We start from the raw sequence: 114,695 nt of genomic DNA, 5'->3' as shown, positions 1-114,695 counted from the left end.
ACGACGACCACGTCGCCGAGTGGACAGCCGAGGTGCTGGGTCACCTTGGCGACCAGCGGAGAGGTGGCGTTGGCCTCGCCGATCCGCTCGGCCACCACGGTGTAGACCTGCCGCAGGCTCTCGGCGAGCGCTCGAGCGTCGGTGAGTTCGATGTCGGTCACACCGTCCATCATCGCGACCAAGGCGGACGAATGCGCCCGAATAAATCGCCGGGACCGGCGGATGGCCAGGGGGTTCGGCGGCGGCCGTCGGCGAGGGTCTCGCCGCCGCGGGCTGAACGCGACCGCCCTGAGCCAGGTCGGCAGAGGTTCCGGCGGCGATCAGGCCTGCTGAGGGGTCGTGTCAGCGGCCGTGTCAGCACGACGACGGCCTGATATCAGGGCGGTCGGCGATCGTGGACACCATGAACGGCTCAGCCATGGCGGCCTCGGGGCTGCGCGAGGCACCCGAAGCCAAGACCGTGCTCAAGGGCTGACGAGAGGAATGACCATGGAACACACCATCACCGCGATGCCGACCGCGCGTCAGGCCGGCTGTCCCTTTGACCCGCCCAAGGAGCTGATCCAGGCCCGCGAGAGCAGCCCGATCAGCCGCTTGCCCTTCCCCGACGGGCACCAGGGCTGGCTGGTCACCGGCTACGACCTGACCCGGGCGGTCCTGGCCGACCGCCGGTTCAGCTCACGCAAAGAGCTCATGCGCCACCACCCGCTGATCGACTACAGCGAATACGGCGACATCGAGCTCCCTCCGGCCCCGCCCGGCGAGTTCCTCCTCATGGACGAGCCGCGGCACAGCCGCTATCGCAAACCGCTGGTGGGCAAGTTCACCGTCCGGCGGATGCGGCTGCTCACCGAGCGCGTCGAGCAGGTCACCGCCGAGCACCTGGACGCCATGGAGAAGGCCGGACCGTCGGCGGACCTGGTGACCGCGTTCGCCAAGCCCATCCCCGCCGTCATCATCTGTGAGCTGCTGGGCGTGCCCTACGAGGACCGGAACTCCTTCCAGGACAACATCGACAAGTTCCTCGGCGGAGAGGTCAGTGACGAGGAGCTGATCGCCGCCTACACCGCCACCCAGACCTACCTCGCGCAGCTGGTGGCCGCCAAGCGCGCCAACCCCACCGACGACGTGCTCAGCGACCTCATGGACAGCGATCTGACCGACGAGGAGCTGCAGGGGATGGCCCTGATCCTGCTGTCGGCCGGGTTCGACACCACCGCGAACATGCTGGCGCTGGGCACCTTCGCGCTGCTGCAGAACCCGGAGCAGCCGGCCGCGCTGCGCGCCGATCCCGCGCTCGCCGAACCGGCCGTGGAGGAGCTGCTGCGGTATCTGAGCGTCGCCAAGCAGTTCGCGAGGGTCGCGCTGGAGGACGTCGAGCTGGGCGGCCAGACCATCGAGGCCGGCTCGACGCTCATCCTCTCGCTCGCCACCGCCAACCGCGACCCCGAGCGCTTCCCGGACCCGCACAAGCTCGACGTACGCCGGCAGGACGGCGGCCACCTGGCCTTCAGCCATGGCATCCACCAGTGCCTGGGCCAGCAGCTGGCCCGCGTCGAGCTGCGCGTCGCGCTCCCCGCGCTGCTCAACCGCTTCCCCACGCTGCGCCTGGCCGTACCGGCTGAGGAGGTCAGCCTGCGCCCGGAGACCGCCGACATCTACGGCGTCAAGAGCCTCCCGGTCACCTGGGACGTGTGACCGCCGGCCGGTGACGGAGGAGGGCGCGTACAGGCGCCCCCCGCTCGCCGGCGACACCGTGCCGTACGATCCCGCCCTTCGGCGCCGCTCGGGCCGGCTCTCACGAGCGTCGCCCGGACTCGGTGGCGGCCCAGGTGAAAATGCCCTTCGCCATGAGGGACAGTTCGCCGGCCGCCCTGGCGGAGAAGACCTCCGCGCGTACGCGATGCACCCCCGCGTCCTCCGGAGCCGCAAGGGCGGCCATTTCCGCCAAATGACCGGCCAGTCGCTCGTCGCCTTCGGAAAGGGCCTTGAGGGCCGCGTCCGCGAGGGCCTGCGCCCCGCCCGCCAGCTCCGCGACCGATTTCGCCAGCACCGCCTCGGGAGCGGGCTTCAGGTGGGCCGGGTTGCCGTCGTACCAGCCGCCGTAAAGGCGCCACAGATTGCGTACGACGAATTCCGGCTCGTCGTAGCGCGCCCGCAGATAGGGACGGTCGGCGAGATGCTCCGGCGCCTTCACGGAGTGGACGATCTCGTCGAGCCGGGCGCCCGCGTTGAGCAGTTCCAGGGTCTGCGTGATGAGCGACTCCAGCCATTCGGCCGTCTCCAGCAACGCCTGCCGGATGCGGTCGCGGCCGAAGACGGGGGCGCCGTGGCCGGGGAGCATGATCTCGGCGTCCATGGCGGCCATCCGGCGCAACGCGTGCGCCCATTCGCGGGGATAGCGCTGCGCCTTCTGCGGATTGCCGCAATTGGGGGTCACCCAGATGAACAGGTCGCCGGGCAGCAGCAGTTTGTGCTCGCGCACGTAGCCGATGGTCCCGTCGTCGGTCTCGCCCTTGGCGTGCACGAGGTCGAACGTGAGCCCGCCGCGCCGCACGGTCAGCGCGTCGGCGTAGGTCACGTCCGGATGGCGGTAGCCGGTGGGCCAGCGGAGCCCGGCGGCCTGGAACTGCCGCTGGTTAATCACCGAGTTATAGCCATTTGTCAGCATATATCGGTCGAATCGGTCAACAACTGCTTTGTGGGCATAAATCGTGGCTCGCGGGCCCGATTCCTCGAACGACCCCGTTCCGAAGACGTGGTCGACGTGCCCGTGCGAGTAGAACGCCGTGGTCAGCGGCGCCCGTGTCCAGGCCCGGACGTCCTCGTGTAATTGCGCCGCCGAGAACGTGCTGCCGGTGTCGAACAGCACCAGCTCACCCTCGGTCTCGAACGCGGTCACATTGCCGAATCCCGGCCACCACCCGACACCGTCGGCGATCGGCTGAATGCCCTTGCCCTGCATGCCCGCGTCCACGACGCTGTCGGCCGATTCGCCGCGCCACACGCGCTCGGCGTAGTCGATAATCATGGGCCAACCCTGCTTCTAGAACCTCATTCTAGGCAAGGGTTTCGCGGCAGGATCCCGCCCTTCGACGCGTGCGCGGGCGGGGGTGAAAGGGTGCAGGCGGTCGGCTTTCTTGCAGGCGCAGGTCAGAGATGATGACACGTTGTGGGAGCGCTCCCAGAAATATGACGAAGATGTTTCCGAACTGTCAAGGACCCGAAAGACGGGGTGTCCGGAAAAAGGGGAGTGACGTGCTCACATGGCGAAGGGTTCTTGTTAGACCACGCTGGGCATCCGGAAATGCGGATCTAGCCCTTGACCTCGAAGGAGCCGAAACCTAGCCTCCCTCGTGGGAGCGTTCCCACGGCCTCATCAGGCTTCGCCGTTCCGGCTGCACCACATCCGCGTCATCGCCGCGGACCTCCGTACGTGTACGTGCACAACCGCGTGTTCCGAGGAGAAAGACGCGTGACCAGGAGCTCCCTTACACCTGCCAAGCAGGCCCTGCTGGAGCGTCGCCTGCGGGCGCGCGGCACCAAGGTCAGCGTTCCACGCCGTGACCCAGGCACCGCGCCGCCGCCGTCGGCCATGCAGGAGCGATTGTGGTTCCTCGAGCAGTACGCCCCCGGCACGGCCGCCTACACCGTGCCGTTCGCGGTCCGGCTGACCGGCGAACTCGACGAGAACGCGCTGGCCAGGGCCCTCACAGAGCTCACCAGGAGGCACGAGAGCCTGCGTACTAGCCTGGTCACCACCCCGGACGGCCGCCCGGAGGCGGTGGTCGCCGAGGAGCCGGTCGTGGAGTTCCGCGTGACCGACGACCCGGGCGAGATCGACGGGGAGCTGGCCCGGCCGTTCGACCTGGCCCGCCCGCCGCTGCTGCGCGCCCTGCTGGTGCGCTCGGCCCCCGAGGAAACCACGCGTGAGCACGTGCTGCTGCTCACCATGCACCATGCGATCACCGACGGCTGGTCGTGCGACATCCTGTTCCAGGAGCTGCTGGCGCTGCACGCGGGCCGGGAGCTGGCGCCGGTGCCGCTGCAGTTCGGCGACTACGCGCACTGGCAGCGTGGCCGGACCTTCGACGACGACGTGCGCTACTGGGTGTCCCGGCTGGACGGGGTGCCCGCCCTGGAGCTGCCCACCGACCTGCCGCGGCCCGCCGAGCAGCGCTGGGCCGGCGCCGCCGTGGACGTCGTCGTGGACCCCGCCCTGACCGCGTCGATCGCGGAGCTGGGCAAGGCGCACCGGGCCACCCCGTACATGACGCTGCTCGCCGCCTTCCAGGTGCTGCTCGGCCGGTTCGCCGGCCAGGACGACTTCGCGGTTGGGTCGCCGGTGTCCGGGCGGGAGCTGCCCGAGCTGGAGACGGTCGTCGGGCCGTTCATCAACACCCTGGCCATCCGGGCCGACCTGAGCGGCGACCCGACCTTCGGCGAGCTGCTCGGCCGGGTCCGCGACTCCACCCTGGACGCCTTCGCGCATCAGGCGCTGCCGTTCGACCGGCTCGTCACCGAGCTGGCCGTGGAGCGGGACGTCAGCCGCACGCCGGTCTACCAGACCATGTTCGCGCTGCAGAACTATCGCGGCCGGACCCTGGACACCTCCGGGCTGGGCGCGGAGCCGTACCCGATCCCGACCGTGGCCAGCCGGTTCGACCTGGCGCTCTACCTCTTCGAGGGCGGCGGCGGGCTGCACGGGCAGCTCACGTACAGCACCGCGCTGTTCCGGGAGGACACGGCGCGGCGGCTGGCGGGATGCCTGGAGACGCTCCTGCGGGCGGCGGTCGCCGACCCCGGGCTGCCGATCTCCCGGTTGCCGCTGCTCGGCCCGGACGAGCGGCGTCGCGTGCTGGACCTCGGGATCGCCGAGCCGGCGCCGCCCGCCGGGATCCGGCTGCTGCACGAGGTCGTCGCCGGGCAGGATCCCGGAGCGGTCGCGGTGGTCGCGGGGGACGTCTCGCTGACGTACGGCGAGCTCGGCGCCCGCGCCGACCGGCTGGCCCGGCGGCTGCGGGCCCTAGGCGCCGGGCCGGGGGAACGGGTGGCGCTCTGCCTGGAGCAGTCGGCCGGGCTGGCCGTGGCGGTGCTCGGCGTGCTCAAGGCGGGGGCCGCGTACCTGCCGCTGGACCCGGAGCATCCGCTCGAGCGGCTGGCCTACGTGGTGGAGGACGCCGGGGTACGGATTGCGGTGACCGATCCGTCCTCCAGGGGGCGGTTGCCCGACGGGCTGCTCACGGTCGGCCTCGACGAACCCGACGGTGACGAGGCGCCGGTCCCTGAGGACGTGACCCCCGACGACCTGGCCTATGTCATCTACACCTCCGGCACCACCGGAAGGCCCAAGGGCGTCGCGATCCAGCATCGGCAGGCGCTGGTCTATCTCGCGGGCCTGCGCGAGCGGCTGGGGATCGAACCCGGCGGCTCGTACGGGCTGCTGCAGTCGCTGGCCTTCGACTTCGGGGTGACGGTCTTCTACGCGTGCCTGATGACGGGCGGGACGCTGCACATCATCCCGCCGCGCACGGCGGGGCACGAGCTGGCCGAGTACGTCCGGGACGCGGGCATCGACCATCTCAAGATCACCCCGTCTCACCTGGCCGCGTTGCAGGCCGACGTGCTGCCGCGCAAGCTGCTGATCCTCGGCGGCGAGGCGGCGCCTCGCGACTGGGCGGAGGAGCTGGCCGCGTCCGGGCGCTGCCGGGTCGTCAACCACTACGGCCCGACCGAGGCGACGGTCGGCGTCACCACATATCCGGTCGAGGGCGCCGGAGGCACGACCACCACGCTGCCCATCGGCCGGCCGCTGCCCGGGGCTCGGGCGTACGTGCTGGACGAGCATCTGGAGCCGGTGCCGATCGGCGTGGCCGGGGAGCTGTACCTCGGCGGGGACCGGCTGGCCAGGGGCTATCTCGACCGTCCCGCCCTGACCGCGGAGCGGTTCCTGCCCGACCTGTACGGCCCGCCCGGCGCCCGCATGTACCGCACCGGCGACCTGGCCCGGCACCTTCCCGACGGCAACCTGGAGTTCCTCGGCCGCCGCGACCTGCAGGTCAAGATCCGCGGCTACCGGGTGGAGCTGGCCGAGGTCGAGTCGGTGCTCGGGCGGTATCCCGGCGTGACGTCGGCGATCGCCGACATGCGCGGCGGCCTGCTCGTGGCGTACCTCCTCGGTGAGGAACGGCCGGAGGCCGCCGAGCTGCGCACGTGGCTGGCCGAGCGGCTGCCCGACTACATGATCCCGGCCCGGTACGTGTGGCTGGACGAACCGCCGCCGCTGAAGTCGCACGGCAAGGTGGACCGGGCCGCCCTGCCCGACCCGGCGCCGGAGACGACCGGCCGGTTCGAGCCGCCTCAGACCGCCGCCGAGCAGACGGTCGCCGCCGTGTGGGCCGAACTCCTCGGTGTCACCGAGGTCGGCGCCACGGACGACTTCTTCGAGCTCGGCGGCCACTCCCTGCTGGCCATGCGGGTGGTGGCCCGGCTCAGGCAGGAGGCGCCGGAGCGGACCGTAACCGTGCTCGACCTGTTCAAGCACCGCACCGTACGGGAGCTGGCCGCGCTGCTGGAGTCGGGCGGTGACCGCCCGAGCCACCTGCTGCACCGGCTCACCCCCGCCAGGACGGCCACCTCGACGTTGGTCTGCGCGCCGTACGGGGGCGGCAGCGCCGTCATCTACCAGCCGCTGGCCGACGCGCTGCCGGCCGACTGGGCGCTGTACTCGATCGCCGTGCCCGGGCACGAGCTGGGCGAGGAGGCCCGGCCGCTGGACGAGGTCGCCGACGGATGCGTGCAGGAGATCCTCGACGGCATCGAGGGCCCGGTCACCCTGTACGGCCACTGCGGCCTCGGCGTGATGCTGGCCGCGGAGATCGCCCGCCGGCTGGAGGACGCCGGCCGCGAGGTCGAGGCGGTCTACCTCGGCGGCGTCTTCCCCTTCGCCCGCCCCCGCGGCCGCCTCTCGGGCCTGACCGAGCTCATGGAGCGCATCCGCGGCGACCAGGCCTGGATCAACGACCTGCGCTCCGCCGGCCTGGACGTGGAGGAGGTCGGGCGCGACCAGCTCGACCTCATGGTCCGCAACCGGCGGCGCGGCACCCGGCAGGCGGAGCGGTACTTCACCCGCATGTTCGAGGAGTCCGCGGCCCCGCTGCGGGCGCCGGTGATCGCGCTGGCCGGCGAGCGCGACCCGGCGATGGAGTTCTACCAGGAGCGCTACCGCGAATGGCACGTGCTGTCCGAGCTGACCGCCCTGGTCGTGCTGGACGAGGCTGGGCACTTTTTCCTGAAATATCGGGCGGAGGAGCTGGCGGCCATCGTGACCGGCACGCACCGCGCCATCGCCGATGGCCGGGCCGAGCGGCTGGCACGCACACCGCGATCGACGTGGTGGCTGGAGGGCGTGTCCTCCGGAGACTCCCCGGCCCCGGAAACGGCCCCGGAAACGGCCCCGGAAACAGCCCGGGCGCGCCCCGGCATGGGGCGGTTCGCGCTGGTCGCGGCCGGGCAGCTGGTGTCGATCCTGGGGTCGGCGCTGACCGAGTTCGCCGTGCCGCTGTGGATCTACACGACCACCGGCTCGCTGGTGAACTTCGCGCTGTTCGCGGTGCTCGGGCTGCTGCCCGGCATGCTGGTCGCGCCGCTGGCCGGGGCCATCGTGGACCGGTACGACCGGCGCGCGGTGATGCTCGCCGGCGACGTCACCGCGGGCGGCGTGCAGCTGATCCTCGGGGTGCTGCTGTGGACCGGGAATTTGGAGATCTGGCACGTCTACCCGCTGCTCTCGTTGCTGTCGGTAGCGCTGACCTTCCAGCGGTTCGCGTACGCCTCGGCGATCCCGCAACTGGTCCCCAAGCGCTTCCTGGGCCACGCCAACGGGGTGGTGCAGCTCGTCACCGGCACGGCCCAGGTGGCGGTGCCCCTCGTGGCGGTCGGCCTGATGGCGGTCATCGGGCTGGAGGGGATCCTGGTCATCGACGTGCTGTCGTACGTGTTCGCGGCCGCGGTCGTGCTGGTGGTCCGGTTCCCCCGGAGCATGGCCTGGCGGCGGCGCGAGACGGTCATGGCGGAGATCGCCGGCGGCTGGCGGCTGACCTGGGGCAACCGGGGCTTCCGGGGGATGCTGGTGTTCTTCGCCGTCCTGAACGTGTTCCTGTCGCCGCTGTTCCTGATGATCTCGCCGCTGGTGTTGTCGTTCGCGACGCTGCAGGACGTCGGGCGGGTGTCGCTGGCGGGCGGGATCGGCGTGCTGGCCGGCGGAGTCCTGATGGCCGTGTGGGGCGGGCCGCGCCGGCGGCGGCTGCGCGGGGTGCTGCTGTTCACGCTCGCGCTGGCGGTGTTCTGCGTGATCGTCGGCGTGCGGGCGGATCTGGTGGCGATCGCCGCGGGGGCGTTCGGGATGTCGCTGTGCCTGACGCTGCTCAACGGGGTGTACGCGACGATCATCCAGGTCAAGGTGCCCCAGCGGTTCCACGGGCGGGTCATCGCGCTCAACACGCTCGTCGCCTGGTCCACGCTGCCGATCGGGTTCGGGCTGGTGGCGCCGTACGGGGCGACGGTGCTGGAGCCGCTGATGGCGCCGGACGGGCCGCTGGCCGCGACGGCGGGGGCGCTGCTCGGGACGGGGGAGGGGCGCGGGATCGGGCTGATGTACGTGGCCTTCGGGCTGGCCATCGCGCTGATCGCGGTGTGCGCGATGCGGGTGCGGGTGCTGGCGCGCTTCGACCGCGAGGTGCCCGACGCGCTGCCCGACGATCTCGTCGGCATCGAGGAACTGCGGCGCCGTGCGGGAGGCGAGTCGTGATCGTTCAGGAGTCGCGGCGGCGCCGTGCGGGAGGCGAGTCATGATCGTTCAGGAGTCGCGGCGGCGCGCCGGAGGTGAGTCGTGATCGTTCCGGAGCTGCTCGCCAGGCGGGCCGCGGAGGAGCCCGAGCGGGTCGCGCTGGAGGTCGCCGGGGGTGGCACGCTGACCTTCGCGGAATGGCAGGCCCAGGTGGACTCGCTGGCGCGCGGGCTGGTCCGGCGCGGGGTGCGGCGGGGCGACCGGGTGGGACTGCTGTTCGGGGCCGAGAACTGGACCGACTTCGCCGTGGCCTACTGCGCCGCGCAGCTGGCTGGCGGGGTGGCCGTGCCGATCTCCGACCGGTTCGCGCCGGCCGAGGTGGCGTACATGCTGGAGCACTGCTCGGCGACCGGCGTGCTGCACGCCGGCAAGGGGCCGGGCGCGCCGCCGGACGGCGGGTACTGGAGCGCCGTGCCGGCCGAGCTGGAGCCCGGTTCCCGAGAACCCGAGCCGCCGGGGCCGGGGGATCTGGCGCAGATCCTCTACACCTCCGGCACCACGGGCCGGCCCAAGGCGGTGGCCGCCACCCACGCCAACCTCACCTACGGCAGCGCCACCCGGGCCAATCGCCGCAGGTTCGGGCATTCGCAGCTGCTGCTGCACGCCTTTCCGATCGGCACCAACGCCGGCCAGGCCATGCTGATCAACGCATTGGACGCGCGTCCGGCGGTGCTGACCCTGGCGCGGTTCACCCCGGGCAGGTTCGCCAGGCTGATCGAGTCCCGGCGGGTGGGGACCGTGTTCCTGGTGCCGGCGATGGCCCTTGAGCTGCTCAACGCCGGGCTGCACGAACGGCACGACTTCTCCGGCGTCGTCCTGCTCGGGTCGGCGGCCTCGGCGCTGCCGGCGGCGCTGTGCGCGCGGCTGGCGGCGGCCTTCCCCAAGGCGACCGTGACGAACTACTACACCTCGACCGAGGCGGCGCCCGCCCAGACCGTCATGATCTACGACCGCTCGCGGCCGGCGGCGCTGGGCCGGCCGGCGCTCGGCAGCGGGCTGAGGATCACCGGCCCCGACGGCGAGCCGCTGGCGACCGGGGAGACGGGGGAGATCTGGCTGCGCTCTCCCGCCGCCGCGCGCTCGTACTACCGGGACCGGCAGGCCAGCGCGCACACCTTCCGGGACGGTTGGGTGCGGATGGGCGATCTGGGCTACCGCGACGCGGACGGCTACCTGTATCTCGTCGACCGGGAGAGCGACGTCGTCAAGTCCGGGGCGTTCAAGGTGTCGACCGTGCAGGTGGAGGCGGCGCTGCACGAACATCCGGACGTGGCCGAGGCGGCGGTCACCGGCGTGCCGCACCCCGTGCTGGGCACCGTGCTGGCCGCCGCCGTCGTGCCCCGTTCGCGGGCGCCGCTCGTGACGGAGCTGCGGGCCTTCCTCATGACCCGGTTGGCCGCGCACGAACTGCCGGCACGAGTGATCTTCGTGGACCGCCTGCCCCGGAACCACTCGGGCAAGGTCGTCAAGTCCGGCCTGCGCGATCTGCTGAAGCAGGCGGACTCTGTGATGGAAACAGGCTCTGTGGAGAAAGAAGGCGGGAGATGACCGGATCGTGGCCGGCCTCCCCTGCGCAGCAGGGGATGTGGCTCACCGAGCGGGCCGGGGTCGCCGGGCGGGCCTTTCACATGCCGCTGGCCGTCTGGCTGGACGGGCCGCTCGACGTCGTGGCGCTGGAGGAGGCGTGTGAGGAGGTGGCGCGCCGGCATCCCGTGCTGGGCGGCGTGCTCGCCGAGGACGGTGGTGAGCTGCGGGTGGTCGCCCATGGGGTGCCGCCGATGCGCGAAGGCGGCGACCTTGAGGAGGAGCTGGCCGGGCCGGTCGATCCGGTCGGAGGGCCCGCGGCGCGGTTCACGCTGATCCGGGAGGACACCAAGCGGCATGTGCTGCTGTTCCAGGCCCATCACGCGGTGTTCGACGGGGAGTCCAAGGACATCCTGCTGCGGGACCTGGCCTCCTGGTACGGGGGCGCGGCTCCGGTGCCGCTGGTGCTGACGCACCCGGAGGTCGCCGTCCAGCAGCGGGTCAGGCTCGCGGACGCGCTGCCGGACGCGCGGCGGTACTGGCAGGACCGGTGGCAGGACCAGCGGGAGCTGCACCTGCCCGGCCTGAGCGGCGTGTCCGTGGCCGCGGCGCCCGGCTGCGCCCTCGACTTCGTCGTCGAGGACCTCGGCGGGCTCGCCGAGCGGCTGGAGGTCACCCGTTTCGAGGCGGTGACGGCCGCGTTCGTCGCGCTGCTGCGCGCGTACGGCAACGCGCGGCCCGCGGTCGGCGTGGATCTGTCCACGCGGACCGAGCGGAGCCGGGACCACGTGGGCGCCTTCGTCAACGAATTGCCCGTGATCGGGGCGCCGGAGGCGGGCACGTTCGGCGAGTTCGCCCGGAGCCTGCGGGCCGAGCTGCGGCGGCTGTACCGGCATCGCGAGGTGCCGCTGGCCAGGGCCGTGGACGGGATCGGCCCGCGCGCCGCGCTCACCCCCGTGTCGCTCAGCTACCGCCGGCGGCCGGAGACGAGCCCGCTGTTCCCCGGGCTGGGCGCGTCGGTGGAGTGGATGATGTTCAACGGCTGGGTGCGCAACACGCTCCACCTGCAGATCGTCGATGACCAGGCGGGCACGGCGGCGCGGCTGCAGTACAACCCGGCGCTCCTCGACCCGGCGGGGGCCGAGCGGATCCGGGGGGACCTGGCCGCGCTGCTGGCGGCGGTCGCCGCGGATCCGGAGGCACCGCTGGACCGGCTGCCGCTGCCCGCCGCCGTGCCGGCGGCGTCCGTGATCAGCGCCGGCACGGGAGCGGACGGGCCGGTGCCCGCCGATCTCGTACGGGAGATCCAGGCCATCTTCGCCAAGGAGCTCGAACTGGACGACGTGGAACCCGACGACGACCTGTTCGATCTCGGCGGCCATTCCCTCACGATCACCCAGATCATGGCCAGGGCCCAAGAGAGGTTCGGCGTGGAGCTCTCCTTCGAGCTGTTCATCGACGACGCCACCGCCACGCGCGTCGCGGCGGAGGTCGCCAGGCTGCGGGAGCAGGCATGCTGAGGGAGCGCGTGGCCGCGCTGGTGGCCGAGGCCAGCGACGGCGAGCTCACCACGGCGGAGGTGCTGGCGGCCGACTGCTCGCTGACGGCGCTCGGCCTCACCTCGCTGGGCTACATCCGGCTGATCGACGCGATCGAGGAGGCGTTCGGCCTCGACGTCGAGTTCGACGGCGGCCTCGACACGCTCGACGGGCTGGTCGAGCACCTGTCCCGGTTCGTGGGCCGCCCGGCATGATCGGCCCCGTGACGGTCGAGTTCACCGGCGCCAGGTCGGGCCAGGGGCCGCTCACCTGGGGCCAGCGGGCGATCTGGCGGCTCACCGAGTGGCTGCCCGCCGGCGACCCGTACTTCAACATGCCGTGGGCCCTGCCGGTGCACGGCAAGCCCGGCCTGCCGGCCGTCCTCGCCGCCCTCGCGCGGCTGCTCGAACGGCATGAGAGCCTGCGCACGAACTGGCTCCCCGGCCCCGAGCAGGCCGATATGGTGCAGCGGGTCGCCGGGCGGGGGCGGCTGTCGGTCGAGCTGGTCGACGCCGCCGGCTCCCGGCCCAGGCTGCTGGCCGGGGAGATCGCCGCCGACCTCGCGGCCAAGGGCTTCGACTACGCGGACGAGCTCCCGGTGCGCTGCGCCGTCGTCATGGACGGCGGCAGGCCGCGCGCGGTGGCGTTCGCGTTCACGCACATGGCGGTGGACGGGCGGGCGCTCGACGTCATCGCCGGCGAGTGGCCGCGGCTGCTGTCCGGGGAGCCGCTGCCGCGCGACGTGCCGCAGCCGCTCGACCTGGCCGCCGAGGAACGTTCGCCCGAGGGCGCGGCGCGCGGCGAGCGGGCGCTCAGACACTGGCGGGCGGCGCTGGAACGGATGCCGCGTCCGCTGTTCGCCGCGCCGCCGGGCACGCCCGAGGAGCCCAGGTTCGTCAAGCTCGGCATGGAGTCGGCGGCGCTCGGCGCGGCGGCCACCGGGCTGGCCGCGCGCTGGGGGGTGAGTACCAGCAGCGTGCTGCTCGGTGCGTACGCGACGCTGCTGTCCCGGCTGACCGGCCGCGGCACGGTCGCGCTGCAGCTCATCGTGGGCAACCGGCACGATCCCCGGCTGGCGCCCATGGTGGCCACCCTCGTCCAGGACGGGATCTTCGTCCTGGACGTGGCCCCGGGCGCGCCGCTCGCCGAGGTGGTGCGGGCCGCGCACCGGGGGGTGCTGGCGGCGTACCGGCACGCCCGTTACGACCCGGCCGCCCAGCGGGCGCTGATCGACGAGACCGGGCCGCCGCCCACCGCCTACTTCAACGACGTACGGGTCGCCGCGGGCTGGCCCAACCTGCCGCCGAACCCGCCCGCGACCCCCGGCCGGATCTTCCCGGTGGGGGCCTGGCCGGAGGTGGACGCCGAGGTGTTCTTCACCGCCGGGCCCGCCACCCATACCTGCCGGCTGGACCTGCTCGCCGACACCTCCCTCCTGCCCAGGGAGGCGATCGAGGCGACGCTGCGCGAGATCGAGACGCTACTGGTCAGCGAGGAGAACACATGAGTGCGGAGACGCGGGTGGTCGTCAACCACGAGGAGCAGTACTCCGTCTGGGCCGCCGATCGCGAACTGCCGCCCGGCTGGTCCGACGCGGGGTTCGCGGGCACCCGGGAGGAGTGCCTGGCCCACATCGAGACCGTCTGGACGGACATGCGCCCGCTCAGCCTGCGAAACTGAAAGGCGATATCGACGTTGAGTGACGACACGACGCCGCCCCCGCGCAGTTCTGCGAACGGGGGCGCGGGCACCCTATGGCGGTGGCTGGACAAGGCTCCCGACGCGGTGGCCGTGACCGGCTCCGACGGTCAGGTGACCTACCGGGAGCTGCACCGGCGCGTCGAGGACCTGGCCGCCGTGCTGCGCGGACACGGCGTCGGCCCCGAGGCGCCCGTGGGGCTGTGCATGGAGCGGACCACCGGGATGCTCGTGGCGATGCTCGCCGTGTGGACGGCGGGCGGGGCATACGTGCCGCTGGACCCGGCCTTTCCCGCCGAACGGCTGCGGATGATGCGCCAGGACGCGGGCATCGGCCTGGTGCTGACGCAGGCGGGCGTCGATCCCGCGCTTTTGGACGACGTTCCCATTGTTCTCACGCTCTCGCCCGGGGGCCGGCCGCTGAGCGGCGCTCCCGCCCCGTCCACCGGGGTTCCGGCCGATGGGGGACGGCTGGCGTACCTGATGTTCACCTCGGGGTCCACCGGCCGCCCGAAGGGGGTGGCGGTGCCGCATCGGGCCGTGGCGAACCTGCTGGAGTCGTTCGCCGAACTGCTGCCGATCGGGCCGGAGGACCGGTGGCTGGCCGTCACCACGCTGTCGTTCGACATCTCGGTCCTGGAACTGCTGCTGCCCCTGTACACGGGAGGCCGGGTGGTGATCGCGGCCACCGGCGAGGTCTCCGACGGCTGGGCGCTGCGCGAACGCGCCGTCGCCGAGGGAGTCACGATCATGCAGGCGACGCCGGCGGGCTGGCGGATCCTGCTGGAGTCCGGGGGAGTCCCCGCGACGATCAGGACCCGGTTGTGCGGCGGCGAGGCGCTGCCCCGCGATCTCGCGGACGCGCTGCTGGCCGACGGCGCCGAGCTGTGGAACGTGTACGGCCCCACCGAGACCACCGTGTGGTCCACGGCCGGCCGGGTGCGGCCGGGACCCGAGGCCGTGGACCTCGGCTCACCCATCGGGCGGACCCGGATCCACCTGCTGAACGCGAACGGGACGCCGGTCGCCGACGGGGAGGCCGGCGAGCTGCACATCGGCGGCGCGGGGGTCGCCCGGGGATACCACGGGCTGCCCGGCCAGACGGCCGCGCGTTTCCTGCCCGACCCGTATGCCGGCACCCCCGGCGCCCGCATGTACGCCACGGGTGACCTGGCCAGGATCACGCCCGACGGCCGGCTGGAGTACCTGGGCCGCGCCGACCAGCAGGTCAAGGTCCACGGGTTCCGCATCGAGCTGGGCGAGATCGAGGCCGTCCTGCGAGCGGCCGCCGAGGTCAAGGACGCCGCGGCCGCCGTCCGCGACGGGCGGCTGGTGGCCTACCTGGTCCCGCGGGAGCAGGCCGTGGACTGGGCCGCGCTGCGCGAACGGCTGCGCGCCTCGCTCCCCGACTACATGATCCCGGTCCGGCACACGACCCTGACGTCCCTGCCGCTCACCCCCAACGGCAAGCTCGACCGGGCCGCCCTGCCCACCCCGTCGTGGACGCGCCCCGGCACCGCCGCCTTCCGCGCCCCGGCCGCCGGGGTCGAGTCCGACCTCGCCGAGATCTGGGCGGGGGTGCTCGGCGCCACCGAGCCCATCGGCGCCGACGACGACTTCTTCGAGCTCGGCGGCCACTCCCTGGCCGCCACGCAGCTCATCGCCAGGGTCCAGGCCAGGTACGGCCTGGAGGTGCCGATCGTCGTGCTGTTCGAGCATCCGACGATCGCCGGGTTCGCCGCCCGGCTCGACGACCTGGACGACGCCGAGCTCAGCCTGGCCGACGTCGCCGCGCTGCGCGACCAGCTCGACGGTCTCAGCGCCGAGGAGCTCCAGGGGCTGTTCGACGACCTGGCGGCCGGGTCATGAGGGCGCCGCTGTCGCCCGCGCAGGAGCGGCTCTGGATGCTCCAGCGGCTGGAGCCCGGCGACGCCTCGTACACGATGTACCTGGTGCGGCGCCTGCGCGGCCCGCTCGACCGCGACGCGTTCACCGCTGCCGTCGGGGCGCTCGTGGCCAGGCACGAAAGCCTGCGGACCGCCTTCGCGGAGGAGGACGGCACGCCCTGGGCGGTGGCCGGACCGGTCGGCTGGGCGCCGCCGATCGAGTGGCCGGCGGCGGCCGAGGAGCAGGTGGGCGCGCTGGTCGCCGAGCGCACCAACGCCGCCTTCGACCTGGCCGCGGGCGTCCCGCTGCGGGTCGCCGTCATCGAGATCGCCCCGGACGATCACGTGCTGTGCGTGACGCTGCACCACATCCTGGCCGACGGGCACTCCCTGGAGATCATGCTCGACGACCTGGGCGAGTACTACGCCGCCGCCGTGGAGGGCCGCCCCGCCCGCCTGCCCGACCTGCCCATCCGCTCCAGCGACTACGCCCGCTGGCAGCGGCGCAGGGCGGACAAGGCCATGCCGTACTGGACCGAGGCGCTGGCCGCGCCGCCGGTCACCGAGCTGCCCTTCGCCCGTCCGGGAGCGCGCGCGGCCGTCCGGGAGGGCGGCTATCACTGGGTACGGCTGGGCGCGCGGCACCTCGCCGAGGTGGAGCGGCTGGCCGTGGCCCACCGGGCGACCCCGTTCATGGTGCTCATGGCGGCCTACCAGGCGCTGCTGTTCCGGCACAGCGGGCAGCGGGACATGGTGGTCGGCACCGTGGTCGCCGGACGGGACCGGGTCGAGCTGGAGCGGATGGTCGGCTACCTCACCCAGACTCTGCCGCTGCGCGGCGACCTGGAGGGCGATCCGACGTTCGCCGAGCTGCTTGGGCGCGTCAAAGGCGTGGTGCTCGACGCGATGGGCCGGCCCGCGCCGCTGCTGGAGCGGCTGGCGCGCGGCGTCGAGACGCTGCTGCCGACCGTGTTCATCATGCAGGACTACGCCGCCGGGCAGGACCGGGCGTACGGGGGAGTCCGGGTGTCGGACTTCGAGGGACGCCACGAGCAGATCGTGGTGGATCTGATGGTGGAGGTCTGGCCGGCGGGGGACGAGCTGGCGATCTGCTTCGGCTACGACGGCGCGGTGTTCGAGGCCGAAGAGGTGGCGACGCTCGCCGAGCGCTACCTGACGCTCCTGGCCGGGGCTGTGACCAGGCCGGACACGCCGATCTCGCGGCTTCCCGCGTGGACCGAGCGGGACGAGAAGGCGATGGCGGAGCTGGCCGACGGTCCCGCCGAACCCGTCGCCGACGGGGTGCTGGAACTGGTGGCGGACGTGGTGCGCCGGACACCGGAGGCGGTCGCCGTGCGCTGCGGCGATCAGGTGGTCTCGTACGCGGAGCTGTGGGACCGGGCCGGCGCGCTCGCCGGCGCCCTGCGGGAGAGCGGCGTCCGGGAGGGCGACGTGGTGGCCGTGCGGCTGGCCCCGTCCGCCGAGGTGCCCGCCGAGGTGATCGCCGCGCTGCTGGGCGTGTGGCGGGCGGGCGCCGCCTACCTGCCCCTGGACCCCGCCGACCCGCCCGCCCGGCACGCCGACTCCATGGCCGCCGCGGGCGCCGCCTGGCTGATCGGCGAGGACCGGGTGCGCGCCGTGGCCGAGGGGAGCGCGGCCAAGGGCCCAGTGAAGGGAATCGCCTACGTGATGACCACCTCGGGGTCGGCCGGGCTGCCCAAGGCGGTGCTCGTCGAGCATCGTTCGGTGGCCGCCAGGGTGGGATGGATGCGGCGGGAGTACGGCCTGGGGCCCGGGGACCATGTGGTGCAGTTCGCGTCGCTGAGCTTCGACACCCACGTCGAGGAGATCTTCCCGGCGCTCGCGTCAGGGGCGACGGTGCTGCCGCTGCCCGACGGCCCCGCGAGCCTGCCCGACCTGCTGGCGGGGCCGGACGGGCGCCGGATCACGGTCCTGGATCTGCCGACCGCGTACTGGCACCGGCTCCTCGAGTCGCCCTCGGAGGTGGCCTGGCCGCCCGCGCTGCGGCTGGTGATCCTCGGCGGCTCGCAGGCCGACGGGGCGGCCGTGGCCCGGTGGCAAGCGCTGTGGCATCGCGACGGGCCCGGGGTCCGGCTGGTCAACACCTACGGGCCGACGGAGGCCACGGTCATCGCGACCTGGGCCGAGCTGGACGGGACCGACCCCGGCGGGCGCCCGCCGATCGGCCGGCCGCTGTCCGCCACGTCGGTGCGGGTGCTGGATGCGCGAGGCGAGCCGGTGCCGCCGGGCGCGGCGGGCGAGCTGACGATCGGCGGCGCCGGGGTGGCCCGCGGATATGCCGGGCTGCCCCGCCGTACCGCCGCCGCCTTCGAGCCCGACCCGTACGGCGAGCCCGGCGCCCGGCGCCTGCGCACCGGTGACCGGGCGCGGTGGCGCTCGGACGGGCAGCTGGAGTTCCTGGGCCGCCTGGACGACCAGGTCAAGGTACGCGGCGTGCGCATCGAGCCCGGCGACGTGGAGGCCGCCCTGCGCGAGCACCCCGGCGCCGGGCAGGTGGCCGTGACCGCGCGCGGCGAGGACCTGGTGGCGTACTTCACCGGCCCCGCGGCCCCCGCCGAGCTGCGCGCGCACGCGGCGGGCAGGCTGCCGCGAGGCTTCGTGCCGACCCGGTGGTCACGGCTGGCGGAGCTGCCGCTCACCTCCCGGGGCAAGCTCGACCGGGCCGCGCTGCCCGAGCCTGACCGGGTCACCGGGACGGACTACACGGCGCCGCGCACCGACAGCGAGGCGCTGGTCGCCGAGATCTGGGCCGAGGTGCTCGGCCTCGAACGGGTCGGCGTACTGGACGATCTGCTGGAGCTGGGCGGGCATTCCCTGATGACCACCCGGGTCGCGGCGCGGCTGCGGGCGATGCTGGAGGTGGAGGTGCCGATCCGGGTCGTGTTCGGCTGCGGCACCGTGGCCGACCTCGCCGAGGCCGTCGAGGACCTGCTGATCGAGGAGATCGACGCGATGAGCGAGGAGGAGGCGCGGCGCGCCCTGACCGGGCCGCCCGTGCTCAGGGAGTGATCGTCCTGCGGATGGCGTTCAGGAACATCGCCGCCTCCCGCCCGTTCACGAGGCGGTGATCGAACGCCATCCCCAGGGTGACCGTGGTGCGTTTCACGATATTTCCGGCGGAGTCGAGGGCGAACTCGTGCTGCGGCGCGCACAGCGACAGCGCGCACGTCTGCCCGGGGAACACGATCGGCACGGCGAGGAGCACGGCGGCGTCGGTGTGCAGGGTGACGACGATGTTCCCGCCCGCCAGGTCGTCCTCGCGGAAGGCCGCCTGCGACGCCTTCGTCCGGTACGCCGTGAGCCGCTCCGCGATCTCCTTGAGTGACAGGCGGTCGGCGTCGCGCAGCACCGGGACGTACAGGCCGTGGCCGACGTCCACGGTGACGCCGACGTTGGGGCCCGGTGAGGGGCGCACGGCCGGCTCGCCGCCGGGCCCGTCCGCCTCCACCAGCTCGGCGAAGCACATCGGGAACCGCCCGTGCAGCGACGCGACCGCCGAGACCAGCAACTCGGGCAGCCCGATCAGGGCCCTGGCCTCCTTGCTGAGGGCGCGGGCCCGGGCGATCGCGGGGCCGGCGTCCAGCTTCACGGCGGTGAAGGCGGCCGGGATCGTGTGGTGGGAACGGGTGACCGCGGCGGCCACGGCCCGCTGAACGGCCGGCAGCGGCCGCGTGTCGTCGGTGCCGGTCTCCAGCAGGGCCAGCACGTCGGCGCGCTTGATCACCTTCTTGCCCAGCGCGCGGATCCGCGCCGGGTCCACGCCGTGCTCGTCGATCAGCGCCTGGGCGGGCGCGGTGACGATCGGCCCGAAGCCGTCGCCGGCCGCGCCGGCCGCGCCGGGTGCGCCGGGTGCGCCGGCCGGCGCAGGCGCCGAGCCGGCGGCCGCCTGCGGAGGTGCCGAGCCGGCGGCCGCCGGACCGCTCTCGATGGCCGGCGGCGGGGGCGCCGAGCCGTCGGAGATGTGCGCGATCACGTCCCCGGGCCGGCAGGTCGCGCCGGTCTCCGCCGTCCGCCGCAGCACGCCGTCGGCCTCGGCCATCAGCTCCTCGGCCGCCTTGGAGGTCTCCAGGACCACCACCGGATCGCCCTTCACCACCCCGGCGCCGTCCTCGGCCAGCCACTCGACCAGCAGGTACTCGGTGTCGTTGTTGTTGAGCTTGGGCACGCGCAGCTCGGTCAAGGCAGGAGCTCCTGTACGGCGCGGACGATCGCGGTGTCCTGCACCAGCACGTCACGCTCGAGATGGGCGGCCGCCGGGATCACCCCGGCCGCCGAGTGGACGAGGGACACGGGACGCCGCAGGCGCCCCCAGAGCCGGCCGTGCACCTGGTGCGCCACCTCGGCCCCCCAGGTGCCGCCGGCGGTGCTCTCCTCGGCGACGACCACGGCGCCGGCCCGCTCCAGCAGCGGCGACAGCGGGGTCACGTCGAAGGGGTACAGGCGCCGGGGGACGAGCAGCAGACAGGTGATCTCCCGCTCCAGCAGCAGGGTGCGCATTGCGGCCAGGGCCCGGTGCGCCAGCCCGCCCGGTGCGATGATCACGCAGTCGGCCTGCTCGGGGTCGTCCACGTACACCCTGGTCACCCCGCCGGCCCCGGGCAGCACGTCGTACCGGAACAGGTCGTCGGCGACCCCGCCGCCGAAGAGCTGCCGGGTGTAGAGGATCTTGTCCTCGAACAGCAGGCACGGCTCGCCGAGCGCGAGCATCTCGTCGAACAGCTCACGATGGTCGTCGAAGGGGGACACCTCGTACACCGCGAGACCGGGCACGCCGATGAAGTGCTTCTGCAGGCTCTGGCTGTGCGTGGGGCCGTAGCCGCGACCGCCCCCGGACGGGCAGCGCACGATCAGCGGCAGTCGCAGCGGTCTGCCGTACATGGAGACCGACTTGCCGGCGAAGTTCACGATCTGGTCGAAGGCCAGGGCCACGAAGTCGGAGAACATGATCTCGACGATGGCCTTGCCGCCCGCGAGGGCCAGGCCGCCCGCCACGCCGACGATGCCGTTCTCGCTGATCGGGGTGGCCAGCACCCGGCCGGGGAAACGGGTGGACAGCCCTTTCGTGATCTTGAAGGCTCCGCCGTACGGGTCGAGCACGTCCTCGCCGAGCACCCGCACGGACGGATCGTCGGCGAGCACCTCGTGCAGCGCCCGGTTGAGGCTCTCCGCGACCCGCATCGCCCTCAGCCCTCCCACGCCGACAGCGGCCGCCCGAGCACCTCGCCGGCCACCACCTCGATGAACGCGCGCGCCTCCGCGTCCATGCGGGCGAAGCGCGGGGAGGCGTCCTGGCGCGGGTACCAGTCGTGGTCGCGGGCGCGCCGGATCTCCTCGGCGGAGCGGGTGTCGTCGCCCTTGCTGTGGGGCCCGATCCGGTGCGTGGCGAACTCCACCACCAGCGGCCCCGCGCCCTGTCTGGTCCGCTCGAACAGCGGCCGCAGCGCGTCCCGGATCTCCTGCGGGTGCCGCGAGCCGACGTGCAGGAACCGGCACCCGAACGCCCGCGCCCGATCCTCGATCGTGCCCGCCAGCTGCGCCGACGTCGGCGTGGTCTGCGCGATCCCGTTGTTCTCGGTCACCACGACCAGCGGCAGCCGCCAGAGGGCCGCCATGTTGAGCGCCTCGTACACGGCGCCCTCGCCCCAGGTCCCGTCGCCGATGTAGGCCAGCGCCAGCGCGCCGGGCTCGGCGTCCCGCAGGTGCAGGGCCACGCCAGTGGCGACCGGCAGGCTCTCGCCCTGGATGCCGGTGGACAGGTAGCGGCCGGACAGGATGTGCTGGCTGCCGCCCACGCCCCCGCAGACCGCGCCCTCCCGCCCGGTGATCTCGGCGAGCAGTCCGTACGGATCCCGGAACCGTGCCAGGTAGTGGCCGTGCCCGCGATGGTTGCTGAAGACGTAGTCCTGCTCGCCCAGCAGCGGGGTCACCGCGACCGGCACGTACTCCTGCCCCAGGCAGGTGTGGGTGGTGCCCTGCACGAGCCCCTGGCCGAACAGGTCGAGCAGCTTGCGTTCGAAGTGCCTGATCAGCAGGAGCAGCCCGAGGTCGTCGTCGGACAGGTCCTCCGTGATCTCTTCCAGCAGTCGTTCCGGCACGATCGGCACTCCTTGAGAGGGAAGGGTGATTTGGGAGCGCTCCCATCGATTCTATCGATCACTGTGGGGGGCGGCAACGGTCGGACGGCGAGCTTGCCAGACTGTCAAATGGCGAGAATGAAGGGCCTGTGCCACGTGTACTGATCGCCCACCGTCCGCTTTCGACCACTCAGGGTCGCGGTGAGGGATCTTGACCTGCCTCCGGCGCGAAATCTAGGCTTGGTTGGGAGCGTTCCCAACTTTCGAGGTGACCCCTGCGTGAGCCCCGACCTCGAGCGCGAGAAGCTGCGCCGGCGCCTGGCCGCGCTGCCCCCCGAACGCCGTGCGGCCCTGCGCAGGTCGCTGCTCGGCGGCCGGGAGCAGCGCACCTGGCCGCTGTCGACCGGGCAGGAGCGGCTGTGGTTCCTGCAGCGCTTCGACCCTGACGACTGCGCCTATCACATCACCTGGCCGGTACGGCTGCGCGGCCCCGTCGACGAGACGGCTCTCGCCGCGGCGTTCACCACGATCGCGGCCAGGCACGAGGTGCTGCGCACGCGCTTCGTGCTGGACGGCGACCTGCCGGCGCAGGTCGTGGACGAGCCCGGCGAGGTGCGGCTGGACCGCCTGGACCCCGCCTCCGCCGACATCGGGCGCGCGGTCGCGGGCTATGCCGGGCGGCCGTTCGATCTCACGGCGGCCCCCGCGTGGCGGGTGGGCCTGCTGCGCCTGGCCGCCGACGACGCCGTCCTGTGCATCGTGCTGCACCACATCGTGGTCGACCACTGGTCGCTCGACGTGCTCATGCGCGAGCTCGGCGAGTGCTACCGCGCCCACCGGGAGGGCCGGGCGCCCCTGCTGGACAAGCTGCCCACGCAGTACCGCGACTTCGCCGTGGCCGAGCGGCGGCGGGCCGAGGAGGGCCGGGACCACCTGGACTACTGGACCGAACGGCTCGCCGGGGCGCCGCCGCTCGACCTGCCCCTCGACCACCCCCGCCCCGCCCGCTGGAGCGGCCGCGGCGCGAAGGCCGCCGTGGCCGTGCCGGACGCGGACGTCACCCGCCTGGAGGCCGTCGCGCGCGCTCACCGGGCCACCGCGTTCATGGCCCTGCTCGCCGCGTGGCAGGTCACGCTGGGCACGGCCGCCGGGCAGAACGACTTCTGCGTGGGCGTGCCCGTGGCCGGCCGGGACCGGCCCGAGCTGGCCCCGCTGATCGGCTACTTCTCCACCACGCTCGTCGCGCGGGCCGACCTGTCGGGGGATCCGGCCTTCGGTGAGCTGCTGCGGCGTACCCGGGTCAGCACCATGAAGGCCCTCGCCCACGCCGGAACCTCCCTGGACCGCATCCTCGGCGCGCTGCGGGTGCCCCGCGACCTGAGCCGCCCGCCGCTGTGCCAGGCGATGTTCAACCTCACCCACAATCTGCCCACCGGCGACCTGCTCCGCACCGAGCTCGGGGACCTGGCCGTGGAGGTGTGCCCGCAGCCGGACCTGGGACGGGCCCGGGTGGAGGTGTCCCTCGACCTGTACCGGGGACCGGAGGGGATCGGCGGCTGGCTGGAGTACTCGACCGACCTGTTCGACGCCGCCACCGCGCACCGCCTGGCGGAGGCGTTCGCCCGCGTGGTGAGGCGCGCGGGCGGCGATCCGGGCCTGCGGCTGTCCGAGCTGGGAGCAGCGGTCCCGAACTGAGGAGAGCGCCATGCGGCTTTCGGTGGACTTCGCCTCCGACCGTTCCGGTACGGCGGAGCTGGCGTGGGGACAGCGGGACATCTGGGGGGCCATCAAGAGGGTGGGGCCGGACGCACGCTACTTCAACGTGCCCCGGCTGCTGACCGTCCCGGGCGCGGGCGGTCCGCGCCATCCCGGGGCCGTGGCGGCCGCCGTGGCCGAGGTGGTGGGTCGGCACGACGCCCTGAGGTCCGTGGTACGGCTCGGCGCGACCGGGCCGTACCAGGAAGTGGCGGCGGCCGGGACCCTGGCGATCGAGCTGGTCGAGGCGGCACGCAGCGACGTGGACGATGCCGCGGCCGGACTTGTCGACCGTCTGGCCGGGCGATCCTTCGGCGACGGCGAGCAGCCGCTGCGCGCGGGGATCGTGGTCTGCGACGGCGCCGCCACCCACGTGGCGCTCGTGATGGATCATGTCGTCGCGGACTGGCGCGCGGCCGACGTCGTGGTGCGCGATCTGCGGATGCTGCTGCTCCGCGGAGTGCTCACGCGACCGCCGTCGGCGCAGTTGCTCGACCTGGTACGGGAGGAGGAGGCGGCATCGGCCCGTTCGGACCGGTCGATCGCGCAGTGGGAGGCGCTGCTGCGGACCGTACCGTCCGCCATGTTCCCCACCGTGGTCAGGAGTGGCGCGACGCCGAGGTTCGCGCGGGCCGTGCTGTCGTCGCCCCGGCTCGACCACGCCGCGCAGGTGCTCGCCCGCCGTACCGGCGTCAGCACCGCCACGGTCCTGCTGGTGGCGGTCGCCATGCTGCTGCGCGAGCTGACCGGGCACGAGGTGTGCGCGATCACCCCGATCGTGCACAACCGCTTCGACAGCCGGACCCGGGGCCTGGTCGCCAGCCTGAATCAGCTGGGGTTGTTCACCCTGGGCCCGTGCGGAAGCCTTGCCGAGACTCTCGTGAGCGCGTATCCGGCGGTTCTCGCGTCTTACCGGCGCGCCCGCTTCGACTCACTGGCCCTGCACGCGATGGTCGACCGGATGAGTGCCGACCGGGGCATCCCCATGTTCCCGTTCTGCTGCTTCAACGACCTGCGCCCCGGCGCGGATCCGGGTGGAGCCGACCGCGCGGACGGGGAGTCGGAGCTGGAGTGGCTGCCCGGCATGGACCAGCGCAGCTGCGACTTCTGCGTGGCCCTGATGCGCTGGAAGGGCACGCTCGGCGTGGAACTGAGCGCCGACACAGCCCGCCTGCCCGAGGGCGAGATGGCCGCCCTCCTGCACCGGCTGGAGTCCTTCGTGGTCGGCGCGGCTCACCCCTGACGGGTTGAGTCCCGCCATGGGGCCGCGGCCCGTTCAGCGCTCGGAGGTGGTCTCCCGTACCCAGGGCAGGGCCAGCCGCTCGACGAGGACCAGGACGGAGTAGAGGGCCACGCTCATCGCTCCCAGCAGGACGATCGCCGCCCAGGCGGTGGCGCTGTCGGCGATGCCGCTGTACTGGACGATCTGGTAGCCGAGGCCGCCCTCGCCGGCCTGGAACTCGCCGATGACGGCGCCGATCGCGGCCAGCGGCATGGCGACCTTCAGCCCGACGAAGATGTGCGACAGCGCGGCGGGGAGCCGTACCTTGCGGAAGGTCTGCCAGCGCGAGGCGTCCAGGGACCGGGCCAGTTCGGCGAGGTCGGCGGGCGTCGTGGTGAGGCCGGTCGCGGTGGAGAGCACGATCGGGAAGAAGGAGAGCAGGACGACCATGGTCAGGATCGGCCGCTGCCCCCAGCCGAGCGAGACGACCAGCAGCGGCCCGAGCGCGATCTTCGGCACCGCGTTGATCGCCACCAGCAGGGGTGAGAACATCCGCTCGGCCGCCCGCGAGGCGGCCAGCAGCAGCCCGATCAGCACTCCGGCGGCCACGGAGATCAGGAAGCCGGCCACCGTCTCCAGCGTCGTAGTGGCCAGCCCGCCGAGCAGCTCCGCCGGCTTGGCCCGGAAGGCGGCCAGGACCGCGGCGGGCGGTGGCAGCACCGCCGGATGGACGAGGGGGAACGCCGAGGTGATCATCCACCAGCCGCCGACCGCGACGGCGAGGCCGAGAGCGGGCCACCCCACCGCCGTGACCGCCGCACGCCCGCCGGGAGCCGCGGGTCGCGCGCCGCCTGCCTCGGCCATGTCAGTTGCTCCTCGTGCGGTCAGGGCTTCGGCGTCAGCTCGGCACTGATGAGCTGGTCGGGGGTCAGCCCGGCCGGTATGGCGCCGGCGTCCTGGAGGAGCTCGATGCTGCCGGCGACCCGCTTCGCGTCGATCGTGCCGACCACGTTGCCCGAGCCTTCCGGCCGGACGAAAGCGCTCATCAACGTGCATTCGGCGGCGGCGGGGGCGGCCGCCGATGCCGGGACGTTCTTCTGGAGGATCCGGCCGGCCTCGTCCGGGTTGTCGATGCTGTGGACGAGTCCCTTCATCAGGGCCGCGATGAAACGCCTGGCCAGATCGGGCTGCTCCTGGGCGATCTCGGTCGTGGTGATGAGCACGTTGCCGTAGAGGTCACTCATCACGTCGCTGTAGGGGAGCACGACCGCCTGCTTGCCCTTGGCCACCGACTCCACCGTCGGCTCGCCCACCACGAACTGGCCGATGCCCGCCACGCTGCCGCCGGCCAGCAGGCCGATGAGGTTCGCGGGAGCGCCGTTGACCCAGGTGACCTTGGACGCGTCGACGCCGGCCAGCTTGGCGTAGGTGGGGAAGAGGTTGCGCACCACCGAACCCGGGCTGTCGGCGAGCGTCTTGCCCTCCAGGTCCTTCGGCTTGGTGATGCCGTTGCCCTCGAGGCTGATGAGCGCGGCCATGGTGCGCTGCTGGATCCCGGCCACCACGACGACGCTCTTGGCCCCGCCGTTTCCGCGCGCCAGCATCAGGCCCGTGAGGTCGACCGGCGTGAACATCGCCGCACCGGCCTCGATCTTCGAAATGTTGTCGCCCGTGCCGCCCCCGGGCTTGATGTCCACGTCAAGGCCGGCCTCGCGGAAGAATCCTTTGTCCTTCGCGACCCAGGCGTACGAGTCTCGCCCGAAATTGCCGAACGACGTCAGATAAGTCACCTTTTCTAGTGGCTTATTACTAGAAGTTGATGTCTGTTGTTGATTGTCGGGATTGCTGCAACCAGCGGTGAATGCGCAGGTCAGAGCTAAGGTGGCGACCGTACGGGTGAGCCTGCTCATGCGCGCTTCCTTTCCTCCGGCGCCGATCGGCCCGCGTATCCAAGCCCACCAAGGGTTCCATTTCTTGTCAATCCGTATAGTCTGGTTCGACTGGATTAAAACCGCAGTCAGATGGAGAGCTGCGCGCATGATTCGGCTGGCCGGGGTTTCCCGCAGTTTCAGTGGACGATCCGGGGTCGTGGAGGCGGTGCGCGGCATCGATCTGACCGTGGCCGAGGGTGAGTTCGTCGCTCTGGTCGGCCGATCAGGATGCGGCAAATCCACACTTCTCAGGCTCATCGCCGGGTTGTTGCCGCCGACCGAAGGCGAGATCACGGTCGCCGGCGAACGGGTCACCAAGGCGCGGCGCGACATCGCGATGCTGTTCCAGCGGCCCGCGCTGCTGCCCTGGAGGTCGGTCATCGACAACGTGCTGCTTCCGGTGGAGATCTTCGGCTGGCGCCGGGCGGCCCACCGCGAGCGCGCCGTGCGACTTCTGGAGATGGCCGGGCTGGCCGGCTTCGACAGGCGCCTGCCGCACGAGCTGTCCGGCGGCATGCAGCAGCGGGTCTCCTTGTGCCGGTCGCTGATCGGCAACCCCCGGGTGATGCTGATGGACGAGCCGTTCTCCGCGCTCGACGCGATCACCCGCGAGGAACTGTCGGTGGAGCTGCAGCGCGTGCACATGGAGAACGCGTCGACGATCGTCTTCGTCACCCACTCCATCGACGAGGCGGTGCTCCTGGCCGACCGGGTGGTGGTGCTCACCCCGCGTCCAGGGCGGATCCGCGAGGTGGTCGAGATCCGCATCCCGCGCCCGCGGACCCTGGGCCGCGACGCCCATTTCGAAGAGGTCGCACGGTGCAGCGCCGATCTGCACGAGCTGCTGGTGGGGAGCGGCACGTCGGCGGTGGTCCGGGAGAGGGGGCAGTGAGCATGCGCGTGTGCGTCTTCGCCGAACCGCATCGCGGCGCCACCTACGACGACCAGCTGCGGATGGCGCGGCTGGCCGAGGACGGCGGGTTCGAGGGCTTCCTGCGCGCCGACCACTACCGGTCCATGGAACTCGAGGGCGGCCTGCCCGGCCCCACGGACGCCTGGGTGACCCTGGCCGGTCTGGCCAGGGAGACCTCCCGGATCCGGCTGGGCGCGCTGGTCTCGTCGGCGACCTTCCGGCTGCCCGGGCCGCTCGCGGTGAGCGTCGCGCAGGTGGACCGGATGAGCGGCGGCCGGGTGGAGCTGGGCCTCGGCGCCGGCTGGTACGAGCGCGAGCACACCGCCTACGGCATCCCGTTCCCTTCGCTCGGTGAGCGCTTCGACCGGCTGGAGGAGCAGCTCGCCATCGTCACCGGGCTGTGGGCCACGCCGCCCGGAGACCGGTTCAGCCACCACGGCGAGCATTACCGGCTGGTCGACGCCCCCGCCCTGCCCAGGCCGGCGCAGCGGCCCCGGCCGCCGATCATCGTCGGCGGCCGCGGGCCGAAGCGCACCCCGCGGCTCGCCGCCCGCTACGCGGACGAGTTCAACCTGCCGTTCAGGAACGTATCAGAGACCGCGCAGGCGTTCGAGCGGGCCGTCGAGGCGCAGGAACGGATCGGCCGCCATGCTCCGCTGGTGCTCTCGGCGGGCGTCGTCGTCGCGATCGGCCCGGCTCCGGGCCGCCCCGCTGCACGTGCCGAGCGCGCTGCCCCCGGAGGACCCGGTGATCGGCTCGCCCGCCCAGCTCGTCGACCGGATCGGCGAGTTCGCCGCGATCGGCGCCACCCGGGTGCATCTGCGCCTGATCGACTTCAAGGACCTCGACCACCTGGAGCTGATCGCGGCCGAGGTGTTGCCGCAACTGGGGCCTGCCTGACCAGGCCCTGGTCAGGCACCAGCTCAGGGGATCGCCGGGCGGGTGGCGGGCGGCAGGCCGAGCCGGGCCGTCACCGCCGCCGCCAGCTCGTCCGGCGGCAGCGCCACCTCCAGCACCATCCCGGACTCCTCCGGGCCGAGGTGCTCCAGGGTCGCCCGCTGCGAGTCGAACAGGCCGGGCGACATGTAGTGGCCGGTGCGGCGGGTCAACCGGTCCCGGATCAGCGTCGCGGGCCCGTCCAGGTGGACGAACTCCACCTCCGGCGGGCCCTGCCGCAGCACGTCCCGATAGGAGCGCTTGAGCGCCGAGCAGGCCAGCACCGTGGAGACGCCCTCGGCGTGCCGGGCGGCCATCCAGGCGGCCAGGTCGCGCAGCCACGGCCAGCGGTCCGCGTCGTTCAGCGGGATGCCGGCGCGCATCCGCGCCACGTTCGCCTCCGGGTGGAACTCGTCCGCCTCGGCGAACCGCAGCCCGGTCAGCTCGCTGATCCTGCGGGCCACGGTCGTCTTGCCCGCGCCCGACACGCCCATGACCACGACGTGCCGGGTGCGCCGGTGCTCACCAGTCATGGACGGTGCCGTCCTTGAGCCGGTTGAACGGCAGGTACGCCGGTTGGTACGGGAACCGCGCCGCGGCCTCCTCGTCGAGCTCCACGCCGAGCCCCGGCAGCTCACCGGGATGCAGGTAGCCGTCGGCGAAGCTGAACGACTGCCGGAACACCTCGTTGGTCGCCGCGCCGTGCTGCATGTACTCCTGGATGCCGAAGTTGTGGATCGCCAGGTCCAGGTGCAGGGCTGCGGCCATGCCGACCGGCGAGATGTCGGTCGGGCCGTGGATGCCGGACTTGATCTGATATTGGGCGGCGTAGTCGAGCAGCTTGCGCATGGCCGTGATCCCGCCGGTGTGGGTGACGGCGGAGCGGACGTAGTCGATGAGCTGCTCGCGGATCAGGGTCTGGTAGTCCCACACGGTGTTGAAGACCTCCCCGATGGCCAGCGGGGTGGTCGTGTGCTGACGGACCAGGCGCAGCGCCTCCTGGTTCTCCGCCGGGGTGCAGTCCTCCAGCCAGAACAGGTCGTACGGCTCGAGCGCCTTGCCGAGCCGGGCGGCCTGGATGGGGGTCATCCGGTGGTGCCCGTCGTGCAGCAGCGGCAGCTCGGGGCCGAACTCGCCCCGCACCGCCTCGAAGACGCCGGGCAGGTGGCGCAGGTAGGCGCGGGTGTCCCAGTCCTCTTCCGCGGGTAGCGCGGTGCGCTGGGCCGGCTCGTAGTCGTACCGCTTGCCCTCGACGCTCGGCTGGGCGGCCACGCCGTAGACGGCGTTGATGCCCGGTACGGAGGTCTGCACCCGCAGCGAGCGGTACCCCATCTCCAGGTGCCGGCGGATCGAGTCGAACAGCTCCGGCAGGTCCCGGCCCGAGGCGTGCCCGTACGCCATGATCCCGTTGCGGGAGGCGCCGCCGAGCAGCTGGTAGAGCGGCATCCCGGCGGCCTTGGCCTTGATGTCCCACAGCGCCACGTCCACGGCGGCGATGGCGGCCATGGTGACGGGCCCGCGCCGCCAGTACGCCGAGCGGTAGAGGAACTGCCAGGTGTCCTCGATGCGATGCGGGTCCCGCCCGATCAGCAACGGGACGACGTGGTCGGCCAGGTACGACGCGACCGCCAGCTCGCGCCCGTTGAGAGTGCCGTCGCCCAGCCCGGTGATCCCCTCGTCCGTCGTGATCTTGAGGGTGACGAAGTTGCGGTCGGGGCTGGTGACGATGACGTCCGCTGCGATGATCTTCACGCGCGTACCTTTCTCAGTTCTGGGGTCATGGTCACCATTCCGCGTACGAACCGTCCCGGTGCCGCCAGACGGGGCTGCGCCAGGCGTGTCCCCGTTTGTCGGCCGCGCGGACCGCCTGGTCGTCGACCTCGATACCCAGGCCGGGCGCGGTCAGCCGCTCGACGTGCCCGTCCACGAAGGCCAGCGGGGTCTTGTCGAGGCAGTAGTCGAGCACCTCGGCGCCACGGTTGTAGTGGATGCCGATGCTCTGCTCCTGGATCAGGTAGTTCGGGGTGGCGAAGCCGACCTGCAGGCAGGCCGCCAGGGCGATCGGTCCGAGCGGGCAGTGCGGGGCGAGCTGCACGTCGTACACCTCGGCGAGGGTGGCGATCTTGCGCACCTCGGTGATGCCGCCGGCGTGCGAGAGGTCCGGCTGGGCGACCGCGATGCCGGCCTGGAAGACGGGCAGGAACTCCTGCCGGCTGTAGAGCCGCTCCCCGGTCGAGACCGGGGTGGTCGTCGAGCGGACGAACTCGCCGATGAGATGCGAGTTCTCCGGGACGACCGGCTCCTCCAGGAACAGCGGCCGGTACGGCTCCAGCAGCGGCGCCACCCGGCGGGCGTTGGCCAGGGTGAAGCGCCCGTGGAAGTCGACGGCCACGTCGCGGTGGTCGCCGAGCACCTCGCGGGCGGCGGCCACCCGGGCGACCACGCCGTCCAGCTCGGCGACCGAGGCGACCGGGCTCATCGCGCCGGAGGCGTTCATCTTCACCGCGGTGAGCCCGGCCTCGATCTGGGCGGCGATGTGGTCGCGGACCTCGCTGGGCTCGTCGCCGCCGATCCAGCCGTACACCCGGATCCGGTCCCGGACCGGGCCGCCGAGCAGCTGGTGGACGGGGGCGCCGAAGTGCTTGCCGGCGATGTCCCAGAGGGCCTGGTCGAGGCCCGCCACGGCACTGGCCAGGATCGGGCCGCCCCGGTAGAACGAGCCCTTGGTCAGCACCTGCCAGTGGTCCTCGATGCGCAGCGCGTCCCGGCCGATCAGCAGCTCCGCGAGCTGGTCGACAGCGGTGCGGACGGTCTCGGAGCGCCCTTCGCAGGTGGCCTCGCCCCAGCCGACGATCCCGCAGTCGGTCTCCACCCGGACGAAGAGCCAGCGGGGGGCGACGAGGAAGGTCTCCACGCGCGCGATGGTCGTCATGCCGCTCAGCCCTTCGTCGCGCCGGCGGTGAGGCCGGAGACCACGTACTTCTGCACGAACAGGGCGATCACCATGATGGGCACGGTGACCACGGTGGCCGCGGCCATCAGGCCGCCCCAGTCGATGCTGGCGTAGCCGACGAAGTCGAAGATCGCCACGGGCAGGGTCTTGGTGTCGGCGTCGGAGAGCACGAGCGCGAACATGAAGTTGTTCCAGGAGAAGATGAAGGACAGGATCCCGGCGGTGGCGATGCCCGGCACGGACAGCGGCAGGGTGATGCGGCGGAACGCGCCGACGTGGGTCAGCCCGTCGACCAGCGCCGCCTCCTCCAGCTCCTCGGGCAGGCTGTCGAAGTAGCCCATCATGATGTAGACCACCAGCGGCAGCGAGACGAACATGTGGCTGATGATCAGCACCCCGAAGCCGCCGACCATCTTCAGGTTGGAGAAGACGTAGAACCAGGGCACCAGCAGCGAGACGCCGGGGATGACCCGGGCCATCAGCACCACCAGCGCGGACTTCCTCATGTTGAACCGGCTCATCGAGTACGCGGCCGGCACGCCGAGGATCAGCGACGCCACCGTGGCGGCGAACGCCACCCAGAGGCTGTTGACGATGAACTCGACGTAGTTCGCCTGCTGGAGCACCTTGGCGTAGTTGTCCACGGTGGGCGAGAAGGCCAGGGCCTTGCCCGGGTCGTAGATGTCGACGTTGGTCTTGAACGACGCGGAGATCATCCAGAGCAGCGGCGCGACCAGCGAGAGCACCACGAAGGTGAGCGCCACCACCCGGAACACCTGGTACGCGGGCCGGGGCTTCATCGCTGCGCCTCCTTGCGCCGGGCGGTCAGGGCCCACATGGCCCCGATGATGATCAGGAAGAAGAGGATGAGCACGGTGGAGGAGACGCCGTACTCGTTGTAGTCGAAGCTGAGGCCGTAGGCGTACACGTTCAGCGTCTCGACCTCGTGGAACGAACCGCCGCCGCGGCCCTTCGTGGCGTACAGGATGTCGAAGGTCTTCAGCGCGTCGATGCCGCGCAGCAGGACCGCCACGGTCAGCGTGGGCATCAGCAGCGGCAGGGTGACGTGCCGGAAGCGCTGCCAGGCGCTGGCGCCGTCGATGCGCGCCGCCTCCTGCGGCTCCTCCGACAGCGAGGTGAGCCCGGCCAGCAGGATCAGCACCACCATCGGCGTCCACTGCCACACGTCGATGAAGATCGTGGTGGGCAGGGCCGAGTGCTGGCCGGACAGCCACGGCTGCGGCCCGATGCCGAACCAGCCGAGGAGCTGGTTGGCCAGGCCGATGTTCGGGTCGAAGATGAGCCGCCACATCATGCCGACCGCCACCGGGGTGGCGACGAGCGGCATGAGGATGGCGACCCGGACCCACCGCTGCCCCTTGAACGGCCGCCAGAGCAGCAGCGCGATCGCCATCCCGAGGACCACCTCGAACAGCAGCGCGACGACGGTGAACGTGGCGGTCCGCCCGACCGCGGGCCAGAACCGCTCGGTGTCCGACAGGACGTCGAGGTAGTTCCGCAGGCCCACGAACTCGCTCTCCGCGCGGACGGATCCCTCGGCGTCGGTCAGGCTGAGGTAGCCGGTCCAGGCCAGGGGGAACACCAGCAGCGCGGCGACGAAGGCCATCGCGGGCGCGGCGAAGAGCCATTTGCGGTGCTCGTCGACCCAGCGCAGCCACCCGGGTGTGCCGGGGGCGGCGGGGGCGCCGCGCGGCGCCTTGGTGGTGGGTGTGGTGATCGTTGCCATGGGGGACTCCAGGGGTCTTACTTGGCCTCGTCGTCCAGGAACTTCTGGAACGCGGCGTTGGCCGTGTCGGCGGCCGCCGCGGCGTCCTTGCCGGTGATCGCGTCGACGATCGGCTGGCCCACGATCTCGCGGGACTCGGCGACCTTCACGACCAGCGGCCGGTCATGACCCACCCCGTCCTTGGTGCTGGCCGCGATGGCCTCCACCAGGTCCTTCGGGAAGGTCGAGGTGCCCTCCGGGTTGGACCAGACGGAGCTGCGGGCGCCCGGCACGCCGGACTTCTGCTGGGCGAGCGTCTGCGCCTTGCCGGTGGCCCACTCGATGAACTTCCAGGCGTTGGCCGTGTTCTCCGAGCTGGAGTTGATGCCCAGGGCCCACGACGGGATGTTGTACGGCTTGGAACCGGACGGGCCGGCCGGGAACGGTGCGAAGCCGACGTTGTCCGAGACCTTGGACTTGGCCGGGTCGGTGGCGTTCTTGTAGAGCGAGTTGGCCTCGGTGTAGAAGGCGGCCTTGCCCTGGGTGAAGATGGCCATCGCCTCGGGCCAGCCCATGTCGGTGCTGACGTTCGCCGGGCCGGAGTCCTTGATCAGCCCGCCGTAGTAGGCGTACGCCTGCTTGGCCGCCTCGCTGTTGACGGCGGCCTTGCCGCCGCCGTCGACGAAGTCGCCGCCGAAGCTGTACAGGAAGCTGGAGAACTGGGTGACCGCCGGCGACTTGCCGGTACGGGCGACGAAGCCGGCGATGTCCGGCTCGGCCGCCTTGATCTTGGCGGCGGCGGCCTTGAGCTCGTCGAGGGTCTTCGGCGGGGCGCTCAGGCCGGCCTTGGCGAGCAGGTCCTTGCGGTAGTAGAGGACCTCCTGCTCGGTGATGATCGGGACGCCGACCGGCTTGCCCTCGTACGTGGTGGCCTCCACCGGGCCGGCCTGGAAGTCGCCGAAGTCCCAGTCCTTGTTGGCCTTCACCTGCTCCGACAGGTCGGCCAGGTACTTGTTCTTGGCGAAGAGCCTGCCCTCCTGCAGGGGGCGGTACATCATCACGTCGATGTCGGAGGAGCCGGCGTTCAGCTTGACGTTGTACTGGTCGGAGAGCTGGTCCTCGCCGAGCTGGGTGATCTCGGCCTTGAGCCCGGTCTGCTTCTCGAACTCGGGCAGGGCCTTCTTGATGTTGTCGGTCCACACGTGGTTGGCCAGGGTGATCCGGATTGTCTTGGACCCGCCGCTGTCACCGCCGCCGCCACAGGCGGACAGGGCCATGGCGGCCACCACGGCCAGAGATGTACCGAATATCGCTCGACGTCGCACGTCATCCCGCCTTTCTGTCATGGTCGCCGCCCCCCGGAAGAGCGCCACATGCTCGTAACATCTGCTTAATGCCGGGATGCTAGGCCAAAAAAGCTGACTTATTCAAGAGTCAGCCTCCAACTGATATGTTCTATGCCGTGAATCAGTCCTCCCCGGGGGCCGCCCCCACTCGGCCCGCCACTGCGGAGGCTGGGTTGCACGCACGCGTCCTCGACCACCTCGGCACCGCCATCTGCAGCGGCGAGGTGGCCGCCGGCTCGGTCCTGAGCATCGAAGACCTGGTCGACCGCTACCAGGTCTCCCGCTCGGTGATCCGCGAGGTGCTGCGGGTGCTCGCGTCCATGGGGCTCATCGAGACCCGGCGCCGGGTCGGGATCATGATCCAGCCCCCCGCGGTGTGGAGCGTCTTCGATCCGCAGGTGATCCGCTGGCGGCTCGCCTCGGACGGGCGGATGGCGCAGCTGCGCTCGATCACCGAGCTGCGGACCGCGATCGAGCCGTACGCCGCCTGGCTGGCCGCCGACCGGGTCGACGACGACGAGGCGAGCGAGCTGGTCGGGCTCGCGGCCAAGATGTGGGCCGCCGGGAAGGCCGGCGACGAGGCCCGCTTCCTCGACCTGGACATCGACTTCCACCGGCGGGTGCTGGCCGCTTCCGGCAACGAGATGTTCGCGAAGCTGCAACTGATCGTCGCCGAGGTGCTGGCCGGCCGGCACCACTACCACCTGATGCCGCACTACCCGGACGAGGAGGCGCTGCAGCTGCACAACGACGTGGCCCAGGCGATCCAGCGGCGCGACGGCGAGCGGGCGCGGAAGGCCATGGTGGGGATCATGGAGCAGGGCTTCGCCGAGATGAAGTCGCTGTGGGAGCGGACCGCCGAGCCGGGCGGCGCCTGATCGGCGGCTTTCACGTCAGTGCGGGGGTCTCCGGCGCAGGCCGGGCCTGCCCGCCAGGGTGGCCCGCAGGTGGGGGGCGACGTCGTCCTCGAGCTCGGCCCAGGCGAGGGTGGGGCGGTGGCGGTCGGGGCCGGTGGCGGTGATCACCAGGCGTAGCTGTGCGTTCTTGGCGCCGGGATCGATGCTGGGCCGCCGCTGAGTTGTTGCTTCGGCGCTCGCCGCCGCTGGGCCGTCGCATCCCCGCTGGGTCGCCTCTGGGCTGTCGCTTTTCCGCTCGCCGTCGCTGGGTCGCCGCTTCGGCGCTCGTCACCGCCCTGCTGGTCACGCTCACACCCGCCGTCACGGTCCGCGTCCGCCGTCACAGTCGCGCCGGCCGCCCGCCTCTCCTCCGTCCGGCAGACCGTCGTCGGCGCGGGGCGGGGGAACCGTGTTCCGTCGCGTCTCGTGGATGCCACGAGCAAACCCCAGATCACACCGCTCCTGCGGACCAAGATGGCTCTTCAGGCTCGAATCTGCGGACGGTATCGTGAGGGCTTGTGACGACGTTCCGGATCGGCGAGGCCGCCGTGCTGCCCGGGGTCAGCTCCGACCCGGTCCGCCGCCGCGTGGCCAGGGGTCGGCTGGGAATCGCGCGGGACGAGCACGGTCATCGGCAGGTGAACGGCGCCGACCTGGCCGCTTTCGCTCGTTCGCAGATCGAGGAGAGCGGCGACGGCAGCCGCTCCTCGGCGCGTAACCGGTTTCGCGGCATCGTGACCGAGGCGATCCACGATGCGGTGATGGCGCAGGCGAAGATCGCCGCCGGGCCGCGTACGAGCTGGGTCTGGAGGTGCGGTGGCGGCGGTGGCCGTAATCAAGTCCACCGACGTCGTCGTGGTGATTCCCGGTCACGAGCGCGTGGCCGGCTACTTGTGAGGAGCCCCTGTGGTGTTCAGGCGTCTTTCCCGATGGGCGATCGCCCTGCCCGTCGCATTCGCGCTGGCAGGCCTATCCGGTTGCGGCTCCGGCGAACCGTCCACGACCGCGGCCTCATCGGCTCCGGACGCCGGTGGCGGGGCCAAGGAGGTGACGGTGTTCGCGGCGGCGTCGCTGACCGGGACGTTCACCGAGCTCGGCAAGGCCTTCGAGGCCGCGCATCCGGGTACGACGGTGAAGTTCAACTTCGGCTCCAGCGCGACGCTGGCCCAGCAGATCACCCAAGGGGCTCCGGCGGACGTGTTCGCCGCGGCGAGCCCGGCCACGATGAAGACCGTGACCGACGCGTCGGTGGCGAGTGCGCCGACCACGTTCGTGCGCAACAAGCTGGAGATCGCCGTGCCGAAGGACAATCCGGCCAAGGTGGATGAGCTGAAGGATCTGACCGACAGCAGGGTGAAGGTGGCGTTGTGCGCCGAGCAGGTGCCGTGCGGGGCGGCGGCGATCAAGGCGCTGGACGCGGCCGGGCTCAAGGTCAAGCCGGTGACGCTGGAGCAGGACGTCAAGGCCACGCTGACCAAGGTGGAGCTGGGCGAGGTGGACGCGGCGCTGGTCTACAAGACCGACGTGATCGCCTCGGCGGGCAAGGTCCAGGGCATCGCGTTCCCCGAGGCCGACCAGGCGATCAACGACTATCCGATCGCGACCCTGGCCAAGGCGCCCGCGGGTGACCTGGCCAAGCAGTTCGTGGACCTGGTGCTGTCGCAGCAGGGCAAGGACGTGCTGACCAAGGCCGGCTTCGAGGCCCCCTGATCCGGGATGAGCTCTTCGGCGCCGGAACAGCTCGACCCGGCGGGTCCGCACGGCGGGCCTGCGGCCGGAGATCCGGCCGTGGGTCGGGAGGTCTGCGGGGGCGCCGGGCGTCCGGCCGTGGGCCGGGAGGCGGTCAAGGCCGTCGAGACCCACACGTACCGGGCATGAACGCCGAGCGGCCCCGCCACGACTGCAACGCCATCTGCCTCGGCGGCCCCTGCCACGGTCTGCTCACTTACGTCGACCAGGACATCGGCATCCTGACCGTCCCCATGCCACGCCGCTCGCCGACGAGCCCGAAATGTGCGCCCGCTACCGCATCGCCCGCGAACAGGTGCGCTACTTCGGCCAGGCCGAGCCGTACATCGCCCTGCACTGGGCCGACCCGCCATGCCCTGGGGCCTAGACCCATAACCGGTCGTCCGCGCACACCCTGATGTCGGTGACCCGGCTGATGTGCCGCGCTCCGCAGCGGTCGCCCGGCATCACCAGGTGCGGGCCCTCCTCGTCGAGGTCGCGGCAGTCCATGCCGACGGCGAGCAGCGCCGCCGTGTTGCCGAACTCGGGGTCGATCTCGCCCCACGACAGCACCACCCGGTGACCGTCCCGGCCCAGCACCGCGATCACAAAGCGCAGCCGGTCCTTCCGCTCGGCCGGGTCGAACAGCGGCTCGGCGGCCTGGAGCACGTCGATGAGCAGTGGCCCGGTGAAGTGGTGGCGCCGCGGCCCGGAACTGCGGCACTCGAAGCTCACCGTCATTTCCCGCTGTGGCATCGAGCGGAGCGTCGCGACGCTCACCCAGGCAGGCGCGCGCACCTGGCCCGACAGCGTCACCTGGCCGTTCGTAGGGAGATCGGTCGACATGGAGTGCACCGGCGCCTCCTCGCGTACCCTGCCGCCTGGCTCATCTGCGAGCTGCGCCCAGCTTACTCATGGCGGATGAGAGGGGAAGGCGTCAATCTGCGCCGCTTGTGAGCCTGCCGAACCTCTTGCCTTTCACGGCAAGGAGGGCGAGCTCCGAGGCAGCGAAGGCCTCCTCCGGCTACCGGTTGCCGGGATCGCTGCGGTCTCGGTGGCCTGAGGCGGTGAAGCGGATCTCGTGTGAGGCGTTGGGGGCGAGGAAGTCCGGCAGGCCGCCGCCCTCGACGGTCAATGCGTCGCGGTCGCGGGCGGACAGCGGTGCGAACCTGCCCGACGCGCGCGACTGGACCGGCGCCGAGCTCTCCCAGCGTCTCGGGGTGAGCGGGCGGACCGTGCGTACCGACGTGGAGCGCCTGCGCAGCCTCGGCTACCCGGTACGGGCCACGCGCGGCGCCACCGGTGGCTACCGTCTCGGCGCCGGCGCGGCCCTGCCGCCGCTGCTGCTCGACGATGAGGAAGCGGTCGCCGTCACTCGGCCTCCGGACCGCGGCCGGTGGTGCCATCGCGGGAATCGAGGAGGCCTCCTTGCGGGCACTGGTGAAGCTGGAGCAGGTGCTGCCGGCCCGGGGGATCGTTTCGGGACCGCCGTCCAGGCCCTGGTCGGTGAGTTCTTTGCGAAGCCGGACGGTCAACTCGACGGTGTCGGCGTCGATCGCGGACGGTGAAGTGCGCGGCCGTCGGCAGCGGGGCTCGAACGCCGCCTCGCCCTCGGACCGGTCACCACGCGCTCCGCTCCGGCATGAGGAACGGCGCCCGATCCGGGGCTTCCCGGGGAGCGCCGTTCGCCGTTTCCGGGGCGTCAGATCACAGGTCGTGACCGCACTGGCCGTAGAAGCCGCCCTCCCAGTCGAAACACCACTCCCAGATGGTGACGTGGCCGTCGTTGGGCATCGCCTGAGCGGGAGCCGCAGCAGCGCCGCCGATCAGCCCGGCGGCGATGGCCCCGAGCATCACGACCTTGACTCGCTTACCGGCCCTGGAGAAACGCGCCATCGATGGACTCCTTCTCATCGTCGGAACGAGAAGGAGTCCATCGCAGCGCAACTGTGGATCACTTGGAACCCGGTTGTACACCGGTTGGAGGTGGACGGCCCGCTGGTGAGAATCGCCCCACACGACCCAAACGAGCACCGTCACCGCAGGTCACGCTGGGCAACCGCGGCCGCCTGCCGGGGGCCGGTTTCGGCCGGGCCGTTCAGGGATGAGCCCGGCGCTCGGCGGCACGACAACGCTGCACGGGACGTTTCCGCAGGTCGCGTTGCCGGCTAAGTGCCTTTATGCCAAGGCGCCCCGGGCTCTTGGCCACGCTCAGCTACTTTGCGCCTGGTGGCACGGACGCGAGCGGAGGGCCGGCGCCGGCTCAGTAGGTGGTCTTGCTTACTCCACCTACCACGTAGTTGTCGTTGACCTCGATCAGCGCTGTGTTCTGGTAACGGTGACCGGCCTCCTTGGGCGTGTGGATCTCCGGTGACCTGCCCAGAAGATAAGGACGCACGAGCTTCCCAGTGAGCCGCGGGCGTTGATGTACACATCGCCTGATACCCGAAGGGTGCGGCTCTCCCCTCGGTGAGTGCCTGAGCTGGGCTTTTGTGCACCTGACTGGTTGATCCGGGAACCGCCTTCCACTGTGCGTGCAGACCCGTGAGGCGGTGGTGACGATGAGCTCGTTGCTCGAGGAACCGGCATGGCGCGAAGCCGCGGCCCGCCGGCGGATCGGGGAGATCCGCGAGCAGATCGCCGCACCCGGTTGAATGCGCCGGTCACGCAAACCGGCATGGCCCGCGGTGAGACGGTCGCCGTGGTCAGGCGCTGATCAGCACGCGGCAGAGGCGGGCGACCTCGTCCAGCAGGCGTTGGCGATCTTCCGGCACGTGCAGGATGTGGTCGGCGCTTCCGTGCATGGCGTGGTAGAGCACGATGGCAGTTGCCCCCGGGTCGGGGACGGTCGTCTCCTCCTCCAGGAGTTGCCGCAACGCGTCGACGGCCACGTGGGGGCCCGGCTCCTGCGACGTTTGAGGCTCGTGCCGGAACAGGACGTCGTGCAGCCGGGTGTCGGACAGGTATTCGGTGATGCCGGCCAGGAGCCAGGCTTCCACCCGGGCAAGACCGGTCTTGGCGTCGGCGGCGTGGCGCTGGTGGGCGACGAACCGTTCGACGTACCGGTCGCGGAGCGCCGCGATCAGGTCGTCCTTGCTGGCGAAGTGCAGGTAGAAGGTGCCTTTGGCGACTCCGGCGCCGACGACCACGTCATCGATCTTGAGGGTGTCGACGCCGTCGGCCAGGACAAGCCTCTCGGCGGCGTCGAGCAGGTCGCCGCGCCGCTGCTCGCTGGATTTCGTCCGGGCCACTGCGCCTCCTTCTGAGCCTTTGCCGATGACGACCTTAGTGGATGGATGACCACCCTCCCTTGCCACCGATAATCGTTTCCACTAGGTTCTGACTGACGGTCAGTCATATCGCTTGCGGAGCAAACATGAACGTGCTCAATGAGGTCATATCCACGGTACGGGTGCCGCTGGCCGGCAGCGTCGCCCTGGGCAGCGGCGTCGTGATCACCCGGTTGATCCAGGCTTACGGAGTCGCGGTCCTGGTCGCCGCGCCGCTGGCCGACCGGCCCTGGGAGGCGGGGCTGTGGGGCCTGGGCGTGGCGGCGGGCATGGCGGTGCTCCGCTCGCTGCTGCTGTGGGCGAGCGAGTCGAACGCCGAGTCCATCGGGCACCGGGTCACTATGACGGTGCGTCGCCGCCTGCTCGATCACGTGCTGACACTCGGCCCCGCGTACACGGCGACACGGCGGACCGGCGATGTCGCCGCGACGCTCGTGGAGAGCACCGCCGCGATCGAGACGCTGGTGGCCAGGGCCCGCCCCGTCCGGTTACTGGCCTGGATCGGGCCGCTCATGGCCGCGGCCGTCGTGGGAGTCATCGACCCGCTCGGCGGGTTCATGATCGCGGCGGCGCTGGTGGTCATGCAGGTCACGGGGCCGATCTGGAACGCGATCGGACGCAAGGGCCACGACCGGGTGTTCACCGACCTGTACGCCATGGACGCCGGCTTCGTCGAAGCGGTCCAGGGAATGGCCACGGCCAAATCCTTCGACGCCGCGCCGAGACTGCGGCAGGGACTGGCGGTCCAGGCGGAGACCGTGCGCGTCGCGAGCATGCGGATCCTCGGCGTCCTGTTCACGCAGATTCTGGCCAGCCGCTGGGCCAGCCTCGGCGCGGGAGCGGCGGTGGTGGTGCGTACCGGATACCTCGCCGCGGACGGGCGCGTCTCCGCGCAGGCGGCACTGACGGTGCTGCTTGTCGTGCTGGTCGCGTTCGTACCTGTCGAGGAGGCCGGCAAGTACCTGCACGCGACCTTCAGCGCTCAGGCGGCGGTGGCCAAGCTGGACGCCTTCCTCGCCGAAGAGCCGACGGTCCGTGACGACAACCGCCGGCCGGTTTCCCTGGGCGCCGCCCCAGTGGTGGTGCTGGAGGAGGTTTCCTTCCGCTACCCCGGCCGTGACGAGGACGCGGTCTCCGGCGTCGGCCTCACCCTCGAACCGGGGCGTACAGTCGCGCTCGTCGGGCCGTCCGGCTCTGGCAAGAGCACGGTCGTGTCGCTGCTGGCCAGGCTGGTGGACCCGGCCGCGGGCCGGGTCACCGTCGACGGGCGCGACCTGCGAGAGCTGCCGCTGGAGCAGTGGTGGCGCACCATCGCGGTGGTCAGCCAGGACACGCACCTGTTCCCCGGCACCATCGGCGAGAACATCGCCCTGGCCCGCCCCGACGCCCCGCGGGAACAGATCGAGGCCGCCGCCGAGGCCGCCGGGCTGGCGGCCGACATCGCCGCCATGCCCGACGGCTACGACACCCAGGTGTCCGAGCGCGGCGGCCGCCTGTCCGGCGGCCAGCGGCAACGCGTGGCGATCGCGCGGGCCCTGCTGCAGGACGCGCCGGTCCTGATCCTCGACGAGGCCACCGCGGCCCTCGACGGGCAGACCGAGCGCGCGGTGCACGCCGCCGTCGAGCGGCTGCGCAGGACCCGGGCCGTGCTGATCGTGGCCCATCGCCTGGCCACCGTGCGCGACGCCGACGAGATCGTCGTCCTGGAGGGTGGACGCGTCGTGGAACGGGGTTCGCACGAGCAGCTGCTGGGCCGTACCGGCACCTATCACCGTCTCGTCCAGGCAGGAGCCGCACTATGACAACGCCTCCCACGTCCGTCGACCGGCCGCTGTGGCGTCTGCTGCCTTACATGGCCTCACGCCCGCTCGTCTTCTCCCTGGTCATTGCCTCCGGACTGGTCAACTACGGCATGGTTGTGCTGCTGCCCGCCTTGACCGCCTACCAGCTCGGCGGGCTGCTCACCGGCCGGGCAGAGTCCTTGGCCTCCCAGATCACCATTGCGGTGCTGGCCGCGGGGCTGGCGGGATGGTGGCAGACGCACATCGGGCACGACTGGGCCTACCGGCTGCTCAAAGTGCTGCGGCTGCGGCTGTTCGACGGCCTGGAAAGGGCCACCCCGGGCAGGTTGCTCGGCCGCAGGACCGGGGAGCTGGCCGACATCGCCAAGAATGACGTGTCGGCCACGGAGATGTTCTTCGCCCACACCGCCGGCGACTACGTCGGCGCCGTCGCGGTTTCGCTGGCCTCGGTCGCGGTGGTCGCGTCGATCGACGTGCCCAGTGCGGCCGTGATCGCGGTCATGATGCTGCTGGTCGCCGTGGTGCCGGTGGCGCTGTCACGGCGCGCGGGCGAACAGGGGCGTGCCGTGCGGGACGCGGCCGGGGCCGTCGCCGGTGAGACCGTCGATGTCATCCAGGGGCTGCGGGAGCTGGCGCTCGCGCGCCGTGGCCGCGAGGCCGCCGACCGGGTCCTCGCCCGTGCCCAGAAGCTGGGCGTGCGTCGCCGCGCGTATGCCCGGCGCGCCGGCCTCGAACTGGTCGTCTCGGAGCTGCTGCTGGGACTCGGCCTGCTCGCGCTTACCTTCCGGGCGGTCGCGGGGGCGGTGGAGCCGCGCTGGATTCCTGTCTTGATCGTTCTGGGCGTGTCGGCGCTGGCGCCCATCGCGACCGTCTCCGCGACCGCCCGCACGCTCGGCGACGTCCGCGCCGCCGCGGGCCGCGTCCTGGCCATCATCGGCTACCCGCCCCACGTGCGGGAGCCGGAGGCGCCCGAGCCGGTACGCGACGCGCTCCCGGCCGTCGCCTTCGACGACGTCCGCTTCGGCTACCCGGGCAGCGCGCACGAGGTGCTCCGCGACGTGTCGTTCCAGATACGTGCCGGCGAGATCGTGGCGCTCGTCGGAGCCTCGGGCGCGGGCAAGACGACCCTCGCCAACCTGCTGCTGCGCTTCTGGGACGTCTCCGCCGGAGCCGTCACCATCGGCGGTGTGGACGTGCGCAACCTGTCCACGAGCGAGTTGCGCACGACCGTCACCGTCGTCCCCCAGGATCTCTACCTCTTCCACGACACGATCGCGGGCAACATCAAGCTGGGCCGCCCCGACGCCACGGACGCCGAGGTCGAGCGGGCCGCTCGCCTTGCCGGCGCACACGACTTCATCACCGCATTGCCTCAGGGCTACCGGACGCTCTGCGGTGAGCGGGGAGCGTCCCTGTCGGGTGGGCAGCGCCAGCGGATCGCCATCGCCAGGGCGCTGCTGACCGGCGCGCCCGTTCTCGTCCTCGACGAGGCGGTCTCCAGCCTCGACACCGAGACAGAACGCGCAGTGCACGATGGCCTGGCGGCCACCCGCGGAACCCGCACCACGCTCATCATCGCCCACCGGATCTCGACCATCCGGCGAGCCGACCGCGTCGTCCTGCTCGACGGTGGTGCCGTCGTGGCCACCGGCACCCACGACGAATTGGTCACGGGATCGGGGGCCTACCGCCGGCTGACGGCCGGCCAACTGGACGCACCGTGACCGTCGAGGGCATCACCCGGCGGCACCGGCTCACGGTGATCGGATCGCTGTTCCTGGTGTCCGACATCGGCTACTCGTTCTTCTTCGCCGCACTCGGCACGATCCTGCTCGGCAAGGGGACTTCCCTGCAGAACGTCGCACTGATCAACCTGCTCGGTGTGATCTACTTCGGGCGCTTCCTCATCGGGCCCGTGGTGGATCGGTACGGCGTGGCGAAGTGGGGCCACTACCGGGGCTGGCTGATCGGCACGCAACTCGCGCTGATCGCCTGCCTGCTCGCCCTGGCCACGCTGGACCCGGTGGCGGATCTGCCCGTCGTCCTGACCGCGACCACCGTGGTACTGGTGATCTCGGCGTTCCACGACACCGCCGTCAACGGCCTGTCGGTGCGCCTGCTGCCGGCAGAAGAGCGCGGCCTCGCCAACGGGATCCAGGTCGGCGCCGCCAGCCTGTCCATCCTCATCGGCTCGGGCGGCTCCCTGCTGCTGTATGCGTCCGCGGGCTGGGCCGTGACGCTGATCGTGCTGGCGGCGGTGTTCGGCGTCCCGCTCGCCGCGCTCGCCCATTTCACCGAACCGACGTCGCCACCGCGTGACCAGGGCGTTTCATGGCGGGCGCTGGCCGGGCCGTTCCGCTCGCGCAGGACGGCTGCGTGGATCCTGCTGGTCGTCCCGTTCATGGCCCTTGGCCTGTACCTGGCCACCGCGGTGCAGTCGGCGATGCTCCTGGCCGCCGGATGGGAGACGGCGCGGATCGCCCTCGTCCAGTACACGATGGCCCCGCTCGCCGGAGTCGCCGCCGGCCTCGTGACCGGCGGGCTGATCACGCGATGGGGCCGGCGCCGTTCCCTGATCGTCATCGGTGGCTGCTCCGCCATCGCGCTGGCGGGCCTGCTGCCCCTCGCCACCGGAGCGGGGCATTCGCTGCTGGCCGGCGCAGCCGTCGTGGCGGTCGCGATCGCCTACTCGGCGATGGCCACGTGGATCTACACGATCGCGATGGACCTGGCCCGGCCCGCGACCGCCGCCACCGATGTCACCGTCCAGGTCTCCGTACTCGGCGTGCTGCGCATGTCGGCCGGCGCCGGCGGTCTGGCGCTCGCCGCCGTCGCCGGATACCCGCCGCTCATCGCCTCCTCCGTACTCCTCTCACTCGCCGGAACCACCGTCGCCGCCCTCTGGACCAGGCGGCACTCCTCCACCGACTATCCGAACGTCACCTCACAGACGGGATGACCTTGACCACCACGAACCGACGCCGGGGAACGCTCATCGCGACGTTCTCCGCCACCTTCATCGCCCTGCTCGACCTCACCATCGTCGCCGTCGCCCTCCCGGTCATGCAGACCGACCTCGACACGACCATCACCGGCAGCCAATGGATCGTCGATGCCTTCTCCATCTGCCTGGCGGCCTGCATGCTGTCCGGCGGCTCCCTGGGAGACCGCTTCGGCAGGAAACGCTGGTTCCTCATCGGCATGGCGCTCTTTCTGGCCGGATCCCTCGCCTGCGCGCTGGCGCCGACCCTGACCGCCCTGGTCGCCGGGCGCGGCGTGCAAGGAGTGGCCGCCGCCCTGCTCGTGCCGGGCACGCTGTCGATCATCGGGCAGACCGAACCCGACCCGGCCCGGCGGGCCCGCCTGCTCGGCTACTGGGGCATGTGCGCCAGCGCCGCCGTCCTGGCCGGGCCGATCATCGGTGGCCTGCTCGTGGACGGGTTCGGCTGGCCGGCGATCTTCTTGATCAACCTGCCGATTGGAGTGGCCGTCATCCTGCTCGGCAGCCGGACCATCGCCGAAAGCGCCGACCCCGAGCACGCCTCGCTCGACCCGGCGGGCCAGGTCTTGGGCATCCTCACCCTGGGGATCCTCATCTACGCCATCATCGAGACCCGTGCCAATGGCTGGGGATCGCCGACAACAATCACCTTGCTGGGGTCGGCCGCAGTCTCGGCCGTCGCCTTCGCCATCGTCGAGTGGCGTCAGGCCAAACCCATGCTGCCGGTCAGGCTCTTCGCCGACTTTCGATTCGCGACCGTGAATATCGCCTCAATCCTGCTCGGCTTCGGCGCCAACGGGGCCTTCATCCTGCTGTCGCTGTACTTCCAGCAGGCGCAAGGGCACACCGCTCTCGTCACCGGCCTCCTGCTGGTGCCCATGACCGCTGCCATCATGCCGGCCTCCGTCCTGGCCGGACGCCTGACCGCCACCCGCGGCCCGCGTCTGCCCATGCTCATCGGCTACACGCTCACCGGATGCAGCCTGCTGGCGCTGGCCACCATCGGCGGCGGTCACCCTTACCTGGTAACGGCGGTTCTCTTCGCGCTCAACGGCTTGGGCCAAGGATTGGCGATCACGCCGGCCGTCGCCGCCACCCTGCAACTGGTCCCTCGCCAAAGATCCGGCATCGCCTCCGCCACCGTGAACACCGCACGCCAAGGAGGCAGCGCACTGGGAATAGCCGGGCTCGGCACGATTCTCTCCCACCGCCTCGCCGACGCGGACGAAACAACCTTTCGAGGCCTGTACGGCACCGGCATGCGCGACGTCATGCTCACCGCGGGTGTCGCCGTCCTCGTCGGGGCAGTACTCCTGGCCCTCCAGAGGGTACGGCGTCCAGCGAGCCCGCATCAGCGCAGACCAGCTACCGCCGAGCAGGCCCAGCTCCCGCTCTGAGGTGTGGTCGATCGAGGAACTCCAAACGCATTTGGGTGCGGCTCTCCCTCAGAGAATTCCTGAGCTGGGCTTTGTGCGTGCAGACCCGTGAGGCGGTGGTGACGATGAGCTCGTTGCTCGAGGAACCGGCACGGCGCGAAGCCGCGGCCCGCCGGCGGATCGGGGAGATCCGCGAGCAGATCGCCGCGCTCACCTCACAGATGCAGGACGAGCAGGACCGCCTGCACGGCCGCCGGTGCTGGGTGCGGTGACGGTGCCGCACTGGCAACCCGGCGTGAACACGGCGGTGCTGCCGCGCGCGTACCGGGACGCGGCGGAGACCATGGCCGATGCCGGGGTGATCGGCGCGGACGGGGTGCCGCGGCGGCGGGTGGAGCTCGGGCACCACCGCCTGCTCGCCACGGTGACCGGGACGGTGCGCGGCTCGTTCGACGCCGCCCTGGCGGCGATCACCACACGGTGCGGTCAGGTGATCGGCAAACGGCAGATCGAGCAGCTGGTCGCCCAGGCCGCGGCCGATGTCGACGCCTTCTACGCCGCGCGAACCGTGCTGCCGTGCACGGCGTCCACGGTGCTGGCGATCAGCGTGGACGGCAAGGGCATCGCGATGCGCCCCGAAGCGCTGCGGCCCGCGACCGCGAAGGCCGCCGCCCGCGCCCGGGCCACGTTCCGGACGCGGCCGGCGGCCGGGGAGAAGCCGGCGCGCAAACGGATGGCGACGCTGGGGGTGGTCTACGACGCTGAACCGGCGCCGCGGCGGCCGCACGATGTGATCGCCGTCCGGTGTGTTCGAGCCGTTCGGCCAGGGCGCCGGCTCAGAGCTGGCCGTGGGCGGGCTCGACCCAGCTGAGCACGACGAACGGGGTGGCGCACGAAGGATGGTGGACCCGGCCCGCCGTGACCCGATAGGGGGCGCTGCGCGTCGAGCCGTCCGCCTCGAAGGCGAAGACCTCCACGACGCCGACGTCCTGGTCGATGCGGGTCAGCATGCCGTCGTAGGGGCCGCCGACGCAGATGGCGTTCGGGACGGGTCTCATCCCGGGCGACGCCCTAAGGTGCCGGCTTCGTTCTCCCTCACAGAGCAGTCCTCCGCAACCGTGGCTAGTCAATGTGAGACTACTTGGCGACCTCCTGACGTCCGCGACGGGCCCTACCCTTGGGCGTGTGGATTATCGCGCGTTGTCGCTCACCGAGTGGGTCGTGCTCGCGCTCGTGGCGGAGGGGCCCACGTACGGCTTCGCCGTCGCGCGGCTCACCGCTCCCACCGGTGCCGTCGGCGCGATCTGGCAGGTGCCGCGGCCTCGGGTCTACCGCGCGCTCGATCGGCTCGCCGACCTGTCTCTGATCGAGCCGTGCAGCAAGGAGCGGGGGCAGGGCGGTCCGCAGCGTACGGTTTTCACGACCACGGCGGCCGGGACGTCGGCCGTGGGCGGGTGGCTGATGTGCCCGGTCGAGCACATCCGCGACATCCGCACCGAGTTCCTGATCAAGTTCGCCCTGCTCCAGCGATCCGGCGCGGACCCGCGCACGCTGCTGGACGCGCAGGCGGCGCGCATCGAGCCGATCATCATCAGCCTGCGCAGGCAGCGGGACCAGGCGCATGGCTTCGACCACGTCGTGGCCGCCTGGCGGTACGAGACGGCCGAGGCGGCGCTGCGCCTGATGCAGACGGCCCGCCACTGACCCGGGACCGCCGTCGGGCGGGACGGCGCGTGATGGGATGATTTCGGGTGATGACCCCCTGCGGAGGACGACCGAGCCCCGGCCACGGGCGATGCTCTCGCCCAGTCAGGCCCTGATCAGCGGCCTGACCTGGTCGTCGAGGTGCGGCTTCGAGCGCCTCGGTGGTCTCAGAGGTGCACCACCGCGGTGTGGGCGTGCCCGCGGCTCCCGCCGACTTCCACCTTGATCGCCTTCTTGGACTTGCGCACGCTGCGGTCGCTGCCCTTGACCGATTTCACCGGCCAGGGCAGCGTGATCTTCACCTCGTCGGCGGTCCTGGACGGGTCGGAGACCGCGAGCCGTACCTGCTTGTGGTCGCGGCGGATCACCAGCGTGCACGGGCCGTCTGCGGCGAGCGGGCCGTCCGCGGTCTCGACGGTCCCCGCGCGCCAGAAGACGGCGGCGAGCACGTCGTCGCGGGAAATGGCCTGCACCGTACGGGAGTTGGCGAGGATCTTGATCTGCCGGCCGTACGCCGCGGTCTGGGCGACGGAGGCGTCGGGCAGCACGGCATAGGCGTAGCGCGCCCTGCGCGGATCGACGCCGTGGTCGACCAGGATGGTCGTGTAGTGCCTGGTGACGGGGGTCTTGTCGCCTCCGGTGGTGGCACCCTTGTCGATGTCGCGCCAGCGGCCGGTGCGCTCCTTGCGGATCACCTTCGCCTTGCCGTCGAGCAGCGCGTAGCCGGCCACACCGCACAGGTGGAACCAGCCGTCGCCCCGGGTCAGCGGCGGGTGGGAGTCGTGGGTGTTGCGGTTCTCCACGATGGTCTCGATGCGTCGGCCGTCGGAGGCGGTGATGCCGGCGCCGAGGGCGATCACCGCGTCGTCGAGGAGGAACCACGCCTTCTTGGCCCGCAGCGAGGAGCCGTCGGCGATCAGCTTCATGGCTGCCACGCCGTACTCGCCGTCGAGCGCCACGCCGCCCGCCCACGGGGTGGGCGGCAGGCGGCGCTTGCCGTGCGAGAGATCGGCGCGTCTGCGGCGGTCGACCGTCGTGCCCGGCAGCCGGTACGGGTCGATCGTGGGCCACAGGTCATCGTTCCAGTGGGTGAGGTCGCCGGTGTAGAGGTAGGTCATGCCGTCGCCGGTGTACCAGCCGTGCAGGTTCTCCCGGTTCATGGCCTCGGCGGCGCCGATGCGCTCCGAGCTCATCGCGATCGCGTAGGCCCAGGTGGGACGGCGGTGCACGACGCGGTCCATGTCGGCGAAGACGTACGTGCCCGTCATGCGCGGGCCGACCGGCACCGACGGGTCCGCCAGCAGGGCCTTGGCCCCCGCGATGCTGGGCAGCGGCGCGAGCGTGTCGTACGGAATGGCCTGGTTGCGGGTGAGCCAGCCCTTCACCATCGGCCGCCAGCGCTGGGCATAGCGTTCGGGCGCCGCCTCCAGCAGGGTGAGGACGGCCTCGACCGCCTTCTGCCCCGAGTGGTAATCGCGGTGTCCCTGCACCGAGATCTGCCGGCCGCGTACGCAGTCCATCATCAGCCCGTCGAAGATGAACGGCGCGAACGAGCGATCCACGATCTCGTAGACGTTCCCGATCCCGGCGATCTCCCACGGCGACCTCGCGAGCATGGCGATCAGCTTGGCCACGCTGTCCAGGTAGTCGACGCCGTAGCTGCCGGTGTAGGGGTACACGTCGTGCTGGATGAACGACCCGTCGCGGTAGAAGCCGTCGCCCGGGCCCCTGGTCCGCCGCAGCAGGTCGGAGACCGCGTCCCTGGCCCGCTTGACCAGCCGTGCGTCGTGGGTGAGCAGCCCGCGCATCGCCACCGCCATGGCTTTGCCCGCCCGGTTGGCGCCGGTCTCGACGACGCCGGGGTGGCTGACGCGGCGCTCCGGGTCGGGGCACCAGCGGCGTAACGGGCGCAGCCAGCGCTCGATGCGGTCCTTGGGCAGGCCGTCGTACATCAGGGCGCAGGTGTCGGTCAGCGCGCGAGGGACGCCGATCTCCCACCAGTACCAGTTGCTGCCCTGCCGGTCGAGCCCCTCGCGGTAGGCGTGCTCGTACAGGAAGTCCAGCGCGCTGACCGCGGTCTCGGCGACCTGCGCGTTCCCGTGCATGGCGGTGCCCGGCGTGGCCCAGCCCAGCGCCAGCGTGCGCATGCGGTTGTAGGCGCGGTTGAAGTTGCCCGTCCGCGGGTCCCCGAGCGGCAGGTCGGGCCACAGGCTCGGGCCGCCGGGGACGGGCTTCAGCTTGCGCAGCACCGCGTTGGCCGAGCCTTCGACCGCCTGCGTCTTGTCGGCGTAGGTGGAGTCGTACGATCCGCCGGCCAGCAAACTCACCCATCGCTCGCGCGCGGCGTCGAACGCGGCGGCGCCGACCGCCTCGGCCGGTCTCTCCCACACGGCGAGGCCGGTCAAGGCCGCGGCGCCCAGCAGGGCGGACCGCCGACTGAGGGGGTGGGTCATGGAGGCCTTCCGACAATCGGGCGAATACCAGCTGAAACGATCATATGTCCCCAGGTGGGTGGATCATTCCGCCGCTGCCACGGTGAGCCGGCTCCGCTCGGGCCAGATCATACGACGACGCTGCCGACCCCGGCGGATTGTCGGTACGGCCTGCCACCATGGCCCGCATGAAGGCAACCGATCCCTTGGCCCCGTTCGAGTGGCTCAACGTGGCCGAGAGCCAGGGCAGCCCACTGGGCGTGATCTTCAGCGTGGCCTTCTTCCGCGGGCTCGACCCGGCGGAGGTGGTACGGCGCTTCAGCCGCGGTGAGGATTCCGGCGAGGAGTCGGACTTCGACGGACTCGACGACAGAGCCTACGAGTTTCTCGAACAGACCGATGGCGGGGACGGCGGCGGCTACGTGGGCGTCCTCCCGGACGGCGAGTGGTGCGTGGCCATCGAGCCCTACGGCTGGATAGCCACGCTCCACGAGGTGGTGACGGAGCTGTCACGAGGGTGCGAGGTGCTGGCGGTCACCCGGCACGACTACGCCGCCGAGCACAGCTTCGAGTACGCGATCGACGGCACGGTCGTCACCGGCTATCCGCTGCGGCACCCGCACCGGCGCTACGGTTGCGACCCCGACCGGCTCAACGGCTTCATGCGGGAGCTCGGCATGGGGCTGGACGAGCCGGCGGACGACGCCGCGTGGGAGGACAACTACGACTCCGCGGTGCCCAGGGGCTTCGCCCTGGCGGCGAAGGTCACCGGGGTGCCGTTCACGCCGGACCTGCTCGGCCGCCCGATGCTCGTGGGGCCCATCGCGGAGAGATGAACGGTCAGGTGGGCGATCGGACCGCCGACGACCACTTCCGCGACGGGAGACCACGACGCTCGGGTCTGCGCCGCGAACTGCTGAAACGGCGGGCCGGCACGGGCGCCCGGTCCCAGGCCGGCACGGGCGCCCGTTCCAGGCTGGGACCGGGCGCCCGGTTTCGCGCAGGCGGCCGGGCTGATGGTCACCCTGCCGGCCCGCGAGGCGTCCATCACATGCCGGCGTTCAGGCTCTCTTCCGCGATCGTCGTCCGACGGCGGTACAGGGGCCGCTTGACATACGTGACCGGGACCGAGGAGATGGGCTCGTCGAGCGTGGCGTCCGGTCGGCGGCGGGCGACCGCACGCACATAGCCGAGGTGGCTTCCGCCGTCAGCGGTCAGGGCGTCGATCTCCACCTGGTTGTCCGGTGCGATCGCCCGCTGCCATTCCAGCCAGTGTTTCCACCCGTCGGTCATGGTGTCGGCCACGTCCACGTGCGCGACCCCGCTGCGATCCCAATGGCGGCGCCACCACTGGGCCGAGTGCAGGCTGGCCATGCTCGGCTCCCACCATGCCGCCAGGTGCTCGGGCGCCGGGCCGTCGATCTCCTGGGCCAGGCCGGCGCCGGCGATGCCGATCTGCCCGCCTGGCCGGACGAACCTGGCCAGATAGTTGAGATACAGATCGTCGGTGCCGTAGTAGACGTACGAGTCGATGCTGACGACGGCGTCGAAGAAACCCGCGGCGAACGGCAGGGACCGTGCGTCGGCGTGAATGGGGAACACCGCGTGCTCGACGCCGGCGTCGCGGATGCGTTCCATGCGTTCGTCGGGGCTGAACCACAGGTCGGTGGCCCACACCTGGACCTCGAACTCGCGGTGCAGGAAGATCGATGAGGCGCCGCGCCCGCAACCCAGATCCAGCACCCGCATGCCGGGGCCCAGCGACATCGCCTCGGTGAGCCATTCGGTCAGCCACAGCGAATTGGCCCCGCCGCTGACGCTGGAGCGGATCCAGTCCGGGTGGTAGCGCGAGGTCCGTGGGAACCGTGCTGACATCAACGGGTCGATCGGCATCGTCGGGTTTTCTCCTGTGTAGGTCTGCGGGTGGGCAGGTCGCGGTGGGAGGGTAGCGGAACGTGACCCCGTGTTCCCGCGGGAAACGCCGACCGATGAGTAAAGTCTGCGGCCGGCGAGGCTGATCGCGGGTTACCGGGCTGGGCGAGCGCGCGGCATTAATCATGTATATCCAGTAGGAAATGTTGACTTTGAGCGATCTGGCTCGTAGCTTCGTGGGTATGAGCCAGGCCGCGTACCTGACCCGGCGCCCGCACGTGGACCACGGCCACGTCGCCAGCGCGCAGTGTCGCTGATCACGAGATCTCATCCATCACCCCTTTTTTCCTCCCCTCTCCAGAGGAGTGATTTCGTGATCGAAAGTGGAGGCGGCTCGTGACGCTGCCCGAGGTGCAGGAGGCACCCCGTCAGGACGCGGAGCGGCCCTTGGAGGTGGTCACGGCCCGGCACCCGCTGCGGTGGCTGGCCGGGGCCGGCGTACTCGTCATCCTCGCCATGGTCGTCAGCGCCCTGATCACCAACCCCGCGTGGGAGTGGCCCATCGTCGGGCAGTACCTGTTCGCGCCGTCGGTGGTGCGCTCGGTGCTGCTCACGCTGGAGCTGACCGCGCTGGGCATCGTGTTCGGGTTCGTGCTGGGCACGGTGCTTGCGCTGATGCGGCTCTCGCCCAACCGGCTGCTGTCGTCGGTGGCCTGGGCGTACGTGTGGCTGTTCCGGTCGGTGCCGCTCATCCTGCAACTGCTGTTCTGGTACAACCTCGCGCTGCTCTACCCCAGGCTGTCGGTGGGCGTGCCGTTCGGGCCGGCGTTCTTCGACTTCGGCACGATGGACCTGATCGGGCCGCTGGCCGCGGCGGCGCTCGGGCTGGCGCTGCACCAGGCCGCGTACGCCGCCGAGATCGTCCGCGGCGGCCTGCTGTCGGTGGAGCACGGGCAGCGGGAGGCGGCGGCCGCCCTGGGGCTGCCGCCCGCGCGGCGGCTCTTCAGGATCATCCTGCCGCAGGCCATGCGGACCATCGTGCCCACCGCGGGCAACGAGATCATCGGCCTGGTCAAGGGCACCTCGGTCGTCTACATCATGGCGCTGCCCGAGCTGTTCTACCAGGTGCAGGTGATCTACAACCGCAACGGCAGGGTCATGGCGCTGCTGCTGGTCGCGGCCATCTGGTACCTCATCCTGACCACCGCCCTGTCGATCGTGCAGTACTACGTGGAGCGGCATTACGGCAGGGGGCGCGGGTGAGCGCCATGGTGGAGTTACGAGAGGTGCACAAGAGCTTCGGCGCCCTGCACGTGCTGCGCGGAGTGGACCTCGATGTCCGCCATGGGCAGGTCCTGGTGATCCTGGGTCCCTCGGGGTCGGGGAAGTCCACGCTCCTGCGGACGATCAACCATCTGGAGAAGGTGGACCGTGGCTCGGTCCGCGTCGACGGGCAGCTGCTCGGCTACCGGCAGGCCGGCGACCGGCTGCACGAGCTGCCGGAACGCGAGGTGCTGCGGCAGCGCACCCAGATCGGGTTCGTCTTCCAGTCGTTCAACCTGTTCCCGCACCTCACCGTCAGGCAGAACCTCATGGAGGCGCCTCTGTCGGCCCAGCGCCGGCCGCGGGCCGAGGTGGCGCCGCTGGCCGAGCGGCTGCTGGTCCGGGTGGGGCTGGGGGACAAGGCCGACGCCTACCCGCGCACGCTGTCGGGAGGGCAGCAGCAGCGGGTCGCCATCGCCAGGGCGCTCGCGCTGGAGCCCAAGCTGCTGCTGTTCGACGAGCCGACCTCGGCGCTGGACCCCGAACTGGTGGGCGAGGTGCTGGACGTCATCAAGGACCTCGCCCGCGGCGGCACCACGATGATCGTGGTCACGCACGAGATCGGGTTCGCCCGGGAAGTGGCCGACACCGTGGCTTTCATGGACGCCGGCCGCATCGTCGAGCTCGGACCGCCCGCACAGCTCCTGGACGCCCCCGCCCACGACCGCACCCGCACCTTCCTCAGCAAGGTTCTCTGACCCCCAAGGACACCAAGACATGCGCGCTTCGCTCGCGCGGGCCCTCGCCGTGCCCGCGCTCCTCCTCCTGACCGTCGCCTGCGGCGCCGAGCCTGCCGTCACCGCCCCGTCGGCCACCACCGCCCCCGTGGTGGCGGGCAAGAAGATCAACCTCAGCCCGGACCAGAACCGGGTACGGGCCGACAAGGTGAGCGCGATCGCGGCCCAGGTGCCCAAGGACATCGCCGCCGACGGCAAGCTCGCGGTGGGCTTCAGCGGCCAGGGCGCGGCGCCTCTGGTGTTCCGCGCCGACGACGACAGCACCCTGATCGGCGTGGAGACCGACCTCGCCCAGCTCGTGGCCGACGTGCTGGGCCTGGAGATCTCCCCGCGGATCAGCTCGTGGGAGAACCTGTTCCTCGCCGCCAAGTCCGGCAAGGACGAGGTGGTCTTCAACAACGTCACGGTCACCGAGGAGCGCAAGGACACCTACGACTTCGCGACGTACCGGGTCGACCAGCTCGGCTGGCAGGTCCCCGGCAACAGCCCGATCAAGCAGATCGCCAAGCCCGCCGACATCGCCGGGCTGCGCGTTTCGGTCGGGTCCGGCACGAACCAGGAGAAGATCCTGCTCGATTGGGACAAGCAGAACAAGGCCGCCGGGCTGAAACCGGTCGAGATCCTCTACTACGAGAAGTACAGCGACGTGTTACTGGGGCTCAAGTCCGGCCGCGTCCAGGCCTACTTCGGCCCGAACCCCACGATCGCCTACAACATCGCCATCAGCGGCGGGTCCAGGATCGTCGGCACCTTCTCCGGCGCGGGTCCGGACCTGCAAGGACTCATCGCGGCCATGACCAAGAAGGACAACGGCCTGGTCAAGCCGCTCAACGAGGCGCTCAACACCGTGATCGAGAACGGCAGGTACAAGGAGGTGCTCGACCGGTGGGGGCTGGGCAACGAGGCGATCCCCGAGTCGCAGATCAACCCGCCCGGCCTGCCGCGGCAGGAGTCGTGAGCGAGCTCACCGCGCAGGTGCGGCTCGTCCCCATGTCGGACCCGGCCGCCGCGCCGCTGCTGGCCGGGCTGCACCTGGAGTACACCTCCAGGTACGGCCCCAACGACGAGCTGGCGAGGTATCCGGAAGCCGAGTTCGCGCCGCCGTACGGCGCGTTCCTGATCGTGGTGTCCGGCGGCGAGACCGTGGCCGGGGGCGCGTTCCGCCGCTACGACGCGGCGACCGCCGAGCTCAAGCGCGTGTGGACGCACCCGCGCCACCGCGGCGAAGGGCTCGGCCGCCTCGTCGTGCGCGAGCTGGAGCGCGAGGCGCTCCGCCGCGGGTACCGCCGGATCTACCTGACCACCGGGCCGCGCCAGCCCGAGGCCGTGCGCCTCTATCTGGCCACCGGCTACGACCCGCAGTTCGACGTGGCCGACCGCCCCGCGCAGGGCCCGCTCGCCTTCGTCAAGGAGCTGGCCTTTCACACGTGAAAGGCCACGCCGTATGCCTGCTGAAAATTCCGGTAAAGCGAGTAGGAAAAATTGACTACCCGCGCCGTGAGATCGTACATTACCGGCATGATTGAGGACCGCGACGCGGCCGTCCGCACGGACCTCCCTGGGGACGTGCACTGGTACGACCTCCCGGACGACGAGGCCGAGCTCGACCAGGAGCAGCCCTCCGCGCCGCGGCGACCCTGGTGGCGGTGGCCGGCACCACCCGCGGCCGACGGCGGCTGAAAAGGAAACGTTCAAAGTAAGGTCATCGTCCGTGCCCAGCCCCGAGCCGTCGCCCAGTCTCGCGACCATGTCGATCGACGAGAACGCCGCCCTGCTCCCCGACCCCGATCGCGCCGTGGTCGCGGTCGAGCCGCCGGCCGCGGGGGAGGGGCACTGGGCGGGCGCGCCCAGCGCGGTGGCCGCGGACGGGCTGATCTACCTCGCCTACCGGCTTCGCCGCCCGGTCGGGCAGGGGCGTGGGTACGCCGTCGTGGTCGCCCGCTCGGCGGACGGTGAGCGCTTCGAGACGCTGACCACCGTCACCCGTGAGCAGATGGACGCCGAGTCCCTGGAGCGCCCCTCGCTGGTACGCCTGCCGGACGGGCGCTGGCGGCTGTACCTGAGCTGCGCCACCACCGGCACCAAGCACTGGCGGGTGGAGGTGCTGGAGGCGGCCGACCCGGCGGCGTTCGACGCGCGCTCGCGCGTCACCGTCCTGCCGGGCGATCCGAAGACCGGGGTCAAGGACACGGTGATCGTACGGCGCGACGGCGTCTGGCACCTGTGGGCCTCCTGCCACCCGCTCGCCGACCCCGGCGAGGCCGACCAGATGGTCACGGACTACGCCACCAGCGACGACGGCCTGGAGTGGACCTGGCACGGCACGGCGCTGAGCGGCCGGCCCGGTCTGTGGGACGCGCGCGGCGTCCGGATCAGCGCGGTGCGTTTCGACGGCGACCGGGTGGTGGCCTTCTACGACGGGCGGGCGAGCGCGGCGGAGAACTACGAGGAGCGTACGGGCATCGCCGCCGGCGCGGACCCGGCCGTGCTGACCGCGCTGGGCGAGGCGCCCGCGGCCGAGTCGCCGCATCGCGGCCGGGGCCTGCGTTACCTGGAGTTCGTGGACCTGCCCGGCGGCGGGGTCCGGCTGTACTACGAGTTCACCCGCGCGGACGGCGCCCACGAGTTGCGTACCGAACTGCGGTGATCAGGACCGGCGGCCGTTACGTGACTGCCGCTGGCCCGGTGGCCGGGCGCCGACCAGCCCGCCGGAGCGCTCGCGGGGGCGCAGCCAGTCGCCGAAGTCCTCGCCGGTGACGCGCTGTAACAGCCGGATGTCGTCGGCGAAGTGGGGGATGAGCAGCCGGCGCTGCTCCCAGGACAGGGGGCGCCGGGCCGGGCCGCGGCGCTGGAGCGGGGCCTCGACCGGCTCGGTCAGGGCGGCGGGCAGGCGCCGGCGCAGCGTGGACAGCATGAGGTGCCGGGCCCCCGCGACCGGGTGCGCCGTCACGTTCTCCCGGGGAACCTCGGTGAGCACCCCTTGGCGTACGCCGAGGAAGGCGCAGATCCGATCCAGCGTGGCCGCGGGCCGGTCGACCAGGTCCCGGTAACGGAAGATCAGCACCTGGTCGCGGGGGACCAGGCCGAACAGGTGCTCCAGCTGTTCGCCGTACCGGCCCAGCCCGACGTAGTGCCAGAAGTGCCCCCACCCGTCGGCGACCCGCCGCTGCTCGGCCTCGCACGCGCGCACCAGGTCACCGATCGGCTTCAGCCCGGCCGACCACAGATGCGTCCAGTTGGAGTGGGCCCGCTCGACCGGGTCGCGCAGCGTCACGATGAGCCTGACACCGGGGACGGCGGCGTGGATGCGCCGCTGGGCGGCCAGGTCGTAGAGATAGAAGGGCGTGGACTCACCGGTCAGGGCGCCCGGGGGCGCCCCGGCGAACAGCGCCTCGTAGTCCGCGCGCCGCCAGACGTGCTCCTGGTAGGTCGCGGCGTCGCCGGGACCGCCTCTGGCGGGCGGCGGGCCGTCGCTCAGGAAGAACTTCGGCTCCTTGACGGCGGACAGATAGAGCTGCGGATGCTGCTGCAGCGCGCTGTGCAAGGCCGTCGTCCCCGCTTTGGGCACACCGGCGATCAGGAAATCAGGCAGGGATATAGCCCTATTTTCCTACCAGAAGTATGGGATAATCAAGACCGCCCCAATTCTTGAAACCCCGGAGGGCCCGTGTCCATCACCACCCAGACGCCGGTCTACGCGAGTCCCGTCGACCACACCGCGTACGGTCATTACGGCCCCGGCCGCCTGCACCTCTCGCCGGACTGGAACCGCCCGATCTATCCCTTCCAGGGGCGTGTCACCGCCGACGGCTCCAGCGGATTCCGCGCCGAGCCCGGCCGCTACCACCTCTACGTCGCCTGGGTCTGCCCGTACGCCCACCGCGCCGCCATAGTCCGCAAGCTCAAGGGCCTGGAGGACGTGGTCTCGCTGTCATACGTCGACGACGAGCGCGACGGCCGCGGCTGGGCGTTCAGGGAGCGCCGCGGCCACGACCCCGTCAACGGCTTCGCCCTGCTGGAGCAGGCATACGAGGCCACCGAGCACGGCTACGGCGGCCACATCTCGGTCCCGGTGCTCTGGGACCGGCGGACGGACGGGATCGTCAGCAACAACTTCCCGGACATCACCATCGACCTGGCCACCCAGTTCGAGCAGTGGGCCGACACCTCCGTCGACCTCTATCCGGACCCGCTCCGGCCGGAGATCAACAAACTCAACGGCTGGATCTACTACGACATCAACGCCGGCGTCTCCCGCGTGGCCCACGCCACCACCGGGGAAGACCGCGAGAACGAGCGCCACCGCGTCGTCGCGGCCCTGGAACGGCTGGACGAGCGCCTGGCCGGGCAGCGTTTCCTGACCGGCGACACGATCACCGAGGCGGACGTGCGGCTGTGGGTGACGCTGGCCAGGTTCGACTCCGAGTGCAACCGCGACGACCTCATCAGCGAGCGGACGCTGGCCGACTTCGAGCACCTGTGGCCGTACGCCCGCGACCTCTACCAGCGGCCGGCCTTCAGGGAGACGACCGAGGGGCTGCCCGCCGCCTGGGACACGCCGCACGGGCGAGGCCGATGACGCCCGAGCAGATCCACCTGGCGACCCGGCCGACACCCCGCCCGACCCCGTGACCCGCACTGACCGGACGAGAAAGACCATGAGCACCCTACGCGAGTATCTGTCACACAAACGCGCGGCCCTGCTGGCCCGCCGGGAGGCGCCCGCAGCCGGGCCGGTCCCGCTCCATGCCCACGTCACCGCCGAGGGCCGCAGCGGGATCCGGCGCATCAGGATCAGGGACTTCCAGATCATCAGCGACAGCGGTCCCGGCTTCGCCGGCTACGACCTCGGCCCTACCTCGCCCGAGCTGCAGGCGGGCGTTCTGGGCAGCTGCGTCACGCACATCTTCCTGATCAAGGCGGCCGAGCTGGCGGTGCCCATCGACGCGCTGGAGGTGGACGTCCAGGCCGAGTACGACCCCAGAGCCCAGCAGCCGGGCGACGGCGGCATTCCCGTGCACCCGCACAACTTCGCCTATGAGGTGCTGATCGACTCGCCCGCCTCGGACGAGGAGCTGGCGAACCTGCATGCCGAGGTCGAGAGGGTGTGCCCCATTCTCAACCTGATCCGCAACCCGCAGCCGGTCAGCGGAACGGTGGTCCGGACCCGAGCCGGGGCACCGCTGGCCTGAGGGACAGGGACAGGGGGCGGCAGGCGCCGGCGTGCATGGCTTGCGGCCCTCCAGCGCCGGGGCCGCCGGCCGAGCTCGGGGCCCAGCCTGGTGGCGAGGTCGGGCGCGAACATCACCCGCGCCGGTCCCTGCGGCCCCCGGACAGCACGTCCACCGTGGCCAGGTCTTCGGCGAGCCGCAGCGGATTCTCCCAGCGCAGAGGGATGCTCGTACCGGGCGTTCAGGGGTTGCGGCGGGAGTCCCGGTTGCGTGAACGGTAGCCGGCGATCTTCGCGAGGTTCCCGCAGCGTTCCATGGAGCACCAGCGCCGTCGTCGCGCCTGCGAATCGTCGAGGAACAGCAGCGAACAGTCGTCGTTCTCGCACTCCTTGACCCGGTCCATGAGCGGGCCGCCGACCAGCAGCACCGCGTCGCGGGAGATGGTCGCCAGCACCGCGGAGGCGACGTCGCCCGTCTGTGTGCGCACAACCGTGCCGCTGGGCGCGAGCTGGGGTGCGAGATCCGGGCGCGCGGCGGCCCGGTTGATCTCGGCGAGGTCGGCCGGGTCAGGGCTCCGGCCGTTCCTCGCGCAGGCCAGGAGCCGGTAGAGCGCCTCGCGCAGCGTCCGGGCCGCGGCCAGCGCCTCCAGCGAGACCATCGGCTCCTCGGGCTGCAGCCCGGCCTCGACGATCCAGCGGCCGAAGGCGGCGGGGTCGGGCAGCCGCTCGACGGGCACCGAGTGGCGTTTGCCGAGCGTGGCGACGAAGTCGAGGCAGGGGCGTCCGCCGATGAACGGGAACGCCCGCAGGGTGTCGTCCGCGTCAGGCATGGTCATGCGTCGATCGTACCGCTTGACACTGGTTCAGATGGTGTCAGCGGGAGGCGCGTCAGTCCACCTCGGGGTCGGAGGCGGCCTGCCGTACGGCGGCCGCCACGCTCTCGCGCAGGGCGGAGAAGTCCGGATGGGGTACGGGTCGGGCGCGTGCCGCCGCGGCCGTCCGCGCCGGGGCGAGCGCCTCACCCCGCGAAGGCATCGCGCAGGCCCTTGGTGGCCGAGCCCTTCTGGGACGCCGACAGCGCGGGGACGGCCGGCAGCTTGTTCTGCGCCTTGAGGAACTCGGCGGCGCTGTGCAGGTTCTCGGCGAGCGCGCCGGGCCGCTCCGGCGTGCCGAGGTAGCCGGGAGCGGCCTGCTCCTTGCCGTCCAGCGGGATCAGCTCGTCGATCTGCTCGGCCGCCTGCGCCGGGTTGAGGTTGAGCTGGTGACCGACGGCCGCGGCTGCCGCCGCCTTGTCCGCGCGTACCAGCTTGACCGCCCGGTCCTGCTGCTGCAGCCAGGTCCGCAGCGCATTCGGGTATGTCGTGGCGAACTGGGTGCGAACGACGGCCAGGTCGGCGGTTTGCCCTTGGCGGCCAGCTCCTCGCTGGTCGCGAGCACCTTGCCGGTCTTGCACAGCTCGCCGAGCACCGGCGTCCAGACGTAGGCGGCGTCGATGTCGCCGCGCGTCCAGGCGGCCTGGCGGGCCACGAGCGCCTCGTTCTCGCCGATGACGTCGAAGATCCACGGCACCTGGTAGGGGATGTTCAGCGGCGCGGACAGGCCGCGGGTGACCGGGCTGCTGCCGGCCAGGCCGATGTCGATGCTCCCGGCGACCATCGCGGTGTTCACGTCACCGCCGGAGTCGAACTTGACCCAGCTGACCTTGGTGTTGGGCAGCGCGCCTGCTCCAGCCATCGCTGGTCCTTGACGATCAGGTCGCCGTTCGGGATGAGCTGGTAGCCGATGCGCAGCTCCTTGGGGCTCCCGTCGGCGTTGGGCGCGGCTGCGGGGGCGGCGCCGGTGCCGCTGGAGCGCGCGGCCAGCGTCAGAGAGAGGACCAGCGCGGGGACGAGGCGGTGTTCCATGGCCGATGCCCAGCGCGATGCCGTACAGGCTGCCCAGGGCGATGCGGCGCAGGCTGGCCAGCAGGTGCTCCGACAGCAGGTAGCCGCTGTAGCCGCGCTGCCCGTCGTGCACCGAGGAGGTCAGGAAGAGCTGCCATAGTCCCGGCCACGCGGTCCGCGCCGCCGGCGGCCGAGGCGCGACGGTTTCGCCGGTGATAGTCCGGGCAGGGCCGATCCCATGTTCGTCCGGGGTGACACGCTGTTCTTGCTGTTCGAGGGCTACGGTTGGTTGCCCGCCCTGCGGCGGCGCGCGTCCGGCCAGGTCGTGCACACGAGGTTGATGGGGCGACGGGCCGTGGGCCTGTGCGGACCGGAGACGGCGCGGTTCTTCTATGACGAAGACCACGTCCGCCGGCATGCGGCCGTGCCCGAGCCCGTCAAGAGCACGTTGCTGGGGCACGGGGCCGTGCACACCCTGGACGCTGACCGCCACCGGGTACGCAAGGCGATGTTCATGTCGCTGTTGACCGGCGCGGGTGTCCCCTCTCTGGTGACGCATGCCACCGAATGCTGGGACGAGGCGGTCGACGCGTGGGCCCGAAGCCGGCAGGTACGCGGCGGCGCCGTGACGGTGGCGAAGGGCTCGGCCCTCGATGTGGTCTCGGGTCACCGTGACGCCGACGGCAAGCTGCTCGACCCGCGGGTGGCGGCGGTGGAGGTGCTCAACGTCATCCGCCCGGCTGTGGCCGTGTGCTGGTTCGTGACGTTCGCGGCCCATGCGCTGCACCGCGGGCCCGAGCACCGTGCCGCGTTGCGGAGCGGCGATCCGGCCTTCGCCGAAGCGTTCGCGTACGAGGTCCGCCGCTTCTATCCGTTCGCGTACGAGGTCCGCCGCTTCTATCCGTTCGCGCCCTTCGTCGCGGGCAGGGCGGTCCGCGAGCTGTCGTGGGCGGGGGAGCGCATTCCCGCCGGCTGTCTGGTGCTGCTGGACGTCTACGGGCAGAACCACGATCCCGGGCTGTGGGAAGAGCCCTACGCCTTCGACCCCGGCCGGTTCGCCGGCCGCCGGATCGGCGCCTTCGACCTGACCCCGCAGGGTGGCGGGGATCCGGCAGGCGGCCACCGGTGCCCGGGAGAAGACCTCACGATCGCGCTGCTGCAGACATTGGCGGTACGGCTCGCCCGGCTGGAGTACGACGTGCCGCGACAGGACCTGTCCATCTCCCTGCGGCGCATCCCCGCCCGCCCGGCGAGCGGTTTCGTGATGGCCGTCCCCGATTCTGCGATCACGCGACAGCATGCCGGTGCCGGTACGGCACCCAAATCCTAGGAGGGGCTACTGTGACGAGCCGGTTCGCGCAATGGACGCTCGACGTGCACGACACCCGGAAGATGGCGGCGTTCTGGTCGGCGGCACTGGGCTACGAGATCGAGCACGACGGCGAGGCGCCGCACCTTTGGCCTCCCGAGGACGCGCCGCCGGGATCGCTCACGGTCTGGCTGCAGCCGACCGACGATCCCAAGCGCGCCAAGAACCGCAACCACCCGGACCTGCACGTGCCCGATGGCGGCGACGTGGAGGCCGAGGTGGAGCGGCTGGTCGGGTTGGGCGCCCGGCGGGTGGACGTCGGTCAGAGCGGCGACGAGGGCTTCGTCGTGCTGGCCGATCCTGAGGGCAACGAGTTCTGCGTGCTGTACCGGCGCCATCCCCGTGGAGCCTGACCGTTCTGCTCGGCGCCCTCGGTGGCGAGCCGTCGGCCGTCACTCGATGTGATCTCGGCGCTCGTCGCTGATCGTCCTTCATGCGGCACCCCCGGATCGACCAGGGCGGCGAGCGAAGGGCGGCTGCCACCGAGCGTGATCAACCTATTTTGCTACAAGTTCCGAAATTGTTCCGTGACGGGCTCGCTGCACAGCCGAAACACGCCATACCTACCGTCCTTAACAGCTGCATAGGCGCCATCCGGCCCCTCTGATCAAAAAAGCTACTTTCGCCGGAAATCCCCCCGCACTGCGATCAGCGCCTTCGTGTGACAGGAGCCCAGAGTGTCCAACCTCTCCCGACGCGGTGCCCTACGGCTGACCGCCGGCATAGCTCTCAGCTGCACCCTCTCCCTGGCAGGCTGCGGTCGCAGTGACGGCACTGCCGCGACAGGCACCGCCAAGCCCGTCGACCAGTCCCCGGCCACCGGCACCATCAATGTCTGGGCCGCCCAGGGCGATGCCGACGTGCTCGAGAAGGTCATCCAGCCCTTCAAGGCCGCGAACCCGGACGTCACCGTGAAGTTCACGCTGATCCCCAACGCCGAGTACTACACCAAGCTCCAGTCGGCGATCGCGGCGGGCAAGGGGCCCGATGTCGCCCAGTTCTTCCCCGAGTCGCAGGCGCAGTTCCTCGATCCGTCGATCCTCCAGCCCGTTCCGGACGGCCTCGTCGACCCGGGCGGTTTCTTCAAGAGCCTCTGGGACGCGGGCGTGGTCAAGAACGTCGCCTACACGGTGCCCTGGTACGCCTACACCTACGCGCTCGTCTACCGCTCCGACCTGGCGGAGAAGGCGGGCGTCAAGGCGCCGGCCACGTGGGAGGGCATGGTGCCGTTCCTCAAGGCCCTCCAGGGCGCCGGCGCCGGGCGCGGCCTCGGAGCCGACATCGGGTGGGACATCTTCAACGGCCAGGACGTCGCCATGTACGCCTGGCAGGCGGGCGGCTCGCTGCTCTCCTCCGACGGCAAGTGGACGCTCGACACCCCGGCGATGGTCGACGCGCTCAAGTACAACGCGTCGTTCTTCACCTCGGGCGTCGCCGACACCAGCGGGCCCACGTTCCTGGACTCGCAGCCGTACTTCGTCGACGGCAAGACCGCCTGCATGATCACGGGCCCGTGGGTCATCGGGCAGCTCGACACCGCCGCGAAGAAGGCCGGCTGGACGGCGTCCCACGTCGCGACCGCGCCGCTGCCGGCCGGGCCGTCGGGCAGCGGCTCCTTCTCCGCGGGCGGCAGCTGGGGCGTGCTCGCCACCAGCGGGAACGCGAGCGCGGCGTGGAAGCTCGTCCGGTACATCTCGCAGCCGGGCACCCAGGTCGCGCAGTACAAGGCGTACAGCTCGCTGCCGGCCGTCATGTCCGCCTGGGAGGACCCGGCCATCAAGGGCCAGCCGCTCCTGGACGCGTTCCTGACCCAGCTGAAGAACACCCGGGCGTTCCCGCAGGTGAGCACGTGGCAGCAGGTCGCGACCCGGCTGGGCAAGGAGATGGAAGCGGTGGCCAAGGGCAAGGGCAGCGCCGAGAAGGCCGCCGCGAGCGCCCAGGCGTACGCCCAGAGCCTCGGCACGGGTACGCGGTGATTCCCGCATGACCACCACCGCCGTCCCGAAAGCACCGCGGGGCTCCCGCCGCACAGGTGTCGCCTGGCTGTTCCTCGCACCGTTCGCCCTCGTGTTCCTGCTCTACACGGCCATCCCCGCCGTCGCCGCGCTCGGGTTCAGCCTCACCGACCTGCGGGGTACGGATCTGCGCAATCCGTTCGCCGTCGACTTCGCCGGCCTGGACAACTATCTCCGCCTTTTCCAGGACGAAAGCTTTCTGCGGGACATCCTCAACACCGCGCTCTTCGTGGTGGTCGGCGTGCCGCTGACCATGGGGATCGGATTCGCGCTGGCCTTCGCGCTCAACACCGGCATCAGGCGGCTGCGCGGCATGTTCCGCGTCGTCTTCTTCGCGCCGGTCGTCACCAACATCGTCGCGGTCGCGCTGATCTGGCAGTACGCCTTCAACGCCGACGGCACCGTCAACAAGGTGCTCGGCGCCGTCGGCTTCGCCGGACCCAACTGGCTGGACGACCCCAACCTGGCCATGCCCGTGGTCATCCTGCTCGGCGTCTGGCGCAACTTCGGCACCGCGATGGTGCTGTTCCTCGCGGGTCTGCAGGCGGTTCCGCAGGACGTGTACGAGGCCGCCGCCCTCGACGGGGCCGGCCGGTGGCGGCAGCTGAGGCACATCACCCTGCCGCTGCTGCTGCCCACCACGCTCATGGTGTCGGTGCTGCTGACCGTCTTCTACCTCCAGGTGTTCGACGAGCCGTACCTGCTGACGAACGGCGGCCCGCTGGGCTCCACGGAGTCGGTGGCGCTGTACACCTACCACCAGTTCGGGTCCGGGGCGCTCGGGACGTCCTCGGCCGCGTCCTTCGTGATGCTCGTCCTGGTGATGCTGGTGAGCGTCGTCCAGTTCCGGCTGCTGAGGCCCCGCGCATGAGCACCGTCGCCACGGTGCGGGACACCGAAATGATCAGCGCCCGGGTCGCCGTGCGCCGCCGGTCCATCACTCGACCCCTGCTGTACGGCGCGCTGGCGCTGTGCGCGCTGCTCACCATGCTTCCGTTCGTCTGGGTGATCAGCGGTTCGCTGCGCGGCCTCGACGAGATCCGCTCCGACCCCGGCGCCTGGCTTCCGCACCAGGTCACCCTCGGCAATTTCAGCCGGCTGTTCGCCACCGAGGGCTTCGGCGGGTACCTGGCCAACAGCATCGTGGTCGCGATCATCGTCGTGGCCGGCAACATCGTGGCGGCCTCGGCCGCCGGCTACGCGCTCGCCAAGCTCGACTTCGCGGGCAAGCGGCTCGCCTTCGGCGCCGTCATGGCGGCGATGATGGTGCCGTTCACCGCGGTGTTCGTCACGCAGTTCGTGATCACTGTCGACATGGGCCTGGCGGACACCCTCGCCGGCATCGCGCTGCCCGGCGTGGCGATGCCGATGTCGGTCTTCATCATGCGGCAGTACGCGATGTCGATCCCCGGCGAACTGCTCGAAGCGGCCCGCATCGACGGCGCCGGCGAGTTCCGGATCTTCTTCCGGATCTTCCTGCCGCTGGCCGGCCCCGCTGTCGCGACGATCACGATCATGTCGTTCCTCGCCTCGTGGAACAACTTCATCTGGCCGCTCATCGTCGCTCAGAGCATGTCGAGTTACACGCTCCCGGTCGGCCTCGCCGCCACCAGTCAGGCCGCGTCGCACGTCACCGACTACGGGCTGCTCCTCGCGGGTGCGATCGTCGTGATGCTTCCCGTGCTGGTGCTCTTCCTGTTCCTGCAGCGCTACTTCGTCCAGGGCGTCGCCGGAACGGGGATGCGGTGAGCCGTGTTGGATGATCGGATGGACTCATTCGATGCGCCCGGCGAGCCGGTCACGGTTCACGCTCCCGCGGGCACGATCATCGGCCGCCGCGCCGGCCGGGTACGGCGCTTCCTCGGCATCCCCTACGCCGAAGCACCCATCGGCGAGCGGCGGTTCGCCCCGCCGGTCCCGCGCGGCCGGCTCCCGGAGCCGTTCGACGCCTCCCGGCACGGCGCCACTTCGCAGCGCGTGCCGCTGTTCGCCACGACGACCATCCCGGAGCCGTCGATACCGGGCGACGACGTGCTGAACCTCGGCATCGTAGCCCCGGCAGCCGACGACGACCGCGGGCCCTTCCCCGTCATGGTGTGGATCCACGGCGGAGGTTTCCTGGCCGGGAGCCCCGCCAGCCCGTGGTACGACGGCCGCGCCTTCGCCCGTGACGGCATCGTCTGCGTCACCGTCGGCTACCGGCTGGGTGTCGACGGATTCGCCCCGCTGGACGGCGTTCTCCCGAACCTCGGGCTGCGCGACCTGCTGCTCGCCCTGGACTGGGTGCAGGAGAACATCGCCGCTTTCGGCGGCGATCCCGGCCGGGTCACCGTCGCCGGCCAGTCGGCCGGGGGCGCCGCGGTGCTCGCGCTGCTCTCCTCACCCGCGGGCGGCGGCCGCTTCCACCGCGCGGCCGGCCTGTCCGGCGGCATCTTCGGCGCGGGCACGGACGCCGCCCGCGACCTCCTCGAACGGCTCGGGCGCAGGCTCGGCGTGCCGCCGACGAGCACCGGATTCGGCGGCCGTACCGTGGAGCAGATCCAGCAGGCGGTCATCGACCTGCGGGACGAGGGCGGCGGCGGGGTCGTGCTCGCGCCGTGCGTCGGCGACGACCTCCTGCCGGTGCCCATCGCCGACGGGCTCACCACCCATGGGCGCGACGTGCCCGTGCTGCTCGGCGCGACGGGCGACGAGTTCGACGGCAGTGTAGAGCCGGAGGTGAGAGCCGCCGCCCGCGCGGCGGGCACCCGCTTGACGGACACCCTGTTCCGCTCGTGCTGTACGCGCGTGGCAACCGCCCGCCGCCAGGCCGTCGCCGGCACCTGGCTGTACTCCTTCGAATGGCCGTCCCCCGTGCTCGGCGGGGCCGCGCACTGCGCCGACCTCCCGTTCTTCTTCGACGTGCTCGACGCGCCCGGCGTCGCCGAGGCGCTCGGGCCGAACCCGCCCGCCGAACTGGCCAGGCTGATGCATGCCGATCTGGCCGGATTCGTACGCGGCCAGGACCCGGCCTGGGCGCGGGCGACCGGCGCGCTCGGCGATCCGGCGCGCGAATACGGCCGGCCCGGAGCGGCCCTCGCGGCCGACACCACCGGTGTGTTCGACCCCGTGGTACGGGCGGTGCGGGAATGCTGATGCCCGGGATGAACCAGAGCGCCGTCCGGCGCGTCAACACCTCCGTCACCCTCCGGGTGCTGGCCGTGTCGGCCGGGCCGATGACGCTGGCCGAGCTCGCCGAGCAGACCGGACTGTCCCGCCGGACCATCGAGCTCATCCTGGACTCGCTCGTCGAGGCGGGCTGGGTGACCGAGCTGGACCGCGTGCCGACCAGCGGCTACGCCGGGCGCCCCGCCCGCCGCTACGAACTGCGGGCCGAGCACGCGCTGCTGGCGGCCGTCTGCATCACCACCTCCGACGTGTCCGCGGTCATCGCCGATGTGCGCGGCCGCATCGTCGGCCGGGCCCACCGGCTGCTGCGCGCCTACCAGGATCCGCAGGCCACGCTCGACGACACGGCGGCGCTGGTGCTGGCGGCGCTCGACGACGCGGGCGGGTCGCCGGAGCGGCTGCGCGCCGGTGCGGTCGCCAGCGGTGGCGCGATCGACGACGACGGTGTCGTGCGGCGCCTGGTGCACACGACCCGCTGGGAAGGCGTCCACCTGCCCGAACAGCTCAAGCAACGGATCCGGGTGCCCTGGTTCGCGGACAACGACACCAACCTCGGCGCGCTCGCGGAGCGCTGGCGGGGCGTGGCCGGTGACCACGACAACGTCGTGTGGGCGATCCTCGGGAACCGGGCGGGCCTCGGCATCCTCATCCGCGGAGCCGTGCACCGAGGTCTGGACGGCGCCGCGGGTGAGATCGTCGAAGCGCGGTCGATACCGACCGGCTTGATCGAGAACCGTCCGGTGGCCCTGCTGACCTCACCGGAACCGGCCGAACGGAGCGTCGCGCTCGGCCGCTTCGACGCGGCTCGGGCCGGTGATGCGACCGCGCTGGCGGAGGTCGACGAGTTCGTGGAGAACATCGCGTCGATCCTCACCACCTTGTCGTGGACCATCGCACCCTCGCTCATCGTGCTCGGCGGCGGCCTGGAAGACGCGGCCGATGTGCTGCTGCCCCGGGTGCGTACGGCGTTGCGCGACGCCCGCGCCCCCGCGGTCGAGGTGCGCGCCACCGGCCTGGGCCGCGACGCCCCGCTCGTCGGCGCCGTCAAGCTGGCCCTCGACCGGATGGACACCGAACTGTTCGGCCCGCTCACCCCGAGCGCATGATCAGGAACGAGCACCCGCCCCTCCCCACTTGGAGTCTCACTGTGACCGACACCCCCTGCACCGATGTCCTCATCGTGGGCAGCGGCATCATGGGATCCGTCGTGGCCCGGCTGCTGCGAGAGGCCGATCCAGCGCTGGACATCACGATGGTCGACGGCGGCAGCGCGATCGGGGAGGCCCCCGGCCTGCACCTGCACGACCTCGACGACCCGGTCCTGTGGTCGCGCTACAACGAGCGGGTGGCCACCGGCATCCAGGGCATGTACACGGGTGCCGAGGTGGTCCGCGAGGTCGCGGACAGCCTCACCGGCCTGACGCCCGGCATGTTCCACGCGCTCGCCTTCGGTGAGGACGCCGAGGCGATGCCGGCGACCGCGCTCGCGTGGAACGCGGGAGGCATGGGCGTGCACTGGACCGCCGCGACGCCATGGCCCGCCGGGGACGAGGTGTTCGACTTCGGCGACCCGGACCGCTGGGCGGCGGACCTGGCCACCGCCCGCCGGGTACTCGCGGTCACGCCGTCCGCGATCGGCCCGACCGAGGTGGGAGGGATGGTGCTCGACGTCCTGCGCCGGCGCTTCGACGGCGTCGGACCGGGCGACCGGCGACCGCAGCCGATGCCCATGGCCGTCGCCGCGACGGCTTCGGGTCCCATGTCGCGCACGTCCCCAGGGACGATCTTCCCGGCGATCGCGGCGGGCGGGGACCCGGGATTCACCCTGACGACCGGCACGCTGGTCACGACGCTCCTCGTCTCGGGCGGGCGGGTCGCCGGGGCCCGGCTGCGCCGCGTCGCCGACGGAGCCGAGTGGGAGCTCCTGGCGGAGACCGTGGTGGTGTGCGCCGACGCGCTGCGGACTCCGCAGTTGCTGTTCGCCTCAGGCATCCGGCCCGCCGCACTGGGCCGCTACCTCAACGAGCACGCGTTCGTCACCGCCCGGGTGCTCCTCGACCTCGACCGGTTCGGCCTCGACCTCAGCGCCCTGCCGCTGCCGCGCCCCGGCGAGTTCAGCACGGACTCGCTCTGGCTGCCCCAGAACGGGGCGGCACAGCCGTTCCACGGCCAGGTCATGAACCGCACGTACGTGGACGAAGACGGTCACGCCCTGGCGTACTCCGTGGGCCTGGCGCTGTACGTGCCCGTCGAGTCCCGCCCCGAGAACCGGCTCGTGTTCTCGGAGACCCAGACCGACCTCGCCGGAATGCCGCGGATCACCGTCGAATACGGCTACTCCGACGCCGACCGCGCGCTGATCGGCCGCGCTCTCGACGAGGTCCGGTCGATCGCCGAGGAGTTCGGCCCGTTCGACCCCGCCACCGAGCGCGCGCTGCTGCCGCCCGGCTCGTCGCTGCACCAGACCGGCACGGTCCGGGCCGGACTGGCCGACGACGACACCAGCGTGTGCGGCCCGGATGGCCGGGTGTGGGGCTACGACAACCTGTACGTTGCCGGCAACGGTGTGATCCCCACCGCGATGGCCGCCAATGTCACCCTGACCGGCGCGGTCACCGCTGTACGGGCCGCTCGCGCCGTCGCAGGACGACACGCCGCGCCGGCCGCACACCGAGAGGAAGCACGATCGTGATCGACATCGCCAAGGAATTCCGCGTGGCGCTGCCCGCGTGGATCGACGACGAGCTGGCCGCCGTGCCCGCCCTCATCCCCGACGTGCACGAGCGGATGCGCCTCGTGCACCGCCTCGCCGACCGCAACTGGCGCGAGGGCAACGGCGGCCCGTTCGCCGCAGTCGTCGCCGAGCCGGACTCCGGCCGGATCGTCTCGGTCGGCGTGAACGTCGTGCTCATCTCCGGCGTCTCCAGCGCGCACGCCGAGGTCGTCGCGCTCGGACTCGCCCAGCGGGCGGCGGGCGGCTGGGATCTCGGCGGCGACGGGCTGCCCGCGCACGAGCTGGTCGTGAACTGGCGTCCGTGCATCCAGTGCTACGGCGCGGCCATGTGGTCCGGGGTACGCGGCCTCGTGGTCGCCGGCGAGGGTCCGGAACTGGAGGAGATCACCACGTTCGACGAGGGCCCGCTCGGCGCGGACTGGGCCGAGCAGTTCGAGGCACGTGGCATCCAGGTCACCCGGGACGTGCTCCGGGACGAGGCGCTCGCCGTGTTCCGCGACTACCGCAAGGCCGTCGACACCGGCGGCGTCACCGTCTACAACGCCCGCGGAGGCACCGAATGACTCCGGACGACACCGCCGGACCGCGCTTCGCCACCGACATCATCACCTTCTATCACCCCCGGTTCTGGGGGCTCGACTCCGCCGACGCCTTCCGCGACTGGGCCGTCGGCAACCCTGACCGGTTCTGGGAGCGGGTGCTGGACGCGCTGGCCGAGGCGGGTGTCAGCGGCATCGAGCTGACCTTCGCGCCCGGCGACATCGACTCGGCCCTGCGGGCCTTCGGCGACGCGCCGTCGTTCCGCCGTGAGCTCCACTCCCGGGGCCTCTTCGTCGTGAGCGCCTTCATGGCCGCGAGCGAGGCACCCGACTGGCGGCACGGTGCGAACCTGCCCGCGATCGTCGCCGACGCCGAGCGCTACGCCGCCTTCCTCGCCGACGTGGGCGCGGAACTCCTCGTCGCCGGCCTGCCCATGCGCAAGACGTTCGGGACGCGTCCGCCCTTCTTCGTCGACGCCGCGTACATGACCCGGATGGCCGACATCGCCCACGTGGTCGGCGAGGCGGTCACCCAGCACGGCGTGAAGCTCGCCTTCCACACGGAGTCCAACAGCACCCTCTGGTACGAGCGGGACATCGACCTGTTCATGGCGCTGACCGATCCCCGCTACGTGTGGCTCTGCCCCGACTCCTGCCACATCGCGCTCGGGGGAGGCGATCCCGTCGCCGTCGCGCGCCGCCACGCCCAGCGCATCGCACTGGCGCACTGGAAGGACGCGGTCAAGCCCATCGACGTCGAACTCACCATCGACGAAACCGTCTTCGCCCAGCAGCAGCCCTACATGACCGAGTTGGGCACGGGCATCGTGGACTGGCGGGGGTGGGCCGAGGCGATGTCCCGCACGCCCGGCGCCGGCATCGTGCTCATCGAGCTGGACGAGGCGGCCGATCCCGTCGCCGCGCTCCAGGCCGGGACGGCCGTCGTACGGAAGGCCCGGTCATGAGCGACTTCACCGTCCCGGCGGTCGACATATCCCCCTACGTTCGGGGAGGGCCGGAGGCCGAACGCCGCAGGGTCGCACAGGAGATCGACGAGGCCTGCGCCGGCGTCGGCTTCATCCAGATCCTGGGCCACGCGATCCCGGACACGGCGATCTGCGGCCTGGCCTCGGCGATGGACGCCTTCTTCACTCTCCCTCTTGAGACGAAGAGGACCTACTGCGTCACGGGCGCCAACCGCGGCTACAGCCCGCCCAAGAGCGAGTCCCTGAGCCTGAGCCTCGGCGTCGAGTCGGCCAACCGCATGAACGACTTCTTCGAGGCCTTCAACGTCGGCGTGGAGGCCCGCTCCTTCGCCTCGCTGGAGCTGTCGGAGGAGGATTACGGGATCAACGTGTGGCCGGGTATCGACGGTTTCACCGAGGCCGTCCAGGCGTACTTCGACCACGCCGGCCGGGTCGCGCGCACTCTCACCCGCATCTTCGCCGACGCCCTCGGCCTGGACCCCGGGTTCTTCGCCCGGCTCACCGACCACTCCATCGACGTGCTGCGGATGAACAACTACGCCCTGCCGGAAGGGACGGTCACCCTCGACGGCGACCTCACCGGGATGGGGGAGCACACCGACTTCGGGATCGTCACCGTCCTGTGGGCCGACCAGGTCGCGGGCCTGCAAGTCCTCGGCCGGGACGAACGCTGGCACGACGTCGCGCCGGCCGACGGCGCCCTGCTGGTCAACCTCGGCGACCTCACGGCCCGGCTCACCAACGACCGCTGGATGTCGACCCTGCACCGCGTCAAACCGCCCATCGTGGACGGCACGATCAAGCGCCGCCGCTCGGCCGCCTACTTCCACGACGGCAACCCCGAGGCTGTCATCGAGACCCTGGCCAGTCACCATGACGCCTCAGGGCTGGCCTACGAACCGATCACCGTCCGCGACCACATCAAGGCCAAGCTGGCCGGATCACGGCAGGGCAAGAAGAACCTCGCCGCGGTACGCGAGGCCGCACGCGTCCTGGCCGCCGAGGTCAATCGCGGCCGCTCGACCTGACCCTTTCCGTCAAACAGGCGCCAGCCCGGTGATCTCGGCCAGTTCCTCGGCGGTCGGTTCCCAGCCGCCGGCGGCCGCGTTGGCGCGGACCTGCTCCGGGGCGGTCGCACCGGCGATCACCGAGCCGCAGCCGGGCAGCGCGGCCAGCGCGCCCACGGCCACGTCCAGGAGCGAGCGGTCGTGCTTCTCGGCCCAGGACGTCAGCGTCTCCACCCGCTCCAGCCTCTCCGGCGTGACGAGGTGGGGACGCTCCGCGAGCCGGCTGCCGGCCGGCGGCTCCTGCCCGCGTCGCACCTTGCCCGTCAACAGCCCGTGGGCCAGCGGGAAGTACGGCAGCACGCCGACCCCGTGGTGCAGGGCCGCCGGCACCACCTCGCGTTCGGCGCCACGCTCCAGCAACGACCAGTGGTTCTGCGCCGACACGAACGGCGCGGCCCCCCTCGCGCGGGCCACGTGCGCGGCCTCGGCGATCTGCCAGCCGGCGAAGTTGGAGCTGCCGAGGTAGCGCACCTTGCCCTCGCGCACCAGCTCGGTCAGGGCATCCAGCGTCTCCTCGATCGGGGTGACGCCGTCGGGGAAGTGGTACTGGTAGAGGTCGATGTAGTCGGTACGCAGGCGGCGCAGCGACCCCTCCACCGCTCGCCGGATGTAGGACCGGCCGCCCGGCGTTCCGCACGCCGCACCCTGGTCGCCGGGCCTGCCGAACTTGGTGGCCAGCACCACCTGGTCCCGCCGGCCGGCCAGCACCTCGCCGAGGATCTCCTCGGAGGCGCCGTGCACCGCGCCGTACGCCTCGGCGGTGTCGAAGAGCGTCATGCCCTCCTCGATCGCCGCGTCCACCACCTGCCTGGTACGGGTCACGTCGATCCGCGAGCCGATGTTGTTGCAGCCCAGGCCGACCACCGACACCCGCAGGCCGGAGTCGCCCAAGGTCCTGTAACGCATGATCCGAAATCACCCTTCGCTCGGGCGGTCCGCCGGAGCAGCGCCCCAGGTGACCGGCAGACGGTCCACCCCGTACACCGCCATGCGGTCGCGGGTCGGCACCTCGGCCACCGGAACGGCCAGGCGCAGGTCGGGAAAGCGCTCGAAGAGCGCGGTCAGCGCGATGCGGAGCTCGGCCCGGGCGAGATGCTGGCCGAGACACTGGTGGATGCCGTGCCCGAAGGCCAGGTGCCCGGTCGTGGAGCGGGCCACCTCCAGGGTGTCGGGGTCGGGGAAACGTTCCGGATCCCGGTTGGCGACCGGCAGCGCCAGCACCACGGTCTCGCCGGCCGCGATGACCTCGCCGCCGATCTCGACGTCGGCCAGCGCGGTGCGCCGTACGTCGAACTGGAGGATCGACAGGTACCGCAGGAGCTCCTCGACCGCCCCTTCGGCGAGCTCCGGGTCCGCGGTCAGGCGGGCTCGCTGGGCCGGGTCGGTCAGCAGCGCGAACGTCGCGAGCGAGAGCATGCTCGACGTGGGCAGATGGCCGGTGGCCAGCAGCACCATCCCGAGGTTGGTGAGTTCGTCGTCGCTCAGGTCGCCGGTCGCCACGGCGTGCGCCAGCAGCCCGGCGTCCGGCGGGCCGGATCCCGCGCGCAGGCGTTTGAGGAGGCCGCGTACCGTCTCCGTGATCGACATCACGGCCTCGGCGGTCTGCCCCGGAGTGGAGTCCAGGTCGTTCATCACTCCCGTGGCCGCCTGGATCACGTGCCGGTCCCGCGCCGGGACGCCGAGCAGCTCGCAGATGACGAGCGCCGGAATCGGAACGGCGAACGACGCGACGAGGTCGGCGGCCGGCCCGTCGGCCGCCATCGCGTCGAGCGTCTGCGTGGTGTACTTCCGGATCGCGGGCGTCAGCTCGGCGACGCGACGAGACCCGAAGTGGCGGCTCAGCAGGCGGCGGTACCTGGTGTGTTCGGGCGGGTCCATGTGGGGGAAGATCCCCGGCTCCGCGGGTGTCGGCCGCTGGTGCGCGCGCTCGCGGCCGACCGGCTGGTGCAGCAGCTCGCGCCTGGTGCTGAAGCGTGGGTCCGCCAGGATGGCGCGGGTGACGGCGTACCCGGTCGCCACCCAGCCCACGTGCCCGTCAGGATAGGCGAGCCGGCTGAGCGGGGCTCGCTTCCGCAGCTCGACGGGCGGGTCGAAGGGATTGGGCCGGTCGGTCTCCAACGGTTGGGCCTTCCGACCATCACTCATCCGGCAACCTCCCACCTGCGTGCCCGGCACGCCGTTGATCATCGGCGCTGACGATTATGCATGGTGAGTCCGAAAAATGACACCACTAGTCATTTATGGATCATCCGATTAGCATCGGCGCTGACCACCCGGACATACATCTGTCAACACTCACGTTGCGAACCGCCGTGAGTATCGCCGGTGTCAGTGGCGACCCGGCAGCTCTCTCAGCAGTCTCTTTCTCTCCTCCAGCAGAGGTGTCAATGGCGTATGTGCATGCGCAGGTCGCGGTTGTCGGCGCGGGACCGGTGGGGCTCATGCTCGCGTGCGAGGTGGCCCTGCACGGTGTCCCGGTCGTGGTGCTCGAACGACTGCCCGCGATCGAATGGCGCCCGAAGGCCGAGGGCATCACCGGACGGGCCATCGACATCATGGACCGTCGCGGTCTCATGGTCGGGGTCACCGAGGCGCCCACCGCGCCGCTGACGCCCGAGCAGCAGGAGCGCATCGCCGCGGGGGAGCGGCGGCCGGACAGCCTGCTCCCCAAGGCGTTCCCCGGCGCGCGGCATTTCGCCACCATGTTCCTGCTCCGCCCGGAGTCCCCCGACCTGCTGGTGCCCCAGCAGCTCCTGGAGGAGGACCTGGCGCGGCGCGCGGCGGACCTGGGCGTGGAGGTACGGCGGGGCCACACGGTCACCGGTCTCGTCCAGGACGACGACCGGGTGTGCCTCGACGTCGACGGTCCGGACGGGCCGTACCGGATGGAGGCCGAATGGCTCGCCGGCTGCGACGGCGGCCGGAGCGTGGTCAGGAAGCTGTCGGGCATCGCCTTCCCCGGGACGGACGGCGTCACGGCCGGATACCGCGCCTTCGCCGAGATCGACGACCCCGAGTTCCATCTCCCCGGCTGGTTCCGCAAGGACGGCGGGCTCCTCGTGTACGAGGAGGGACCGCCCCGGTTCATCACGCTGGAGTTCGACGGCCCGCCGGCGAACCGGGACGCCCCCATCACGCTCGAGGAGTTCCAGGAGTCGTTGCGCCGGCTCAGCGGCAGCAAGGTGACGGTCACCGAGGTCAAGAAGATCACCCGGTTCACCGACAACGCGCGGCAGGCCGAGACGTACCGCAGCGGGCGGGTGCTGCTCGTCGGCGACGCGGCGCACGTCCACTCGCACTGGAGCGGCCCGGGGCTGCGGCTCGGGCTGGGAGACGCCCTCAACGTCGGCTGGAAGCTCGCCGCGGTCGCGCGCGGCTGGTGCCATGAGGACCTGCTCGACACCTACACCTCCGAGCGGCACCCGATCGGCGAGCAGACGCTGGAGATCCAGCGGGCCTCGATCGCGTTGATGCGCCCCGGCCCGTACGTCGACGCGCTGCGCGGGCTGCTCACGGAGCTGCTGCTCCGCGACGAGGCGAACCGGCAGCTCACCTCCCTGGTCGACGACCTGCACATCAGCTACGACATGGGCGACCCGTCGCTGACCGGTCCGCTGGTCGGGCGCTACAGCCCGGACCTGCGGCTGCGGTGCGCCGACGGCCCCGTACGGCTCGCGGAGCTGCAACGCACCGGGCGGGCGCTGCTGCTCGACCTCGGTGCCGGCCCCGAGCTGCGCGCGCTCGCCGAACCCTGGGCCGACCGGGTCGACGTGGTCACGGCCGAATGCGCCGAGGCCCCGGCGGACGCACTGCTGATCCGGCCGGACGGCTTCGTCGCCTGGAGCACGCCCGCCGGCCCGGCGTCGCTGCGGGACGCCCTCACCCGATGGTTCGGCCCGACCGGACAGGAGGCTCGGAATGAGTGATCCCAAGCTGACCACGCTGCCCGTGTCGGCACCGCTCGACGAGGCGATCGACGTGGTCGAGCGCGACGGAGCGGTGATCATCGAGGATTTCGTCGACGCCGGCACGCTCCGCGGCCTGTGGGAGGACCTGGGCCCGGACCTGGAACGCCAGGCGGACGGCGACGGCCGGCTGGTCGGCGAGAAGACCCGGATCCTGCCGGGACTGATCCGCCGGAGCCGGCACTCGATCACGATCATGCGGCAGCCGCACCTCCTCGGCGGCGCGCGGCACTTCCTGCAGCGCCCCGTGAAAGCCTGGCTCGGCGAGCAGCGCGTGGAGCTGGTCCCGACGATCCAGCTCGGCATATCGCGGGCGATCCAGATCAGGCCCGGCGTGCCGATGCAGGGGCTGCACCGGGACGACACCGCCCACCTGCGCACCCACCCGGGTCCGGAGAGCCGGGTGCAGGTCATGGTCGCCGCGAGCGAGTTCACCGCGCGTAACGGCGCCACCCGCGTGATCCCGGGGAGCCACCGGTGGGACGACGAGCGGGCGCCCCGCGACGACGAGGCGGTCCCGGCCGAGATGCGGCCCGGCGCCGCGTTGCTGTGGCTCGGCAGCACCTACCACGGCGCCGGCGTCAACGCCTCCGACGCGCCTCGCACCGGCTTGTCGTACGCCTACGACCTCGGCAACCTCCGCCAGGAGGAGAACCACTACCTGTCCCTGCCGCTGGACACGGTCCGCGGCTACCCCGAGGACATCCAGCGGCTCCTCGGCTATGAGGCCTGCCCTCCCATGTGCGGGCTGTACGAGCTGAGCGATCCGATGCTGCTGCTGCGCGACGGGCCGGAGCACCCCGCCGCGACGGCCGACCCCCGGTGAGGCCCGCCGGCCTTTCGCACCGCTGAAGGAGGACGGATGCGCACACCCGACATCTACCTGCGCAGTATCGGCGTCCATCTGCCGCCGGTCGTCAGCGTCGAGACGGCCGTCGCCGAGGGCCGCTACCCGGCCGACGAGATGGAGTACTTCCGCCTCGGCGGCGCGGCCGTGGCCGGCGACGTGCCGGCGCCGGAGCTCGCGCTCCGCGCGGCCCGGCACGCGTTCGAGCGCTCCGGCGGAATGACACCGCGAGACCTGGACCTCATGCTGTACGCCGACGTCTGGCACCAGGGGCCGGAGGGCTGGCAGCCGCAGTACTACCTGCAGCAACACCTCATCGGCGGCGACGTCCTGTCCGTCGAGCTGCGGCACGGATGCTGCGGGTTTTTCAGCGCCCTGCAGCTGGCCGCCGGATACCTGCGGCCGGGCGGCAGCGCGCTGCTGGTCGGCGCCGACAACCACGGCACCCCGCTGGTCGACCGGTGGCGCATGATCGAGGGCAACGTGATGGGCGACGCCGGGTGCGCGCTGCTGCTCACGACGGACACGGGTTTCGCGGAGCTGCGGTCGGTCAACGTGGTCGTGCTCCCCGAGGCCGAGTCGGTCAACGACGGCGGCGTGCCGATGTTCCCGCCGGACGCGACCGTGGGCCGGCCGCTCGACTTCGCCGCCCGCAACCGTGAGTTCCGCAAGCGGCTGTTCGCCCGCGACGGCGCCGACGTCATGCTGGCGATCCAGACGACGCTGATGGGGCTGATCGACCGCACGCTCAAGGAGGCGGGGATCACCCTCGACGAGGTGGCGCGCGTGGCCTTCCCCCACGGGCGCTGGGACGACCTGGAGCACCGGGGGGTGAACTGGTTCGGGCTGACCCTGGCCGACACCACCTGGGACTACGGCGCGAGCATCGGGCACCTCGGGGTCAGCGACCAGTTCGTCGCCCTCGACCACCTGCTGGCCGTCGGGGCGCTGGCCCGCGGCGACTACATGCTGCTCGTCGGGCTGGGCGCCGGCACCACCATGGCCTGCGCCGTCCTGCGGATCCTCGACGTCCCCCAGGAGTACGCCCCCGGCGGGCCCGGCTGAGCAGGCGCGCGCAGCGACGATCGAGTTCGACGAGCCCGGGAGGCGGCATGGAGACGGCGGACATGTACATCAGCGGGGTCGGGTCGTACCTTCCTGCCACGGTGAGCGTGGAGCACGCCGTGGCGGCGGGATGGTATCCGGCCGAGGAGGTCGAGCTGCACCGGCTCGCCGCGGTCGCGGTGGCCGGTGACGTCCCGCCGCCGGAGATGGCGTTACGGGCGGCGCGGAGCGCGGTGGCCCGCAGCGGGCGTTCCCCCACCGAGCTGGACCTGCTGCTGTACGTCTCGACCTGGCATCAGGGGCCGGAGGGCTGGCCGCCCCAGTCGTACGTGCAGCGCCATCTGGTCGGCGACGGCGTTCTGTCCACCCAGCTCAAGCAGGGCTGCAACGGCATGTTCGCCGCCCTGGAGCTGGCCGCGAGCTACCTGCGCGCGGCGCCCGGCCGCCAGGCGGCGCTGCTGGTCGCCGCCGACAACTACGGCACCCCGCTCGTCGACCGGTGGCGGATGCTGCCCGGGGCCGTCGCCGGTGACGCGGGCAGCGCCCTCGTGCTCGACACCGAGCCCGGGTTCGCCCGGCTGGCGTCGGTGTGCACGATGTCGGTGTCGGAGGCCGAGGAGATGCACCGCTGCGCCGAGCCGCTGTTCCCGCCCGGGATCACCGAGGGCCGCACGGTGGACTTCGCGGCGCACAACGACGTGTTCCGGCGGCGCGCGGTCGTCGAGGGCGACGGGACCGGGGTACTCGTGAGGCTGGACGACCGGATGGCCGAAGTGATCGACCGGGCCCTGTCGGAGGCCGGGATCAAGGCCGATGACGTGACCCGGGTGGCGTGCATGAACACCTCGCAGGAGATCGCCGACCAGATCTGCGAGCACCGGCTGGGCATTCCGGCGTCCCGGTCGGTCTGGGACTTCGGCCGGACGATCGGCCACTGCGGGGCCAGCGACCAGATCCTCGCGCTGGAGCATCTGGTCCGCGACGGCGCCCTGAAACCCGGCGACCACCTGCTGATGTTCGGCTTCGGCCCGGGCGTGACGATCTCGGGCGCCGTCGTGGAGATTCTCGAGTCGCCCGTGTGGGCGCGGGTACGGGGAGGTGACGTGTGATGGACCGACCGGTCGAGACGATCGCGCTGATCGGGATCGGCTGCCGCCTGCCTGGCGGCGTCGGCTCGCCGGAGGAGTACTGGAACCTGCTGTGCGAAGGGCGGGACGCCAGCGGACCGGCGCCCGCCGACCGCTGGCGCGACTACGCCGACCGCGGCCCGTCGTACGCGGCGGCGGTACGCCGCACCCTCTCGCGCGGCAGCTTCCTGGACGGGGTGGCCGACTTCGACGCGGAATTCTTCGGGCTCTCGCCGCGCGAGGCGGAGCTGATGGACCCGCAGCAGCGTCTCGTGATGGAGACCGCGTGGGAGGCGCTGGAGCACGCCGGGGTGTCGCCGGACGTGCTGGCCGGCACGGACGCGGGCGTGTACGTGGGCGTCTGCACCGGCGACTACGGGCATCGGCTGCTGGAGGACCTGCCCGACATCGAGGCGTGGACCGGGATCGGCGCCGCCGGCTGCGCGGTGGCCAACCGCGTGTCGTACGCGCTCGACCTGCGCGGCCCGAGCCTGGCGGTGGACACGGCGTGCTCGGCGTCGCTGGTCGCCGTGCACCTGGGCGTGCAGGCCCTGCGGGCCGGCGAGACCGACGTGGTGCTGGCCGGCGGGGTCAACCTCATCCTGTCGCCCGGCGAGACGCTCACCCTGGACGCCGCGGGCACCCTGGCGCCGGACGGGCGGAGCAAGTCGTTCGACGCCGCCGCCGACGGGTACGGGCGGGGCGAGGGCGCGGTGGTCGTGGTGCTCAAGCGGCTCGCCGACGCCGTACGCGACGGGGACCGGGTCCTCGCGACCATCCGCGGCAGCGCCGTCAACCAGGACGGCCGCACCGCGGGCATCATGGCGCCGTGCGGCCAGGCGCAGGAGCACGTCATGCGCCGCGCGCTGCGGCAGGCCGGCGTGGAGCCGGGCACGGTCGGCTACGTCGAGGCGCACGGCACCGGCACCGCGGTCGGCGACCCCCTCGAAGCCGGCGCGCTGAGCGCCGTGTACGGGGCGGGCAGGCCGCCGGAGCAGCCGTGCCTGATCGGCTCGGCCAAGTCCAACATCGGCCACCTCGAGGGCGCCGCCGGCATCGCCGGCCTGGTCAAGGCCGTCCTGGCGCTCGAACGCGGCGAGATCCCGCCGAGCCGGCTCGACACTCCCACACCGGCCGTCGACTGGGAGGGCGCCGGGCTGCGCGTGGTCGACGCGCCGACGCCGTGGCCCGGCTCCGCCCATCCGCGCCGGGCCGCGGTCTCCGCCTTCGGCTACGGCGGCACCGTCGCCCACGTCGTCCTCGAAGAGGCGCCGCCGGCCCGACCGCCCGCCGAAAGGACCGCGGCGCCGTCCGCCGAAGGGACCGCGGAGCCCTCCGCCCAAGCGACCCTGGGACCACCCGCCGAAGGGACCGCGGGCCTGCTGTACCCGGTGTCCGCCACGTCGCGGGCGGCGCTGCGGCAGGCCGCCGGCAACCTCGCCGACGTCGCCGGTCGCCTGCCGATGGCCGACGTCGGGCACACGCTCGCCCTGCGCCGGGCCCACCTGCCGCACCGGGCGGTGGTGGCGGCGCAGGATCCGGCCACGCTGGCCGAGCGCCTGAGCGCCCTGTCGGCCGGCACCCCGCACGACGCCGTGACCACCGGGCGGGTGCTCCTCGACCCCGGCCCCGGCCCGGTGTTCGTGTTCTCCGGGCACGGCTCGCAGTGGGCCGGCATGGGCCGGGAACTGCTGGAGACCGAGCCGGCGTTCGCCGCGGTGATCGACGAGCTGGAGCCGGTGTTCGCCACCGAGATCGGCTTCTCGCCACGGAAGGTGCTCGCCGAGGACGAGCTGACCGAGGTGGACCGGATCCAGACCATGATCTTCGCGATGCAGCTCGGCCTCGTCGAGCTGTGGCGCGAGCATGGGGTGCGTCCGCACGCGGTCATCGGCCATTCGGTCGGCGAGATCGCCGCCGCCGTGACGGCCGGGGCGCTGAGCCGCCTCGACGGAGCCCGGCTGATCTGCCGCCGGTCTTCGCTGCTGCGGCGGGTCGCCGGTCGCGGCGCGATGGCCATGGTGCAGCTGCCGTTCGCCGAGGCGGCGCGGCTGCTGGGAGACCGTACGGACGTGGTCGCCGCGATCGCGTCCTCGCCCGGCTCGACGGTCGTCTCCGGCGATCCGGACGCCGTCGCCGAGGTGCTGGCCGGCTGGCTCGAAGAGGGGATCCCGGCCCGCCGGGTCGCCTCGGACGTGGCCTTCCACGGGCCGCAGATGGATCCACTGCTGGCCGACCTGACCGCCGCCGCGGCCGACCTCACGGCCGGCGCCCCCGGCATCCGCGTCTACTCGACGGCGCTGGACGATCCGCGGGCGAGTCATGACTTCGCCGGCACGTACTGGGCGGCCAACCTGCGCCGGCCGGTACGCCTGGCCGACGCCGTCGCGGCGGCCGCGGACGACGGATACCGCGCGTTCGTCGAGATCTCCCCGCACCCGGTGGTCACCCACTCGGTGCTGGAGACCCTGGGCGCGGGCGGCCACGAGGAGGTCTTCGTCGGCGCGTCGTTGCGGCGGAACCGTTCCCCGCGGGTCACCCTGACGGCCGGTGTGGCCGCGGCGCACTGCGCCGGCCTCGAGGTGGACTGGCGTCGGCTGCAGCCGGCCGGCGGCCCGGTCGTGCTCCCCTCCTACCCCTGGCAGCACCGCAGGCACTGGCGCGCGCCGTCGGCCCCGGACACCGCCGGGCGCGGCCACGATCCGGACACGCACACGCTGCTCGGCGACGGCATCGAGCTCGCGGGCACCGACGTACGGCTCTGGCGGACCGGCGTGGACGACCAGACGCGGCCCTATCCCGGCAGCCACGCCATCGAGGGCGTGGAGATCGTGCCGGCCGCGGTGCTCGCGGCGACCTTCTTCGCCGCCGCCGGAGGCCAGACACTCGGCGAGGTGACGATGTCGGCGCCGCTGCTGACCGCCGACCGCCGCGAGGTCCAGGTCGTCCGGCAGGGAGCCGAGCTGCGGCTGGCCGCCCGTGCCGCGGGCGAACCGGACGCCGCCTGGCAGCTGATCGCCACCGCCGCGGTGCCCGCCACGCCGGGCCGGGCGCCCGCGCCACCGGCGCGGCCGCTCACATCGGTGGAGCCGGACCTGGTCCACCAGCGGCTCGCCGCGGTCGGCGTACCGGAGACCGGGTTCGACTGGACGGTCGAGGAGCTGCTGCGCGGCCATGGCGCGCTGCGCGCCCGGGTACGGTGCGGGCCGGCCGCCACGTGGGCGCCCGTGCTGGACGCGGCGATGTCGGTGGCGCCGAGCGCGTTCCCCGGCGACCCGCTGCTTCGCATGGTGACGAACGTCGACCGGCTGGTCACGGTCGGAGAGCCGCCGGACACGGTGGACATCGAGGTGTGGCTCGACCCCGAGCGCGGCGACACGGTGCAGGTACGGCTGACCGACGCCGGCGGCGCCGTCGTCGGCTGGCTGTCGGGACTGCGCTACCCGGTGATCGACGTGCCGGCCGCCGCGGAGAACGGCTCCGAAGGCGTACGGCCCGCCGAATCGATCGCCGACCTGGGGCCGGCGGAACTGCGCGCGTTCCTGCTCGAAGAGGTCGGCGCGCAGATCGCCAAGGAGATGCGGCTGGCCCCCACCGACCTGTCACCGCACCGGCCGCTGGTCGAGCAGGGGCTGGACTCGGTGCTGACGGTGGTGGTCCGGCGGCGGCTGGAGAAACGGTTCCGGTGCTCGCTGCCGACGACCCTGCTGTGGCGGCAGCCCACCGTCGCCGCGGTCTCCGACTACATCGCCGCTCTGGTGTCCGCCCCCGGCGGCAACGGGAGCGCCGATGCGGGCTGAGCGGGTCACGCCTGGTGGCTCGGGCGCTCCAGGGCGATCACGGCGGGAACGCGGTCCGGCCTGGCAGCGCGGAGCATGCCGTACCCGATGCCGGCGAGCCCGGTCATCAGGCCCGGCACCTGGACCCCGCTCACCGTGCCGCACGCCCACTCCTGCCGGGCGGCGGAGGCGTGCGCCAGGCCGGCGGCCTCGGCGCGCAGCCCAGGATCGTTTCTGAGGGTGGCCGCCTGCAGGAGGAGTTCGAGGTTGCCGAAGTCGCCGTGGCACAGGCACTGGCTGCGCCCGAAGCCGTGCGCCCTGGTGACCGTCAGGGCGGCCTCGACCTCGGCCCGCGCGAGCGGCCCGGTCAGCCATCGGGAGGCCAGCACCCGGCTGAGGCCGATGCCCATCGCGCCGTAGCACCAGAACGTGGTGGGCGGTGCGTCGGCGGGAATGTCCAGCGCGGAATGGTCGCGCAGCTCGGCGAAGGTTCCCGTGCCGGGGTCGAAGCTTTCCTGCTCGTGGCGGATCGCTTCGATGCCCGCGCGTACGTAGGCGTCTTCCGACAGCAGCTCGCCCGCTTGGCCCAGCGCCCAGCCCATGCCGCCCGTGCCGTGGGAGAAGCCCGAGATGGGGCGATCCGCATGGCCCCGAAGGGAGTCGGAGAACCAGCTCGGCCCGGTGCGGCTGTTCAACAGGTGCCGGGCCGCCTTGTCCATGACCTCCAGCACGCGCCGCTCCCCGGTCAGGGCGTGCAGGCTGGGCAGACAGGCGAGCACGCCCGAGCAGCCGCCGACGATGTCGTACTCGCGGTCGGCCTCGATCGCGGCGCCCAGCGGCTCCAGCAGCCTCGTCGCCTGGCCGAGCAGGCGGTCGTCCTGCCACAGGGCGGCGAGGTGGCTGAGGGCGTACACGAAGCCGCCATAGCCGATCATCCCCAGATCCCGGCCCAGCAGGCCGCGCCCGACCTGCCCGAGAGCGGTCTCCAAGGCGGCGCGCGCCAGCTCGGTGTGCCGGTCGTCGCCGCTCAGCGCGCCGAGGTGGCCCAGGAACAGGGCGATGCCGCTCAGCCCGTGGAACAGGTCGGGCCGCAACCTTCCGAGCGACCACTGGCCGTCCGTGGTGGCGTTGACGCCGAACCACTGCGCGCCGCCTTCCGCCGTGATCGCGAGCTCGCGCAGGTGTTCGCCGATGCGCGCGGCGGCGCTCACGAGGGCGTCAGGCTCTCCCGCGACCGGTTCGAGCCGGTAGGACGGCATGACCTGGAGACTGTGGTCGTTCGCCGCGGCCAGGCCGATGGTGCCGTGCACCAGCCAGCGCTGCCTGGCGTAGTCCTCGGGCCCGAGCGTACGCAGGCGTTCGAGCACCGCGTCCATCGCGGGCCGCAACCAGATTCCGGGCACCGGCTCGTCGTCACCGGCCAGCAGCGCGTCGCCGTCGGTGACGGCGCTGAAGTACGGCACGTCGTTGTTCCAGAGGTCGCGGCGCTCGGCGGCGATGCACGGGTCGAGCGCGGGCAGGTATGGCGACTCCCGCCACAGCGCGTCGAAGTGCCGGTCACGGTCGGAGCCGTCGCCCAGCAGCGTCGGATGGAAGGCGGTGCGCAGGATGGCCTCGTACAGGATGGTCGGCCGGACGATCACCCTGACCCGGTCCCCGCGGAACGTCTCCAGCACGCCCGCGAGCGCCTCCCGCTCGCGTTCGCAGATCCGGTACGCCTCGGTGAACCCGTCGAGCACGTCCTCGCGGAACTCGTTCAGGTCGAGCGGGGCGTCCGGCGTGACGGGCCGGTGATCGGGCGTCTGCATCGGCTTGTGCGCCAGCTCGATGCGCATGGTGTCCTTGCCCAGGTCCACCAGGAACGGGACGGGCATCGGGCTGTTCAGGTTCGTGGGGTGGCCCATGCCGGACACGTCGACGAGCGTGCCGTCCTCGGCCGTCCAGGCCGGTTGCGGCAGCAGCCCGACGGCCAGTACGGACCCGATGGTGAGCTGCCCCATGGCGTGCTCGACCGCCGTCACCCTGGTGTCGCGCAGCGGCAGCTCGGGGGCGAGCAGCGACTCCAGGTCGACCAGCACCGGCTGGTCGCCCGCGGCGATCAGGTTCTCCGCGTGGAAGTCGGTGGCCCGCAGCAGGTGCAGCAGCGCGAGCAGGAAACCCTGCCGGTGGTAGAAGTCGCGCAGCGCCTGGCGGCTCGCGCACGGCCGCGGCCGTACGTACTCCACCCAGCCGTAGTCCCCGCGGTCCAGCACCTTGAGGGTCCGCAGCGGACGGCCGGCGCCGTGGTCGTTGAACCAGCGGACCAACTCCTGGAAGTGCGCGTCCACGGCGAGCGGCCGCGGCTTGTACATGATCTGGAGGCCGTCCTGGAAGCGCAGCCGGCACACGGTGAACCCGCCCCTGTGCCGGTCGCCGAGACCGCTGTGCAGCTCGACCGGCGGGCTCGTCACGCCGAGGGCGTCCGCGTCGGCCACCAGCCGCTCGGCCAGCAGCGCGCTGGTGCGCACCCAGTTCCGCACGGCGACGGCGAGCTGGCGGACGAGCACCGGATACCGCTCCAGCAGCCGCGCCCGGCCCTCGGCGTGCTCGTGAGCGGCCACGAACCGGCCGAACCGCTCCTCGCTGCCGCCCTCTCCCAGCGCGCCCGCGTCGCGTGCCTCCCGCAGCTCCACCACGGCGGTACGGGCCACGAGGCGATGCAGGAGCTCCGTCAGCGGGCCGAACGCCTGCTCCAGGAACACCCCGTCCTCGAACAGCGCGCCGCCGAGCCCGTCGAGCCGTGCGCGCAGCAGCTCGCGGCCGTGCCGTGGCAGCGGGGCCACCAGCGTCGAGAGCAGGTTGATCCGGGTCAGCTCCCAGTCCGCGCCGGGGCCGCCGTCGAGCAGGAAACCGCTGTCGTGGACGAAGCCCATCCACTCCGGCTGCTCACCGGTGCCGGCGGGACCCGCCAGCAGGGCGAGCAGGCGATCCTCGTCCAGGCCGTCGGCCGCCAGCCGCCGCTGCCAGAGCCCCGGGGTGTCGAACGGCTTGGCGGAGCGCCACCCGGCCAGCCGTCGCCTGGCGTCCTCGCCCGGCGGGCCGGGGGAGGGGGCCTGGAGGCGCTCCGCCAGCGGAGCCGCGCGTAAAGGGGCGGGTACGCCCGCGAGGGCGTACCCGGAAAGATCAGGCACAGCAGGACACCGTTCCGGAGCAGATCCGCGTGACCGCGCTGATGGTGGCACTGGCACGGTCCTCGCTGAGCGTGTTCACCTTGAACGCCTGGTCCAGCTCCAGAGCGGGGTCGCCGGCGAACCCGGCATACGACTGGTTCATGATTGCCTCCCGATGGCTCTCCGTGGGGACGACCGCCCTCGCCGCAAGCGCGGGACGGCGCCACCGTTGACCTCTGCCAGGAAACCAGCCGCGCCTGTCGCGCGGCTGTCGGCCTTCTGTCGCGGCGCCTCCCGGCCGTGTCACTCGCTCCGCAGGTTACGGATGTGTTGCGGACTCTTGACGTGTGTCTCCCGGGCTGCGTAGATATGACTGCGCAGACATGACTGCGCAGTCACATGGTTGACCTCGGTAGATGCGAGGTCGGCCGGCATCGGGAGAGTGACCATGACACGAGAGCTGAGGCGGGGCGGCAGCGCCTCCACGCCGCGGGCCGTCGACGTGGCGCGCCTGGCGGGCGTCTCGCAGAAGACCGTGTCCAGGGTCCTCAACAACGAGCCGTACGTCTCCGCCGAGGTGCGCGGGCGTGTGCTCGCCGCCGCCGAGCAACTCGGCTACCGGCTCAACAACGCGGCCCGGGCGCTCGCCTCCGGACGGAGCCGTTCCATCGGCGTGGTCACGCTCGGCACGGCCCTGTACGGCCCAGCCTCCTTACTCATGGGAATCGAACGAGCCGTCCGCGACACGGGCTACGCGCTCCGCGTGGTCAACACCATGGAGGGCGACCCGTCGGGCATCGCCGGCGCCGTGGAATCGCTCCTGGAGCAGGGCGTGGACGGCATCGTCATCTCCGAGCCGATCGACGAGGGGGCGGAGCTCATCCGCGCCGACGTGCCCGTTCTCGTCTTCGGCACCCCCCTGCCCTTTTCCGCCCCACGCTTGGTGACCGCGGGCGTCGGCTCCGACGAGCTGGCCCACGCCGCCACCGAGCATCTGCTGGATCTGGGGCACGCGACCGTCCACCACGTCGCCGGCCCGCAGCGCTGGTATGCCGCCAGGGAGCGGCTGGCGGCGTGGCGGGCCGCGCTGGCGGCCCGCGGCCTCGGCGAACCGCCTGTCGTCGAGGGCGACTGGTCGGCCGCGTCGGGATACGCGGCAGGCCGGCAGCTGGCCACCGACCGCGACGTGACCGCCGTGTTCGCCGCCAACGACGACATGGCCATCGGCGTGATCCGCGCGCTGGTGGAGGCCGGTCGCCGGGTGCCGGACGACGTCAGCGTCGTCGGTTACGACGACATCCCCGTCGCCGCGTACGTGACCCCTCCGCTCACCACGGTGCGCCAGCCGTTCGACGCCGTGGCGACGGGGGGACTCCGGCTCCTCGTCCATGCCATCGAACAGCCGCACGAAGACCTTCCACCGGCGGCCGACCACCCGGTCGAGCTCGTCGTCCGCGCCTCGACCGCGCCCCCGCCCCGGAGGACCCCGGGACGCGCGCGTGCGACCTCTCGCTGATCAGCGCCGATCAGCGTCAAGCCAGACCGTCACGGCCACCCGAGTGGCCCCGGCCACGTCCGTCCTTCACCGGGCGTGCCGATCGTCTTTGCCCTTTGACGGGAGTTCCCCATGCCCCCATCTGCTCACCCCCCGATCAGCCGCCGGCTCGTTCTCGCCACGGCCGGAGCGATGTCGCTGTGCGTGGCGCTGGCCGCGTGCGGCGGCGGCAGCGGCGCCGGTGGCGGCGCCGCTTCGGCGGCCCCCTCCGCCGCCGCGAGCCAGGCCGACATCGACAAGGCGATGTCCACCCCGACCGAGCTGACGTTCTGGACCTGGGTCCCGGACATCCAGCAGGAGGTCGCGCTCTTCGAGAAGAAGTACCCGGCGATCAAGGTCAAGGTCGTCAACGCCGGACAGGGCGTGCCGCAGTACACCAAGCTGCGCACGGCCCTCAAGGCGGGCACCGGCGCTCCTGACGTCGTGCAGATCGAGTACCAGTACATCCCGACGTTCACGATCACCGACAGCCTGCTGGACCTGCGGCCCTACGGAGCCTCGGCGCTGAAGGACAGGTTCGTCGACTGGACGTGGGGGCAGGTCAGCGGCGCGGGCGGGGAGGTCTGGGCGATCCCGCAGGACACCGGCCCGATGGGCATGCTGTACCGCAAGGACATCTTCGACAAGCACGGCATCCAGGTGCCGAAGACCTGGGACGAGTTCGCCGCCGCGGCGCGCAAGCTCCACGCGGCCGACCCGGACGTCTACCTGACCAACCTCGCCTCGAACGAGGCCGCCGCCTGGCACGGCCTGCTCTGGCAGGCCGGGGCGAAGCCTTACGTTAACGCTAACAAGAGCGAGATCTCCATCAAGGTCAACGACGAGACCTCCAAGAAGCTCGCCACGTACTGGGGCGGGCTCGCGAAGGAGGGCGTCATCGGCGCCGAGCCGGACTTCACCGACGCCTGGTACTCCGCGCTCAACAAGGGCAAGTACGCCACCTGGATCACCGCGGCCTGGGGACCGGTCTTCCTGTCCGGCGCGGCCAAGTCGACCGCCGGGAAGTGGCGGGCGGCCCCGCTGCCGCAGTGGGACCCGGCCAAGCCGGTCTCCGGCAACTGGGGCGGCTCGACCAGCGCGGTCACCAGGACGACCAAGAACCCGATCGCGGCCGCGACGTTCGCCCAGTTCCTCAACAGCGACCCCGAGAGCGCCAAGCTGTTCGCCACCAAGCAGTTCTTCTTCCCGGCGACCAAGGCGCTGCTCGCCGACCAAAGCTACGTCGGCGAGAAGCCCGCCTTCTACGGCGGTCAGCAGGTCAACCAGGTGTTCGCCGACATCAGCGGCACGGTCAACAGCTCCTTCCAGTGGCCGCCGTTCCTCGACCGGGTGGTGACGGACTGGACGGAGACCGTCGGCAAGTCCCTGGCCGGCAAGACCGACACCGCCGCCGCGCTCGACGAGTGGCAGACGCGGATCACCACGTTCGCCAAGAGCCAGGGCTTCACCGTCAAGGACCAGTGACCGCCGCCGGGTCCCGCACTTACCGTGCGGGACCCCCCCTCCCCCCCCCCCCCCCCCCCCCCCCCCCCCCCCACCACCGCAGAAAGGGCCGACTATGACCGCCATAACCACGGCCTCGCGCGAGCATCCGCACCGGGCGGCGGCGACACGTCACCGACGCGGCCGCGGCCGGAAACGGGCGGCGGGGCCGCTGTTCGTCGCCCCGTTCCTGGTGCTGTTCCTGTTGCTCTTCCTGGCTCCGCTCGGCTACGCCGCCTACCTCAGCCTGTTCCAGGACCGGCTCATCGGCGGGGCGACGTTCGTCGGGCTGGAGAACTACGTGACCGCCGTCCAGGACCCGCTCCTCATCAAGGGGGTCGCCCGCGTCGCGGCGTTCTTCGTGATCCAGGTGCCCGTGATGCTGCTGCTGGCGCTGCTGTTCGCGCTCGCGCTCGACAGCGGGGTGCTGCGGCTCGCGCGGGTGGTGCGGCTCGGCGTCTTCGTCCCGTACGCGGTCCCGAGCGTCGTCGCCTCGCTCATGTGGGGTTACCTCTACGGGCCGGACTACGGCCCGTTCGCCCAGCTGAGCAAGGCGCTCCACCTGCCGGTGCCGCCCTTCCTGAGCGACGGCTGGATGCTCGGGAGCCTGGCGAACGTCGTGACCTGGGAGTTCGTGGGCTACAACATGATCTTGCTGTACGCCGCCCTGCGGGCCATCCCCCAGGAGCTCTACGAGGCCGCCGCGATGGACGGGGCCGGTGCCTGGCGGATCGCCTGGAGCGTCAAGCTGCCGGCGCTGCGCCCGGCGCTCCTGCTGGCCCTGGTGTTCTCCGTGATCGGCAGCTTCCAGCTGTTCAACGAGCCGAACCTGTTGCAGCGCCTGGCCCCGGACGTCATCGACAGCGCCTACACCGCCAACCTCTACGCCTACTCCCTCGCCTTCACCAGCCAGCAGATCAACTACGCGGCAGCGGTGTCCTTCCTCCTCGGGGTGGTCATCGTGATCGTCTCCTACGCCGTCCTGCTCACCGCCAACCGCGGGAGGAAGCCATGACCGCACCGGGCAGAGCCCGCCGGCGGCACAGCACGCCGCTGACGATCGCCATGCTGGCCGCGCTGGCGTACTTTCTCCTGCCGCTGTTCTGGCTGGTCGTCGCCGCCACCAAGAGCACCCAGGACCTGTTCACGACGTTCGGGCTGTGGTTCTCGCGCAGCCCGCAACTGCTGGCCAACATCGGGGCGACCTTCGGCCACGACGACGGGGTCTTCGGGCACTGGCTGCTCAACACGATCGGATACGCCGTCGTCAGCGCCTTCGGGGCCGCGCTCCTGGCGGCCGCCGGCGGGTACGGATTCGCCAAGTTCCGCTTCCGCGGCGACCGCGCCGCCTTCAACCTGGTGCTCGGCGCCATCATGGTGCCGACCACCGCGCTGGCGATCCCGACGTACCTGCTCTTCGCGAAGGTGGAGCTGGTCAACACCCCCTGGGCCGTCATCCTGCCCTCCCTCGTCAGCCCCTTCGGCCTCTACCTCATGCGCATCTACGCCCAGGACGCCGTCCCGGACAGCATCCTGGAGGCCGCCCGCATCGACGGCGCCGGCGAGGCCAAGATCTTCTTCCAGATCGCCATGCGGCTGCTGGCGCCGGGCCTGGTGACGGTCGTGCTCTTCACGCTCGTCACGACCTGGAACAACTATTTCCTTCCGCTCATCATGCTCAACGACCCGAACCTGTACCCGATCACGGTCGGCCTCGCCTCCTGGGCGTCCCAGGCCGTCGGAGGCGGGGCCGGGGCCGACAGCAACCTGCTCGCCCTCGTCGTGACCGGGTCCCTGCTCTCGGTCATCCCGCTCGTCGTGGCGTTCCTGCTGCTCCAGCGGTACTGGCAGAGCGGTCTGACAACCGGCGGCGTCAAGCAATGAGCCGTCCTTCCACTCCCTCGGAGGTTTCCCCCATGGCGGTTCTGCCGGCCCATGTCCTGTTCGGCGCTGCCTACTATCACGAGTACCAGCCGTCCCCGGAACGGTTGAAGATCGACCTCGACCTGATGGCCGAAGCCCACTTCACCGTCATCCGGGTCGGCGAGTCGGTCTGGTCGACCTGGGAGCCGGACAACGGCCGGTTCGACCTCGACTGGCTGGAGCCGGTGCTCGACGGCGCCCGCGAGCGCGGGATCTCGGTGATCCTCGGGACGCCGACGTACGCGGTCCCGCCGTGGCTGGTCCGGCTCTACCCCGAGATCACCGGCGAGCACGCCACCGGGCAGCGCATCGGCTGGGGCGCCCGCCAGGAGGTCGACTTCACCCATCCCGCCTTCCGCTTCCACGCCGAGCGGGTGATCCGCGAGGTCGTCGGCCGGTACGCCGATCACCCGGCGGTCATCGGCTTCCAGGTGGACAACGAGCCGGGCCTGCACCTGCTGCACAACCACGGCGTCTTCCAGCGCTTCGTCGACTGGCTGCGCGGGCGATACGGCGACGTGGAGACCCTCAACCGGGAGTGGGGCCTGGTCTACTGGTCGCACCGCCTGTCGGCGTGGGCTGACCTGTGGAGGCCGGACGGCAACCTCCAGCCGCAGTACGACGTCGCCTGGCGGGAGTTCCAGGCCCGCCAGGTGACGGAGTTCATCGGCTGGCAGGCCGACCTCGTCCGCGAGTACGCCCGCCCCGGCCAGTTCGTCACGACGTGCATCTCCTACACCCGGCCCGGGGTCGAGGACGACGAGATGACCGACCGCCTCGACGTCGCCGGGGGCAACCCGTACTACTACATGCAGGACGCCCTGCAGCTCCCCGACCGCACTCCCGACGAGGTCGAGCAGAACTGGGCGACCACCGGGGTGTGGTCGATGTACCAGACCGCGGACCGGATGTTCTCCTCCCGCCAGGCGCCGTTCCTGGTCACCGAGACCAACGCCATGCACATCGGCACGCCGTGGGACAACCGGCCCGCCTACGACGGCCAGTGGCGGCAGGCCGCATGGGCGCACGTCGCGCGCGGCGCCCGGATGATCGAGTACTGGCAGTGGCACACGCTGAACTTCGGCTTCGAGACCTACTGGGGCGGGGTCCTGCCGCACAGCAACCAGCCCGGCCGCACCTACGCCGAGCTCGCCCGCCTCGGAGCGGAGCTGGAGGCCGCCGGCCCGCTGGTCGCGGGGCTGGAGCCGGACGCCGACATCACGATGGTCTACTCGATGCCGAGCAAGTGGCTCATGCAGAAGCACCCGCCGCTGCCGGCCCCCGACGGCGGCCCGGACGCCGCCGCCTACCACCGGATCTTCGACCCCTTCTACCGGGGCGCCTTCGACGCCGGCCGCCAGGTGCGGATCGTCCACGCCCGGCAGTTGCACGACCCCCGCGGCGAGCGGGCCGGGACAACGCCCGAGGAGGCCGCGCGCCGTCACCCGGTCCTCGTCGTCCCGGCGCTGTACGTCGCCGGCGACGCCACGCTCGACTGGCTCGCGACCTACGCCCACGCGGGTGGCCACCTGGTCCTCGGCCCGCGCACCGCCTACGCCGACCACGAGGCCCGGGCGCGGCGGGAGCCCGCACCCGCACGTCTCGTCGAGGCGGCGGGCGTGCGCTACGACGAGTTCAGCAACCTGACGCGCGACCTCCCCGTGCGTGCCGTGCCCGGCGGCCTTCTCGACCTGCCCGCGAACGCGACGGCCACCCGCTGGGCCGACGGCCTCACCGTCGTGGACGCCGACGTGCTCGCCACCTACGTCCATCCGCACTTCGGCCGCTGGCCGGCGATCACCACCCGCCGCCACGGCGCGGGCCGCGTGACCTACGCCGGCACGGTGCCCGGACGCGACCTCGCCCGCGCGCTCGCGGCGTGGCTGGCGCCTTCCCCGGTCAGCGGCTGGCGGGACGTGCCGGCCTCCGTCACCGCGACCACCGGGACGTCCCCGGACGGGCGTCGTGTCCACGTCGTGCACAACTGGAGCTGGGAGCCCGCCCGCGTCGAGGCGCCGGTGGAGCTGTCCGACGTCGTGGCCGGCGCCGCCGTCCCCGCCGGCACGTCGCTGGACCTTGGCTCCTGGGACGTGCGGGTGCTCGTCTCGCGCTGACTTGTCCCTGCTTCACGAAGGAAGGGCTATGCACGTAAGACCCCTGCGCAACGCGCTGGTCACCCTCACCGCGGTGGCCGCGACGCTCGTGTTACCGGCAACCGGTGCGCGCGCCTACTCAAACCACGCATGGTCCGCTCCGATCCATTTCAAAACGTACATATGTGTACGTTTCTGTCGCCGCTAAACGTACAATCATGTACGGTTAACTGGCAAGTAGGGTGGGAGCGTGCGTGAAAGTGGGTCGCCAGTGACACGGAAGGACGCCGCCCGCAACCGGGACCGGCTGCTCACCGCGGCCCGGCGGATGTTCGCCGAACGCGGTCACGACGTCGCGCTGGAGGAGATCGCCCGGGCCGCCGGAGTGAGCCGCACCACGATCTACCGCAACTTCGCCACCCGCGAGGAGCTCGCGGCCACGGTCTTCGCCGACAACGTCGCCCAGATCGAGCACCATGCCGCCGGGCTGCGGGACCAGCTGGACGGCGCGGTCAAGCTGTTCGACTTCGTCCTGGACCTGCAACTGGACAACCGCGGCCTCGCCCAGGTCCTGTCCAACGCCGACCTGCAATGGTTCATCGAGCATGCCCGCCGCATCGCGGCCTGCTTCGAGCCTCTCCTCGATGCCGGCCGCGCGGCCGGCATCGTCCATCCCGTCGTCGAGGTCGACGACCTGATGCTCGCCATCTCCATGGGGGAGAGCGCCGTGGCCACCAGCGACGTCGCCCGGCGCGACGACCGCCACAAACGCGCACGGGAGATGCTGCACCGCGCCCTGTTCACCCGCTGACGCCGGCGCGAACCATCTCAGTCACGCAGCAGGGCGCACAGCTCCTCCGTCGCGTCATCGACCGAACCGGCTCCGTCGACCACCAGGTCGGGGTGCTCCGGCGGCTCGTAGGCCTGGCCGAGGCCGGTCAGGTTGGGCAGCGTGCCGGCCTTCGCCTGGGCGTACAGGCCCTTCGGGTCCCGGCGCGCGCACACCTCGACCGGCGTGTTCACCCAGACCTCGGCGAAGTCGCCCGGCTGGAACAGGCTCTTGGCCACCACCCGGTCCGTCCGGAACGGCGAGACCAGCGCGACGATCACGATCAGCCCGGCGTCCAGCATGATGCGGGTCAGCTCGGCGACGCGGCGCACGTTCTCCGCGCGATCCTCCGGGGTGAATCCGAGGTCCTTGTTCAGGCCACTGCGGACGTTGTCGCCGTCGAGCACGTAGGTGTGCAGCCCCATGGCGTGCAGCCGCCGCTCCAGCGCGTTGGCGAGCGTCGACTTGCCGGCGCCCGGCAGGCCGGTCAGCCACAGCACCTTGGCCCGCTGCCCCTTCAGCCGTTGCCGGGCGTCGCGGTCGACGGTGTAGGCGTGGGGAACGACGTTGCGGCCGCGCCGCAGCGCGTGCCGGACCATGCCGGCCGCCACGGTCTCCTTGCTGACCCGGTCCACGAGCAGGAAGCTGCCCGTGTCCCGGCACGTCCGGTAGCTGTCCAGGCAGATCGGCGTGTCGGTGGTCAGCTCGACCGTGCCGATGTCGTTGAGGTCGAGGGTGCGTGCGGCGAATTGCCGGCCGGACACCACGTCCAGCCGGTCGCGCACGGACGTGACCACGGCGGGCACGGTTCGCGACCCGGCCATCAGCAGGTAGGAGCGGCCGTGCCGCAGCGGCTCCTCGGCGGTCCAGACCAGCGTGGCGGAGTACGCGGTGGCGGGGGAGAGCCCGTTGCCGAGGGTGCCCGGCGTGGTCAGCAGGTCCCCGCGACGGACGTCGACCTCGTCGGCCAGCGTCACCGTCACGGGGGTGCCGGGGCCGGCGCGGTCGAGGTCGCCGCCGCCGGGGCCGAGCAGCCGGTCGATCCTCGACTCCACGCCGCTGCCGGCGACCGCGACGGTGTCGCCCGGCCGGAGCGAGCCGGCGGCCACCGTGCCCGCGAAACCGCGGAAGTCGTCCGCCCGGATCACGTACTGGACGGGCAGCCGGTAGTCGCCCGCGCCGTCCGGTTGCGGCCGGCCGGGCGGCTCCCAAGCGGACAGCGCGCCGAGCAGCGTCGGCCCGTCGTACCAGGGCAGATTCGGCGACGGGTCGACGACGTTGTCCCCGCCGAGCGCGCTGGCCGGGATCACGCCGGCCGTCATGTCGAGGCCGGCCGCCGCCGACAGCACCTCGCCCGCGAGCTTGTCGAACACCGCCTGGTCGTAGCCCACCGCGTCGAGCTTGTTGACCACCGCGATGACGGCCCGCACGCCCATCAGCGCGCAGATCGCCAGGTGCCGATGGGTCTGCTCGCGGACCCCCTTGGTGGCGTCGACGAGTAACACGGCGACGTCCGCGGTGGACGCCGCGACCGCCATGTTGCGGGTGTACTGCTCGTGTCCAGGGGCGTCGGCGATGATCACCCGGCGCCCGGACGGCAGGTCCAGGAAGCGGTGGGCGACGTCGATGGTGATGCCCTGCTCGTGCTCTGCCTCCAACCCGTCGGTCAGCAGCGAGTAGTCGACCGCTCCCGCCGGGATCGTGGAACCGCCGCGCCTGGTCCGCCGCGCGTAGTCGAGCTGGTCCTCGGTGGCGCTGCCGGTGTTGGCCAGCAGCCGACCGATGAGGGTGGACTTGCCGTCGTCGACCGAGCCACAGGCGACCACTCGAAGCACCGAAATCATCAGAAGTACCCCTCCGACTTCTTGCTCTCTATGGATGTGCCGCCCTCGCCGTCGATGAGGCGGCCGGCGCGTTCGGACCGCCGGTCGAGCCGCATCTCGTCGATGATCTCGTCGAGGGTCTCGGCCTTGGACTCGACGGCCGCGGTCAGCGGGTAGCAGCCGAGCGTGCGGAAGCGCACGTGGCGCAGCCGCGGCCGCTCGCCGGGCGACAGCGGGAAACGCTCGTCGTCCACCATGATCAACGATCCGTCCCGCTCGACGACCGGGCGCGGTGCGCTGAAGTACAGCGGCACCACGGGGATGCCCTCCCGCCGGATGTAGTGCCAGACGTCCAGCTCCGTCCAGTTGGACAGCGGAAACACCCGCATCGACTGGCCGCCGGCCAGCTCGGTGTTCGCCGACCACCAGAACTCCGGACGCTGCGAGCGCGGCTCCCAGCGATGGCCGGGCTCGCGCAGCGAGAAGATCCTTTCCTTGGCCCGCGACCGCTCCTCGTCGCGCCGCGCGCCGCCGATCGCCGCGTCGAACCCGCCGTCATCGAGCGCCTGGCGCAGCGGGACGGTCTTCATGATCCGGGTGTACTCGTGCGCGCCGTGGGTGAACGGCGTCACCCGCTCCGGGTTGGTCTGCACCCGCAGGTCGAGCTCCAGCCGCCTGGCCGTGTCATCCCGGAAGGCGATCATCTCGCGGAACTTCCAGCCGGTGTCGATGTGCAGCACGGGGAACGGCATCCGGCCGGGCGCGAACGCCTTCATCGCCAGGTGCAGCAGCACCGAGGAGTCCTTGCCGATCGAATAGAGCAACACCGGGCGGCGAAAGGCGCCGGCGACCTCGCGCAGCACGTGGATCGCCTCGGCTTCGAGCATGTCCAGGACGTCTTCTTCGGCCACGTATCGGCCCTCCGTCGTCGCTAACCCAGATGAATCCATGCAACCGTGCTCGACTATAGTAACCTATAAAAGCGCAATACCGGTTATTCACTCCAGATTGGCGGTGCGGCGATGAATGCTCGTGGCGATCGAAAAGCGTCCGGTTCCCTGACTGTCGAAGAGCTGTCCAAGAAGACCTGGAGCGACTTCGAGACGGTTCTCGGGACGAACGGAGGCGCCCGTGGGTGCTGGTGCATGCACTGGCGGCTCTCCATCGCGGAATGGATGGAAGGCAAGGGCGAGGGAAACAAACGAGCGATGAAGCGTCTCGCCCAGCGCGAGCCGGCGCCCGGCGTCGTCGTCTACGACGACGGCACGCCGGTGGCATGGTGCTCGCTCGGGCCACGTTCCTCGTTCCCGAGGCTTGAGCGTTCGCCGCTGCTCGCGAACCTCGACGACGAGCCGGTCTGCGCGATCACGTGCATCTTCGTCCAGAGGAAACATCGTGGCTCCGGGCTGCTGCCGGCCATTCTCGAAGCCGTCTGCGAGTACGCGGCCGCCGCGGGCTACACGACCGCCGAGGGCTATCCGGTCGAACCCCGCGACGGGAAACGCGCGGGCGCGGACACGGCGATGACCGGGATAGCCAGCGCCTTTCTCGCTGCCGGATTCGCCGAGGTGGCCCGCCCGCGCGGCGATCGACCGATCATGCGGCGGGCGCTGCGTGACGCCGGATGAGGCGCCCGGCCGGTCAGCGGTGCGTCCGGCCCTGACGGTGGCGGCGCGCCTTCTCGCGATTGCCGCAGATGTTCATGCTGCACCAGCGGCGGCGTCCGCCCCGCGAGGAGTCCAGGAACAGCCAACCGCATCTTCCGCATGCCCTGATCCGGTCGCGCGGAAGGGTGAACAGCGCCTGGACCACCAGCAATGACAGGGCCGCGGGAATCGCTCCCGGCACCGCCCAGTCCACGGTGAAGCGGTCGAGCGCGGGATCCATCTGCTGCACCAGCTCGGCGCGCACACCCGTACCGGCCCGTTCGAGAAGTGCGCCGAAAGGTCCGGCCGGCACCGCTTGACCATGCGCGACCGCGCTGAACACGGCCCACGCCTGTTCGCGGACAACCTGGACCTCTGGCACGAGGCCGCTCGCGGCTGCCTCCGCCAACGTCGGCGCCTCCTCGAACAGGCCCGCGGATGCGCACCACGTCAAGACGTCCGAGGGTGACTTCAACAGCTCGCCGTCCTCGGCCGGGTGGGTGCGATCGAAGACGGTGTTCGTGAGGTCCAGGACCGGGTGGCCGCCGATGAAGTGGGCGTCCTGCCAGGGTGGCCGGGCCTTGGGAGCCAAGGTAACCATTATACCGAGTATATATGGTTTCTCGGCAGTGGGCCAGGGCCGGCATCTACGTGATCTCTCCCTTGAAACGTCTCCGCAGCAGGACGGTGGTGAAGACCGCCACGACCGCGAACCCGACCGAACACCAAAGAGCCCAGCGCCAGCCCGCCAGGATGGCCTCGGGTCCACCGGAAGCGGTGGCGAAGTGGGCCGCCACCGAGGTCACGACCCCGACCCCGACGGCCAACCCCAGCTGCTGAGAGACGTTGATCAGAGCGCCGGCCGTGGCCCGCCGCCCCTCGTCGGCGCCGTTCGTGCCGGCGATGCTCGTCGTGATCAGCGCGAGGATGTGGCCGAACGCGTTCACGGAGGTGCCGATCAGGACGAGAGCGAGTCCGTGACCTTCCGGCAGGCCCACCAGGACCAGAATGCCGAACGTCTCGATGACGATCCCGGAAAGCAATACGCGGTAAAGGCCAAAGCGCTCGACGAGCTTGCCCGCGTAGATTCCGGTGACGATCGCGATCGCGCCCGAGACCGCGAACGTCAAGCCGGTCGTGAGCGCGCCCAGCCCGAGATGCGTCTGAAGGTAGAGGGTGAGAATGAACAGCATCCCGCCGTAGGAGCAGATCAGCAGGACGGTGACCAGGTTGGCCGCGCCGATGGCGGAGGTGCGGAAGATGGAGATCGGCACGAGGGCGTTGTCCTTCCGGGACTCCACCCAGATGAACAGGGCCACGGCAGGCACCGCGATCCCGGCGCAGAGCAGGATCGGAGCCGACAGCCAGCCGTACTTCTCCCCTTCGGTGAGGGCGAACACGAGCGCGACCATGCTCGTGGTCGCCAAGGCGACGCCGACGAGATCCAGGTGGCGGGATGCGTGCGTATCCCGGCTCTCATCGAGACAGGCCCTCGCGAGCAGCCCGGCGACCAGGACGATGGGCACGTTGATCAGGAAGACGGACCTCCAACCGGCGTACTCGGTGAGCACACCCCCGAGCACCATGCCGGAGACGAACCCCGCCGACAGCGCCGACCCGTAGATGCCGAGAGCGCGTTCGCGTCGCGCTCCTTCCGGGATGGCCGCCTGGAGCAGCCCCAGACCCGCGGGGGCGATGAACGCGGCGGCGACCCCCTGCAGGGCACGGCCCGCGACAAGAGCCGCCGGCGACCAGGCGAGGCCCGCGAGGAGCGACGCGAGAACGAAGCCGGCCATGCTCCAGATGAACACCCGCTTTCTTCCGAACAGATCGGCGACCCTTCCCCCGAGGAGGAGGAAGCCGCAGAAAGCGAGTGGATAGGCGGAAAGAACCCAGGCGATGCCGTCTCCGGAAAATGCCATGCCCTCGCGAATGCTCGGGGCGGCGACATTGATGATCGAATAGTCGAGAGCGACCAGGAACTGCGTGCCGCAGATGACGGTGAGCTGCCAGAAATGCCGGGACTGGAATTTGCCCTCCACCCTCCCGGCCGCGTGTGTCGATGCTTCGTTCATTTCACATTCCTCTCGCGGGTGTCGAGTCAAGGAACATCCGGTGAAGGTGCGTCACGGCGTCGAGCACATCGTGCTCGGGGCAGGTGATGGAGATCCGCCGGGCCTGGACGGTCATGTCCCGCACGGTGACGCCGTGGGCCCTGAGCGTGTCCAGCAGGAGCCGCACCTGGGGATGGTGGGTACAGAACCCGCGGCCCACCAGCGACACCTTCCCCATGGGCCCGGACCAGTGGCAGCCGCTGAAGGCCTCGGCCGAGCGCAGGCCGGCGAGCACGCCGTCCACCTGGTCCCGGCAGGCCGCGTTCACGACGAACCGCAGCGAGCACGGGGCCAGGTGGCTGACCATGTCCACGTGCAGCGCCGGGTCGGCCAGCGCGGCGGCGATCGTGGTCAGGGCGATGGGGTCGACCCCGTCGAGCCGGCAGCGCAGCTGGGCGGTCCGGTGGGCGACGCCGACGGCGGTGAACCGCTCGCTGCCGAGCGGGGCGGCCGGTCGCAGGCCGGTCACCCAGGTGCCGGCCGTCTCGGTCGTGCTGGATCGCACGTGAATGGGAACGCGATGGGTGCTGGCGTACTCGACGCTGGAGTGGGCGAGCACCGAAGCGCCGCCGGCGGCCAGCTCGGCCATGTCCTCGTACGAGAGGAGGTCCAATTTACGGGCCTCGGCGACGAGTCGCGGATCGGCGGTGAACACGCCCTCGACGTCGGTGAATATCTCGCAGGCCGCGGCCCGCAGCGCCGCGGCCAGGGCCACGGCGGTGGTGTCGGAGCCGCCTCGGCTCAGGGTGGTGAGCTCGCCGCTGTCCGCGGCGATGCCCTGGAAACCGGTCACCACGGGGACATGGCCGGTCGCGACGCACTCGCGGATCCGCACCGGGTCGACGCTGACGATGCGCGCGCAACCGTGCACTCCGTCGGTGATGATGCCGCCGTCGCGGGCGCCGAACGAGCGGGCGGGCACGCCCAGTTCGTTCAGCGCCAGGGCGAGTGCGGCCGCGGAGGCCTGCTCACCGGTGCTGAGCAGGAGGTCCAGTTCCCGGGCGTGTGGCGTGGCCGTGAGGTTACGCGCCAGGTCGAGCATGGCGTCGGTGGCGCTGCCCATCGCGGAGACCACGGCTACCACGGACCCGTCCGCGGCGGCTATGCGCTTGGCCGCGTGACTGATCCTGCTCACGTCACCCAGTGATGTTCCGCCGTACTTCTGTATCACCAGGTTCATCGGCCTACTCCTGCGCCAGGTAGGCCGCCGCGGCTTCCGTCATCACGGCCCCCAGCTTTCGCGCCGCAGCTGTGACGGCGTGCCGAGCCGCACCGATTCGGCCGCCGCCCGCCTGTAGTACAGCTGCGCGTCGTTGTCGGACCGCATGCCCGCGGCGCCGTGGATCTGCATCGTCCGCGTCGTGACGGTGCGGGCCAGATCCGACGCCGCCGCGAGGTTGGCCGCCGCGTGCGCGGCCGCGTCGCGGTCGTGCACCAGCAGGCGCGTCGCGTCGATGTGCATCGACAGCTCGCTGAGCCGGAACGCCAGGCCCTGGAACTTGCCGATGGGCTGGCCGAACTGGCGGCGCGCCTTGGCGTGGTCGACGGCGTGATCGAGCGCCGCCTGCGCGAGGCCCACCAGGTACGCCGCCTGGCGCACCCGCGCGCCGGCCAGCGCCGCCTCCCACTCGGTGGCGGAGCCGGCCCGCGCGGCCACGGGCGTGCCGGCGAACTCCACCTCGTACGCCTCGCCGCGGCTGGTCTCCTCGTACCGCCGCATCGTGATGGACGGATGGCCCGCCCGCACGAGCGCCAGGCGCAGCCCGGCGGTGTCGTCGACGCCGCCCACGACGAAGTGGTCCACCTCCGCCGCGAACCCGACGAAGGCCCGCCGCGCGGAGATCACCCCGTCCTGATCGGACCAGGGTTCGGCCGCGACCGCCAGCGCCACCGGCGCCTGGCCGATCTCGTCGTCCCGCAGCAGCTCTCGAGCGGTGAGGGTGTCGAGCAGCGGTCCCTGATAGAGCACCGACCCGAGCAGCTCGGCCAGTCGCACGGTGTCGGAGGCCTGGAGCGCGCCGAGCCCGACGAGCCCCTCCCACACCATCGCGCGGATCTCGCGGCTGTCATCGTCGCCGCCCCCGTCCCCGGAGCGCGGCCGATCGGCCATCCGCCGCACCAGCGGCGCCAGATCATCGTCGAAGAAGTCGGCTATCGCCGTGGTTTCCACCGCGGTCATGACGGCAACCCCAATTTCGATGTGGCGACGAAGAACAGCATGATCTCCGAAGAGCCCTGGGCGAGCGTGAGCCCCGGAGCCTCCCGGAGCGCGGCGTCGAAGACGCCCTCGGCGATCGCCTCGGGATCGCGTGCGTCCAGCAGCGCCTGCGGCCCGAGCAGCTCGACGGCCGCCAGCGACACTTCCTTGGCCGTCTCGGACGTGTACCACTTGGCGGTGGCCGAGTGCACCTCGTCGGGGCGCCCGTCGTGCAGGTTGGCCACGCACCGCCACGCCAGCAGCCGCGCCGCGCGCACCCGCGTCTCCAGCTGCACCAGCCGCTGCTCGCAGCCGGGCGGCGCGTGCTCACGCAGCGCGGCCAGCGTGCGCTCCGCCTTGGCGGAGTGGTCCAGTCCGGTGCGCTCCAGCGGCAGCACCTTGCCCAGCACCTGCCAGCCGTCGTCGACCTCGCCGAGCACGTCCTCGCGCCCGACCCGGATCCCGTCGAGCGCCACCAGGTCGAAGCGTTCCTCGGACAGGTTCCACACCGGCTCGATGACCACGCCCATGCTCTGCAGCGGCACCAGGAACAGCGTGATCCCGAAGAAGTTCACCGGGCCGGTCGACGTGCGGGCCGCGCACAGCGCGAAATCACTGTGCTGCGCCTTCATGTTGTAGATCTTCCGGCCGTACAGGCGCCAGCCGTCGCCGTCCGGCTCGGCGCGCGTGGTCAGCGACGCCAGGTCGGATCCGACGTCCGGCTCGCTGAACAGCACGTTGGCCGTGATCTCGCCGCGCGCCAGGCCCGGCAGGAACCGCTCCTTCTGCTCCTGCGTGCCGAACAGGTGGATGGCCATCCCGACGATGTCGATGCCCAGCGAGTGCACGTTGTCGGGCACGCCGTGGCGGATCATCTCCTCCGTGAGGATCGCCTTCTCCACGATCGTGGCGTCCGCTCCGCCGTAACGCTCGGGCCAGTTGACCGCGAGCCAGCCGAGCTTGCCCAGCCGCCGGTGCACCTCGAGCAGCCCGCTCTCCTGCCCGTACGGCATCCGCCGGGACTGTGCGATCTCCGCGCGCACCGCGTCCTCGCACAGCAGCCTGCAGACCTCTTCCCGGAAGCCGTCCTGTTCCGGCGTGAAGGCCGGCATCATCGGACACTCACCTCGCTCAGTCTGTCGCGCATCGCTTCCGCCAGCGCTTCGATGTGTGGGGGTCGGAGCATGGTGTAGTGGTCGCCCCGCACCACCTGGATGTCATCGGCGTAAGCACGCCATCGGTCGAGCCTTCCGGGCTGCGAGCCCTCGGCGGACAGCAGCACCACGCGGCTGTCCACCCGCGAAGGACGGAACGCCAGGAGCGCGCGCACGTTCGCGGCAAACACCGGGAATCGCTCGGCCAGCTCGGCCTCGCCCGGTTCGGCGCCCATCGCCGCGACGTCGGCGGCGAACCACGTCCTCAGCTCGTCATCGCCGGGACGGAGTGGTGCGTCGTCCGGGATGGCGGTGTCGAGCACGAACGTCAACGCGACGTCGCCGTCCTGGCGCGCCATCTCGAGCGCCACCGCTCCGCCGACCGACCAGCCGCCCACCTGCAGCGGCCCGTCGGGCTGGACCTCGCGGACCGCGGCCAGATAGGTGGCCGCGAGACCGGGCAGCGACCGTTCCCCGATCGTGCCGCCGTGCAGGCCCGGATCCTCCAGCGCGTGGACGGGCTGGTCGTCGCCGAGCAGCGCGGCCAGCGCGGCGTAGGGCGCCACCGATCCGCCCGCCGCGTGCACGAGGAACAGCGGTGGCCTCGTGCCCGCAGTTCTGAGCGGCACGACGGGAGACAGGCGCGGCGGCCGTCCCGCCGGCCGGGCGGAAGCGACCCGCTGCCGGGCAAGGGCCTCCTCCCGTTTGCGCCGTAACCGCAGCCGCAGCAGCGCGCTTCGTTTCTCCTCCAGCGTGGAGGGACGCGAACCGGCCATCAGCCCGACTCCTTCAGCAGCCGATCGATCTCCTCTTCGGGCAGATCAGCGACCTGAGCCTCCAGCCGCGCCACCTCGTCCTCGCCCAGCAGCGCGCGCTGCGCGTCGTCGATCTGCGCGGCGAACTGGCTGAGCAGCGGGTAGCTGAACAGCCGCCGCGGGTCGAGCGTCACCTGGAAGGTGTCGCGCACCCGCGAGATCATCTGGGTCACCTGCAGGGAGTTGCCGCCGAGGACGAAGAAGTTGTCCTGCGCGCCGATGCGGCCGGCTTCCAGGCTCAGCAGGCTCTGCCAGATCTCGGCCAGCCGGCGCTGCGTCTCGGTGGTCAGCTCGGCCTGTCCGGTGTCGCCGTCGGGGCGCGGATCGGGCAGCCGCGCGTGGTCCACCTTTCCGGTCGAGGTCAGCGGGAGCTGCTCCAGCTGTACGTAGTCGGTGGGCACCATGTGCAGGGGCAGCCGCCCGGCCAGGTGTTCGCGCAGCGCGTCCGGCTCGAACTCGCCGACCACGTACGCGGCCAGCCAGGCCGAGGTCGTGCCCGCGTCGCCCACGGTCACGACGCACTGCCGCACGCCGTCGAAGCTCTCGATGGCGTGCTCGATCTCGCCGAGCTCCACGCGCAGCCCGCGCAGCTTCACCTGGCGGTCGACCCGGCCCAGGAACTCCAGGTTGCCGTCGGCGTTCCAGCGCACCAGATCGCCGGTGGCGTACATGCGCTCGCCCGGGGTGACGGCGAACGGGTCGGGCAGGAACTTCTCGGCGGTCTGGTCGGGCCGGCCGAGGTAGCCGATGGCCAGACCGGCGCCCGCCATGTACAGCTCCCCGGGAACGCCGACCGGCACCGGCCGCAGTCCCCTGTCCAGGACGTAGGCCCGCTGATTGGCCATCGCCCGGCCGATCGGCGGCGGCCCGTCCAACGGCTCCGGCGGGCACAGGTAATCCACACACGTCACCGTGACCTCGGTCGGCCCGTATCCGTTGTGGAACTCGCGTCCCGGCTTGCGCCACCGGTTGACCAGATCGGGGCCGAACGGCTCCATGCCGATGAAGCACACCCGCAGATCGTCCAGAGCGGACGGGTCGAGCAGCCCCAGCACGGCGGGCGGGATGTCCACCATCGTCACCCGCTCCTGGGCCAGCAGCCGCTGCAGCGCTTCGGGGTCGAGCAGCTCGGAGCGCGGCGCGCCCACGATGGTCCCGCCGGCGGTCAGCGTCGAGAACACGTCCGAGACGCTCACGTCGAAGGCGGGGTTGGAGAACTGCAGGATCCGGTCGTCCGGCGTCACCGAGAACATCCGCTGGAAGGCGGTGCAGAAGTTGACCACGGCCCGGTGGGGGACCATGACCCCCTTGGGGGTGCCGGTCGAGCCCGACGTGTAGATGACGTACGCCGTGTCCTCCTGCGCCACGCGCACCGAGGGCGGCGAGGCCGCCCGCTCGTCGAGCGCGTCCGTGTCCAGCAGGATCCGTCCCACGTCCGCGGGCACGCGGTCGGCGAGGTCCGACGTCGTCACCACCGCCGCCACGTCGGCGTCGCCGAGCTGGTAGGCCAGCCGCTCCGGCGGATACTGCGGGTCCAGCGGCAGCCAGGCCCCGCCCGCCTTGAGCACGCCGAGTTCGGCGGCCGGCAGATCGAAGCCGCGCTCGAGCAGCACCCCGACCACGCGCCCCGGCGTCACCTTGAACTCCTCGACGAGCGCGTGCGCCAGCCGGTTGGACCGCTCGTCCAGTTGCGCGTAGGTCAGGTCCTCGCCCGCGAAACGCATCGCGACCGCGTCGGGCGCCTCGGCCACGCGAGCGGCGAACAGCTCGTGCAGCAGGCGCTCGTCCCGCTCACCGGGGGTGGGATTCCATTCGGTGAGCACGCGTAGATATTCGCTGTTGGGCATGATGTCCAGCGAATCCACCCGAGCGTCCGGCCTGGACAGGGCGTCGGCCATGACCGTGGAGAAGTGTTCCACCAGCTGCTCGATGCGCTCGTGGTCGAACAGCTCGGAGGAGTACTCGATCCACACGCCCAAGCCGCCGTCCGGCAGGTCGTTGATCTGGAACGTGATGTCGAACCGGGTCGTCTCCGGTTGCGGGGTCAGCATCTCGACCTCTACGCCGGGCAGGCGCCAGCGCGCGATCATCGGCTCGGGCAGCAGCGTGAACAGGTGCGCGACCAGTGGATTCCGCCCCGGCAGCCGCTCCGGCTTGAGCTCCTCCACCATGCGGCCGAACGGCACGTCCTGGTGGGCCATCGCCTCGAGGATGTTGTCGTTGGTGGCCTGCACCAGGTCGCGGAACACGGGGTTGCCCTGGAGATCGCCGCGGACCACCACCGTGTTGGCGAAGAACCCCATCATGGGTTCGATCTCCGAGCGCGTCCGCCCGGACAGGACCGAGCCGAGCGCGATGTCCTGCTGGCCGGTGTAGCGGTTCAGCAGAACCTGGTAGCCGGCCATCGTCAGGGCGAGCAGGGAGACACCCTCGGCCTTGGCCAGGTCGCGGATCCCGCGGGCGAGGTCGTCGGGCAGGCGGGTCTCGTAGATACGGCCGGCCCCGGTGGGTGCCGACGGGCGCTGCCGGTCGGTACGCCACTCCAGCGGTTCCATCCCGTCCACCGCGGAGTGCCAGTACTCGATCTGCTTGGCCGGTTCCTCGCTGAGCAGCCAGAGCCGCTGCCACGCCGCGAAGTCGGCGGGCTGAAGGGACAGCTCGGGGAACTCCGAGCCCTCCGGATCGGTGTAGCGGGCCGTCAGCTCCTCGGCGAACTGGCGCGAGGACCAGCCGTCGATGACGATGTGATGCCAGACGATGGACAGCACGTGGTCCTCAGGGCCCAGGCGCAGTAACGCGAACCTGTGGGGCGGGCTGTTGCGCAGGTCGAACTCCTCGCGCACCTGCCCGTCGATCCAGTCCTGAACGGACTCCTCGCTCCCGTCGGTCACCGGCAGGTCCCATGTCTCGGGCGGCGGATCGACGGTCTGGAAGGGCACACCGTGCTCGTCGCCGAACCGGGTGCGCAGGCTCTCGTGCCGCGCGACTATCCCGCGCAGCGCCTCGGAGAGGGCGGGCACGTCGAGCGGCCCGCGCAGGCGCATCGCGAACGGCACGTTGTAGACGGGTGCACCCGCGACCATCTGGTGCAGGAACCACAGGAACCGCTGCTGCTCGGCGATGGCCATCTTGCCCGTGCGCGGGACGGCGACGATCCGCTCCCGCTCGGCCTTCTCCGCCACGCGCTGGCGGACCTTCATCTCCAGCAGGGCGCGCCTGATGTCGGCGACGTTGCGTTCGTTCGGGGTGGACATGGTCTCGCTCTCCTCCTTCACCGTCGCACGCTCAACGGGCGCAGATCGGTCCACTCCCGTGCGATGTGTGCCAGGCATTCGCTCTTGCCGCCCTCGGCTCCGGCCTCGCGCCAGCCGGTCGGGATCTCCCGGCCGGCGGGCCAGATCGAGTACTGCTCCTCGTGGTTGATCACCACGACGAATTTCTCTTCCATTGCGCCTACCTTTCTTGAGGTACGAAGGCGGGAATGTCGGTCAGCTCACTGAGATAGCGATCGAGCGTCCTGAGCCCGTCCGCCGTCGGCCGCGCCAGCGAGGCCGCGTGCCGGCTGAACCGCCGGGCGTCGAAGTGCCGGGAGCCGTCGGTGAACAGCTGGTCGAACTCGACCGGCGCCGCGTCGCAACCGGTGGCCGGAGGCGGCAGCAGCAGGCGCAGCCCGGCGAGCCTCTCGTCGGGCTCGGCGATGGCCTCCAGGCGTTCGTGAAACTGCGCGTAGCCGACCCGGTCGAGCCCGCACCGGTCGGCGAGCACGCCGAACGCCTCGGCGAAGCGCAGCCTCGCCGGCCACAGCACGTGCATCGCGCCGTCGGGCACCTTGATCTCGCCGGTCGCGGCGCGCGCCACGAACTGGCCGACCACGTCCACCGGCGTCACGTCGGTCTCGGCTTCGGTCGGGAACACGCATCCGGTGCGCGCGCACGCGTACAACAGGTTGTGCGCCAGCGAATCCGGATTTGCCACGCCTGTCGCCCGGTGCGGCCAGACCTCGCCGAGGCGGTACACCACCGAGCTGACGCCCTGCCGTTGCGCGTCGGCGAGCAGGCTTTCCGCGACGTACTTCGATCTGTTGTAGCCGTCCGCGGCGACCTGGTCCGTCTCCGGGATCTGATCCTCGGTGATGCGCGGGGCGGCCGGCCCGCCGGGCGGGAAGATGCTCAAGGTGGACAGGGAGTGCACGCGGGCGCCGCCCGAGGCGAGTTTGATGAGCTCCTGCACGCCGAGCACATTGGCCGGGCGGTGGTCCAGATAGCCGGACAGGAAGTTCACCGCACCCGCGGCGTTGATGACCCCGGACACGGCCGACGCGATCGCGTCGAATCGCCACTGCGGCAGGCCGAGCAGCTCGCTGCCCAGGTCGCCGGGGACCACCTCGACCCGTCCGGTCTTGAGCGCCATGGGCAGCAGCTGCCAGGCGGACGTCAGCCCGTACTGATCGAGGACCTCGGTCAGCCGCCGGGCGCCGTCAGGGGGGTCGGAGCACCGTACGAGGCAGATCAGCTCGGCGTTGGAGCGCATCAGCAACTCGGCGAAGATGTGCGCCCCGACGAACCCGGTCGCGCCGGTGAGCAGCAAGGTCTGCGGCGGGCGCCAGGCCAGGTCGTGCTTGATGTAGGCCAGTTCGGCGCTGTCGTCGTCGATGCCCCTGGTCAGCCGCGCCGCCTGCGCGCGCACGGTCGACTCGACCAGCAGGTCCCTGGGACGCACCGGCCTTCCCAGCCGCCGGCTGACCGCGGTGGTGAGCCGGTAGGCGATCAGCGAGGTGCCCCCGTAATCGGAGAACGGGACGACCACCGAAACCTGTTCCCGTTCGAGCACTTCGCGCCACGCCGAGCAGACCAGCTCCTCCATCGGGTCGGCGGGCGGCTCGACATGCTCTTCCGGGTCCGCCTGCCACGCGGACTCGGCCACGATGAGCGCGGCAAGCGCCTTGCGGTCCGCTTTGCCGTTGCGGTTGAGTGGAAGCGCTTCCAGTACCACAATTTGGTGCGGGACCTGCTCGGCCGGCAGTTTCCCGGCCGCGTACCCGCGAAGCTGCTCCGCGGACGGTGGATCGTCCGGCGAGCGCGGCGTGACGCAGCAGACCAAAGTGGATTGGGGCGCCTCACCGAGCACGACCGCCACCGCGCTGCCCACGAGCGGATGGTCGGCCAGAGCGGAGGCCACATCGCCGAGCTCCACCCGCACCCCACCGAGCTTGACCTGCTCGTCGAGCCGGCCGATGAAGTACAGCAGCCCGTCCTCGCCGACCCGCGCCAGGTCGCCCGTCCGGTACAGCTTTCCGCCCGGGATCTGCGGGAACGGGTTGGCCACGAACACCCGCGCGGTGCGCTCGGGATCGTTGAGGTAACCCGCGCCGATGCACTCACCGCCGAGATACAGCTCGCCGGGCGTGTTCACCGGGACGGGCTTGAGGTCGTCGTCGAGCACGATCGCGGCGGTGTTGTCGATGGCGCGCCCGAGGGGGATCCGGTCCACGTCGGCGTCCGTGACCTCGTGGAACACCGACCCGATCGAACACTCCGTGGGCCCGAACGTGTTGGTGACCTCGAGTCCGGGCAGCAGCGCGCGCAGCCGGTGCACCACGCCGGGCCCGGCCGCCTCCCCGCCGATCAGCATGCGCCGCAGGCTCGACGTCGCCTCCCGCAGGTCCTCGCGGGTCTCCAGCAGCGACACGAACGCCGCGAGCACGGACGGCACGAAGTCGGTCATCGTGACGCCGTAGCGGCCGATGGTCATCGCGGTCTCCTCAAGATCGAGGATCCCGTCGCGGTGCGGCAGCACGACCTGTCCACCGGACACCAGCGGCCACAACACCTGCCACATCGAGGAGTCGAACGTGGACCGGCTGTTCTGCAGCGTCACGTGCTCGGCCCCGTCGCCGAACCGGCGCGACATCGCGGTCAACCTGTTGACCAGGCCGCGGTGGTGGTTGAGCGCGCATTTGGGCGTGCCCGTGGAGCCGGAGGTGTAGAACCCGTAAATCAGGTCTTCGGGCCGAGGTTCACGGCCGGCCGGCGGGGGTGTCCGGTCAGCCGGATCGTACGGCTCCGCGCAGTCGACGATCACTGCCGGGAGGGCCGGCTCCAGCTCGGCGACGGTCTCCATGGTCGCCGGCGACGCCACGATGGCGGGCGGCGAGAGTTCGGCCATGATCGCGCTGAGCCGGTCGGCCGGCCAGGCCGGATCCAGCGGCACGAAGGCCGAGCCTGTTTTCAGCACCCCGAGGAGCGCTGCCGGGAATTCGGGCCCGTCCGCTGCGAGCACGGGTATCAATTGCCGGGCCAGGACACCGGTGCCGATCAGTCGATTGGCCGTCGCATTGGCCGCGGCATCGAGGTCGGCATAGCTCATGGTGGTGTCGCGGTAACGGATGGCGGGGCGGTCCGGTGCGTTCTCTGTTTGTGCGCGGAACAGGTCAAGGACTGTGCTTTCCCGGGGGAACGCATTCTGTGGTCCCAGGGATAAGTTAATGGCGGTCAGGGCATGTTCGCTCAGGTGCGTCTGCTGATGGCGTGGCATCGCGCTCCCATAGTCTCGACCGGCAACAGATCCTCGTGATCAGGCAGATCGGTCACTATTCAGGTCTGTGAGTTTCAGGCAGCCAGGGCCCGGCCCTCGGCGAGCATGACAAGGGTATTGATAAGTGGCCGCGGGTCACCCGAATTTCGGGCTCCGGCTAATGCGCGCAGGCAGCCGGATATTCCTGGCCCAGTTTGATCGTGCGGAGGTCGCGTCCGGGTGCCTCGGCGCTCCGCCCGGCCCGGCGCCGCCGGGCCCGCGTGCCGCGCCGGCGCTGTCACACCCTCCGATGCCGCGCCGGTGACGGCCGCGCAGTGGCGACGGCTCCTCCATCGGTGCGGCAACGTACCGAAATGTGCGTGATGAGCTCGGGAATCGTGACGTTGACGTGAGCATGGGTGCGCTGCCCGGGGTCACTCGTTTCCCGGTCTGCGGTGGACACGCGTTCCTCCCTTCGCCGGACGACTTGAGTGCCGCAGGACATACCGAGTAACCGGTATAAGCGGCTTACAGGTTACTTCCATACTGGAACACGTGGCTTGGATTCGCAACCCCGGATCTCGCCACAGCCCCGGCGGATGTCACCGGGCAAGGTACGGGCGGCCATTAACCTGGCGGGTCAGGCCGGGATTCATACCCGGCCTTACCCGAGCGGGCGCCGGTCAATCCACGGACGCGTTCTCCGTATCAAGAACGGATAATGATCAGCAGGCGCCACGAAATGATCAATTCAAATGAGAGATCATCGGCGTGCCGAGGTTATGCTCGCCGTCCGTGGGTAGCGTCGGTGGCGGTCGGCCTATACGGTGCCGACATCGCGCCCCGTCCACCAGCGTTAGGGGAAGGCTGTGCGGCAAGCCAATGGCAACGCACGTGTCGGATTATTCCAATCGGGCGGACTTTCCGCCCTGGCCGTCGGAGTCTGGCTTCACGAACTATCCACTCCGACGAGGCACTATATCGCCGACATTGGCCAATCAGATCGCGCGGACATGGAGGCACTCGCTTCTTCGCTGCGAAGATCCGGGGACGAAGTCGTCGTCATGGATTTACGCTCGTCGATGGCCGCCGTGGCGTCGGATCTGCTGCGCTACCGGGCCCGCCACGACGGCGGCTACTGGAACACGACCGGCGCGGCGCGCTTCGTGCTCGTCAGCGAGCTCGCGCCGCTGATGCGGGCCGACGGATGCCGGACGTTCGCTCACGGCTGTGTCGGCGGAGGCAACGACCAGCGCCGCTTCGCGCGTTACGGCGCCCAGGTCGCACCGGAGCTGTCCGTCATCGAGCCGTGGACGGATCCGCAGGCGCTTGAGCGATTCCCCGACCGCAAGGCCATGCTCGCGGCCGTCGCCGAGCAGGAGCTGCATCTCGACCCGGGCAGCGGCGCCGAGCGGTCCACCGACGCCAACCTCGCCGGCATCTCGCACGAGTCGGCCGAGCTGGAAGACCTCGAAACGCCGGTCACCCGGCTCCAGCCCCGGTGGAGCAACTGGCCCGGGCAGGCCCCGGACGAGCCCGAGACCGTCACGGTCACCTTCCGCGACGGACGGGTCGCCGACCTCGACGGCAGCGGCCCCGACCCGGTCGAGTGGATGACGCGGGCCAACGAACTCGGGGCACGGCACGGCATCTGGCTTCGCGACGTGGTCGAGCGGCGCATCATCGGCACGGTCTGCCGGGGCATCTACGAGGCGCCCGGCCTTGAACTGCTCGAACGCGCCTGGACGCGTGTCCTGCAGGCCAGCCTCGATGCGGCCGGACGCGAACTCTACGATCGGCTGGCGACCGTTCTGGGCGCCGCGATGTATGAGGCGCGCTGGCTCGAGCCTGCCGCGCAGGCCGCGCGAGACGCGATCGACCGGCTCGTCGGCGAGGTCGGCGGCAGCGTGACCCTGTCCGTCCACCGGGGCATCGTCCGGGTCGAGCGGATGAAGGTCGCCGGCGCCGTGGTGCAGCAGACCCGGTTCGGCTCGGGCGGCAACCGCTGGAGCCAGGCGACCGCCGTTTCAGGAGTGAAAGGAGGACACGATGCGTGAGCGTCGATTCGGCCGGCTGGGCTGGATGGTCGGCGAGGTCGGCTACGGGATGTGGGGCATAGCCGGCGGCGAGGGCGGATGGACCGGCGCCGACGACGAGACCGGTGACACCGCACTGGACGAGGCCGTGCGGCTCGGGTGCGACTACTTCGACACGGCCTGGATCTACGGCCGCGGACACAGCGAAAGGATGCTCGGGCGGCTGGTCAAGCGGCACCCGGGCCGCCGCCTCTACATCGCGACCAAGCCCCCGCCGAAGGACCGCAACTGGCCGTCCACCCGCGACTCCAAACTGTCCGAGGTCTATCCACCGGATCATCTTTGGGAATACCTGCACCGCAGCCTCGAAGGGCTGGGCACGCCGTCCGTGGACCTGTTCCAGTTCCACGTCTGGGAGGACGCCTGGGCGCATGACGCGGCCTGGCAGGACACCGTCATCGAGATGAAGGAACGCGGACTGATCAAAGGCGTCGGCATCAGCGTCAACAGATGGGAACCCTGGAACGTCCTGCAGACCCTGAGCACCGGTCTGATCGACGCGGTGCAGGTCATCTACAACATCTTCGACCAGGCCCCCGAAGACGAGCTGTTCCCGGCGTGCCGCGAGCTGGACGTCGCGGTGGTCGCACGGGTGCCCTTCGACGAAGGCACGCTCACCGGCACCCTCACCCGCCACAGCCGCTGGCCCGAAGGCGACTGGCGCAACACCTACTTCGTGCCCGAAAACCTCGTCGCGAGCGTGGAGCGCGCCGAACGGCTGGCGCGGATCGTGCCCGAGGGCATGACGATGCCCGAACTCGCGCTGCGCTTCATCCTCCAGAACCCCGACGTCGCCACCGTCATCCCCGGCATGCGCAACCTCACCCACGTACGCGCCAACCTCGCCACCAGCGACGCCGAACCGCTGAGCGAAGAACTGCTGGCGCAGCTGCGCGAACACCGCTGGGACCGCCGACCCACCGCGTGGTCGCAATGAGTGCCGCGCCGAAGCCCATCCTGCTGTGGGCCGTGCCCCGATCCCGGTCCACCGCGTTCCTGCGCATCATGCTGGAGCGCGGCGATCTCGAGGTGGTCCACG

The 114,695-nt window shown here is 71.5% G+C and carries 96 protein-coding genes and 2 pseudogenes (1 of these 98 running past the window's edge); 57 read left to right on the top strand and 41 right to left on the bottom strand.

What is annotated here, in order from left to right:
• Window positions 1-161, bottom strand: the 5' end (the start) of a protein-coding gene (locus ACFKCF_RS24775; RefSeq protein WP_394497086.1) for an AAA family ATPase. 1,279 nt of this gene lie to the left of the window's left edge; only the first 161 of its 1,440 coding nucleotides appear in the window; its start codon is at window positions 159-161; the stop codon falls past the left edge of the window.
• A gap of 328 nt (window positions 162-489) precedes the next feature.
• Between ACFKCF_RS24775 and ACFKCF_RS24770 the strand changes: the two genes are divergently transcribed.
• Window positions 490-1,698, top strand: coding sequence for a cytochrome P450 (locus tag ACFKCF_RS24770; RefSeq protein WP_394497085.1), 1,209 nt, complete (start codon window positions 490-492; stop codon window positions 1,696-1,698).
• Window positions 1,699-1,798: 100 nt separating this feature from the next.
• Here ACFKCF_RS24770 and ACFKCF_RS24765 read toward each other — a convergent pair whose 3' ends face one another.
• On the bottom strand, window positions 1,799-3,031 hold the full coding sequence (locus ACFKCF_RS24765) for an alkyl sulfatase dimerization domain-containing protein (protein WP_394497084.1): 1,233 nt from the start codon (window positions 3,029-3,031) through the stop codon (window positions 1,799-1,801).
• Window positions 3,032-3,475: 444 nt separating this feature from the next.
• Between ACFKCF_RS24765 and ACFKCF_RS24760 the strand changes: the two genes are divergently transcribed.
• The 8 genes from ACFKCF_RS24760 to ACFKCF_RS24725 all read left to right on the top strand — a co-directional run bounded on the left by ACFKCF_RS24760 (window position 3,476) and on the right by ACFKCF_RS24725 (window position 18,545).
• Window positions 3,476-8,809 carry an amino acid adenylation domain-containing protein gene (locus tag ACFKCF_RS24760; protein ID WP_394497082.1) on the top strand — a complete coding sequence of 1,778 codons (5,334 nt, stop codon included), beginning with the start codon at window positions 3,476-3,478 and terminating at the stop codon, window positions 8,807-8,809.
• An 81-nt stretch (window positions 8,810-8,890) separates the two neighbouring features.
• Window positions 8,891-10,396 (top strand): AMP-binding protein, encoded by a 1,506-nt coding sequence (locus ACFKCF_RS24755; RefSeq protein WP_394497080.1) that lies wholly within the window; start codon window positions 8,891-8,893, stop codon window positions 10,394-10,396.
• Window positions 10,393-11,892 (top strand): condensation domain-containing protein, encoded by a 1,500-nt coding sequence (locus ACFKCF_RS24750; protein ID WP_394497078.1) that lies wholly within the window; start codon window positions 10,393-10,395, stop codon window positions 11,890-11,892. The genes ACFKCF_RS24755 and ACFKCF_RS24750 overlap by 4 nt, the downstream gene beginning before the upstream one ends.
• A complete protein-coding gene (locus ACFKCF_RS24745) occupies window positions 11,886-12,125 on the top strand; it encodes a phosphopantetheine-binding protein (protein WP_394497076.1) in 240 nt (79 codons plus the stop codon). The genes ACFKCF_RS24750 and ACFKCF_RS24745 overlap by 7 nt, the downstream gene beginning before the upstream one ends.
• Window positions 12,126-12,133: 8 nt before the next feature.
• The gene (locus ACFKCF_RS24740; RefSeq protein ID WP_394497074.1) at window positions 12,134-13,417 is read left to right on the top strand and encodes a condensation domain-containing protein; all 1,284 of its coding nucleotides are present in this window, start codon (window positions 12,134-12,136) and stop codon (window positions 13,415-13,417) included.
• A complete protein-coding gene (locus ACFKCF_RS24735; RefSeq protein ID WP_394497073.1) occupies window positions 13,414-13,590 on the top strand; it encodes an MbtH family protein in 177 nt (58 codons plus the stop codon). Before ACFKCF_RS24740 ends, ACFKCF_RS24735 begins: the two co-directional genes overlap by 4 nt.
• A gap of 15 nt (window positions 13,591-13,605) precedes the next feature.
• Window positions 13,606-15,477, top strand: a complete 1,872-nt coding sequence (locus tag ACFKCF_RS24730; RefSeq protein ID WP_394497071.1) for an amino acid adenylation domain-containing protein — start codon at window positions 13,606-13,608, stop codon at window positions 15,475-15,477.
• Window positions 15,474-18,545: an amino acid adenylation domain-containing protein gene (locus tag ACFKCF_RS24725; RefSeq protein ID WP_394497069.1), complete on the top strand. Its 3,072-nt coding sequence runs from the start codon at window positions 15,474-15,476 to the stop codon at window positions 18,543-18,545. The genes ACFKCF_RS24730 and ACFKCF_RS24725 overlap by 4 nt, the downstream gene beginning before the upstream one ends.
• Here ACFKCF_RS24725 and ACFKCF_RS24720 read toward each other — a convergent pair.
• Genes ACFKCF_RS24720 through ACFKCF_RS24710 form a run of 3 tightly spaced genes read right to left on the bottom strand, consistent with a single transcriptional unit; the run spans window position 18,535 to window position 21,631 of the window.
• On the bottom strand, window positions 18,535-19,716 hold the full coding sequence (locus ACFKCF_RS24720; protein WP_394497067.1) for a 2-oxo acid dehydrogenase subunit E2: 1,182 nt from the start codon (window positions 19,714-19,716) through the stop codon (window positions 18,535-18,537). The genes ACFKCF_RS24725 and ACFKCF_RS24720 overlap by 11 nt on opposite strands.
• Window positions 19,713-20,714, bottom strand: coding sequence for an alpha-ketoacid dehydrogenase subunit beta (locus ACFKCF_RS24715; RefSeq protein ID WP_394497065.1), 1,002 nt, complete (start codon window positions 20,712-20,714; stop codon window positions 19,713-19,715). Before ACFKCF_RS24715 ends, ACFKCF_RS24720 begins: the two co-directional genes overlap by 4 nt.
• A gap of 5 nt (window positions 20,715-20,719) precedes the next feature.
• Window positions 20,720-21,631 carry a thiamine pyrophosphate-dependent dehydrogenase E1 component subunit alpha gene (locus ACFKCF_RS24710; protein ID WP_394497064.1) on the bottom strand — a complete coding sequence of 304 codons (912 nt, stop codon included), beginning with the start codon at window positions 21,629-21,631 and terminating at the stop codon, window positions 20,720-20,722.
• Window positions 21,632-21,889: 258 nt separating this feature from the next.
• On the opposite strand from ACFKCF_RS24710, the gene ACFKCF_RS24705 reads away from it, so the two are divergent.
• Both ACFKCF_RS24705 and ACFKCF_RS24700 read left to right on the top strand, forming a co-directional pair.
• The gene (locus ACFKCF_RS24705; RefSeq protein ID WP_394497062.1) at window positions 21,890-23,305 is read left to right on the top strand and encodes a condensation domain-containing protein; all 1,416 of its coding nucleotides are present in this window, start codon (window positions 21,890-21,892) and stop codon (window positions 23,303-23,305) included.
• A 10-nt stretch (window positions 23,306-23,315) separates the two neighbouring features.
• A complete protein-coding gene (locus ACFKCF_RS24700) occupies window positions 23,316-24,608 on the top strand; it encodes a condensation domain-containing protein (RefSeq protein ID WP_394497061.1) in 1,293 nt (430 codons plus the stop codon).
• 33 nt (window positions 24,609-24,641) lie between these two features.
• On the opposite strand, the gene ACFKCF_RS24695 is transcribed toward ACFKCF_RS24700, so the two are convergent.
• Together ACFKCF_RS24695 and ACFKCF_RS24690 are read right to left on the bottom strand one after the other, a co-directional pair.
• A complete protein-coding gene (locus ACFKCF_RS24695; protein ID WP_394497059.1) occupies window positions 24,642-25,451 on the bottom strand; it encodes an ABC transporter permease in 810 nt (269 codons plus the stop codon).
• A 20-nt stretch (window positions 25,452-25,471) separates the two neighbouring features.
• Window positions 25,472-26,695, bottom strand: coding sequence for an ABC transporter substrate-binding protein (locus tag ACFKCF_RS24690; RefSeq protein ID WP_394497057.1), 1,224 nt, complete (start codon window positions 26,693-26,695; stop codon window positions 25,472-25,474).
• Between ACFKCF_RS24690 and ACFKCF_RS24685 the strand changes: the two genes are divergently transcribed.
• Both ACFKCF_RS24685 and ACFKCF_RS24680 read left to right on the top strand, forming a co-directional pair.
• Window positions 26,685-27,410 carry an ABC transporter ATP-binding protein gene (locus tag ACFKCF_RS24685; protein ID WP_394497055.1) on the top strand — a complete coding sequence of 242 codons (726 nt, stop codon included), beginning with the start codon at window positions 26,685-26,687 and terminating at the stop codon, window positions 27,408-27,410. The two genes, ACFKCF_RS24690 and ACFKCF_RS24685, sit on opposite strands and share 11 nt — an antisense overlap.
• Before the next feature lie 2 nt (window positions 27,411-27,412).
• A pseudogene (locus ACFKCF_RS24680) lies at window positions 27,413-28,331 on the top strand (TIGR03560 family F420-dependent LLM class oxidoreductase).
• Window positions 28,332-28,354: 23 nt separating this feature from the next.
• On the opposite strand, the gene ACFKCF_RS24675 reads toward ACFKCF_RS24680, so the two are convergent.
• From ACFKCF_RS24675 to ACFKCF_RS24650, 6 genes are read right to left on the bottom strand one after another with little or no spacing between them, the layout of a single operon-like run.
• Window positions 28,355-28,900 (bottom strand): gluconokinase, encoded by a 546-nt coding sequence (locus ACFKCF_RS24675; protein WP_394497053.1) that lies wholly within the window; start codon window positions 28,898-28,900, stop codon window positions 28,355-28,357.
• Complete coding sequence (manD, locus tag ACFKCF_RS24670) at window positions 28,890-30,119, bottom strand: D-mannonate dehydratase ManD (RefSeq protein WP_394497051.1); 1,230 nt, start codon at window positions 30,117-30,119, stop codon at window positions 28,890-28,892. The genes ACFKCF_RS24675 and manD overlap by 11 nt, the downstream gene beginning before the upstream one ends.
• Window positions 30,120-30,150: 31 nt before the next feature.
• Window positions 30,151-31,299 (bottom strand): galactonate dehydratase, encoded by a 1,149-nt coding sequence (gene dgoD, locus ACFKCF_RS24665; protein ID WP_394497050.1) that lies wholly within the window; start codon window positions 31,297-31,299, stop codon window positions 30,151-30,153.
• A 5-nt stretch (window positions 31,300-31,304) separates the two neighbouring features.
• Window positions 31,305-32,120 (bottom strand): carbohydrate ABC transporter permease, encoded by an 816-nt coding sequence (locus tag ACFKCF_RS24660; protein ID WP_394497048.1) that lies wholly within the window; start codon window positions 32,118-32,120, stop codon window positions 31,305-31,307.
• Complete coding sequence (locus ACFKCF_RS24655) at window positions 32,117-33,067, bottom strand: carbohydrate ABC transporter permease (protein WP_394497046.1); 951 nt, start codon at window positions 33,065-33,067, stop codon at window positions 32,117-32,119. Before ACFKCF_RS24655 ends, ACFKCF_RS24660 begins: the two co-directional genes overlap by 4 nt.
• Before the next feature lie 17 nt (window positions 33,068-33,084).
• Entirely contained in the window at window positions 33,085-34,371 is a 1,287-nt protein-coding gene (locus ACFKCF_RS24650) for an ABC transporter substrate-binding protein (RefSeq protein ID WP_394497044.1), read from the bottom strand.
• A gap of 194 nt (window positions 34,372-34,565) precedes the next feature.
• On the opposite strand from ACFKCF_RS24650, the gene ACFKCF_RS24645 reads away from it, so the two are divergent.
• On the top strand, window positions 34,566-35,270 hold the full coding sequence (locus tag ACFKCF_RS24645; RefSeq protein ID WP_394497042.1) for a FadR/GntR family transcriptional regulator: 705 nt from the start codon (window positions 34,566-34,568) through the stop codon (window positions 35,268-35,270).
• 15 nt (window positions 35,271-35,285) lie between these two features.
• Here the strand turns inward: ACFKCF_RS24645 and ACFKCF_RS24640 are convergent, their stop codons facing one another.
• The gene (locus ACFKCF_RS24640; protein WP_394497040.1) at window positions 35,286-35,417 is read right to left on the bottom strand and encodes a hypothetical protein; all 132 of its coding nucleotides are present in this window, start codon (window positions 35,415-35,417) and stop codon (window positions 35,286-35,288) included.
• Window positions 35,418-36,194: 777 nt separating this feature from the next.
• Here ACFKCF_RS24640 and modA point away from each other — a divergent pair.
• Complete coding sequence (gene modA, locus ACFKCF_RS24635; RefSeq protein WP_394497038.1) at window positions 36,195-36,998, top strand: molybdate ABC transporter substrate-binding protein; 804 nt, start codon at window positions 36,195-36,197, stop codon at window positions 36,996-36,998.
• 402 nt (window positions 36,999-37,400) lie between these two features.
• On the opposite strand, the gene ACFKCF_RS24630 is transcribed toward modA, so the two are convergent.
• The gene (locus ACFKCF_RS24630; protein WP_394497036.1) at window positions 37,401-37,871 is read right to left on the bottom strand and encodes a hypothetical protein; all 471 of its coding nucleotides are present in this window, start codon (window positions 37,869-37,871) and stop codon (window positions 37,401-37,403) included.
• A 314-nt stretch (window positions 37,872-38,185) separates the two neighbouring features.
• Between ACFKCF_RS24630 and ACFKCF_RS24625 the strand changes: the two are divergent.
• Window positions 38,186-38,486 (top strand): annotated as a pseudogene (locus ACFKCF_RS24625) (helix-turn-helix transcriptional regulator); the annotation flags it as partial.
• Window positions 38,487-38,723: 237 nt separating this feature from the next.
• On the opposite strand, the gene ACFKCF_RS24620 reads toward ACFKCF_RS24625, so the two are convergent.
• From ACFKCF_RS24620 to ACFKCF_RS24610, 3 genes are all read right to left on the bottom strand, one after another.
• Window positions 38,724-38,912, bottom strand: a complete 189-nt coding sequence (locus ACFKCF_RS24620) for a hypothetical protein (RefSeq protein ID WP_394497321.1) — start codon at window positions 38,910-38,912, stop codon at window positions 38,724-38,726.
• Between the two features lie 367 nt (window positions 38,913-39,279).
• Complete coding sequence (locus ACFKCF_RS24615; RefSeq protein WP_394497034.1) at window positions 39,280-39,414, bottom strand: hypothetical protein; 135 nt, start codon at window positions 39,412-39,414, stop codon at window positions 39,280-39,282.
• Between the two features lie 307 nt (window positions 39,415-39,721).
• Window positions 39,722-40,267: a TetR/AcrR family transcriptional regulator gene (locus ACFKCF_RS24610; RefSeq protein WP_394497032.1), complete on the bottom strand. Its 546-nt coding sequence runs from the start codon at window positions 40,265-40,267 to the stop codon at window positions 39,722-39,724.
• 125 nt (window positions 40,268-40,392) lie between these two features.
• Here ACFKCF_RS24610 and ACFKCF_RS24605 point away from each other — a divergent pair, with 125 nt between their 5' ends.
• From ACFKCF_RS24605 to ACFKCF_RS24580, 6 genes are all read left to right on the top strand, one after another.
• A complete protein-coding gene (locus tag ACFKCF_RS24605) occupies window positions 40,393-42,108 on the top strand; it encodes an ABC transporter ATP-binding protein (protein WP_394497030.1) in 1,716 nt (571 codons plus the stop codon).
• The gene (locus tag ACFKCF_RS24600; protein ID WP_394497028.1) at window positions 42,105-43,832 is read left to right on the top strand and encodes an ABC transporter ATP-binding protein; all 1,728 of its coding nucleotides are present in this window, start codon (window positions 42,105-42,107) and stop codon (window positions 43,830-43,832) included. Before ACFKCF_RS24605 ends, ACFKCF_RS24600 begins: the two co-directional genes overlap by 4 nt.
• Complete coding sequence (locus ACFKCF_RS24595; RefSeq protein ID WP_394497026.1) at window positions 43,829-45,067, top strand: MFS transporter; 1,239 nt, start codon at window positions 43,829-43,831, stop codon at window positions 45,065-45,067. The genes ACFKCF_RS24600 and ACFKCF_RS24595 overlap by 4 nt, the downstream gene beginning before the upstream one ends.
• A 2-nt stretch (window positions 45,068-45,069) precedes the next feature.
• The gene (locus tag ACFKCF_RS24590) at window positions 45,070-46,506 is read left to right on the top strand and encodes an MFS transporter (RefSeq protein WP_394497025.1); all 1,437 of its coding nucleotides are present in this window, start codon (window positions 45,070-45,072) and stop codon (window positions 46,504-46,506) included.
• Between the two features lie 104 nt (window positions 46,507-46,610).
• Entirely contained in the window at window positions 46,611-46,757 is a 147-nt protein-coding gene (locus tag ACFKCF_RS24585) for a hypothetical protein (protein WP_394497023.1), read from the top strand.
• A gap of 2 nt (window positions 46,758-46,759) precedes the next feature.
• Window positions 46,760-47,356, top strand: coding sequence for a hypothetical protein (locus ACFKCF_RS24580; protein WP_394497021.1), 597 nt, complete (start codon window positions 46,760-46,762; stop codon window positions 47,354-47,356).
• Here ACFKCF_RS24580 and ACFKCF_RS24575 read toward each other — a convergent pair.
• Window positions 47,322-47,543, bottom strand: a complete 222-nt coding sequence (locus ACFKCF_RS24575) for a hypothetical protein (protein ID WP_394497019.1) — start codon at window positions 47,541-47,543, stop codon at window positions 47,322-47,324. The two genes, ACFKCF_RS24580 and ACFKCF_RS24575, sit on opposite strands and share 35 nt — an antisense overlap.
• Window positions 47,544-47,670: 127 nt before the next feature.
• Here ACFKCF_RS24575 and ACFKCF_RS24570 point away from each other — a divergent pair, with 127 nt between their 5' ends.
• Window positions 47,671-48,189, top strand: a complete 519-nt coding sequence (locus ACFKCF_RS24570; protein ID WP_394497017.1) for a PadR family transcriptional regulator — start codon at window positions 47,671-47,673, stop codon at window positions 48,187-48,189.
• 167 nt (window positions 48,190-48,356) lie between these two features.
• Here ACFKCF_RS24570 and ACFKCF_RS24565 read toward each other — a convergent pair whose 3' ends face one another.
• The gene (locus tag ACFKCF_RS24565) at window positions 48,357-50,642 is read right to left on the bottom strand and encodes a polysaccharide lyase 8 family protein (protein ID WP_394497015.1); all 2,286 of its coding nucleotides are present in this window, start codon (window positions 50,640-50,642) and stop codon (window positions 48,357-48,359) included.
• A gap of 167 nt (window positions 50,643-50,809) precedes the next feature.
• On the opposite strand from ACFKCF_RS24565, the gene ACFKCF_RS24560 reads away from it, so the two are divergent.
• On the top strand, window positions 50,810-51,457 hold the full coding sequence (locus tag ACFKCF_RS24560; protein WP_394497013.1) for a DUF6461 domain-containing protein: 648 nt from the start codon (window positions 50,810-50,812) through the stop codon (window positions 51,455-51,457).
• 211 nt (window positions 51,458-51,668) lie between these two features.
• On the opposite strand, the gene ACFKCF_RS24555 is transcribed toward ACFKCF_RS24560, so the two are convergent.
• On the bottom strand, window positions 51,669-52,496 hold the full coding sequence (locus ACFKCF_RS24555; protein ID WP_394497012.1) for an SAM-dependent methyltransferase: 828 nt from the start codon (window positions 52,494-52,496) through the stop codon (window positions 51,669-51,671).
• A 393-nt stretch (window positions 52,497-52,889) separates the two neighbouring features.
• On the opposite strand from ACFKCF_RS24555, the gene ACFKCF_RS24550 reads away from it, so the two are divergent.
• The 6 genes from ACFKCF_RS24550 (at window position 52,890) to ACFKCF_RS24525 (ending at window position 57,200) form a co-directional block, all read left to right on the top strand.
• A complete protein-coding gene (locus ACFKCF_RS24550; RefSeq protein WP_394497010.1) occupies window positions 52,890-53,756 on the top strand; it encodes an amino acid ABC transporter permease in 867 nt (288 codons plus the stop codon).
• Window positions 53,757-53,761: 5 nt separating this feature from the next.
• Window positions 53,762-54,514 (top strand): amino acid ABC transporter ATP-binding protein, encoded by a 753-nt coding sequence (locus tag ACFKCF_RS24545; protein ID WP_394497008.1) that lies wholly within the window; start codon window positions 53,762-53,764, stop codon window positions 54,512-54,514.
• A gap of 19 nt (window positions 54,515-54,533) precedes the next feature.
• Complete coding sequence (locus tag ACFKCF_RS24540) at window positions 54,534-55,511, top strand: ABC transporter substrate-binding protein (RefSeq protein WP_394497007.1); 978 nt, start codon at window positions 54,534-54,536, stop codon at window positions 55,509-55,511.
• The gene (locus tag ACFKCF_RS24535) at window positions 55,508-55,984 is read left to right on the top strand and encodes a GNAT family N-acetyltransferase (RefSeq protein ID WP_394497005.1); all 477 of its coding nucleotides are present in this window, start codon (window positions 55,508-55,510) and stop codon (window positions 55,982-55,984) included. The genes ACFKCF_RS24540 and ACFKCF_RS24535 overlap by 4 nt, the downstream gene beginning before the upstream one ends.
• Before the next feature lie 87 nt (window positions 55,985-56,071).
• Entirely contained in the window at window positions 56,072-56,233 is a 162-nt protein-coding gene (locus tag ACFKCF_RS24530) for a hypothetical protein (protein WP_394497003.1), read from the top strand.
• Window positions 56,234-56,300: 67 nt separating this feature from the next.
• Window positions 56,301-57,200, top strand: coding sequence for a hypothetical protein (locus ACFKCF_RS24525; protein WP_394497002.1), 900 nt, complete (start codon window positions 56,301-56,303; stop codon window positions 57,198-57,200).
• Here the strand turns inward: ACFKCF_RS24525 and ACFKCF_RS24520 are convergent, their stop codons facing one another.
• On the bottom strand, window positions 57,201-58,130 hold the full coding sequence (locus tag ACFKCF_RS24520) for a sulfotransferase family protein (RefSeq protein WP_394497316.1): 930 nt from the start codon (window positions 58,128-58,130) through the stop codon (window positions 57,201-57,203).
• Between the two features lie 90 nt (window positions 58,131-58,220).
• Here ACFKCF_RS24520 and ACFKCF_RS24515 point away from each other — a divergent pair, with 90 nt between their 5' ends.
• Together ACFKCF_RS24515 and ACFKCF_RS24510 are read left to right on the top strand one after the other, a co-directional pair.
• On the top strand, window positions 58,221-59,132 hold the full coding sequence (locus tag ACFKCF_RS24515) for a glutathione S-transferase C-terminal domain-containing protein (RefSeq protein WP_394497000.1): 912 nt from the start codon (window positions 58,221-58,223) through the stop codon (window positions 59,130-59,132).
• 79 nt (window positions 59,133-59,211) lie between these two features.
• Complete coding sequence (locus tag ACFKCF_RS24510) at window positions 59,212-59,745, top strand: OsmC family protein (RefSeq protein ID WP_394496999.1); 534 nt, start codon at window positions 59,212-59,214, stop codon at window positions 59,743-59,745.
• 220 nt (window positions 59,746-59,965) lie between these two features.
• On the opposite strand, the gene ACFKCF_RS24505 is transcribed toward ACFKCF_RS24510, so the two are convergent.
• From ACFKCF_RS24505 to ACFKCF_RS24490, 4 genes are all read right to left on the bottom strand, one after another.
• Window positions 59,966-60,559: a CGNR zinc finger domain-containing protein gene (locus ACFKCF_RS24505; protein WP_394496997.1), complete on the bottom strand. Its 594-nt coding sequence runs from the start codon at window positions 60,557-60,559 to the stop codon at window positions 59,966-59,968.
• A gap of 52 nt (window positions 60,560-60,611) precedes the next feature.
• Window positions 60,612-60,758, bottom strand: a complete 147-nt coding sequence (locus ACFKCF_RS24500) for a hypothetical protein (protein WP_394496995.1) — start codon at window positions 60,756-60,758, stop codon at window positions 60,612-60,614.
• A complete protein-coding gene (locus ACFKCF_RS24495; RefSeq protein ID WP_394496992.1) occupies window positions 60,742-61,176 on the bottom strand; it encodes a hypothetical protein in 435 nt (144 codons plus the stop codon). Before ACFKCF_RS24495 ends, ACFKCF_RS24500 begins: the two co-directional genes overlap by 17 nt.
• Before the next feature lie 211 nt (window positions 61,177-61,387).
• Window positions 61,388-61,627 carry a hypothetical protein gene (locus tag ACFKCF_RS24490; protein ID WP_394496990.1) on the bottom strand — a complete coding sequence of 80 codons (240 nt, stop codon included), beginning with the start codon at window positions 61,625-61,627 and terminating at the stop codon, window positions 61,388-61,390.
• A 217-nt stretch (window positions 61,628-61,844) separates the two neighbouring features.
• On the opposite strand from ACFKCF_RS24490, the gene ACFKCF_RS24485 reads away from it, so the two are divergent.
• The 11 genes from ACFKCF_RS24485 to ACFKCF_RS24435 all read left to right on the top strand — a co-directional run bounded on the left by ACFKCF_RS24485 (window position 61,845) and on the right by ACFKCF_RS24435 (window position 73,445).
• Window positions 61,845-62,936, top strand: coding sequence for a cytochrome P450 (locus tag ACFKCF_RS24485; RefSeq protein ID WP_394496987.1), 1,092 nt, complete (start codon window positions 61,845-61,847; stop codon window positions 62,934-62,936).
• Between the two features lie 11 nt (window positions 62,937-62,947).
• Entirely contained in the window at window positions 62,948-63,328 is a 381-nt protein-coding gene (locus tag ACFKCF_RS24480) for a VOC family protein (RefSeq protein ID WP_394496986.1), read from the top strand.
• Window positions 63,329-63,652: 324 nt separating this feature from the next.
• Window positions 63,653-64,951, top strand: coding sequence for an extracellular solute-binding protein (locus ACFKCF_RS24475; RefSeq protein ID WP_394496984.1), 1,299 nt, complete (start codon window positions 63,653-63,655; stop codon window positions 64,949-64,951).
• Window positions 64,952-64,958: 7 nt separating this feature from the next.
• Entirely contained in the window at window positions 64,959-65,861 is a 903-nt protein-coding gene (locus ACFKCF_RS24470; protein WP_394496982.1) for a carbohydrate ABC transporter permease, read from the top strand.
• Complete coding sequence (locus ACFKCF_RS24465; protein ID WP_394496979.1) at window positions 65,858-66,739, top strand: carbohydrate ABC transporter permease; 882 nt, start codon at window positions 65,858-65,860, stop codon at window positions 66,737-66,739. The genes ACFKCF_RS24470 and ACFKCF_RS24465 overlap by 4 nt, the downstream gene beginning before the upstream one ends.
• A gap of 18 nt (window positions 66,740-66,757) precedes the next feature.
• Window positions 66,758-68,125 (top strand): carboxylesterase family protein, encoded by a 1,368-nt coding sequence (locus ACFKCF_RS24460; RefSeq protein WP_394496978.1) that lies wholly within the window; start codon window positions 66,758-66,760, stop codon window positions 68,123-68,125.
• Window positions 68,126-68,133: 8 nt separating this feature from the next.
• Window positions 68,134-69,264, top strand: coding sequence for an ROK family protein (locus ACFKCF_RS24455; RefSeq protein WP_394496975.1), 1,131 nt, complete (start codon window positions 68,134-68,136; stop codon window positions 69,262-69,264).
• Window positions 69,265-69,305: 41 nt separating this feature from the next.
• Complete coding sequence (locus tag ACFKCF_RS24450) at window positions 69,306-70,850, top strand: GMC oxidoreductase (RefSeq protein WP_394496973.1); 1,545 nt, start codon at window positions 69,306-69,308, stop codon at window positions 70,848-70,850.
• Window positions 70,847-71,455 (top strand): hypothetical protein, encoded by a 609-nt coding sequence (locus tag ACFKCF_RS24445; protein WP_394496971.1) that lies wholly within the window; start codon window positions 70,847-70,849, stop codon window positions 71,453-71,455. Before ACFKCF_RS24450 ends, ACFKCF_RS24445 begins: the two co-directional genes overlap by 4 nt.
• The gene (locus tag ACFKCF_RS24440) at window positions 71,452-72,396 is read left to right on the top strand and encodes a sugar phosphate isomerase/epimerase family protein (RefSeq protein WP_394496968.1); all 945 of its coding nucleotides are present in this window, start codon (window positions 71,452-71,454) and stop codon (window positions 72,394-72,396) included. The genes ACFKCF_RS24445 and ACFKCF_RS24440 overlap by 4 nt, the downstream gene beginning before the upstream one ends.
• On the top strand, window positions 72,393-73,445 hold the full coding sequence (locus ACFKCF_RS24435) for an isopenicillin N synthase family dioxygenase (RefSeq protein WP_394496967.1): 1,053 nt from the start codon (window positions 72,393-72,395) through the stop codon (window positions 73,443-73,445). Before ACFKCF_RS24440 ends, ACFKCF_RS24435 begins: the two co-directional genes overlap by 4 nt.
• 9 nt (window positions 73,446-73,454) lie before the next feature.
• On the opposite strand, the gene ACFKCF_RS24430 is transcribed toward ACFKCF_RS24435, so the two are convergent.
• Window positions 73,455-74,390 (bottom strand): aldo/keto reductase, encoded by a 936-nt coding sequence (locus tag ACFKCF_RS24430; RefSeq protein ID WP_394496965.1) that lies wholly within the window; start codon window positions 74,388-74,390, stop codon window positions 73,455-73,457.
• Between the two features lie 9 nt (window positions 74,391-74,399).
• Window positions 74,400-75,629 (bottom strand): cytochrome P450, encoded by a 1,230-nt coding sequence (locus tag ACFKCF_RS24425; protein ID WP_394496964.1) that lies wholly within the window; start codon window positions 75,627-75,629, stop codon window positions 74,400-74,402.
• 242 nt (window positions 75,630-75,871) lie between these two features.
• Here ACFKCF_RS24425 and ACFKCF_RS24420 point away from each other — a divergent pair, with 242 nt between their 5' ends.
• The 5 genes from ACFKCF_RS24420 to ACFKCF_RS24400 are packed head-to-tail and all read left to right on the top strand — an operon-like array spanning window position 75,872 to window position 84,288.
• On the top strand, window positions 75,872-77,410 hold the full coding sequence (locus tag ACFKCF_RS24420; RefSeq protein WP_394496963.1) for an FAD-dependent monooxygenase: 1,539 nt from the start codon (window positions 75,872-75,874) through the stop codon (window positions 77,408-77,410).
• On the top strand, window positions 77,403-78,275 hold the full coding sequence (locus tag ACFKCF_RS24415) for a phytanoyl-CoA dioxygenase family protein (protein ID WP_394496961.1): 873 nt from the start codon (window positions 77,403-77,405) through the stop codon (window positions 78,273-78,275). The genes ACFKCF_RS24420 and ACFKCF_RS24415 overlap by 8 nt, the downstream gene beginning before the upstream one ends.
• Window positions 78,276-78,311: 36 nt before the next feature.
• On the top strand, window positions 78,312-79,361 hold the full coding sequence (locus ACFKCF_RS24410) for a ketoacyl-ACP synthase III family protein (protein ID WP_394496960.1): 1,050 nt from the start codon (window positions 78,312-78,314) through the stop codon (window positions 79,359-79,361).
• Between the two features lie 47 nt (window positions 79,362-79,408).
• Window positions 79,409-80,470 (top strand): ketoacyl-ACP synthase III family protein, encoded by a 1,062-nt coding sequence (locus ACFKCF_RS24405; RefSeq protein WP_394496958.1) that lies wholly within the window; start codon window positions 79,409-79,411, stop codon window positions 80,468-80,470.
• Window positions 80,470-84,288, top strand: a complete 3,819-nt coding sequence (locus ACFKCF_RS24400; RefSeq protein ID WP_394496957.1) for a type I polyketide synthase — start codon at window positions 80,470-80,472, stop codon at window positions 84,286-84,288. The genes ACFKCF_RS24405 and ACFKCF_RS24400 overlap by 1 nt, the downstream gene beginning before the upstream one ends.
• A 5-nt stretch (window positions 84,289-84,293) precedes the next feature.
• Here ACFKCF_RS24400 and ACFKCF_RS24395 read toward each other — a convergent pair whose 3' ends face one another.
• Window positions 84,294-87,437: a type 2 lanthipeptide synthetase LanM family protein gene (locus ACFKCF_RS24395; RefSeq protein ID WP_394496956.1), complete on the bottom strand. Its 3,144-nt coding sequence runs from the start codon at window positions 87,435-87,437 to the stop codon at window positions 84,294-84,296.
• Window positions 87,430-87,579, bottom strand: a complete 150-nt coding sequence (locus tag ACFKCF_RS24390; protein ID WP_319719248.1) for a hypothetical protein — start codon at window positions 87,577-87,579, stop codon at window positions 87,430-87,432. The genes ACFKCF_RS24395 and ACFKCF_RS24390 overlap by 8 nt, the downstream gene beginning before the upstream one ends.
• 285 nt (window positions 87,580-87,864) lie before the next feature.
• Here ACFKCF_RS24390 and ACFKCF_RS24385 point away from each other — a divergent pair, with 285 nt between their 5' ends.
• From ACFKCF_RS24385 to ACFKCF_RS24360, 6 genes are all read left to right on the top strand, one after another.
• Window positions 87,865-88,932, top strand: a complete 1,068-nt coding sequence (locus ACFKCF_RS24385; protein ID WP_394496954.1) for a LacI family DNA-binding transcriptional regulator — start codon at window positions 87,865-87,867, stop codon at window positions 88,930-88,932.
• A 111-nt stretch (window positions 88,933-89,043) separates the two neighbouring features.
• Window positions 89,044-90,435, top strand: a complete 1,392-nt coding sequence (locus ACFKCF_RS24380; RefSeq protein WP_394496952.1) for an extracellular solute-binding protein — start codon at window positions 89,044-89,046, stop codon at window positions 90,433-90,435.
• 94 nt (window positions 90,436-90,529) lie between these two features.
• The gene (locus tag ACFKCF_RS24375) at window positions 90,530-91,468 is read left to right on the top strand and encodes a carbohydrate ABC transporter permease (RefSeq protein ID WP_394496950.1); all 939 of its coding nucleotides are present in this window, start codon (window positions 90,530-90,532) and stop codon (window positions 91,466-91,468) included.
• Complete coding sequence (locus ACFKCF_RS24370) at window positions 91,465-92,337, top strand: carbohydrate ABC transporter permease (protein ID WP_394496948.1); 873 nt, start codon at window positions 91,465-91,467, stop codon at window positions 92,335-92,337. The genes ACFKCF_RS24375 and ACFKCF_RS24370 overlap by 4 nt, the downstream gene beginning before the upstream one ends.
• A 32-nt stretch (window positions 92,338-92,369) precedes the next feature.
• Window positions 92,370-94,490: a beta-galactosidase gene (locus ACFKCF_RS24365; protein WP_394496946.1), complete on the top strand. Its 2,121-nt coding sequence runs from the start codon at window positions 92,370-92,372 to the stop codon at window positions 94,488-94,490.
• 250 nt (window positions 94,491-94,740) lie between these two features.
• Window positions 94,741-95,280, top strand: coding sequence for a TetR/AcrR family transcriptional regulator (locus tag ACFKCF_RS24360; RefSeq protein ID WP_394496944.1), 540 nt, complete (start codon window positions 94,741-94,743; stop codon window positions 95,278-95,280).
• 17 nt (window positions 95,281-95,297) lie between these two features.
• Here ACFKCF_RS24360 and cysC read toward each other — a convergent pair whose 3' ends face one another.
• Complete coding sequence (gene cysC / locus ACFKCF_RS24355) at window positions 95,298-97,133, bottom strand: adenylyl-sulfate kinase (protein ID WP_394496942.1); 1,836 nt, start codon at window positions 97,131-97,133, stop codon at window positions 95,298-95,300.
• Between the two features lie 8 nt (window positions 97,134-97,141).
• Window positions 97,142-98,032: a sulfate adenylyltransferase subunit CysD gene (gene cysD / locus ACFKCF_RS24350; protein WP_394496940.1), complete on the bottom strand. Its 891-nt coding sequence runs from the start codon at window positions 98,030-98,032 to the stop codon at window positions 97,142-97,144.
• A gap of 111 nt (window positions 98,033-98,143) precedes the next feature.
• On the opposite strand from cysD, the gene ACFKCF_RS24345 reads away from it, so the two are divergent.
• On the top strand, window positions 98,144-98,749 hold the full coding sequence (locus ACFKCF_RS24345; RefSeq protein WP_394496938.1) for a GNAT family N-acetyltransferase: 606 nt from the start codon (window positions 98,144-98,146) through the stop codon (window positions 98,747-98,749).
• A 13-nt stretch (window positions 98,750-98,762) separates the two neighbouring features.
• On the opposite strand, the gene ACFKCF_RS24340 is transcribed toward ACFKCF_RS24345, so the two are convergent.
• From ACFKCF_RS24340 to ACFKCF_RS24300, 9 genes are read right to left on the bottom strand one after another with little or no spacing between them, the layout of a single operon-like run.
• On the bottom strand, window positions 98,763-99,368 hold the full coding sequence (locus ACFKCF_RS24340) for a CGNR zinc finger domain-containing protein (RefSeq protein ID WP_394496936.1): 606 nt from the start codon (window positions 99,366-99,368) through the stop codon (window positions 98,763-98,765).
• 46 nt (window positions 99,369-99,414) lie between these two features.
• Entirely contained in the window at window positions 99,415-100,842 is a 1,428-nt protein-coding gene (locus ACFKCF_RS24335) for an MFS transporter (RefSeq protein ID WP_394496935.1), read from the bottom strand.
• 1 nt (window position 100,843) lies between these two features.
• Entirely contained in the window at window positions 100,844-102,061 is a 1,218-nt protein-coding gene (locus ACFKCF_RS24330) for an aspartate kinase (protein ID WP_394496934.1), read from the bottom strand.
• Between the two features lie 42 nt (window positions 102,062-102,103).
• A complete protein-coding gene (locus ACFKCF_RS24325) occupies window positions 102,104-103,060 on the bottom strand; it encodes an acyl-CoA dehydrogenase family protein (RefSeq protein WP_394496932.1) in 957 nt (318 codons plus the stop codon).
• Window positions 103,057-104,193, bottom strand: coding sequence for an acyl-CoA dehydrogenase family protein (locus ACFKCF_RS24320; RefSeq protein WP_394496929.1), 1,137 nt, complete (start codon window positions 104,191-104,193; stop codon window positions 103,057-103,059). The genes ACFKCF_RS24325 and ACFKCF_RS24320 overlap by 4 nt, the downstream gene beginning before the upstream one ends.
• Window positions 104,190-105,008: an alpha/beta fold hydrolase gene (locus tag ACFKCF_RS24315; RefSeq protein ID WP_394496928.1), complete on the bottom strand. Its 819-nt coding sequence runs from the start codon at window positions 105,006-105,008 to the stop codon at window positions 104,190-104,192. The genes ACFKCF_RS24320 and ACFKCF_RS24315 overlap by 4 nt, the downstream gene beginning before the upstream one ends.
• Window positions 105,008-108,322, bottom strand: coding sequence for an amino acid adenylation domain-containing protein (locus ACFKCF_RS24310; RefSeq protein WP_394496926.1), 3,315 nt, complete (start codon window positions 108,320-108,322; stop codon window positions 105,008-105,010). The genes ACFKCF_RS24315 and ACFKCF_RS24310 overlap by 1 nt, the downstream gene beginning before the upstream one ends.
• Window positions 108,319-108,495: an MbtH family protein gene (locus ACFKCF_RS24305; RefSeq protein WP_394496924.1), complete on the bottom strand. Its 177-nt coding sequence runs from the start codon at window positions 108,493-108,495 to the stop codon at window positions 108,319-108,321. Before ACFKCF_RS24305 ends, ACFKCF_RS24310 begins: the two co-directional genes overlap by 4 nt.
• A gap of 5 nt (window positions 108,496-108,500) precedes the next feature.
• On the bottom strand, window positions 108,501-111,581 hold the full coding sequence (locus ACFKCF_RS24300; RefSeq protein WP_394496922.1) for an amino acid adenylation domain-containing protein: 3,081 nt from the start codon (window positions 111,579-111,581) through the stop codon (window positions 108,501-108,503).
• An 848-nt stretch (window positions 111,582-112,429) separates the two neighbouring features.
• Between ACFKCF_RS24300 and ACFKCF_RS24295 the strand changes: the two genes are divergently transcribed.
• Both ACFKCF_RS24295 and ACFKCF_RS24290 read left to right on the top strand, forming a co-directional pair.
• Window positions 112,430-113,617, top strand: coding sequence for an argininosuccinate synthase domain-containing protein (locus tag ACFKCF_RS24295; RefSeq protein WP_394496921.1), 1,188 nt, complete (start codon window positions 112,430-112,432; stop codon window positions 113,615-113,617).
• Window positions 113,610-114,593, top strand: a complete 984-nt coding sequence (locus tag ACFKCF_RS24290) for an aldo/keto reductase (RefSeq protein WP_394496919.1) — start codon at window positions 113,610-113,612, stop codon at window positions 114,591-114,593. Before ACFKCF_RS24295 ends, ACFKCF_RS24290 begins: the two co-directional genes overlap by 8 nt.
• Window positions 114,594-114,695: the final 102 nt, after the last annotated feature.

The organism is Nonomuraea sp. JJY05, from assembly GCF_043496855.1.
Classification (GTDB): Bacteria; Actinomycetota; Actinomycetes; order Streptosporangiales; family Streptosporangiaceae; genus Nonomuraea.
Note: the sequence above shows the minus strand (reverse complement) of the source record. Positions and strands in the feature narration are given on the sequence as shown.

What these genes read in the sequence shown, in the direction of transcription:
- ACFKCF_RS24770 (WP_394497085.1), top strand. Translation starts at nt 490, where the DNA reads ATGGAACACACCATCACCGCGATGCCGACCGCGCGTCAGGCCGGCTGT.
- ACFKCF_RS24765 (WP_394497084.1), bottom strand. Translation starts at nt 3,031, where the DNA reads ATGATTATCGACTACGCCGAGCGCGTGTGGCGCGGCGAATCGGCCGAC.
- ACFKCF_RS24750 (WP_394497078.1), top strand. Translation starts at nt 10,393, where the DNA reads ATGACCGGATCGTGGCCGGCCTCCCCTGCGCAGCAGGGGATGTGGCTC.
- ACFKCF_RS24745 (WP_394497076.1), top strand. Translation starts at nt 11,886, where the DNA reads ATGCTGAGGGAGCGCGTGGCCGCGCTGGTGGCCGAGGCCAGCGACGGC.
- ACFKCF_RS24735 (WP_394497073.1), top strand. Translation starts at nt 13,414, where the DNA reads ATGAGTGCGGAGACGCGGGTGGTCGTCAACCACGAGGAGCAGTACTCC.
- ACFKCF_RS24725 (WP_394497069.1), top strand. Translation starts at nt 15,474, where the DNA reads ATGAGGGCGCCGCTGTCGCCCGCGCAGGAGCGGCTCTGGATGCTCCAG.
- ACFKCF_RS24715 (WP_394497065.1), bottom strand. Translation starts at nt 20,714, where the DNA reads ATGCGGGTCGCGGAGAGCCTCAACCGGGCGCTGCACGAGGTGCTCGCC.
- ACFKCF_RS24700 (WP_394497061.1), top strand. Translation starts at nt 23,316, where the DNA reads ATGCGGCTTTCGGTGGACTTCGCCTCCGACCGTTCCGGTACGGCGGAG.
- ACFKCF_RS24695 (WP_394497059.1), bottom strand. Translation starts at nt 25,451, where the DNA reads ATGGCCGAGGCAGGCGGCGCGCGACCCGCGGCTCCCGGCGGGCGTGCG.
- ACFKCF_RS24690 (WP_394497057.1), bottom strand. Translation starts at nt 26,695, where the DNA reads ATGCCGCGCACCGCCTCCACGACCCCGGATCGTCCACTGAAACTGCGG.
- ACFKCF_RS24675 (WP_394497053.1), bottom strand. Translation starts at nt 28,900, where the DNA reads ATGACTGGTGAGCACCGGCGCACCCGGCACGTCGTGGTCATGGGCGTG.
- dgoD (WP_394497050.1), bottom strand. Translation starts at nt 31,299, where the DNA reads ATGACGACCATCGCGCGCGTGGAGACCTTCCTCGTCGCCCCCCGCTGG.
- ACFKCF_RS24660 (WP_394497048.1), bottom strand. Translation starts at nt 32,120, where the DNA reads ATGAAGCCCCGGCCCGCGTACCAGGTGTTCCGGGTGGTGGCGCTCACC.
- ACFKCF_RS24655 (WP_394497046.1), bottom strand. Translation starts at nt 33,067, where the DNA reads ATGGCAACGATCACCACACCCACCACCAAGGCGCCGCGCGGCGCCCCC.
- ACFKCF_RS24620 (WP_394497321.1), bottom strand. Translation starts at nt 38,912, where the DNA reads ATGGCGCGTTTCTCCAGGGCCGGTAAGCGAGTCAAGGTCGTGATGCTC.
- ACFKCF_RS24605 (WP_394497030.1), top strand. Translation starts at nt 40,393, where the DNA reads ATGAACGTGCTCAATGAGGTCATATCCACGGTACGGGTGCCGCTGGCC.
- ACFKCF_RS24600 (WP_394497028.1), top strand. Translation starts at nt 42,105, where the DNA reads ATGACAACGCCTCCCACGTCCGTCGACCGGCCGCTGTGGCGTCTGCTG.
- ACFKCF_RS24585 (WP_394497023.1), top strand. Translation starts at nt 46,611, where the DNA reads ATGAGCTCGTTGCTCGAGGAACCGGCACGGCGCGAAGCCGCGGCCCGC.
- ACFKCF_RS24575 (WP_394497019.1), bottom strand. Translation starts at nt 47,543, where the DNA reads ATGAGACCCGTCCCGAACGCCATCTGCGTCGGCGGCCCCTACGACGGC.
- ACFKCF_RS24565 (WP_394497015.1), bottom strand. Translation starts at nt 50,642, where the DNA reads ATGACCCACCCCCTCAGTCGGCGGTCCGCCCTGCTGGGCGCCGCGGCC.
- ACFKCF_RS24560 (WP_394497013.1), top strand. Translation starts at nt 50,810, where the DNA reads ATGAAGGCAACCGATCCCTTGGCCCCGTTCGAGTGGCTCAACGTGGCC.
- ACFKCF_RS24555 (WP_394497012.1), bottom strand. Translation starts at nt 52,496, where the DNA reads ATGTCAGCACGGTTCCCACGGACCTCGCGCTACCACCCGGACTGGATC.
- ACFKCF_RS24545 (WP_394497008.1), top strand. Translation starts at nt 53,762, where the DNA reads ATGGTGGAGTTACGAGAGGTGCACAAGAGCTTCGGCGCCCTGCACGTG.
- ACFKCF_RS24540 (WP_394497007.1), top strand. Translation starts at nt 54,534, where the DNA reads ATGCGCGCTTCGCTCGCGCGGGCCCTCGCCGTGCCCGCGCTCCTCCTC.
- ACFKCF_RS24530 (WP_394497003.1), top strand. Translation starts at nt 56,072, where the DNA reads ATGATTGAGGACCGCGACGCGGCCGTCCGCACGGACCTCCCTGGGGAC.
- ACFKCF_RS24525 (WP_394497002.1), top strand. Translation starts at nt 56,301, where the DNA reads ATGTCGATCGACGAGAACGCCGCCCTGCTCCCCGACCCCGATCGCGCC.
- ACFKCF_RS24510 (WP_394496999.1), top strand. Translation starts at nt 59,212, where the DNA reads ATGAGCACCCTACGCGAGTATCTGTCACACAAACGCGCGGCCCTGCTG.
- ACFKCF_RS24505 (WP_394496997.1), bottom strand. Translation starts at nt 60,559, where the DNA reads ATGACCATGCCTGACGCGGACGACACCCTGCGGGCGTTCCCGTTCATC.
- ACFKCF_RS24500 (WP_394496995.1), bottom strand. Translation starts at nt 60,758, where the DNA reads ATGCCTTCGCGGGGTGAGGCGCTCGCCCCGGCGCGGACGGCCGCGGCG.
- ACFKCF_RS24490 (WP_394496990.1), bottom strand. Translation starts at nt 61,627, where the DNA reads ATGGAACACCGCCTCGTCCCCGCGCTGGTCCTCTCTCTGACGCTGGCC.
- ACFKCF_RS24485 (WP_394496987.1), top strand. Translation starts at nt 61,845, where the DNA reads ATGTTCGTCCGGGGTGACACGCTGTTCTTGCTGTTCGAGGGCTACGGT.
- ACFKCF_RS24470 (WP_394496982.1), top strand. Translation starts at nt 64,959, where the DNA reads ATGACCACCACCGCCGTCCCGAAAGCACCGCGGGGCTCCCGCCGCACA.
- ACFKCF_RS24465 (WP_394496979.1), top strand. Translation starts at nt 65,858, where the DNA reads ATGAGCACCGTCGCCACGGTGCGGGACACCGAAATGATCAGCGCCCGG.
- ACFKCF_RS24460 (WP_394496978.1), top strand. Translation starts at nt 66,758, where the DNA reads ATGGACTCATTCGATGCGCCCGGCGAGCCGGTCACGGTTCACGCTCCC.
- ACFKCF_RS24455 (WP_394496975.1), top strand. Translation starts at nt 68,134, where the DNA reads ATGAACCAGAGCGCCGTCCGGCGCGTCAACACCTCCGTCACCCTCCGG.
- ACFKCF_RS24440 (WP_394496968.1), top strand. Translation starts at nt 71,452, where the DNA reads ATGACTCCGGACGACACCGCCGGACCGCGCTTCGCCACCGACATCATC.
- ACFKCF_RS24435 (WP_394496967.1), top strand. Translation starts at nt 72,393, where the DNA reads ATGAGCGACTTCACCGTCCCGGCGGTCGACATATCCCCCTACGTTCGG.
- ACFKCF_RS24430 (WP_394496965.1), bottom strand. Translation starts at nt 74,390, where the DNA reads ATGCGTTACAGGACCTTGGGCGACTCCGGCCTGCGGGTGTCGGTGGTC.
- ACFKCF_RS24425 (WP_394496964.1), bottom strand. Translation starts at nt 75,629, where the DNA reads ATGAGTGATGGTCGGAAGGCCCAACCGTTGGAGACCGACCGGCCCAAT.
- ACFKCF_RS24420 (WP_394496963.1), top strand. Translation starts at nt 75,872, where the DNA reads ATGGCGTATGTGCATGCGCAGGTCGCGGTTGTCGGCGCGGGACCGGTG.
- ACFKCF_RS24415 (WP_394496961.1), top strand. Translation starts at nt 77,403, where the DNA reads ATGAGTGATCCCAAGCTGACCACGCTGCCCGTGTCGGCACCGCTCGAC.
- ACFKCF_RS24410 (WP_394496960.1), top strand. Translation starts at nt 78,312, where the DNA reads ATGCGCACACCCGACATCTACCTGCGCAGTATCGGCGTCCATCTGCCG.
- ACFKCF_RS24405 (WP_394496958.1), top strand. Translation starts at nt 79,409, where the DNA reads ATGGAGACGGCGGACATGTACATCAGCGGGGTCGGGTCGTACCTTCCT.
- ACFKCF_RS24400 (WP_394496957.1), top strand. Translation starts at nt 80,470, where the DNA reads ATGGACCGACCGGTCGAGACGATCGCGCTGATCGGGATCGGCTGCCGC.
- ACFKCF_RS24390 (WP_319719248.1), bottom strand. Translation starts at nt 87,579, where the DNA reads ATGAACCAGTCGTATGCCGGGTTCGCCGGCGACCCCGCTCTGGAGCTG.
- ACFKCF_RS24385 (WP_394496954.1), top strand. Translation starts at nt 87,865, where the DNA reads ATGACACGAGAGCTGAGGCGGGGCGGCAGCGCCTCCACGCCGCGGGCC.
- ACFKCF_RS24380 (WP_394496952.1), top strand. Translation starts at nt 89,044, where the DNA reads ATGCCCCCATCTGCTCACCCCCCGATCAGCCGCCGGCTCGTTCTCGCC.
- ACFKCF_RS24375 (WP_394496950.1), top strand. Translation starts at nt 90,530, where the DNA reads ATGACCGCCATAACCACGGCCTCGCGCGAGCATCCGCACCGGGCGGCG.
- ACFKCF_RS24370 (WP_394496948.1), top strand. Translation starts at nt 91,465, where the DNA reads ATGACCGCACCGGGCAGAGCCCGCCGGCGGCACAGCACGCCGCTGACG.
- ACFKCF_RS24365 (WP_394496946.1), top strand. Translation starts at nt 92,370, where the DNA reads ATGGCGGTTCTGCCGGCCCATGTCCTGTTCGGCGCTGCCTACTATCAC.
- ACFKCF_RS24345 (WP_394496938.1), top strand. Translation starts at nt 98,144, where the DNA reads ATGAATGCTCGTGGCGATCGAAAAGCGTCCGGTTCCCTGACTGTCGAA.
- ACFKCF_RS24340 (WP_394496936.1), bottom strand. Translation starts at nt 99,368, where the DNA reads ATGGTTACCTTGGCTCCCAAGGCCCGGCCACCCTGGCAGGACGCCCAC.
- ACFKCF_RS24335 (WP_394496935.1), bottom strand. Translation starts at nt 100,842, where the DNA reads ATGAACGAAGCATCGACACACGCGGCCGGGAGGGTGGAGGGCAAATTC.
- ACFKCF_RS24330 (WP_394496934.1), bottom strand. Translation starts at nt 102,061, where the DNA reads ATGAACCTGGTGATACAGAAGTACGGCGGAACATCACTGGGTGACGTG.
- ACFKCF_RS24325 (WP_394496932.1), bottom strand. Translation starts at nt 103,060, where the DNA reads ATGACCGCGGTGGAAACCACGGCGATAGCCGACTTCTTCGACGATGAT.
- ACFKCF_RS24320 (WP_394496929.1), bottom strand. Translation starts at nt 104,193, where the DNA reads ATGATGCCGGCCTTCACGCCGGAACAGGACGGCTTCCGGGAAGAGGTC.
- ACFKCF_RS24315 (WP_394496928.1), bottom strand. Translation starts at nt 105,008, where the DNA reads ATGGCCGGTTCGCGTCCCTCCACGCTGGAGGAGAAACGAAGCGCGCTG.
- ACFKCF_RS24305 (WP_394496924.1), bottom strand. Translation starts at nt 108,495, where the DNA reads ATGGAAGAGAAATTCGTCGTGGTGATCAACCACGAGGAGCAGTACTCG.
- ACFKCF_RS24300 (WP_394496922.1), bottom strand. Translation starts at nt 111,581, where the DNA reads ATGCCACGCCATCAGCAGACGCACCTGAGCGAACATGCCCTGACCGCC.
- ACFKCF_RS24290 (WP_394496919.1), top strand. Translation starts at nt 113,610, where the DNA reads ATGCGTGAGCGTCGATTCGGCCGGCTGGGCTGGATGGTCGGCGAGGTC.